The organism is Parafilimonas sp., from assembly GCF_051953455.1.
In the GTDB taxonomy this organism is placed as follows: Bacteria; Bacteroidota; Bacteroidia; order Chitinophagales; family Chitinophagaceae; genus Parafilimonas.
Genome location: NZ_JBQCIT010000063.1, coordinates 57,672 through 173,014 on the forward strand (window position 1 = coordinate 57,672; position 115,343 = coordinate 173,014).

General features: G+C 40.3%; 107 protein-coding genes and 1 tRNA gene (2 of these 108 cut by a window edge). 49 read left to right on the forward strand and 59 right to left on the reverse strand.

From position 1 onward, the window contains the following. From ACTHN6_RS21735 to lpxB, 5 genes are all read left to right on the forward strand, one after another. A protein-coding gene (locus ACTHN6_RS21735; protein ID WP_440437889.1) for a dicarboxylate/amino acid:cation symporter crosses the window boundary here: on the forward strand, nt 1–148 show its 3' portion. 1,085 nt of this gene lie to the left of the window's left edge; 148 of the gene's 1,233 nt are visible here — the last part of the coding sequence; its start codon lies beyond the left edge, outside the window; the stop codon is at nt 146–148. Nucleotides 149–168: 20 nt separating this feature from the next. Beyond that, entirely contained in the window at nt 169–855 is a 687-nt protein-coding gene (locus ACTHN6_RS21740; RefSeq protein ID WP_440437890.1) for a DedA family protein, read from the forward strand. A gap of 82 nt (nt 856–937) precedes the next feature. Beyond that, entirely contained in the window at nt 938–2,173 is a 1,236-nt protein-coding gene (locus ACTHN6_RS21745; protein WP_440437891.1) for an MFS transporter, read from the forward strand. Between the two features lie 108 nt (nt 2,174–2,281). After that, complete coding sequence (locus tag ACTHN6_RS21750; protein ID WP_440437892.1) at nt 2,282–2,833, forward strand: DUF2231 domain-containing protein; 552 nt, start codon at nt 2,282–2,284, stop codon at nt 2,831–2,833. Nucleotides 2,834–2,931: 98 nt separating this feature from the next. Then, nucleotides 2,932–4,068, forward strand: coding sequence for a lipid-A-disaccharide synthase (gene lpxB, locus ACTHN6_RS21755; RefSeq protein ID WP_440437893.1), 1,137 nt, complete (start codon nt 2,932–2,934; stop codon nt 4,066–4,068). On the opposite strand, the gene ACTHN6_RS21760 is transcribed toward lpxB, so the two are convergent. From ACTHN6_RS21760 to ACTHN6_RS21785, 6 genes are all read right to left on the reverse strand, one after another. Then, nucleotides 4,065–4,775, reverse strand: a complete 711-nt coding sequence (locus tag ACTHN6_RS21760) for an RluA family pseudouridine synthase (RefSeq protein ID WP_440437894.1) — start codon at nt 4,773–4,775, stop codon at nt 4,065–4,067. The genes lpxB and ACTHN6_RS21760 overlap by 4 nt on opposite strands. Before the next feature lie 14 nt (nt 4,776–4,789). Next, nucleotides 4,790–5,776: a pseudouridine synthase gene (locus tag ACTHN6_RS21765; RefSeq protein ID WP_440437895.1), complete on the reverse strand. Its 987-nt coding sequence runs from the start codon at nt 5,774–5,776 to the stop codon at nt 4,790–4,792. A 95-nt stretch (nt 5,777–5,871) separates the two neighbouring features. Continuing rightward, on the reverse strand, nt 5,872–6,759 hold the full coding sequence (locus ACTHN6_RS21770) for a hypothetical protein (RefSeq protein WP_440437896.1): 888 nt from the start codon (nt 6,757–6,759) through the stop codon (nt 5,872–5,874). 207 nt (nt 6,760–6,966) lie between these two features. Beyond that, nucleotides 6,967–7,040: transfer RNA gene (locus tag ACTHN6_RS21775), tRNA-Asn, on the reverse strand. 65 nt (nt 7,041–7,105) lie between these two features. Next, nucleotides 7,106–8,296, reverse strand: coding sequence for a GTPase HflX (gene hflX, locus ACTHN6_RS21780; RefSeq protein ID WP_440437897.1), 1,191 nt, complete (start codon nt 8,294–8,296; stop codon nt 7,106–7,108). Nucleotides 8,297–8,346: 50 nt separating this feature from the next. Beyond that, nucleotides 8,347–9,120 (reverse strand): outer membrane beta-barrel protein, encoded by a 774-nt coding sequence (locus ACTHN6_RS21785; RefSeq protein WP_440437898.1) that lies wholly within the window; start codon nt 9,118–9,120, stop codon nt 8,347–8,349. Nucleotides 9,121–9,692: 572 nt separating this feature from the next. Between ACTHN6_RS21785 and ACTHN6_RS21790 the strand changes: the two genes are divergently transcribed. Together ACTHN6_RS21790 and ACTHN6_RS21795 are read left to right on the forward strand one after the other, a co-directional pair. Beyond that, on the forward strand, nt 9,693–10,169 hold the full coding sequence (locus ACTHN6_RS21790) for an META domain-containing protein (RefSeq protein ID WP_440437899.1): 477 nt from the start codon (nt 9,693–9,695) through the stop codon (nt 10,167–10,169). 45 nt (nt 10,170–10,214) lie between these two features. Then, nucleotides 10,215–11,186 carry an aldo/keto reductase gene (locus ACTHN6_RS21795; protein WP_440437900.1) on the forward strand — a complete coding sequence of 324 codons (972 nt, stop codon included), beginning with the start codon at nt 10,215–10,217 and terminating at the stop codon, nt 11,184–11,186. Between the two features lie 737 nt (nt 11,187–11,923). Here ACTHN6_RS21795 and ACTHN6_RS21800 read toward each other — a convergent pair. The 11 genes from ACTHN6_RS21800 to ACTHN6_RS21850 form a co-directional block, all read right to left on the reverse strand. Next, nucleotides 11,924–12,460, reverse strand: coding sequence for a YeeE/YedE family protein (locus ACTHN6_RS21800; protein ID WP_440437901.1), 537 nt, complete (start codon nt 12,458–12,460; stop codon nt 11,924–11,926). Between the two features lie 8 nt (nt 12,461–12,468). Further along, nucleotides 12,469–13,032, reverse strand: coding sequence for a YeeE/YedE family protein (locus ACTHN6_RS21805; RefSeq protein ID WP_440437902.1), 564 nt, complete (start codon nt 13,030–13,032; stop codon nt 12,469–12,471). Nucleotides 13,033–13,111: 79 nt separating this feature from the next. Next, nucleotides 13,112–13,312 carry a YgaP family membrane protein gene (locus ACTHN6_RS21810; RefSeq protein ID WP_440437903.1) on the reverse strand — a complete coding sequence of 67 codons (201 nt, stop codon included), beginning with the start codon at nt 13,310–13,312 and terminating at the stop codon, nt 13,112–13,114. Between the two features lie 12 nt (nt 13,313–13,324). Beyond that, entirely contained in the window at nt 13,325–13,639 is a 315-nt protein-coding gene (locus tag ACTHN6_RS21815) for a hypothetical protein (RefSeq protein ID WP_440437904.1), read from the reverse strand. 151 nt (nt 13,640–13,790) lie between these two features. Further along, complete coding sequence (locus tag ACTHN6_RS21820; protein ID WP_440437905.1) at nt 13,791–17,015, reverse strand: efflux RND transporter permease subunit; 3,225 nt, start codon at nt 17,013–17,015, stop codon at nt 13,791–13,793. Nucleotides 17,016–17,177: 162 nt separating this feature from the next. Further along, nucleotides 17,178–18,278, reverse strand: coding sequence for an efflux RND transporter periplasmic adaptor subunit (locus ACTHN6_RS21825; protein ID WP_440437906.1), 1,101 nt, complete (start codon nt 18,276–18,278; stop codon nt 17,178–17,180). Between the two features lie 25 nt (nt 18,279–18,303). Then, nucleotides 18,304–19,638 (reverse strand): TolC family protein, encoded by a 1,335-nt coding sequence (locus ACTHN6_RS21830; protein WP_440437907.1) that lies wholly within the window; start codon nt 19,636–19,638, stop codon nt 18,304–18,306. A gap of 216 nt (nt 19,639–19,854) precedes the next feature. Further along, nucleotides 19,855–20,457, reverse strand: a complete 603-nt coding sequence (locus ACTHN6_RS21835) for a TlpA family protein disulfide reductase (protein WP_440437908.1) — start codon at nt 20,455–20,457, stop codon at nt 19,855–19,857. 51 nt (nt 20,458–20,508) lie between these two features. Further along, the gene (locus ACTHN6_RS21840) at nt 20,509–21,717 is read right to left on the reverse strand and encodes an FAD/NAD(P)-binding oxidoreductase (protein WP_440437909.1); all 1,209 of its coding nucleotides are present in this window, start codon (nt 21,715–21,717) and stop codon (nt 20,509–20,511) included. A 308-nt stretch (nt 21,718–22,025) separates the two neighbouring features. After that, nucleotides 22,026–22,814 carry a sulfite exporter TauE/SafE family protein gene (locus ACTHN6_RS21845; RefSeq protein ID WP_440437910.1) on the reverse strand — a complete coding sequence of 263 codons (789 nt, stop codon included), beginning with the start codon at nt 22,812–22,814 and terminating at the stop codon, nt 22,026–22,028. Nucleotides 22,815–22,858: 44 nt separating this feature from the next. Next, nucleotides 22,859–23,503: a Crp/Fnr family transcriptional regulator gene (locus ACTHN6_RS21850; protein WP_440437911.1), complete on the reverse strand. Its 645-nt coding sequence runs from the start codon at nt 23,501–23,503 to the stop codon at nt 22,859–22,861. 135 nt (nt 23,504–23,638) lie between these two features. On the opposite strand from ACTHN6_RS21850, the gene ACTHN6_RS21855 reads away from it, so the two are divergent. The 8 genes from ACTHN6_RS21855 to ACTHN6_RS21890 all read left to right on the forward strand — a co-directional run bounded on the left by ACTHN6_RS21855 (nt 23,639) and on the right by ACTHN6_RS21890 (nt 32,610). Beyond that, entirely contained in the window at nt 23,639–26,035 is a 2,397-nt protein-coding gene (locus tag ACTHN6_RS21855; RefSeq protein ID WP_440437912.1) for a heavy metal translocating P-type ATPase, read from the forward strand. A gap of 236 nt (nt 26,036–26,271) precedes the next feature. Continuing rightward, complete coding sequence (gene ccoS, locus ACTHN6_RS21860; RefSeq protein WP_440437913.1) at nt 26,272–26,430, forward strand: cbb3-type cytochrome oxidase assembly protein CcoS; 159 nt, start codon at nt 26,272–26,274, stop codon at nt 26,428–26,430. Nucleotides 26,431–26,439: 9 nt separating this feature from the next. Next, nucleotides 26,440–28,632 (forward strand): cytochrome-c oxidase, cbb3-type subunit I, encoded by a 2,193-nt coding sequence (gene ccoN / locus ACTHN6_RS21865; RefSeq protein ID WP_440437914.1) that lies wholly within the window; start codon nt 26,440–26,442, stop codon nt 28,630–28,632. 37 nt (nt 28,633–28,669) lie between these two features. Beyond that, nucleotides 28,670–28,846: a CcoQ/FixQ family Cbb3-type cytochrome c oxidase assembly chaperone gene (locus ACTHN6_RS21870; protein WP_440437915.1), complete on the forward strand. Its 177-nt coding sequence runs from the start codon at nt 28,670–28,672 to the stop codon at nt 28,844–28,846. Between the two features lie 5 nt (nt 28,847–28,851). Further along, nucleotides 28,852–30,036 carry a cbb3-type cytochrome c oxidase N-terminal domain-containing protein gene (locus ACTHN6_RS21875; RefSeq protein ID WP_440437916.1) on the forward strand — a complete coding sequence of 395 codons (1,185 nt, stop codon included), beginning with the start codon at nt 28,852–28,854 and terminating at the stop codon, nt 30,034–30,036. Further along, complete coding sequence (gene ccoG, locus ACTHN6_RS21880; RefSeq protein WP_440437917.1) at nt 30,036–31,454, forward strand: cytochrome c oxidase accessory protein CcoG; 1,419 nt, start codon at nt 30,036–30,038, stop codon at nt 31,452–31,454. The genes ACTHN6_RS21875 and ccoG overlap by 1 nt, the downstream gene beginning before the upstream one ends. An 11-nt stretch (nt 31,455–31,465) precedes the next feature. Then, nucleotides 31,466–31,903 (forward strand): FixH family protein, encoded by a 438-nt coding sequence (locus ACTHN6_RS21885; protein WP_440437918.1) that lies wholly within the window; start codon nt 31,466–31,468, stop codon nt 31,901–31,903. Further along, nucleotides 31,900–32,610, forward strand: coding sequence for a sulfite exporter TauE/SafE family protein (locus ACTHN6_RS21890; protein ID WP_440437919.1), 711 nt, complete (start codon nt 31,900–31,902; stop codon nt 32,608–32,610). Before ACTHN6_RS21885 ends, ACTHN6_RS21890 begins: the two co-directional genes overlap by 4 nt. Nucleotides 32,611–32,708: 98 nt before the next feature. On the opposite strand, the gene ACTHN6_RS21895 is transcribed toward ACTHN6_RS21890, so the two are convergent. The 6 genes from ACTHN6_RS21895 to ACTHN6_RS21920 all read right to left on the reverse strand — a co-directional run bounded on the left by ACTHN6_RS21895 (nt 32,709) and on the right by ACTHN6_RS21920 (nt 38,868). Further along, complete coding sequence (locus tag ACTHN6_RS21895; protein WP_440437920.1) at nt 32,709–34,124, reverse strand: MBL fold metallo-hydrolase; 1,416 nt, start codon at nt 34,122–34,124, stop codon at nt 32,709–32,711. A 164-nt stretch (nt 34,125–34,288) separates the two neighbouring features. Further along, nucleotides 34,289–35,245 (reverse strand): phosphate acyltransferase PlsX, encoded by a 957-nt coding sequence (plsX, locus tag ACTHN6_RS21900; protein WP_440437921.1) that lies wholly within the window; start codon nt 35,243–35,245, stop codon nt 34,289–34,291. Between the two features lie 15 nt (nt 35,246–35,260). After that, a complete protein-coding gene (gene rpmF, locus ACTHN6_RS21905; protein WP_090654905.1) occupies nt 35,261–35,455 on the reverse strand; it encodes a 50S ribosomal protein L32 in 195 nt (64 codons plus the stop codon). 16 nt (nt 35,456–35,471) lie between these two features. Next, nucleotides 35,472–36,011 carry a YceD family protein gene (locus tag ACTHN6_RS21910; protein ID WP_440437922.1) on the reverse strand — a complete coding sequence of 180 codons (540 nt, stop codon included), beginning with the start codon at nt 36,009–36,011 and terminating at the stop codon, nt 35,472–35,474. A gap of 316 nt (nt 36,012–36,327) precedes the next feature. After that, on the reverse strand, nt 36,328–36,981 hold the full coding sequence (locus tag ACTHN6_RS21915; protein WP_440437923.1) for a gluconate 2-dehydrogenase subunit 3 family protein: 654 nt from the start codon (nt 36,979–36,981) through the stop codon (nt 36,328–36,330). Between the two features lie 150 nt (nt 36,982–37,131). Then, nucleotides 37,132–38,868: a GMC family oxidoreductase gene (locus tag ACTHN6_RS21920; RefSeq protein WP_440437924.1), complete on the reverse strand. Its 1,737-nt coding sequence runs from the start codon at nt 38,866–38,868 to the stop codon at nt 37,132–37,134. A gap of 158 nt (nt 38,869–39,026) precedes the next feature. Between ACTHN6_RS21920 and ACTHN6_RS21925 the strand changes: the two genes are divergently transcribed. The 5 genes from ACTHN6_RS21925 (at nt 39,027) to ACTHN6_RS21945 (ending at nt 44,712) form a co-directional block, all read left to right on the forward strand. Beyond that, nucleotides 39,027–40,523 (forward strand): gluconokinase, encoded by a 1,497-nt coding sequence (locus ACTHN6_RS21925; protein WP_440437925.1) that lies wholly within the window; start codon nt 39,027–39,029, stop codon nt 40,521–40,523. A gap of 4 nt (nt 40,524–40,527) precedes the next feature. After that, a complete protein-coding gene (locus ACTHN6_RS21930; protein ID WP_440437926.1) occupies nt 40,528–40,965 on the forward strand; it encodes an N-acetyltransferase family protein in 438 nt (145 codons plus the stop codon). Between the two features lie 68 nt (nt 40,966–41,033). Continuing rightward, nucleotides 41,034–42,311: a tyrosine--tRNA ligase gene (gene tyrS, locus ACTHN6_RS21935; protein ID WP_440437928.1), complete on the forward strand. Its 1,278-nt coding sequence runs from the start codon at nt 41,034–41,036 to the stop codon at nt 42,309–42,311. After that, nucleotides 42,311–42,991, forward strand: coding sequence for an alpha/beta hydrolase (locus ACTHN6_RS21940; protein WP_440437929.1), 681 nt, complete (start codon nt 42,311–42,313; stop codon nt 42,989–42,991). Before tyrS ends, ACTHN6_RS21940 begins: the two co-directional genes overlap by 1 nt. A gap of 155 nt (nt 42,992–43,146) precedes the next feature. Beyond that, nucleotides 43,147–44,712 (forward strand): SUMF1/EgtB/PvdO family nonheme iron enzyme, encoded by a 1,566-nt coding sequence (locus ACTHN6_RS21945; RefSeq protein ID WP_440437930.1) that lies wholly within the window; start codon nt 43,147–43,149, stop codon nt 44,710–44,712. Between the two features lie 73 nt (nt 44,713–44,785). Here ACTHN6_RS21945 and ACTHN6_RS21950 read toward each other — a convergent pair whose 3' ends face one another. The 7 genes from ACTHN6_RS21950 to ACTHN6_RS21980 all read right to left on the reverse strand — a co-directional run bounded on the left by ACTHN6_RS21950 (nt 44,786) and on the right by ACTHN6_RS21980 (nt 57,516). Next, nucleotides 44,786–46,939 (reverse strand): TonB-dependent receptor, encoded by a 2,154-nt coding sequence (locus ACTHN6_RS21950; protein WP_440437931.1) that lies wholly within the window; start codon nt 46,937–46,939, stop codon nt 44,786–44,788. Between the two features lie 74 nt (nt 46,940–47,013). Next, nucleotides 47,014–48,000 carry a pyruvate dehydrogenase complex E1 component subunit beta gene (locus tag ACTHN6_RS21955; RefSeq protein ID WP_440437932.1) on the reverse strand — a complete coding sequence of 329 codons (987 nt, stop codon included), beginning with the start codon at nt 47,998–48,000 and terminating at the stop codon, nt 47,014–47,016. Between the two features lie 161 nt (nt 48,001–48,161). Then, nucleotides 48,162–49,316 carry a hypothetical protein gene (locus tag ACTHN6_RS21960; RefSeq protein ID WP_440437933.1) on the reverse strand — a complete coding sequence of 385 codons (1,155 nt, stop codon included), beginning with the start codon at nt 49,314–49,316 and terminating at the stop codon, nt 48,162–48,164. A 96-nt stretch (nt 49,317–49,412) separates the two neighbouring features. Next, nucleotides 49,413–51,059: a tail fiber domain-containing protein gene (locus tag ACTHN6_RS21965; protein ID WP_440437934.1), complete on the reverse strand. Its 1,647-nt coding sequence runs from the start codon at nt 51,057–51,059 to the stop codon at nt 49,413–49,415. Between the two features lie 256 nt (nt 51,060–51,315). Beyond that, on the reverse strand, nt 51,316–51,939 hold the full coding sequence (locus tag ACTHN6_RS21970) for a response regulator (protein ID WP_440437935.1): 624 nt from the start codon (nt 51,937–51,939) through the stop codon (nt 51,316–51,318). A 2-nt stretch (nt 51,940–51,941) separates the two neighbouring features. Continuing rightward, complete coding sequence (locus ACTHN6_RS21975) at nt 51,942–53,873, reverse strand: sensor histidine kinase (protein WP_440437936.1); 1,932 nt, start codon at nt 53,871–53,873, stop codon at nt 51,942–51,944. A 277-nt stretch (nt 53,874–54,150) separates the two neighbouring features. Continuing rightward, nucleotides 54,151–57,516: a vitamin B12-dependent ribonucleotide reductase gene (locus ACTHN6_RS21980; protein ID WP_440437937.1), complete on the reverse strand. Its 3,366-nt coding sequence runs from the start codon at nt 57,514–57,516 to the stop codon at nt 54,151–54,153. A gap of 353 nt (nt 57,517–57,869) precedes the next feature. Between ACTHN6_RS21980 and ACTHN6_RS21985 the strand changes: the two genes are divergently transcribed. Further along, nucleotides 57,870–58,628, forward strand: coding sequence for a geranylgeranylglyceryl/heptaprenylglyceryl phosphate synthase (locus ACTHN6_RS21985; protein ID WP_440437938.1), 759 nt, complete (start codon nt 57,870–57,872; stop codon nt 58,626–58,628). Between the two features lie 84 nt (nt 58,629–58,712). Here the strand turns inward: ACTHN6_RS21985 and ACTHN6_RS21990 are convergent, their stop codons facing one another. Further along, nucleotides 58,713–59,447 (reverse strand): LytR/AlgR family response regulator transcription factor, encoded by a 735-nt coding sequence (locus ACTHN6_RS21990; protein WP_440437939.1) that lies wholly within the window; start codon nt 59,445–59,447, stop codon nt 58,713–58,715. A gap of 5 nt (nt 59,448–59,452) precedes the next feature. Continuing rightward, nucleotides 59,453–60,511, reverse strand: a complete 1,059-nt coding sequence (locus ACTHN6_RS21995) for a sensor histidine kinase (RefSeq protein WP_440437940.1) — start codon at nt 60,509–60,511, stop codon at nt 59,453–59,455. Nucleotides 60,512–60,719: 208 nt separating this feature from the next. Here ACTHN6_RS21995 and dxs point away from each other — a divergent pair, with 208 nt between their 5' ends. Both dxs and ACTHN6_RS22005 read left to right on the forward strand, forming a co-directional pair. Then, nucleotides 60,720–62,651 carry a 1-deoxy-D-xylulose-5-phosphate synthase gene (gene dxs, locus ACTHN6_RS22000; RefSeq protein ID WP_440437941.1) on the forward strand — a complete coding sequence of 644 codons (1,932 nt, stop codon included), beginning with the start codon at nt 60,720–60,722 and terminating at the stop codon, nt 62,649–62,651. Between the two features lie 125 nt (nt 62,652–62,776). Beyond that, nucleotides 62,777–63,274 (forward strand): SixA phosphatase family protein, encoded by a 498-nt coding sequence (locus ACTHN6_RS22005; RefSeq protein WP_440437942.1) that lies wholly within the window; start codon nt 62,777–62,779, stop codon nt 63,272–63,274. Nucleotides 63,275–63,360: 86 nt separating this feature from the next. Here ACTHN6_RS22005 and ACTHN6_RS22010 read toward each other — a convergent pair whose 3' ends face one another. Beyond that, the gene (locus ACTHN6_RS22010; RefSeq protein WP_440437943.1) at nt 63,361–63,753 is read right to left on the reverse strand and encodes a cupredoxin domain-containing protein; all 393 of its coding nucleotides are present in this window, start codon (nt 63,751–63,753) and stop codon (nt 63,361–63,363) included. Between the two features lie 125 nt (nt 63,754–63,878). Between ACTHN6_RS22010 and ACTHN6_RS22015 the strand changes: the two genes are divergently transcribed. The 3 genes from ACTHN6_RS22015 (at nt 63,879) to ACTHN6_RS22025 (ending at nt 65,678) form a co-directional block, all read left to right on the forward strand. Beyond that, nucleotides 63,879–64,322: a VOC family protein gene (locus ACTHN6_RS22015; RefSeq protein ID WP_440437944.1), complete on the forward strand. Its 444-nt coding sequence runs from the start codon at nt 63,879–63,881 to the stop codon at nt 64,320–64,322. Nucleotides 64,323–64,388: 66 nt separating this feature from the next. Beyond that, nucleotides 64,389–65,042: a tetratricopeptide repeat protein gene (locus tag ACTHN6_RS22020; protein WP_440437945.1), complete on the forward strand. Its 654-nt coding sequence runs from the start codon at nt 64,389–64,391 to the stop codon at nt 65,040–65,042. A gap of 147 nt (nt 65,043–65,189) precedes the next feature. Further along, nucleotides 65,190–65,678 carry a VOC family protein gene (locus ACTHN6_RS22025; protein ID WP_440437946.1) on the forward strand — a complete coding sequence of 163 codons (489 nt, stop codon included), beginning with the start codon at nt 65,190–65,192 and terminating at the stop codon, nt 65,676–65,678. Between the two features lie 38 nt (nt 65,679–65,716). Here the strand turns inward: ACTHN6_RS22025 and ACTHN6_RS22030 are convergent, their stop codons facing one another. Next, on the reverse strand, nt 65,717–66,364 hold the full coding sequence (locus tag ACTHN6_RS22030) for a LysE family translocator (protein ID WP_440437947.1): 648 nt from the start codon (nt 66,362–66,364) through the stop codon (nt 65,717–65,719). A gap of 9 nt (nt 66,365–66,373) precedes the next feature. Further along, nucleotides 66,374–67,414, reverse strand: a complete 1,041-nt coding sequence (locus tag ACTHN6_RS22035) for a hypothetical protein (protein ID WP_440437948.1) — start codon at nt 67,412–67,414, stop codon at nt 66,374–66,376. Nucleotides 67,415–67,522: 108 nt separating this feature from the next. Between ACTHN6_RS22035 and ACTHN6_RS22040 the strand changes: the two genes are divergently transcribed. The 6 genes from ACTHN6_RS22040 (at nt 67,523) to ACTHN6_RS22065 (ending at nt 73,347) form a co-directional block, all read left to right on the forward strand. After that, nucleotides 67,523–68,302 (forward strand): (Fe-S)-binding protein, encoded by a 780-nt coding sequence (locus ACTHN6_RS22040; RefSeq protein ID WP_440437949.1) that lies wholly within the window; start codon nt 67,523–67,525, stop codon nt 68,300–68,302. Between the two features lie 36 nt (nt 68,303–68,338). Further along, a complete protein-coding gene (locus ACTHN6_RS22045; protein ID WP_440437950.1) occupies nt 68,339–69,586 on the forward strand; it encodes a thioredoxin fold domain-containing protein in 1,248 nt (415 codons plus the stop codon). Between the two features lie 127 nt (nt 69,587–69,713). Continuing rightward, nucleotides 69,714–70,532 (forward strand): sterol desaturase family protein, encoded by an 819-nt coding sequence (locus tag ACTHN6_RS22050; protein ID WP_440437951.1) that lies wholly within the window; start codon nt 69,714–69,716, stop codon nt 70,530–70,532. Nucleotides 70,533–70,695: 163 nt separating this feature from the next. Further along, entirely contained in the window at nt 70,696–71,295 is a 600-nt protein-coding gene (locus ACTHN6_RS22055; RefSeq protein WP_440437952.1) for a superoxide dismutase family protein, read from the forward strand. A gap of 230 nt (nt 71,296–71,525) precedes the next feature. Continuing rightward, on the forward strand, nt 71,526–72,353 hold the full coding sequence (locus ACTHN6_RS22060) for a rhomboid family intramembrane serine protease (protein ID WP_440437953.1): 828 nt from the start codon (nt 71,526–71,528) through the stop codon (nt 72,351–72,353). Nucleotides 72,354–72,459: 106 nt separating this feature from the next. Next, entirely contained in the window at nt 72,460–73,347 is an 888-nt protein-coding gene (locus ACTHN6_RS22065; RefSeq protein WP_440437954.1) for a dienelactone hydrolase family protein, read from the forward strand. Nucleotides 73,348–73,349: 2 nt separating this feature from the next. Here ACTHN6_RS22065 and argH read toward each other — a convergent pair whose 3' ends face one another. The 10 genes from argH to ACTHN6_RS22115 all read right to left on the reverse strand — a co-directional run bounded on the left by argH (nt 73,350) and on the right by ACTHN6_RS22115 (nt 82,996). Next, on the reverse strand, nt 73,350–74,681 hold the full coding sequence (argH, locus tag ACTHN6_RS22070; RefSeq protein ID WP_440437955.1) for an argininosuccinate lyase: 1,332 nt from the start codon (nt 74,679–74,681) through the stop codon (nt 73,350–73,352). 80 nt (nt 74,682–74,761) lie between these two features. Further along, a complete protein-coding gene (locus tag ACTHN6_RS22075) occupies nt 74,762–75,871 on the reverse strand; it encodes a M20 family metallo-hydrolase (RefSeq protein ID WP_440437956.1) in 1,110 nt (369 codons plus the stop codon). Further along, nucleotides 75,871–76,716 (reverse strand): acetylglutamate kinase, encoded by an 846-nt coding sequence (gene argB / locus ACTHN6_RS22080; RefSeq protein WP_440437957.1) that lies wholly within the window; start codon nt 76,714–76,716, stop codon nt 75,871–75,873. The genes ACTHN6_RS22075 and argB overlap by 1 nt, the downstream gene beginning before the upstream one ends. 16 nt (nt 76,717–76,732) lie before the next feature. Continuing rightward, nucleotides 76,733–77,704: an N-acetylornithine carbamoyltransferase gene (locus ACTHN6_RS22085; RefSeq protein WP_440437958.1), complete on the reverse strand. Its 972-nt coding sequence runs from the start codon at nt 77,702–77,704 to the stop codon at nt 76,733–76,735. A 108-nt stretch (nt 77,705–77,812) separates the two neighbouring features. Further along, nucleotides 77,813–78,973 (reverse strand): aspartate aminotransferase family protein, encoded by a 1,161-nt coding sequence (locus tag ACTHN6_RS22090; RefSeq protein ID WP_440437959.1) that lies wholly within the window; start codon nt 78,971–78,973, stop codon nt 77,813–77,815. A 44-nt stretch (nt 78,974–79,017) separates the two neighbouring features. Further along, nucleotides 79,018–79,335: a four helix bundle protein gene (locus ACTHN6_RS22095; RefSeq protein ID WP_440437960.1), complete on the reverse strand. Its 318-nt coding sequence runs from the start codon at nt 79,333–79,335 to the stop codon at nt 79,018–79,020. 185 nt (nt 79,336–79,520) lie between these two features. Then, nucleotides 79,521–80,501 (reverse strand): N-acetyl-gamma-glutamyl-phosphate reductase, encoded by a 981-nt coding sequence (gene argC / locus ACTHN6_RS22100; RefSeq protein ID WP_440437961.1) that lies wholly within the window; start codon nt 80,499–80,501, stop codon nt 79,521–79,523. Next, nucleotides 80,488–80,850, reverse strand: coding sequence for a cupin domain-containing protein (locus ACTHN6_RS22105; protein WP_440437962.1), 363 nt, complete (start codon nt 80,848–80,850; stop codon nt 80,488–80,490). Before ACTHN6_RS22105 ends, argC begins: the two co-directional genes overlap by 14 nt. Before the next feature lie 63 nt (nt 80,851–80,913). Further along, nucleotides 80,914–82,152: an argininosuccinate synthase gene (gene argG / locus ACTHN6_RS22110; protein ID WP_440437963.1), complete on the reverse strand. Its 1,239-nt coding sequence runs from the start codon at nt 82,150–82,152 to the stop codon at nt 80,914–80,916. 115 nt (nt 82,153–82,267) lie between these two features. Next, nucleotides 82,268–82,996: a GNAT family N-acetyltransferase gene (locus tag ACTHN6_RS22115; protein WP_440437964.1), complete on the reverse strand. Its 729-nt coding sequence runs from the start codon at nt 82,994–82,996 to the stop codon at nt 82,268–82,270. 414 nt (nt 82,997–83,410) lie between these two features. Here ACTHN6_RS22115 and ACTHN6_RS22120 point away from each other — a divergent pair, with 414 nt between their 5' ends. Further along, nucleotides 83,411–83,743 carry a hypothetical protein gene (locus ACTHN6_RS22120; RefSeq protein WP_440437965.1) on the forward strand — a complete coding sequence of 111 codons (333 nt, stop codon included), beginning with the start codon at nt 83,411–83,413 and terminating at the stop codon, nt 83,741–83,743. Nucleotides 83,744–83,947: 204 nt separating this feature from the next. Continuing rightward, a complete protein-coding gene (locus ACTHN6_RS22125) occupies nt 83,948–85,558 on the forward strand; it encodes a Na+/H+ antiporter (protein ID WP_440437966.1) in 1,611 nt (536 codons plus the stop codon). 8 nt (nt 85,559–85,566) lie between these two features. On the opposite strand, the gene ACTHN6_RS22130 is transcribed toward ACTHN6_RS22125, so the two are convergent. After that, nucleotides 85,567–86,556, reverse strand: coding sequence for a lysostaphin resistance A-like protein (locus ACTHN6_RS22130; RefSeq protein ID WP_440437967.1), 990 nt, complete (start codon nt 86,554–86,556; stop codon nt 85,567–85,569). 30 nt (nt 86,557–86,586) lie between these two features. Between ACTHN6_RS22130 and dusB the strand changes: the two genes are divergently transcribed. Continuing rightward, nucleotides 86,587–87,621 (forward strand): tRNA dihydrouridine synthase DusB, encoded by a 1,035-nt coding sequence (gene dusB, locus ACTHN6_RS22135; RefSeq protein WP_440437968.1) that lies wholly within the window; start codon nt 86,587–86,589, stop codon nt 87,619–87,621. A 41-nt stretch (nt 87,622–87,662) separates the two neighbouring features. On the opposite strand, the gene ACTHN6_RS22140 is transcribed toward dusB, so the two are convergent. Then, complete coding sequence (locus tag ACTHN6_RS22140; protein ID WP_440437969.1) at nt 87,663–88,382, reverse strand: head GIN domain-containing protein; 720 nt, start codon at nt 88,380–88,382, stop codon at nt 87,663–87,665. Between the two features lie 130 nt (nt 88,383–88,512). On the opposite strand from ACTHN6_RS22140, the gene guaA reads away from it, so the two are divergent. Together guaA and ACTHN6_RS22150 are read left to right on the forward strand one after the other, a co-directional pair. Then, nucleotides 88,513–90,048 carry a glutamine-hydrolyzing GMP synthase gene (gene guaA / locus ACTHN6_RS22145; RefSeq protein WP_440437970.1) on the forward strand — a complete coding sequence of 512 codons (1,536 nt, stop codon included), beginning with the start codon at nt 88,513–88,515 and terminating at the stop codon, nt 90,046–90,048. Between the two features lie 30 nt (nt 90,049–90,078). Then, complete coding sequence (locus ACTHN6_RS22150) at nt 90,079–91,254, forward strand: ABC transporter substrate-binding protein (RefSeq protein WP_440437971.1); 1,176 nt, start codon at nt 90,079–90,081, stop codon at nt 91,252–91,254. Nucleotides 91,255–91,287: 33 nt separating this feature from the next. On the opposite strand, the gene ACTHN6_RS22155 is transcribed toward ACTHN6_RS22150, so the two are convergent. The 4 genes from ACTHN6_RS22155 to ACTHN6_RS22170 form a co-directional block, all read right to left on the reverse strand. Next, entirely contained in the window at nt 91,288–91,479 is a 192-nt protein-coding gene (locus tag ACTHN6_RS22155; RefSeq protein WP_440437972.1) for a hypothetical protein, read from the reverse strand. A 220-nt stretch (nt 91,480–91,699) separates the two neighbouring features. Beyond that, entirely contained in the window at nt 91,700–92,266 is a 567-nt protein-coding gene (locus ACTHN6_RS22160) for a hypothetical protein (RefSeq protein ID WP_440437973.1), read from the reverse strand. A gap of 27 nt (nt 92,267–92,293) precedes the next feature. Then, nucleotides 92,294–92,971 (reverse strand): (d)CMP kinase, encoded by a 678-nt coding sequence (cmk, locus tag ACTHN6_RS22165; RefSeq protein WP_440437974.1) that lies wholly within the window; start codon nt 92,969–92,971, stop codon nt 92,294–92,296. A 38-nt stretch (nt 92,972–93,009) separates the two neighbouring features. Then, nucleotides 93,010–93,633 carry a LolA family protein gene (locus ACTHN6_RS22170; RefSeq protein WP_440437975.1) on the reverse strand — a complete coding sequence of 208 codons (624 nt, stop codon included), beginning with the start codon at nt 93,631–93,633 and terminating at the stop codon, nt 93,010–93,012. Between the two features lie 154 nt (nt 93,634–93,787). On the opposite strand from ACTHN6_RS22170, the gene ACTHN6_RS22175 reads away from it, so the two are divergent. From ACTHN6_RS22175 to ACTHN6_RS22210, 8 genes are all read left to right on the forward strand, one after another. Further along, nucleotides 93,788–94,621: an outer membrane protein assembly factor BamD gene (locus ACTHN6_RS22175; RefSeq protein WP_440437976.1), complete on the forward strand. Its 834-nt coding sequence runs from the start codon at nt 93,788–93,790 to the stop codon at nt 94,619–94,621. Then, nucleotides 94,590–94,931 carry a DNA-directed RNA polymerase subunit omega gene (locus ACTHN6_RS22180; protein WP_090654752.1) on the forward strand — a complete coding sequence of 114 codons (342 nt, stop codon included), beginning with the start codon at nt 94,590–94,592 and terminating at the stop codon, nt 94,929–94,931. Before ACTHN6_RS22175 ends, ACTHN6_RS22180 begins: the two co-directional genes overlap by 32 nt. A 59-nt stretch (nt 94,932–94,990) precedes the next feature. After that, nucleotides 94,991–96,184 (forward strand): bifunctional phosphopantothenoylcysteine decarboxylase/phosphopantothenate--cysteine ligase CoaBC, encoded by a 1,194-nt coding sequence (coaBC, locus tag ACTHN6_RS22185; protein ID WP_440437977.1) that lies wholly within the window; start codon nt 94,991–94,993, stop codon nt 96,182–96,184. After that, entirely contained in the window at nt 96,177–97,094 is a 918-nt protein-coding gene (locus ACTHN6_RS22190) for a DUF4835 family protein (protein ID WP_440437978.1), read from the forward strand. Before coaBC ends, ACTHN6_RS22190 begins: the two co-directional genes overlap by 8 nt. Continuing rightward, nucleotides 97,091–97,456, forward strand: coding sequence for a DUF4296 domain-containing protein (locus ACTHN6_RS22195; RefSeq protein ID WP_440437979.1), 366 nt, complete (start codon nt 97,091–97,093; stop codon nt 97,454–97,456). Before ACTHN6_RS22190 ends, ACTHN6_RS22195 begins: the two co-directional genes overlap by 4 nt. 95 nt (nt 97,457–97,551) lie before the next feature. Beyond that, nucleotides 97,552–98,130 carry a porin family protein gene (locus ACTHN6_RS22200; protein ID WP_440437980.1) on the forward strand — a complete coding sequence of 193 codons (579 nt, stop codon included), beginning with the start codon at nt 97,552–97,554 and terminating at the stop codon, nt 98,128–98,130. A 95-nt stretch (nt 98,131–98,225) separates the two neighbouring features. Beyond that, nucleotides 98,226–99,080, forward strand: a complete 855-nt coding sequence (locus ACTHN6_RS22205) for a hydroxymethylglutaryl-CoA lyase (RefSeq protein WP_440437981.1) — start codon at nt 98,226–98,228, stop codon at nt 99,078–99,080. A gap of 3 nt (nt 99,081–99,083) precedes the next feature. Next, complete coding sequence (locus ACTHN6_RS22210; protein WP_440437982.1) at nt 99,084–100,079, forward strand: GSCFA domain-containing protein; 996 nt, start codon at nt 99,084–99,086, stop codon at nt 100,077–100,079. On the opposite strand, the gene ACTHN6_RS22215 is transcribed toward ACTHN6_RS22210, so the two are convergent. Continuing rightward, on the reverse strand, nt 100,080–101,336 hold the full coding sequence (locus tag ACTHN6_RS22215) for a sterol desaturase family protein (RefSeq protein WP_440437983.1): 1,257 nt from the start codon (nt 101,334–101,336) through the stop codon (nt 100,080–100,082). Between the two features lie 138 nt (nt 101,337–101,474). Continuing rightward, nucleotides 101,475–101,753, reverse strand: coding sequence for a hypothetical protein (locus tag ACTHN6_RS22220; RefSeq protein ID WP_440437984.1), 279 nt, complete (start codon nt 101,751–101,753; stop codon nt 101,475–101,477). A gap of 186 nt (nt 101,754–101,939) precedes the next feature. On the opposite strand from ACTHN6_RS22220, the gene ACTHN6_RS22225 reads away from it, so the two are divergent. The 3 genes from ACTHN6_RS22225 (at nt 101,940) to ACTHN6_RS22235 (ending at nt 104,660) form a co-directional block, all read left to right on the forward strand. Then, nucleotides 101,940–102,425 carry an RNA polymerase sigma factor gene (locus ACTHN6_RS22225; protein WP_440437985.1) on the forward strand — a complete coding sequence of 162 codons (486 nt, stop codon included), beginning with the start codon at nt 101,940–101,942 and terminating at the stop codon, nt 102,423–102,425. Nucleotides 102,426–102,442: 17 nt separating this feature from the next. Further along, on the forward strand, nt 102,443–103,600 hold the full coding sequence (locus ACTHN6_RS22230; protein WP_440437986.1) for an anti-sigma factor family protein: 1,158 nt from the start codon (nt 102,443–102,445) through the stop codon (nt 103,598–103,600). A gap of 196 nt (nt 103,601–103,796) precedes the next feature. After that, the gene (locus tag ACTHN6_RS22235; RefSeq protein ID WP_440437987.1) at nt 103,797–104,660 is read left to right on the forward strand and encodes a hypothetical protein; all 864 of its coding nucleotides are present in this window, start codon (nt 103,797–103,799) and stop codon (nt 104,658–104,660) included. A gap of 166 nt (nt 104,661–104,826) precedes the next feature. Here the strand turns inward: ACTHN6_RS22235 and ACTHN6_RS22240 are convergent, their stop codons facing one another. Next, nucleotides 104,827–106,650 carry a CocE/NonD family hydrolase gene (locus ACTHN6_RS22240; RefSeq protein ID WP_440437988.1) on the reverse strand — a complete coding sequence of 608 codons (1,824 nt, stop codon included), beginning with the start codon at nt 106,648–106,650 and terminating at the stop codon, nt 104,827–104,829. Nucleotides 106,651–107,029: 379 nt separating this feature from the next. On the opposite strand from ACTHN6_RS22240, the gene ACTHN6_RS22245 reads away from it, so the two are divergent. After that, nucleotides 107,030–109,816: a PKD domain-containing protein gene (locus ACTHN6_RS22245; protein ID WP_440437989.1), complete on the forward strand. Its 2,787-nt coding sequence runs from the start codon at nt 107,030–107,032 to the stop codon at nt 109,814–109,816. Between the two features lie 114 nt (nt 109,817–109,930). Here the strand turns inward: ACTHN6_RS22245 and ACTHN6_RS22250 are convergent, their stop codons facing one another. The 5 genes from ACTHN6_RS22250 to ACTHN6_RS22270 all read right to left on the reverse strand — a co-directional run. Then, nucleotides 109,931–111,010 (reverse strand): phosphotransferase enzyme family protein, encoded by a 1,080-nt coding sequence (locus ACTHN6_RS22250; RefSeq protein ID WP_440437990.1) that lies wholly within the window; start codon nt 111,008–111,010, stop codon nt 109,931–109,933. A 107-nt stretch (nt 111,011–111,117) separates the two neighbouring features. Next, on the reverse strand, nt 111,118–112,143 hold the full coding sequence (locus ACTHN6_RS22255; protein WP_440437991.1) for a LacI family DNA-binding transcriptional regulator: 1,026 nt from the start codon (nt 112,141–112,143) through the stop codon (nt 111,118–111,120). A gap of 180 nt (nt 112,144–112,323) precedes the next feature. Continuing rightward, nucleotides 112,324–113,508 (reverse strand): FtsX-like permease family protein, encoded by a 1,185-nt coding sequence (locus ACTHN6_RS22260; protein WP_440437992.1) that lies wholly within the window; start codon nt 113,506–113,508, stop codon nt 112,324–112,326. A gap of 43 nt (nt 113,509–113,551) precedes the next feature. Beyond that, a complete protein-coding gene (locus tag ACTHN6_RS22265; protein WP_440437993.1) occupies nt 113,552–114,199 on the reverse strand; it encodes an ATP-binding cassette domain-containing protein in 648 nt (215 codons plus the stop codon). A gap of 147 nt (nt 114,200–114,346) precedes the next feature. Further along, nucleotides 114,347–115,343, reverse strand: the 3' portion of a protein-coding gene (locus ACTHN6_RS22270) for a Y-family DNA polymerase (RefSeq protein WP_440437994.1). 353 nt of this gene lie beyond the right edge of the window; 997 of the gene's 1,350 nt are visible here — the last part of the coding sequence; its start codon lies off the right edge, out of view — the gene reads right to left on this strand; it ends in the stop codon at nt 114,347–114,349.

Below are 115,343 nucleotides of genomic sequence, written 5' to 3' on the forward strand. Positions count from 1 at the left end.
ATGCGCTATGTTTAAAATTCCACCGGAAGGCGTTGCTTTAATATTGCCTATTGATCATTTTTGCGACATGTTTCGCACGGCAACCAATGTGCTGGGCAACGGATTGGCAACAAGCGCGGTAAGCAAATGGGAAAAGGCATTGGATTGATTACTTATTAAACAAACAAAATGATTCACTTATTGGAGTTTCAATGGCACGATCTTATTAATCCTGAGTTTTACATACAAATTGGCGGGTTATGGTTATTGTTGTTCATCATATTTGCTGAAACTGGTTTATTTGCAGGTTTCTTTTTGCCTGGCGACAGCCTGTTATTTGTAGCCGGCATTTACAGCCGCGACCTTGCCTCTTCTGTTATTCCTTCCACAAACGAAGTGGTTGATCTTTTCTTTTTGTGGATAATAATTTCATTGGCCGGTATTATCGGGAATTTTGTTGGCTACTGGTTTGGGCGAAAAAGTGGGCCTTTCTTATATCAAAGAAAAGATACGCTGTTGTTCAAGAAAAAATACCTGGTGCGTGCCACGGAGTTTTATAATCAATATGGCGGATGGGCTATTGTGGCTGCACGTTTTGTGCCTATCATAAGAACGTTTGCGCCGATTGTTGCCGGTGTGGTGCAAATGGACAAAAAGAAATTTACATACTTTAATATTGTAGGTTGCGTGGCATGGGTGGGCGCTATGCTTTTTGCCGGCCATTTTCTTTACAAATGGGTTATGAGTAAATTCGGGATTGACCTTAAAGAGCATCTTGAAATGATCGTAATTATTATTGTGGCAGTATCCACGCTTCCGATCATTTATAAATTCTTTTTTGCCAAAGACAAAAAAGACTCAAAAAAGGTTGTGTGAAACGCCCATGTAAAATTTTGATATACAGGTGAATGTTTATCTGCGCGTTCTATAAGACAATTGAAAAAATAAATATGCACGCATGAAAAATAAGCAGCAACAATCTGTATTCAGCTTTGCTGTATTGGTTGCAGCGCTGGGCTATTTTGTTGATATCTACGATTTGCTTTTATTCAGCATCATCCGTGTACCCTCATTAAGATCCTTAGGCCTGAATGATGACCAGATTGCAAAAGATGGTTTGTTCATCATTAATATTCAAATGCTGGGCCTGCTCATTGGCGGCATTTTATGGGGTATTTTAGGCGATAAAAAGGGCAGGCTGAAAGTTCTGTTCACTTCCATCATCCTGTATTCGCTTGGCAATATTGCCAATGGTTTTGTGCAAACGGTAAATCAATATGCCCTGGTGCGGTTTATTTCAGGCATTGGCCTGGCTGGCGAGCTTGGTGCAGGCATTACGCTGGTAACAGAATTATTACCCAAAGAAAAACGCGGCATCGCCACTTCATTTGTGGCAGGCATTGGTTTAACGGGTGCGGTAGTTGCCTTTTTTATAAAAGAAATGTTTCCCTGGCGAACCTGTTATTTTATTGGCGGCGGCTTAGGTTTCCTGCTTTTGCTGCTGCGGGTAAGCGTGCTTGAATCGGGCATGTTCAAGAGCATTGAAAGCAAAAATATTTCCAAAGGAAATTTCCTGATGCTCTTCACCAATAAAACACGCTTAAGGAAATATATAACCGCTATTTTTATTGGGTTGCCTACCTGGTATGTCATTGGCATTCTTGTTACTTTTTCAAAAGAATTTGGCGCACACATGAATATAAAAGGTGCTATCGATCCGGGTAAAAGCGTAATGTTTGCTTATGCGGCTATATCAGTGGGCGATATTCTTGTGGGCTTTGTAAGCAAATGGCTGATGAGCAGGAAGAAAGCTTTATATGTTTTTTATGCTATAACCGCCATTGGCATTGTATGGTTCTTTAACCTGCATAATGCCACGCCTTTTCATTTATACCTGGTGTGTGCGCTGCTTGGTTTTGGAACGGGTTTCTGGGCCATATTTGTTACGATGGCTGCAGAACAGTTCGGCACAAATATCCGCGCTACTGTTGCTACTACCGTTCCGAATATGATCCGCGGCTCATTAAACCTCGTTTCTATTTTATTTGTATGGCTGCAGGGCTCAACCGGTAATTATTTAACGGCCGGCTGGATTACCGGCATAGTGGTATTTATTATCGGCATATTATCCGTGGTTTTTACCGATGAAACTTATCATAAAGATCTTGATTATATTGAAGGAGATGTTGCCTGATAATGCCTTAAGCCCCTTGTGGTTAATTGTATTCTTCTGTATTGAATTGACTTGCATGAAGAGAATAATTTCAGCAGGAATTTGTCTTCCATACTGAACATAATTTTCGTGGCACATTTTTTACGCGGATATGGTATGCAAAGCAGAGTAAAAATATTGGGCCACCCGCTGCATCCTATGCTGGTTTCATTTCCCATTACCTTTAATACGGTAACGATGATTTGTTGCATTGTGTATGCATATAATCAAAATCCATTCTGGTACCAGGTGGGGTTTTTTGCTAATTGCGCTGCTATAATCATGGGTGCGATTGCAATGCTGCCGGGCTTAATTGATTGGTTATCTGTACCTGAATTTACTGATGCCAAATCAACAGGATTGAAGCACATGATTGCCAATATTGTTTGGCTGGGCTTTTTCATTATTAACGGTGTAGTAATGTATTCCAATCTCAATGCGGCAAACCCACCTGTACAATCGAATTGTTTGTTAACTATCGTTGGCTTTCTAATAATGTTATATGCCGGGTTTAAAGGATGGGCCATGGTACAGCGTCATCATATTGGGGTTGATATTACCGCTCATGAGGAAATACCTGAACAGGAGGAAATTCAAAAAAATGCCAGCGAAATTTTTTCTGATACAAAGGATCCCATTTAATAAAGAGATACAATAAAGAATTTTGCAAGCCGCTTCATTTACTTTTCTTTACTTTATCTTTTTTAATAATAAATGTTTCCGCCCGGCGGAATATAGTTATGAAGTATTACATCATTGCGGGTGAGGCAAGCGGTGATTTGCATGGCAGTAATCTTATAAAAGAAATAAAGAAACTTGATGAAGCACCAAATATCCGCTGCTGGGGCGGCGACCTGATGCAGGCTGCCGGTGCAACGTTGGTAAAGCATTACCGCGATCTTGCATTTATGGGATTTGCCGAAGTGGTAATGAACCTGAAAACCATTTTGAATAACCTTAAATTCTGCAAAGAAGATATACTCGAATTCAAACCTGATGTATTAGTGCTGATTGACTATCCCGGCTTTAATTTACGCATTGCCGAATGGGCGCATCAGCTTAAAGCTCAAGGCTCAAGGCTCAAAGCTAAAATCGTATTCTATATTTCTCCCCAGGTTTGGGCCTGGAAAGAAAGCCGTGTGCCCAAAATGAAAGAAACGATAGATGAAATGATCGTTATCCTTCCATTTGAAAAAGAATATTATAAAAGCAAATGGAACTGGGATGTAGATTATGTAGGCCATCCATTGGTGCAGGTGGTTGATGAGTTTAAACAATCGGTAACCGGCCGGCAGCCTTCCGCTAATAATATCATTGCCATGCTGCCCGGCAGCAGGAAACAGGAAATTGCAAAGAAGCTTCCCATTATGTTGGAAGTAAGCAGGCATTTTCCGCAATACCAGTTTATTCTCGCCAAAGCGCCCGGTTTGGAAGATGCGTTTTATGAAAGCTTTGTACGCAATTACACAAATGTTTCTTCCGTTCGCAATAAAACATATCAACTGCTTACAGAAGCAAAAGCTGCATTGGTTACAAGCGGCACGGCAACATTGGAAACCGCTTTGTTTGGCGTGCCCGAAGTGGTTTGCTATAAGGGGAGTAACATAAGTTACCAGATTGCAAAGCGGCTTATTAAAATCAAATACATAGCGCTCGTTAATTTAATTATGGATAAACCTGTGGTGAAGGAATTAATTCAAAATGAGCTTACCGTTAAAAGCCTGAAACAGGAATTATCAAAACTGCTTTTTGATGAAGCCAAAAAAGAGCAGCTAAAGGATGATTATGAAAACCTAAAAAACATTTTATCTGCAGACGGTAATGCCTCGGCCAATGCAGCAAAAATTGTTGTAGATGCAGCAAAAAGTAAGAACTAATTATTCAGTTTCCTTAACTGTTGCAATAAAGCTTTCAGGTCTTTTGGCAGCGGCGCTTCAAATGAATATTCTTCTTCATTCAACACAAACTTTAGTGAAGCACTGTGTAATGCAAGCCTTGATAAAATGGGCCTTTCCTCAATTTCATGCTTACTTAAATTATATTTCTTTTTGAGGGAAGACAGTAAAACAGGGCTGCCATCTCCGTATAAATCATCGCAAACAATGCTATGCCCGATAAATTGGGAATGAATGCGTATCTGATGCATTCTGCCGGTAAGGATTTTGAATTTTACCCAGCTAAAACGCCTGAAATCTTCCAGCATTTCATATTCGGTAAATGATGGTTTTCCTTTACTGCTTAAAATCATTTTTCCGTTGCCTGACGGATGCTGCATGATAGGTTCTTCAATTTTTCCGCTTTGGGGAGATATACTTCCGTGCACCAGGCCATAATATATTTTTTCTGTGGCGCGGCTTTCAAAGAGCTGCGAAATTTCTGCATGGGCGGCTTTATCTTTTGCAAAGACTATTACACCGCTTGTGTTTTTATCCAAGCGGTGCACGGTAAAAATTTCACCGTATTTGTCCGCCAGTATTTGTTTAAGAGAAACTTCTTTTCCCTCCCTGTCCGGAATGCTAAGCAGGCCTGCCGGCTTATTGATGGCAATTAATTTATCGTCTTCAAAAATTGTTTCAAACTTCATTATCTAATCCAGTATTAATTTTTCTTTGGCGACGGTTTCTTTTTTACAAAGCTTTGGTTCATATATTTCAACAGGCGAACTTCTTTTTCATGCAGGAAACGCCATTTGCCACGTTCCAGGTTTTTTTTCGTGAGATTGGCAAACAATACCCTGTCGAGCGCTTTAACTTCATAACCCAGGTGCTCAAACAAGCGGCGCACAATGCGGTTTCTGCCACTGTGAATTTCGAGGCCCACCAGTGATTTATCTTTCGGATCGGCATAGCCGGCGGCATCAGCAGCTATAAAACCATCTTCCAGCTCAACGCCTTTAAGAAGGGCTTCCATATCCTTTTTCAGCAAAGGTTTATCAAGCTTTGCTTCGTATATTTTTTTTATTTCGAAAGATGGGTGTGTTAATTTCTGTGTGAGGTCGCCATCATTGGTAAGCAACAGAACGCCGGTTGTATTGCGGTCTAACCTGCCTACCGGGTAGATTCTTTCGCCTGTGGCCTGTTGCACCAGTTCAAAAACCGTTTTGCGGCCATGTGTATCTTTTGCCGTAGTAATATAATCTTTCGGCTTATTCAGTAAAATGTAAACCAGGTTTTTTTGTACATGCAACTGTTTGTTATTGAATACAATTTTATCAGTTGATGTTACTTTAAAGCCCGGTTCGTAAATTATGGTGTTGTTTACTTTTACTTTACCTTCTTTTACCAGCGTTGCCGCTTCTCTCCTGCCGCATATACCTGCATGGGCAATAAATTTATTAAGCGGTATTTCTCCCGGATTCGGTCCATTGGCCTTATCTGTTTTTGTGTTTGGATTTAACGGTTTATGTCCTGGCTTTACTTGCCTGGAGGTTTCGGATTTGGAAGGCTGCAATTCATAATTAGCTTTCTTTTCTTCATATCGTTTTTTCTTTTCTTCCTTCCACCTGCGCTTATCCTGTTTTATCCCCTCTTTTTTGCGTGAGTTCTTTTCTTTATTAATAAATTTTTCAAATGAATGCTGCTTCATGTATCTGCTTTGAAGGGCAAATGTCATTCAATTAAATAAAAAATGCTTTAAAACTTAAGTTCAAAGCATTTTAGATTGTTTAGCTGATGTTTTTTCTACCTGCGGTATTGCAGAGCCCATTCAAAGAAGTTTTTCTTATTTACGCGCCAGCTTGTATCATAAGCCTGGTTCCAGGCACTATGGCCAACGCCTTTCAAACTAGTCAATATTGCCGGTATAGCAGGATTTGCATTGTTTATAGTATTGGTATAGCTAACAGCATTTCCATAAAAAGAATCAGCAGTACCGCAAATATTCCAGCAGGCAATATTGTATTTGGCAACGTTGGTTATTTTATCCGGATGATCTGCTGCTGCGGAACTTACCGGCCCGATAGCTGCAAACTGCTCGCAAAGGCTCACATCATCCGTCATACAGCTCCATAAACCCCAGCCACCTGCGCTGAAACCAGTTAAATAAACACGGGAAGCATCTATCCTGTAAGTCTTTTTTAACGAAGCAAGCATGGTTTTTATTTGCGGTGCACTCCAGCCCCAGCTTACCGGGCACTGCGGTGTAAATACAATAAATGAATAGTCTTTTCCATCCGCAGGATTTTTAGAAACGGCATCCCATCCTTTTGAAATGCGGTATGCAATGGTACCGCTATGTAGCAGAGCCGTAATATCTGTGCCTTGCTCACCCACCCCATCAAGTGCAATAATTAAAGGATATTTCTTCTTGATACTTTTTATGCCATCGTAACCTGCAGGCAACCATAATAATGCCTGTGAAGTGGGATATGTATAGTCGCCGGTTGCTATTGTTATTTGCTGCTGGCGGCCAACAATGGGGCCTGTTGGCGTTTTCTTTCTAATCTTTTTAATAGAAAGATCAGATTCACTGGAAGACGAGACTGTGTCGAACTGCGCATTTTCCTTTTTACAGGAAAGAGAAGCTATTAATAACATTACAAACAATACAATAGAGCTTAATTTTCTCATTGAAAAAATTTACAAAAATTAGGAATAAAAGATATTGGAAAGTAAGTAGTTAAAGCGCCCAAGCGGGCAAAATTTATGCCATAGAAGGTTTAATAAGAATAAATGTGAGATTAACTTTTAATGGCTCAGATGTTAGGCTGCAAGAAATTCTTAAGAGAAAAAATAAAAAAAGCGCCACGGTTTCCGTAACGCTTTCTTTTTTTAAAGCTCCTCAGACTGGACTTGAACCAGTGACCCTCTGATTAACAGTCAGATGCTCTAACCAGCTGAGCTACTGAGGAATGTTTTAGGGGCTGCAAAAATAATCGTTTTTATATTCCTACCAACTCCTTTTTTAAAATTAGCGTTAAAAGAAATATTCTGTCTTATATGGATAGCGTTGGCGATATAATGCCCGCACATTTTCCAGTACAATATTCCGCAGTTTATCAATATTTCTTTTTTCAACGGCTGAAATAAAAACCGTTTTATCTTCTGTAGCTTTTTGCCATCTTTCTTCAAGCTGGTGTAAGATTTCCTGTTTTGTGCCAGCGTCCAGCCATTCGTCGAAGTTCAGTTGCTCGTAAGCATCAATTTTGTTGAAAATAGTTATAACGGGTTTATCAGCCGCGCCCAGTTCCTGCAGGGTTTTATTTACTGTAGCCATCTGCTCTTCATGTTTCGGATGTGAAATATCCACCACGTGCAGCAACAAATCGGCTTCCCGCACTTCATCCAGCGTACTTTTAAAGCTCTCAATTAAATGATGCGGCAGCTTTCTTATAAAACCAACTGTATCGCTTAAAAGAAAAGGTGTGTTTTCAAACACAACTTTACGGGTAGTGGTATCAAGCGTGGCAAACAATTTATTTTCAGCAAATACATCGCTTTTGCTCAGCAAATTCATAATGGTGCTTTTGCCAACGTTGGTATAACCCACAAGGGAAACCCGTATAAATTCACCACGATCTTTTCGTTGCGTAAAAGCCTGCTTGTCTATTTCCTGCAATCTTTTGCGCAGCAACGAAATTTTATCTCTTACTATACGGCGGTCTGTTTCAATTTCCGTTTCACCAGGGCCCCTTGTGCCGATACCACCGCCAAGTCTTTCAAGGTGCTTCCACATACCGCGCAAACGCGGCAAAATATATTGGTATTGCGCAAGTTCCACCTGCGCCTTGGCACGTGAGGTTTTAGCACGTCTTGCAAAAATGTCGAGAATAAGATCGCTGCGGTCTATGGCCTTAACGCCGGTTGCTTTTTCTATATTGGTAATCTGCGAGCCGCTTAATTCATCATCAAAAATGATGATATCTGCCGGGTGCGTTTTAATATAAGCTGCCACTTCTTCCAGCTTCCCCTTTCCTATAAATGTCCGGCTATCGGGCTGCGGTAATTTCTGCGTAAAGGTTTTAATGGCAATGGCACCGGCTGTTTCGGCAAGAAAAGCAAGCTCATCAAGATTTTCCTGCACCTCGCGTTCTTCCTGGTTTTTTTGCACTATACCCACGAGCACTGCCCGCTCTTCGGCTTTTACCTGTTGCTTAATATCAATCAAATGCTGTAGCTAATTTTTTAAAAGTTAAACCAATTCATCCAACCCGCAAATTACAGGCCGCTTAAAGTAAGCCCGATTGAAACGGGATGAATAACCGGGCCGGCGCCGGTTTTTAAAAAACTGGTAACCTGGTAAGAACCATCAAGGGAAATATGGCCAAAACCAATACGGCCGGTTAGCGCAAAGCGCGTACTGTTTATAAAATGCTTGTCAGATTCTTTCTGGATATAATTTTTTGCATAGATGGAATTACCGTTGGCATCCACATAATTCTTTCCTTTTGTGTGGGCAGTAACTAATAAACCGCCTTTTATGCCCAGCGCCATTTTAAAACCTTTATCGGGCTGAACCGGGTTGCCGGCAAACCGCAATTCAAGCGGCACTTCAATAAAACCAGTTGATAATTTGAATTTATCAAAATGATTGGTGCTGGTAACATTGGTAAAAGGCAAAGTGGCCGTTGCAGATTTAAGGTTTACATAAGTATTGGAGAAAAAGATATTGCTTGTTCCTATTCCCAAACCAATGCCTACGCTAAAATGCGGGCTGTTGCGAAAAGGTTTATCCAGCATTACATAAATATTAAAATGCCTTGAAAAACCAGATGTATTAATGCTGTCCGGCACATTTGGCCACATATCGTAACCATACTGAACCATAAAATGATCATTTGCCCTTGTGCTCAAATCCAGCTTGGACCACTCCCTGTTTTTCGGCGCCGGTTCCGGCATAACGCGGGATAAAGCCGAAGTATCAGTATTAACCTGCGCCTGCGCGCTAACAAAAGCAGCTATCGAAAACAATAGCAGGAAAAACTTTTTCATCTGGTTCATAATAATTTGAGTTTGCTGGTTGCAGAAATCCTGGTTATAATCAGTTATTTCCCGCTTTATGCTTTGTTAATTTTTAAAGTGCGGACAAAAATAAATGAATTCAATCCACACACCCGGTTAAAATAACGCAAAATAAATCTACTTCATCAAGCAATGCAGATGTTTACACTTAAAATAAAGGAGTTCGGGATAGGTGAGCCGTCAACTCGACGACAGGAGAGGTCTCATAATTTTTTTAATGGCTGCTATCCGGGAGATTTCTCCTGTCGTCGAAATGACGTGTAACCCGTGGCTTATTCCGAACCCATTTTATTTAAGCTTATATATTTTAAATATAAAGTTGTTCAATGTTATCCTGAAGGTGAGCCGTCAACTCGACGACAGGAGAGGCCTCATAATTTTTTAATGGCTGCTATCCGGGAGATTCCTCCTATCGTCGAAATGACGTGCACCTCGTTCCTTCTCCCCACCTCACGTTAAAAAATAATTTTTAAACGCAAATTCTTCACTCAATCTAAACCTTAACACACCGGCATGGCTTAAAAATTGATTTACTCAACCACATGAAACATTTATTATTTGCAAACCTTGCCCTGCTGCTGATAACCGGCCAGGCGAATGCGCACATGTATACACCGCAAAAAATGAACAGTGGAATAATTGCCGCCGCCGTTCATGAAAACGATACGGCCACCCTCAGCGGCAAATGGGAATTATCGCCTGTATTAAGCTCCGACACCGCCGCCGGCAAAATTCCATTCATTGTTTTCAATGTTAAAACCGGCAGGTTCACCGGCAATACCGGCTGCAACAATATAAGCGGCGCTTTTTTGCTTTCGCAGGATGCCCTTCAGTTTAATGAAAAACTTATCTCTACCAAAAAAGCCTGCCCCGGCTATAATGAAGAAGCATTTATGGAAAACCTGCTTAAAACAAACCGCTATCAAATTCAGGACGGCGTGCTTCAGCTCATGTATAACACAACGGTCTTGTCCAAATGGGTGCGGCACGTAGATAAAAACCCCACCAAACAAATTTAGTTTGCATGGGCGCAGGTTTTTATCTTTAAACCTTAAAACACTACAATGCAATACAGAAAATTCGGGCGCACCGGCTGGCAGGTAAGCGAAATTGGATACGGCATGTGGGGCATGGCTGGCTGGACGGGCTCTGAGAGCGAAGAAGTAAACCGTGCCCTTGACAAATCGGTTGAAATGGGCTGTAATTTTTTCGATACCGCCTGGGCCTACGGCGATGGTTTAAGCGAACAAATACTCAACGCTGTTTTAAAAAGGCATGCAGATAAAAGATTGTACGTTGCCACCAAGATTCCGCCCAAAAACCGCAAGTGGCCTTCCAAGCGGGAATTCCTTTTAAAAGATGTTTTTCCTTCGGATTATATTATTGAATACACCGAAAAGAGTCTTAAGAACCTCGGCGTGGAAACAATAGACCTGCAGCAGTTTCATGTGTGGGAAGATGGCTGGGCCGATGAAGATGAATGGCAGGACACGATTATTAAATTAACCCAACAGGGTAAAGTACGGGCCTGGGGCATAAGCATTAACCGCTGGGAACCCGATAACAGCCTGAAAACCCTGCACACCGGTTTGATAGATGCGGTGCAGGTGATCTATAACATTTTCGACCAGGCGCCCGAAGACAATCTCTTTCCGCTTTGCCGCAAAATGGGCATTGGCGTTATTGCCCGAGTGCCCTTTGATGAGGGAACCCTCACCGGCACGCTCACCAAAGACACCGTTTTCCCTGAAAACGATTGGCGTTCCACCTATTTTGTACCTGAAAACCTTAATTCAAGCGTTGACCATGCGGAAGCGTTGCAGCCTTTAATTCCCGAAGGCATGACCATGCCCGAAATGGCGCTGCGGTTTATTTTAAGTAACCCCGATGTTTCCACTACCATCCCCGGCATGCGTAAATTAAAGAATGTTATGGCCAATATGCAGGCCAGCGATGGCAAGGGTTTAACCAAAAACCTGTTGGATGAATTGAAAAATCACCGCTGGGACAGGCAGCCTACCCAATGGTCGCAATAAATACTGCAAAAACGTTTTTAACGTGCGTTCGGGATAAGGAATGAAGTGCACGTCATTTCGACGACAGGAGAAATCTCCCGGATAGCAACCATTAAAAAAATCATGAGACCTCTCCTGTTGCCAGGGTGACGGGCTCACCTTCATAATAAAATTGTACAACGTTATATTCAATAATAAATCAAACCTCTTATTCCGAAAGGAAAAGCAATGGCGGCTGTCGTTGCTTTTTTTATGCCCTGTTATACAAGTTTCTTTCAATAGCAGGGGTGGGTTTATATGGAAGCAGCGAGAAAAGGGCGTAAAAAGCGGGGAAATAACCGGTCTTTTAGCGAAAGTTTGAAAAATACGGCGAAAAGAATGTGTTTTACAGCGATTTTTCCCGGGAAAACAGCGAAAAGGATGGATAAAACAGCGAAAAAGCTCAAAAAACAGCGAAAAAAATGAATTTTCCAGCGGGAATTTTCGCAAAAACAGCGAAAAGAACCGGTTTTTTGGGGAAAGGAATCGATTTTCTGGGGAATTTTTCCTGTTTTCCAGGGAAAAAATTGAGTTTTCTGGGGAGTTTTTTCAAAATTCCGGGGAAAAGAAAGAGTTTTCTGGGGAGGATGAACGGACTTCTGGGGAAGATTTCCTGGTTTCTGGGGGTGAAAATCCCTGCAACCGGGGAGTTAAGCCGGCTTGCAGTGCAGGCATTTTCTTCAATCCCAAATTTGAATGGTTCTCTTCTCTACATCCTATTAATGCGGCAACTTATCCCTCAGCTTTCCATACACCCAGGTGCCGGCCACCGCACTGGCAATTACCACGGCAATCACCGTAAAACCTGCGCCCAGTTGTGCAAACAACGGCCCCGGGCAGGCGCCCGTCATTGCCCAGCCTAAGCCAAAAATTAAACCGCCGAAAATTTGTCCTTTATTAAATTTTTTGGGCCGGAAATGTATGGTTTCGCCATAAATAGTCTTTATGTTGAGCTTTTTTATTAGCCACACGGCAATTATTCCCGTTATCACGGCCGTGCCTATTACGCCATACATGTGAAAACTTTGCAGCCTGAACATTTCCTGTATCCTGAACCAGGAAACCACTTCAGATTTCACCAGCACAATGCCAAATAAAATGCCCGCAATAAGGTATTTGAAATTAAACCACCAGGGATGCTGCAGCTCGCTCTCATTTATGCAGGTAGTATCTTCAGAACGCACCTCATAATCGGTAATGAGATCAGCCGGTGTGGTTTTTATAACCGTGTTTTTATTTTTTTCAACCGTGTTCATAATCATTTTTATAAAGAAAGAATATAAGGCAGGATGAGGTTAGCCATTATAAAACCACCCGCCATAAAACTGATAGTGGCAACCAGCGATGGCCACTGCAAATTGCTTAAACCCATGATGGAATGGCCGCTGGTGCAGCCACCTGCATACCGCGTGCCGAAGCCCACAAAGAAACCACCCACAATAAGCAGCATAAAACCCCTTACAGAAAAGAGCGCCGGCCAGCTAAAAAGTTCGGCGGGCAACAGGCTGGATGTATCGTGTATATTATAATTATTCAGTTCGGCCATTAGCGCCGGGCTTACCTGCACAGAGTTGGTATCGGTGAGAAAATGTGCCGCAATAAAGCCGCCGCCTACGATGCCCGCCGCAAAAAACAGGTTCCATATTTCTTTCTTCCATTTGTATTGAAAGAATGGAATTTTTGCAGGAAAGCATGCTGCGCATATATGCCGCAGGTTAGCCGATATGCCAAAAGATTTGTTGCCTGCAATTAATAAAACGGGCACCATCAATCCAATTATCACGCCCGATACATACCAGGGCCAGGGCTGTTTTAATGCCTCTATCATTGCTTGCTTTTTGCAGCAAAATTATCTGAAGTATTTAAATTTTTACATTCGGTTAAAATTGATGCCTTTTATTAACTGATCAGGAAGCTAATGCTTTCGGGGCGGGTTTACAGGCCTTAAGCATTTTTTCGAGCGGGCAAAACTTTGTAAATGATGACTGCAGCAGGTTAAGCCCTACAAAAGCAGTTAGCAACAGCCATTTGATGCTTACCAGAGCAGCCAGTGTAATGCTTGTTAACACAATAATGCCTGCAACAGCGCGTACTATACGTTCACACATAAAATTTATTTTTTAAAGTTGATAACTTGATTGTTCAACCGGCAACACAAAAGCACGTACCGGGAAGTGTTTAGCCTGTTTTTGATTGTATTCTTTTAACATGTTCACAGTTATTGTTGCTTTTTCTTCAGTGGTAAAACTGAAAAGCACAACAGATTCAAAACTGCCTTCACCGGTACCAAACCAGTCGTTCATGAATGGTTCGCCGTCATTATTTTTAAAACCGGTGGTTTCGCTTACACTAAATACACTTATCTCTGCTTTTCGCAGAATGTCAGCAACGCTTTGCTGGTATTCTTTAATGCTTGTTATAATTAATAGTTTCATATTTTTTTGTTTATCGGCTTTTGTAATGCTATCAGGCTTTTGTTGTGTCACTCCCTTGTACTGCAACAATGCTATTCATCTTTTTATTCCTACGGAAAACACGTAAACACAGATAATAATTCAGTGAACCCCGTGTGTTCTATGGCAACACTTATTCTTCTGTCTCTTCTACATTTTTATGCTCAGGATATTGCTTTCTCATCATCCTGTAGTACAACAATGGCACAACGAGCAGCGTTAAGAACGTTGAGGTAATCGTTCCACCAATTAATGATATAGCTAATCCCTGGAATATTGGATCGGATAAAATGATCACAGCACCCAATGCAACAGCGCCAGCCGTTAATAATATTGGCGTTGTTCTTACAGCACCCGCTTCAATGATAGATTGTTTTAAAGAAATGCCTTCCCGCAATCTTATATTGATGAAGTCGATCAATAGCACGGAGTTTCGAACCATTACACCGGCGAGTGCAATAAAACCAATCATAGATGTAGCGGTGAAATAAGCGCCAGCCATCCAGTGACCAATCACAATACCAACCAATGATAATGGTATAGCTGCCAGCATTACAATCGGTACGTTAAAGTTTTGAAACCAGCCAACGATTAACATGTAAATAATGATGATAACAGCAGCGAATGCAATACCCAAATCCCTGAACACTTCATATGTGATTTGCCATTCGCCATCCCATTTCAAACTGAAGTTATCTTCACTTTCAGGTGCATGCGTGTACTCTTCATTCAATGTATAACCCACCGGCAGCTTGATGTTCTTTAAGCTGTCTGAAATCTTTGCAATGGCATACGAAGGGCTTTCCAACCGGCCTGCCATATCGCCCAATACATACACTACTTCTTTTTGATTTTTGCGATAAATGCTTTTAGGTTTTGTTTCCTGTGTTACCTGCACCAAATCGCCAACAGGAACGGCATTGCCTTGCAGGCCAACAACCTTCACACCTAACACATCGTTAATGCCTGATTTATCTGCATCGCTTAACTGCAACTTAATATTCACCTGGTCGTAAGATGAAGGCAGATGCAACACGCCTGCATTCATACCCGATAAAGCCGCAGTTACAGTAGCTGTAACCTGTGCCGGCGCTATGCCATAACGCATGGCTTTTGCTTTATCAATAGTGAAATGATATTCAGGTTGATCAGCTTCCACCATCCAATCTATATCAACTACATCCTGCGTTGAATCAAATAATTGCTTTACCTGTTTTGCAATAGCTATTTGTTGGTTATAATCCGGTCCATATATTTCTGCCACCAGGGTTGATAACACCGGAGGGCCCGGCGGCACTTCAACCAACTTTACATTGGCATTATATTTTTTGGCGATCGCGTCAATGGCTGGTCGTAATGATTTCACAATGTCATGACTTTGTTCATCACGTTTACTTTTATCAACTAAGTTCACTTGAATGTCTGCAACATTATCGCCCCGGCGCAAATCATAATGTCTTACCAAACCATTAAAACTTATTGGTCCTGCAGTGCCAACATAACCCTGGTAATTTTGCACCAATGATTGTCTTGATAAATACTGCGAGATATCCTGCGTTACAGCCTGTGTTTTTTCTAATGTTGTTCCTTCAGGCATATCAATCACCACCTGGAATTCATTCTTATTATCAAAAGGCAACATTTTTACCGCAACAGATTTTGTATAAAACATCATTAATGAACCCAACAAGATCACCACAATACTTAAGATGAATGTCCAGCGTTTCCATCTCGTGTTCAACAATGGATTAATGAATGAACGATAGATTTTATAAATGCCTGTTGCTTCTAATTTCAATGGCGCCTTCTCTCTACCATGCTTTTCTTTTTCACGTAAAAAGATATAACCGAGATATGGCGTTAAGGTTAACGCAACAATTAACGATAACATCATCGCGATGGATGCACCAATCGGCATCGGGCTCATATAAGGTCCCATCAAACCAGATACAAACGCCATTGGTAATACTGCCGCAATAACGGTGAAGGTTGCAAGAATCGTTGGGTTACCAACTTCGTTGATGGCGAAGATTGCAGCTTGCAAAAATGGCAATCGTTTCATCTTGAAATGCCGGTGCATATTCTCTGCAATAATGATGCTGTCATCCACTACAATACCGGTGATGAATACAAGTGCGAACAGTGTAATCCTGTTCAACGTATAGTCCATGAAGTAGTAAGCGAATAAGGTAAGCGCAAATGTTACCGGCACTGATAAGAACACCACTAAGCCACCGCGCCAACCCATTGCGAGCATTACAAAAACGGTTACAACAACAATCGCAATAAACAAGTGAAAAAGCAATTCAGATACTTTATCAGAAGCGGTTTCGCCATAGTTGCGTGTTACCGTTACCTGCACATCGTTTGGAATAACCGTCTTTTTTAAATCATCAACTTTTAATAAAATTTTTTCTGATAAATTCATTGCATCAGCGCCTGATTTTTTTGCAATCGCCAATGTTATTGCAGGGTAGTTGGAGTTGTTAACTTTCAATGCAGCGGTATCAGAACTTCCATAACCGAAGAACACATATTGGTTTGGTGTTTCAGGTCCGTCTTCAACAGTCGCAATTTGTTTTAAGTACACAGGCTGATTGGCATTTACACCAACAACAAGATTTCTTACATCGTCATCACTGCTTAAAAAATTGCCGGTCTTTATTGCAAACACACTATCATCTTTTAATAAATCTCCCGACTGCATTTCTGCATTTGATGCCTGTATCTGTTTACTGATGCTTAAGAAGTCAACATGACTTTGCGCCATCTTGTCTTTATCTAAAATCACCTTTACTTCACGGCTTCTGCCACCTAAAATATTTATCGTTGATACATCCGGTATCTTCTTTATTTCATTCTTCACCACTTCACCAATCTGCTTCAATTGATAATCACTGTAATTTTTGCTCCACAATGTTAATCCTAACACCGGTACATCATCAATCGCTCTCGATTTCACCAACGGCATCGTAACACCCTGCGGCATTTTATCCATGTTCTTCATCAGCTCATCATACAATTTCACCAATGAGCGTTCAACATCTTCGCCTACATAAAACTGTACAATCAACATCGCTTGTCCGTTCATTGAAGTGGAATACACATACTCAACACCTTTAATGTTCGAGATAATTTTCTCCATCGGTTCCACCACTTTTGTTTCCACTTCTTTTGGGCCAGCGCCGGGATAACCAAGAAACACATCCGCCATCGGCACTTTGATTTGCGGTTCTTCTTCGCGTGGTATCAACATGGTTGCGTAAGCGCCGATGAGCAGAAACGCAATCATTAATAGGATGGTTAATTTCGATTGTATAAATGCTTTTGCGATATTTCCTGCAAAACCTTTTTCCATTGTTTTTAATTTAGCTTTTAGCTATCAGCCATTAGCCTTTAGCTTTTCGTCTTTTATTTTTATGTTACCAGCAGTTGCATTTCATGGCATCGCCTGTTGTGTCACTCACTTCAACATTCGGAATATTGATGAGCATGACTTATATCAGCCAATAGCTTTTCTTCACTGCACTTTCACCGGCACACCGTTATACAATTTGCCATCAGCATGTGTGATGAATTGTTCGTTGTTCGATAAACCCGATAACACTTCCACCTTATCACCATAATCATTTCCCAAACGCACCCAACGCAGTAACGCCGTGTTGTTTGCACCGATGGTATACAAACCTGTTAATTGATCTTTTATAATCAATGCATTCTTTGGAACCAGCACTGTGCCTGCATTTGCGGTGGTATCAGCATGCGCAACGGGTATTACAATATTTACATACATGCCTGCATATAAACCATCTTTTTCATTATCAGGAATATTGATTTTTATCAGATATTGCCCACCTGTAAATTGTGAACTCTGACTTATCTCACTCACTTTTCCATTTAATGTTTTACCGGTTGATTTGATTTGCATGGTTGCATCGCTGCCTTGTTTTAGCATACCAATTTCACTTTCAGGAACAGATGCTGTTACCTGGAAACTTGCATTCTGTTCAATGGTTAAAATCGGCATGCCCGGACTTGCCATACTGCCTGCATCCATCAGCTTTTGTGTAACAATTCCACTAAATGGTGCAGTGATGTTGGCATAAGAAAATTGTGCGTTCGCTTCATTACGCATTTGTTTTGCAGCTTCCAGGCTTGCCTGGGCTGCTTTGTATTGCAGCGTTGCATTGTCCAGCTCTTTCGCTGTAGCACTTTGCTTGTTATATAAAGCAGTAAAACGATCATAATCTTTTTGTGCATTGGCTAACGCAGCTTGTGCCTGTGCAATCATTGCATTGGCTTGTGCCGCCTTCGCACTAATGTCGTTGCTGTTAACAGACACGAGCATTTGTCCAGCTTTTACATGATCGCCCACATTCACATAAATCTTGTTGATATAACCCATTACTCTGGTGCTGATATTTGCTGTTTGCTTTGCTTCAACCTGTCCGCTTATATTAATGCTGTTGCCTGTTGTATTGCCCGATGGTGTTGCAACAGAAACCATAACAACACTATCATGCATGTTAATTTCTTTGTTGCCACCATCACCGGAACATGCAGCGAACGAAGTGATGATTGCACCTGAAAACATATATGCTATAAATCTTGTTGAAATCATAATCCTGGTTTTATTCTTTTTTGATTTAATTATTTGTTGCTGTTAAAAATTGTATGTAGGCAATCGCCATATTGCTGCTGAAAACAGCTTGTGCATACGCCAGTTTTTGTTGCGATAATTGTGTTTGCGCCGTCAACACATCTGTAGTGTTTACTAAGCCTTGCTGATATCTATCCTGCAATATTCTCAAAGCTTCTAAAGCTTGTTCTACTGCTGCTTTTTGTTGATTGATTTTAAACTGTGCATCACTTAACTGCCGATATGCTTTATTCAGTTCAACTTTATTTTCTTCTTTCTGATTATCGAGTTGTTCCTGCAGTTTGTTGCGTTCTAATATTTGTGTATTGATTTTATTTTTTGTTGATGTGCCTTTGAAAATATCCCACGATAACTGCGCCCCAACTAAGTAGGCATTCGAACCAAAACCAAAAGCGCTGTTATCATTTAATTGATATGTTGCAAACGCATTCAGCTTTGGCAGGTAGCTCATCTTATTTGATTTGATCATTAAATCATAAGAATTGATGGCTGTTTCCGTTGCTTTAAAATCTGCTCGTGAAGCGGGTAAACTATCTGCAGCTGATATCGCATTGAATGCAGATGACGCAGGCACATTATAAATAATGCCTTTATCTTTTCCCATCAACTGACTTAAAAAATCAGAAACATTTTCAATATTGCTTTTGGTATCAGCAATATTGCTTTCTATTGTTGTAACCTGCACCTGCGCATTTAATAAATCTGATTTTTGAATCAAGCCTTGGTCATAATGATCGCTGGTGAATTTGTACATGGCTTGCGCTGTTTGCAAAGCTTCTTCCAATACTTTTTTTGCATCATAAGCTAACTGCAATTGCAAATAAGCCTGCTGCACCTGGAACGTAATGTATTCTTTGGTGCGTTGTGTTTTATATTGATAAACTTCAATTTGCTTCTCTGCACTTTTACGCTGATATAGCATATCCATATTAATGATGGGTTGTTTTAGATCAACCTTCGTCATAAAGTCTGGTGTGCCTGACGGATTGTTTAATAAATCAGGAGTAAAGTCTGATTGTTTAATAGATTGTTGCTGAAGTTTAAATCCAAATGCATTTAAAGGATTATTGGTTGTAATTGCTGTATAACTTACACCTAACTGCGGAAGAAATACGGCATTTGTTTCTTTGTATTGAGAAGCGGCAATGGCTTCATCAGTTTTGGCCATCTGTACATTTGCATTGTTGGTGACAGCGGTTTTAATTGCATCATCCAAATTCAATGATGCGCTATCCTGGCTAAAAACATTTAGCTGATGAAATAATAAAAGAAGAAATAAAACAATGCTTTTGTATAAATAGTCTTTCAATCGTCTGTCCATTTTTCTAATTTGATTGCAAAGCTATTTTAGCAGAATATTGTTTACTGTGACTTATATCACGTCGAAGTATGACAAGAAGCGGAAGTTTAAGGTTTGTGAAGAAACAGGAATCAATTTAATAAGCAAAGCAGCATCATTCATACGATTGCAAAAAAATAAAACTGCATCTATACATTATTAATAAAGTTGAAGAATACGGTTGAAGAGGACGATTGATTATTCAGCGGCGAGCTTCGTAATAAAATCTGTGAATGATGCTGTTGAATAATCAGCAGCACCGGTTTCTTTAAAAACAATTTGTCCTTTTTTGTTGATGACGATTGTTGTTGGCAAAGTGCCTGAAAATAAGTCCTGGCTTATGTTTGATGAAGAGATAAATAACGGCAGCTTGTAATTATGATCTTTCATAAAAGCATTTGAATTGTCAATGTTGCCATCAGCATCCACCAATAAAAACACAATATTTTTATTGGTGCCAAACCGTTGATACATTTTGTTGATTGATGGCAGTTCAGCCCTGCATGGCGGACACCATGTAGCCCAGAAATTTATAAAAATTACTTTGCCATTTAGTGATGCGATGCTTGTTGCTTTTCCTGAACTATCTGTAAATACAGCGTTTGATGACATCGGATAACTACCCTCATGTTTTTCAACACCAGGTTTGAAAAATCCAATCTGCATTAAACCCTTAATCAAAAAAGCTTTTGCATCAGGGCTAAAAATGAGCACAACCGTTGCAACTACCAGTAAGCCATTTATAAAATTTGTCTTTATAAACTGCCGCCATTTTTTTGTATGATTTTCTTGCTCGTCCAAAAATAAAAGATGAGTTATAAAATAGTTTGAATCTGGTAAACTTAAATCGTTCTACATTTTGCCCGGCAATATTTTATGCCAGTACAACCATGGCAATATTCTGCGTTTTAATTGATACATACTCCATCTTTCTTTGCTTTGGTCGAATGGAAATGTTTCATCTGGTTTGTTGTTATAATCAAATTCACATAAAACCAGTTTACCATAACCTGTAACCACCGGGCAACTTGTATAACCATTGTAAGATCCGCTTAACTTTTCATGATGCATCAGTGACAACAAATTTTGTACAAGTACGGGTGCTTGTTTACGAACAGCCGCACCTGTTTTTGATGTTGGTAATGATGAAGCATCACCTAATGAAAATATGTTTTTATATTTTATATGCTGCAACGTGTTCTTATCTACATCTACCCAGCCGGCAGCATTTGCCAAAGGACTTTGCTTAATAAAATCGGGTGCACTTTGTGGCGGTGTAACATGAATCATATCAAAGCGTACTTCATATTCCTTGTCTTTATTATTAGGTCCAAAACCAACAAATTTTGCAAACTTATTTCTGCCATCAATCTCAACAAGCTTTGTATAAAAATGCATATCAACATTATCACGCCGGGCAACTTTGTACAGCGTTTTTTCATACTTGTCAACGCCAAACAATCTTGTACCACCGCTCCAGTATTGAATATTCGCCTTGTTAAAAACATGATGCTTTTTGAAATAATCAGCAGCCAGCCACATTATCTTGTGTGGGGCACCGCCACATTTTACAGGTGTGTGCGGATTAGTAAATAAAACATTGCCTTCTTTGAAATTTTTAAGGCATTCAAATGTATAAGGAGCAGTTTTTATGCTATAGTTTGAGCATACACCGTTCTTGCCAAGCGTTTCCTGCAAGCCTTTTATTTCGCCCCAGTTAAGCTGAATGCCGGGTGCAACAACCATGTAATCATAATTGATTACTTCATTGTTATCGAGCGTTACATTGTTTTGTTCAGGCTGAAATGATGATGCTTTTTGTTTGATCCATTTCACTTCTTTTGGCATTACATCTGCCTCTTTGTGAACTGTATCGTTTACATCAAATACGCCGGCGCCAACCAACGTCCATGCAGGTTGATAATAATGCGTTTCGGATGGTTCGATAACAGCAATGTCTAAATTTTTTTGATGGCGAAGCAATTGAGCTGCAACAGAGATGCCGGCATTACCGCCGCCGATGATGAGAATTTGATGATGTCGCATAAAAAAATATTTCATGCAACCTAATTTTATTAATTAAGGATTATTGTGACGAAAGTCACACCGGGCAAAGATTTCAACATCATTTTCTATTTTTAAGCCCACGAAATTTATTTGCGATTCATTGCTTAATTTATCTTACTTCCATTATCTATATCCTCTGTTCCTGTCTTGATAATTGATCACCAGCATAAGTGATTACAAGAAAGCGATGATGAGATGATTTAGATGAATTAAAAAATCATAACATCATTTAAACTATTTACAAAAAACGATGAAATATAAAGCAACAGCGGCTGCTCTTTTATTGCAGTTAAAAGAGAAAATTATTGAAACCAAACTTCTTTAATAATAATATAAATGCCCATCAATAATACAAACCATCCAAACCCTTTTTTCAGTTTTGCGCTATTGATTGACTTGCCCAATAAGCCGCCAATAAAAACGCCCAGAATTGCAATGGCAGAAATGGTTATAAGAAAAATCCAGTCCGTTTTAAAATGACCTGTATCGCCAATAAAACCTGCAAGAGAATTTAAAGCGATAATAAAAAGTGATGTACCGATTGCTTTTTTCATTGGCAGGTGTAACAGTAATACTAATGCAGGTATTAAAAGAAAGCCGCCGCCGGCGCCAAGAAACCCTGTAACCAACCCAATGCTTACACCATAAATAATAAGCTTGATAAAGTTGGTATGTGTATTGTTTTCATCGGTTTGAACCTGCCTGCTCGTCATCATTGATATGGAAGCAACCAACATCAGCACAGCAAACAAAACCATTGTAACTATTGAAAATTGAAAGATGGTGTTGCCGATATGGATCTCTTCCGGTATACGCGGAATAATTATTTTTCTTGTGATGAAAACTGTAATGATTGATGTAACGCCAAACAATAAGGCTGTTTTAAAATCAACCAAACCTTTGCGCCAGCTGTTGAATGAACCTATTAAACTGGTTGAGCCAACAACGAATAAAGAATAGGATGTGGCGAGAATGGGTGAAATGCCAAACAGATAAACCAAAACCGGAACTGTAAGTATAGAACCGCCGCCGCCAATCAATCCTAATGATATTCCAATAAATAATGAAGCGATATAACCGGTAATGTGCATGCAGCAAAATTGAGGCTATGTTTTTACCACGCAAGTGATTTTTATCACACAGGGATAGTAGGTTTCCTTATCCATTCAATCGAATTCCTGTTAAGATGGATAAGCTCTTTCGCTTCCATTTTTTTAAGTAAACGGCTTATTACTTCGCGGGAAGAATTAAGATCGTTGGCAATATCCTGGTGCGTTAGTTTTAAGATGGGGCCGAATTGCGCTACCTGTTTTTTCAAATAAAATTCAAGGCGTTCGTCCATATTGGAGAAGGCAACCGCATCAATGGTTTTCAGCAGTTCTTCAAAACGGTTGCGGTAAGAAGTTATTACAAATTCATACCAGCCTTTATAACGGCTCAGCCATTTTTCCATAAATGCCAGCGGGATGGTTAACAGTGTTGCATCTGTAATGGCCTTTGCCATTACTTCACTTGTTTCCTGTTTATAAGCGCAAACCATAGATAAAGAACAGGCCTGCCCTGCATTAAGATGATAGATAAAGAATTCATTGCCGTCATCATCTTCACGGTATAGTTTAACAATGCCTTCAATAATCAATATTACAGAGCGTATATGCTGGCCCACACGCAGTAAAGTTTCTCCTTCTTTTATATAGCGGATTACACCATGTTGCAGCATTTCTTGATACAATTCATCTTCAAGACCGGGGAATAATTTTTTCAGCAAAGCTTCATCCATGGTGCAAAATTATTTTATTAAAGCTAAGACTATTGAGCTTATAGAGTATTGTTTAAAACCTGATTTTAGTCATGCCTTTGCTTGCCTGTAGTCAGCTCTTTAAAATTTGCCTGGCCATAGTTTCGCGGCTTTTATATGAATGCACACACTATAGGTAAAGCTGTGGCTTGTTATCATTGTGGCGAAGACTGTATTTCTACAGCCATTGTTCACGATGGCAAAAACTTTTGCTGCGAAGGCTGCAGAATGGTGTATGGCATTCTTAATAAAAACGGCCTTTGCGATTATTACGCCATTAGCCAAAACCCGGGCAGCAGCCAGCGCCTAAAAGTGCGCGAAGACAAATTTGCTTTTCTGGATGATGAAAAAATAAGTGCATCGCTGCTGAATTATAAAGATGCGCATCAAACCTTTATCACTTTTTATATTCCGCAAATACACTGCAGCAGTTGCCTGTGGCTGCTGGAAAATCTGCATAAACTGAATAAAGCGGTTATAAGCAGCAAGGTAAATTTTGAAAAGAAGGAAGTTGATATCATTTTCCATCATGAAGAAACAAGCCTGCGCCAGGTGACGGAGTTGCTGGTAAGAATTGGCTACGAGCCATACATCAGCTTTAACGATATGCGTAAGGCTAAGCCCCGGCTTGATAAATCCAGGATTTTTAAAATAGGTGTCGCAGGGTTTTGTTTTGGTAACATCATGCTGCTGAGCTTTCCCGAATATTTGGGGGTGGATGCGCAGGAGGATGCGCTTGTTTTGCTATTCAGGATATTGAATGTATTGCTCAGCCTGCCTGTATTTTTTTACAGCGCATCGGAGTTCTATATCAGCGCGTGGAAAGGCATAAAACATCGTTTTTTAAATATTGATGCGCCTATTGTTTTGGCGGTTGCTGTTACGTTTATAAGAAGTTTGTATGAAGTGTTTACCAATAGCGGCGGCGGTTACTTTGACAGCATGAGCGGTATTGTATTTTTTATGCTCATAGGAAGGATTTTGCAGGATAAAACTTATCAGCAACTTAGCTTTGAAAGAGATTATACTTCCTACTTTCCTATAGCAGTAACAAGAATTAAAAATAACATACAGCAAGCTGCTGCATTGCCTGATATTTGTCTGAATGATACATTGCTTATTCACAACGAAGAATTAATTCCTGCAGATGGTATTCTTACAAAGGGCAGGGCCTTAATAGATTACAGTTTTGTAACGGGCGAAAGCATTCCGGTTGTGCGGGAAATGGGCGAAATAATCTATGCCGGCGGCAAACAGGTGGGCGGTAATATTGAGTTGCTGGTTATAAAAGAAGTAGCGCAAAGCTATCTTACCAAACTATGGAACCGCGATGAAATGAATGCCGGCATAAAGGATAACAAAAGGTCGTTTGTGCATTTGCTCAGCCGCTATTTTACGTGGATTGTTTTGGCCATTGCTGCGGGCACCGCACTGTACTGGAGTGTTTATGATACTTCCAAAATATGGCCTGCCGTTACTGCTGTTTTAATTATTGCCTGCCCCTGCGCTTTATTGCTGAGTAATACTTTTACCAATGGCAACATTCTGCGGATTTTAGGCCGCAACCATTTTTATCTGCGCAATGCACAGGCTATTGAAGAGATTGGGGAAATTGACACCATTGTGTTTGATAAAACGGGTACTTTAACCACGGGCGGCAACCATTCAATTGAGTTGGCTGGTGATGTAATTACGGCTGAAATGAAGCAGCAAATTGCATCGCTTGCAGCCCAGTCTAACCATCCCGTGAGCAGGGCTATCGTTAACTATTTAGATAAGGGAAGCAGGTTGCCGGTTAGGGTATTTAATTCCGTTACGGGCAAAGGCATCAGCGGAAATATTGCAGGCAATTTTATCAAAATCGGCTCTAAGGAATTTGTATGTAATGATGAGGATGCCGAAACTGCATCTTCAACTTATGTTTCAATTAATGGTAAAGTAGTTGGTTGTTTTTATTTTAAGAATGAATACCGTGACGATTTGCCAAAACTGATTACACAGCTAAAAGAAAAATACCGGCTGGTTATATTAAGCGGCGATAATGCCGGTGAAAAAAATTACCTGCAAACATTGTTTGGATTAAAGGCCGCTATATTATTCAATCAAAAACCTGAAGACAAGCTGCGGTTTATAAAGCAACTGCAGCAAGAAGGCCATAAAGTAATGATGATAGGCGATGGCCTTAACGATGCAGGCGCCTTAAAACAGGCCGATGCAGGCATTGCCGTTACCGATAACACGAACAATTTTACGCCGGCCAGCGATGGAATTATTGAAGCGGAAAAACTTCCCTTATTATACAGGTTTATACAATTATGCAGGCTGAATAAAAACATTGTTATTGCAAGTTTTGTGGTATCCGTTCTTTATAATGTTATTGGAATATGGTTTGCCGTGCAGGGATCACTTTCGCCTATGATAGCCGCCATATTAATGCCTTCAAGCAGCCTTAGCATATTGCTCTTAACCTTTGGCTGCAGCGGCATTGCCGCTAAATTTTTAAGATTGAAATAAACGTGCAAACCCATCAGCGCAGCGCAGCCGGCCTGATGATATTTGCAGGATTTGTGCCCGTTCTTTTCGTCCTTCGGTGAAACCGTTATTGCGGCTAAATATCCTACTTACAAAAACATACTTCCTGTTATCCAGATAAAGAAATATACAAAGCTGATTTTAATCAGCCCTTTGCTTGAATTGTGTCATAATTCTGTCAGAAGCCGCCGGATACTTTTGTGCTTTCAAAAAATTATATGAGCGTAATTTTTTTATTGTTGACGGCGAGCATCCTGATTGCAACATTATTCCTGCTGGCTTTTTTATGGAGCGTAAAAAAGGGCCAGTATGATGATCAGCAAAGCCCACCGGTAAGGATGCTGTTCGACGATAAACCTTCAAACAACAATCAATAAAATATTTCTATGCTTGAACAAAAAGACAAAATGGGCGGTATTTCTGTTCCTCACGAAGTGCAGGAGAAACTGGCTGTTGAGCGGTTTTATTATGATAATAAGATCGTTAAAATGTTTGCTTATGCCACTATTTTCTGGGGTGCAATTGGTATGCTGGCAGGTTTGCTTGCTGCTATACAATTGTATTTGCCCGGCGCCAATTTTGATACGGCCGAAACAACATTTGGGCGTGTAAGGCCGGTGCATACGAATGCTGTGATATTTGCTTTTGTTGGAAACGGAATTTTCATGGGTGTATACTATTCGCTGCAGCGTTTGTGCAAGGCACGCATGTTCAGCGATAAGCTCAGCAAAGTGCATTTTTGGGGCTGGCAGTTAATCATAGTGGCAGGCGCTGTTACTTTGCTGGCTGGTTACACCACCGGCAAAGAATATGCAGAACTCGAATGGCCCATTGATATTCTGATTACAATTGTTTGGGTGCTTTTCGGTATCAATATGTTTGGCACTATTCTTAAAAGAAGAGAAAGCCATCTGTATGTTGCCATCTGGTTTTATATAGCCACCTGGGTTACCGTTGCCATGCTGCATATTGTAAACTCTTTCGAAATACCTTTCTCTGCTTTTAAGAGCTATAGCTGGTATGCAGGCGTGCAGGATGCACTCGTGCAATGGTGGTATGGCCATAATGCAGTAGCATTCTTTCTTACAACGCCTTATCTCGGCCTCATGTATTATTTTTTACCGAAGGCAGCCAACAGGCCGGTATATAGCTATCGCTTATCCATCATACATTTCTGGGCGCTGATATTTATTTATATCTGGGCCGGGCCACACCATCTTTTATATACAGCATTACCCGATTGGGCGCAGAGCCTGGGCGTTGTATTCAGCGTAATGCTGATTGCACCAAGCTGGGGTGGTATGCTGAATGGCCTGTTTACTTTAAGAGGCGCCTGGGATAAGGTAAGGGAAGATCCTGTTCTAAAATTCATGGTGGTGGCGGTAACCTGTTATGGTATGGCCACATTTGAAGGGCCTATGCTGAGCCTGAAAAGCGTAAATGCCATCTCACATTTTACTGACTGGACAATTGCGCATGTGCACGTAGGTGCATTGGGCTGGAACGGCTTTTTAACTTTTGGTGTGCTGTATTGGATCATACCAAAAATATTCAATACAACCCTGTATTCAAGAAAACTTGCCAATACGCATTTCTGGATCGGTACAATAGGGATTGTTTTATATGTAGTGCCCATGTACTGGGCCGGCTTTACACAGGCAACCATGTGGAAAAGCTTTACCGAAGAAGGCACACTTACTTACCAGTTTCTTGAAACCGTTACCCATATAGAATCTATGTATGTGCTGAGAAGCATTGGCGGTACCGTTTTTATCTCCGGCGTATTTTTAATGGTTTACAACTTATTCAAGACCGTTAAATCAGGCAATCTTGTTGCCAACGAAGCTGCAGAAGCCGCACCGCTTGCAAGGCACCAGATAATAGCACATAGTGATAAGCACTGGCACCGCTGGATTGAAAGAAGGCCTGTTCAAATGCTGGTGTTCAGTTTGATTGCAGTAGCAATAGGTGGCGTTCTCGAAATAGTACCAACCTTTCTTATAAAAAGCAATGTGCCAACCATTGCATCTGTAAAACCTTATACGCCGCTTGAGTTACAGGGCAGGGATATTTATGTGGCCAATGGCTGTTATACCTGTCACTCACAAATGATCAGACCGTTCAGGGATGAAGTGGCGCGCTATGGTGAATACAGCAAAGCCGGTGAATTTATTTATGATCACCCGTTTCAATGGGGCAGTAAACGTACCGGGCCCGACCTGGCAAGGGTAGGCGGAAAATATCCCGATAGCTGGCATTATAATCACATGATGGATCCGCGCATCATGAGCCCCGGTTCCATTATGCCGCCTTATGCCTGGATGCTGGATAAGCAACTGGATACTTCATCCACCGGTGCCAGAATAAGGGCAATGCAAAAGCTCGGGGTTCCTTATCCCGAAGGATATGATAAAATAGCCAACCAGGATTTAATGAAACAGGCAAATGAAATAAAAGCTAATCTTAAAAAAGATAAAATTGAAACAAGCAGCACCACGGAGATCGTTGCATTAATCGCTTACCTGCAAAGGCTTGGCGTTGATATAAAGAAAACAGATGATGCTGCAGTGTTGCCGTAACAATACAAATAATTAATCTAATCAGCAATTCAATAATATGAGCTTCATACATTATCTCGAAAGCATTACAGGAGTATCTATATATGCGCTTATTTCTTTCGGCATATTCTTCAGCTTCTTCATAGTAATGTCGTTGTGGGCATGGAAAGCAGATAAACAACTTATAAAAACTTTAAGCAATATTCCCTTGGATGACAGCCAGGATATAAACTGAAAAGCATGAAAAACAGGAATAAAAAATTAATAATAGCTTTTGCAGCATTGTTGCCTTTAAGCGCATTTGCGCAGGATGGCCCAAAACTAAATGAAGCCAGGAGCCCACAGGCGATTGCCTTATGCATTATCGCCGCTTTGCTTGCACTGGCTATTTATGTGGCCGCTAAAATGCTGGTGCAACAGGCAAAAATTAACCTTAAAAAGATTAAAAAAGATACGGCTGCAAAGCTGCTGTCTGTATTATTTTTTATGTTTTTAAGCAGCGGATTATTCGCGCAGGATGCTGCGGCAACAGATGATGCCACTGCAAAAACGGAAACGGTTAAAACAGCCATCCCGTTATCTTCCACGAGCTTTTATGTACTCGTTTCTGTTATTGGTGTAGAGATACTTATTCTTATCAGCATCATGGGCCAGGTAAAAGCCTTAATGAAAGCCAATGAAGAAATGCAGGTCACAGAAAGCGAAGCATCTGTTGAGGTTGTAAAAGAAAGATCATTCAGCCTTAAAAACATATGGAGTAAATTAAACAATTTTAAACCGGTGCAGGAAGAAGCGGATATTGACACCGGCCATAATTATGACGGTATTCGCGAGTTGGATAACCGCCTTCCGCCATGGTGGCTGTATGGCTTTTATATCTGTATCATTTTCGCGGGCATTTATCTCTGGCGGTTCCATGTATCGCATACCGGCCCTTCTTCCATACAGGAATTGCAAATAGCCATGCACCAGGCCGAAGCACAGCGTGAAAGTTTTCTTGCCAAAGCAAAAAATAATGTTGACGAAAACACGGTTACCCGGTTAACTGATGCATCAGATATTGATGCCGGTAAAAAAATTTTTACCACCATGTGTGCAGCCTGTCATGCCGCTGATGGCGGTGGCGGTGTTGGGCCTAACCTTACTGATGATTACTGGCTGCATGGCGGTAGCATAAAAGATGTGTTTAAAACCGTCACTTACGGCTGGCCTGACAAGGGCATGAAGAGCTGGAAAGATGATTATTCGCCGCTACAGATTCAGCAAATATCAAGTTATGTAATGACGCTGCATGGAACAAAGCCAGCAACGCCCAAGGAGCCGCAGGGAAGCTTATACAAAGAATCCGCGGCGCCTGCTGCTGACAGCAGCGCCGTAAAAGATAGTACAGTTAAAACAGCAACTGCTTTTGTGAAACAGTCATAATGAATACAGGTATAACAAATAGGGAGAGTACGGACGAAAGTTTTCGCGACAGCCTTGCAACGGTTGATAAAGAAGGCAAGCGAAAATGGATTTATGCATGGAAACCCAAAGGGAAGCTTTATACCATGCGCAAATGGTTAAGCTACCTGTATTTTATTATTTTCTTCGGGTTGCCTTTTGTAAAGATCAATGGAAGGCCCTTATTCATGTTCAATATTCCGCAAGGCAAATTCATTGTGTTCGGTAAAATTTTCTGGCCGCAGGATTTTTTCATCTTCGGTTTAGCCATGATTACTTTCATCTTCTTCATCATTCTTTTTACGGCAGCATTCGGAAGGTTGTTTTGCGGCTGGGCCTGCCCGCAAACCAATTTTATGGAAATGATGTTCAGGAGAGTTGAGTTCATGGTGCTGGGTAATGCCAATGAGCAAAAAGCTTTAAAAAACGCGCCCTGGACAAGCAATAAAATCTTTAAGCTAAGCTTGAAGCATGTATTGTTTTTTGTATTGTCATTTATTATCGCCAACTTTTTTCTTGCATATATTATTGGCATAGACGATTTGAAAAAGATTATTACAGAGCCGGTGGGTGAGCATATAGCAGGCCTCTCGTCCTTACTTATTTTCAGCGGTGTTTTTTATGGCGTATATGCATTTTTCAGGGAACAGGCCTGTACGGTGGTTTGCCCTTATGGAAGATTGCAAAGTGTGTTGCTTGATAAAAATTCAATGATCGTTGCTTATGATTATAAAAGAGGAGAACCGCGTGGGATGAAGAGAAAGAATCAGCCTGCTGAATTACAGTTGGGTGATTGTATTGATTGCTTTCAGTGTGTGCGTGTTTGTCCCACCGGCATAGATATCCGCAATGGTGTGCAGATGGAATGCGTTGGTTGTACAGCTTGCATTGATGCCTGCAACGATGTAATGGATAAAATTCATAAGCCACGTGGTTTAATTCGTTACGCATCTGAAAATTCCATTGCCACGGGCGAGCCCTTGCATTACACAACCCGCATGAAAATTTATACAGGTTTATGCCTGTTGGTGCTTACGCTTTTAAGTGTATTGCTGTTTACAAGAAAAGATATTGATGTAACGGTTATGCGCACACCCGGCCAGTTGTTCCAGGAAAGAGGTGCAGACAGCGTATCGAATTTATACAACATAAAAGTGATGAATAAAACGGATAAGGATATTCCTTTAACCATAAAGGTTATGAGCATGAATGGAAGCGTGCAGGTTGTAGGTAAGCCATACATACATGTGCCAAAAGAAGGTCAGGGTTCCGGATCGTTTTTTTTAATTCTTCCTAAAAAAGATATTTATAACAGGAAAACAGAATTAAAGCTGGCGCTGTATGAAGGTGATAAAAAAATTCTTACAGAAACAACAAGCTTTTTAGGGCCTGTTCAATAAAAATTTAAGCTATGAACTGGGGACATAAATTAACCATTGTATTTGTTGGCTTTGCTGTATTAATAGGAACACTGGTATATAAATGCACACAGCAAAAGTTTGATCTTGTATCGGAAGATTATTATACGCAGGAACTGAAATACCAGGATAAAATCGACGGCAGTAAAGCAGCATCGGAAATAAGCGCTGTAGCCATATCGCAAACGACAGATAATATAATTATTCAAATGCCTGAAGAACTTAGCGGGCTTTCATTAAAAGGTGATGTATGGCTATACTGTGCCTCCAAGGCTGCTGATGATATTAAGCTGCCGCTGCTTGCCAACGGCAATGGCATTATGGAAATTGATAAGAAAAAAATACCGGGAGAAAATTACACAGTCAAATTGTCCTGGAGCAGCGGCAATACGCAATATTATAAAGAGCTTCCGCTTATTATATCAAGATGATGTGGCAGTTAATTATATCAGCATTTGCGCTTGGTTTATTCAGCAGTTTTCATTGCGTAGGCATGTGCGGTGCCATTGCATTTTCCCTGCCTGTAAAACATTTGGGGCAAGCTAAAAAAATTGCCGGCGTTGTTTTATATAACCTTGGCCGCATAACCACTTATAGTACCATAGGTTTATTATTTGGTTTGATGGGCAGGCAATTATACATAGCCGGTTTACAACAATGGTTTTCCATTATTGCAGGCATAATTATAATCCTTGCGGTGTTGCAATATATTTTTAAAAAGCCTTTAATGCATCTGCCCGGTTTTAATAAAATTCAGTTGTTAATACAAAACCTTATTGGAAGATTTTTACGTGCAAGAAATATAAGCGAATTGTTTTTGTTAGGCATGGCAAACGGGTTATTGCCTTGCGGGTTGGTTTATTTCGCCGTAATGGGCGCCGTAGCCACCGGTTCAACCCTGAACGCTGTTTTGTTTATGGCTTTGTTTGGTTTGGGCACTTTGCCTGCTATGTTCCTGTTTGGGTATTTTGGTATGAGTATAAATGTTGGTGTGCGAAACCGGATGAAGCAGGCGGTGCCTTATTTTCTTACCGTTATGGGTATGCTTTTAATATTAAGAGGCTTAGGTCTTGGTATTCCATATATAAGCCCCGTTTTACCGAATGCAATGCAGGCTGATGCAATAAGCTGTCATTAAAAAGCTCCATTCTTTGTTGTTATTATCCGAATAAAAGGCCGCTCTCATTTCTGGGAGCGGCCTCTTTGTCTAATAAGAAACCATTTTAGGTTTTATAGTTATAGCTGTGTTGTCGGGCAAACAAATTCGCTCAGTTTAAATTTGCCGCTTTCCTTTATAGCTTTAAACCCGCCTTTTATGTCAACAAGGTTATCAAACCCGCGTGCCCGCAAAACTGAATTGAATATCATAGAACGGTACCCACCTGCACAATGCACGTAATAAGTTTTGTTCTTGTCAAGTTGCGCCATGCTGTCGTTTATAAAATCGAGCGGGGCATTTTCTGCTTCAAGAATATGTTCGCTGTCGTATTCACTTTTTTTGCGCACATCAACAATTTCGATATTTTCTTTTTGTATAATATCGGCCAGTTCATCAGCAGAAATGGAGCGGATACTGTCCGTTTCCTTGCCTGCATTTTTCCAGGCTTCAAAGCCGCCTTTTAAATAACCGATGGTATTATCATAACCCACGCGTGCAAGCCTGGTTATAACTTCTTCTTCCCGGCCTTCATCTGTTATTAACAGAATTTGCTGTTTTATATCAGGAATTAATGTGCCCACCCATGGCGCAAAGCTACCGTCGATACCAATGTTAATGGAATTGGGAACAAATCCCTTTGCAAAAGTTTGTGGGTCTCTTGTATCAAGTACCAAAGCCCCTGTTTCGTTGGCTGCGGTTTCAAATGCATTGGGGTCAAAAGCATGCTGTCCTTTTTCAAGCACTTTGTCAATGCTTTCATAGCCATGAATATTCATCATTACATTCAACGGAAAATAAGCCGGAGGCGCTACAAGATCTTTTGTAACAGCTTTTATGAATTCGTTTTTACTCATTGGCTGCAAAGCATAATTTACTTTTTTCTGATGGCCCAGCGTATCGGTTGTTTCCTTGCTCATGTTTTTGCCGCAGGCACTGCCGGCGCCGTGGGCAGGATAAACAATAATGTCATCATTTAGCGGTAAAATTTTATTGTGCAGGGAATCGTATAAATAGCCAGCCAGTTTATCCTGCGTAAGCTCGTTATTTACTTTTTGTGCAAGGTCGGGGCGGCCCACATCACCTATGAATAATGTGTCGCCCGAAAACAAACCAATATCTTTTCCGCTTTCATCTTTCAGTAAATAACAGGTGCTTTCCATAGTATGCCCGGGCGTATGCAATATCTTAAATACAACTTTCCCCACCTTAAACTCCTGGCCGTCTGTGGCAATGATGGCTTCAAAATCTGGTTTTGCAGTTGGCCCGTAAACAATAGGAGCGCCCGTTTTTTTGCTGAGGTCTAAGTGGCCGCTCACGAAATCTGCATGGAAATGCGTTTCAAAAACATACTTTATTACCGCATTATTTTCTTTGGCTTTTTTTATATAGGGCTCCACTTCACGCAAAGGATCGATAATCACAGCTTCACCTTCACTTTCTATATAATATGTGCCCTGTGCGAGGCAACCCGTATAGATTTGTTCAACTGTCATAATTTAAGATTTATGATGTAAAATTAGGAAGACACATGGCCTTTTTCAGTGACCGAAATCACATAGACAGAATGATGGCCTTTAGCAATTTAATGGAAATAATTTGGTAAATAAACCAATGCGGCAATAATAGATGAAAAACAAGAAGTTGTTTGGATGAAAAATCAGGAGGCAGAAATTTCAGTGCCCTGGAATGCGGTTCTGATTGTTCCGCATACATCGGTCTCAATCATTTTCTGGGCCAGTAGCAGCATATTGCAGAAAGCAACGTCATTGCTTATACCATGCCCGATTATTACCGGTTTAGATACGCCAAGAATGGGCGTGCCACCGTAATTTTCATAAGCAAAGCGGCGTATAAATTCGTCATTGTGCATATCCCGGCTTTTGGCAATATCATACATTGATTCACCCAGTTTTAATACAACATTGCCGGTATAGCCATCGCAAACCGTTACATCGGCGCCGGCGTTAAAAATGTCGCGGCCTTCAACATTACCAATAAAATTAATGCGGGAATTATCTTTTAAGAGCGGGTAAGTTTCTTTGCACAGCGTGTTGCCTTTGCCTTCTTCTTCGCCAACATTTAATAATCCTACCCGGGGATTGGAAATGCCTAAAACACTTTTGGCATAAATGCTTCCCAGCACTGCAAAATGGTCAAGATGCTGCGCCTTACAATCAACGTTTAAACCCACATCCAGCAAAAGCGCTGTATCGCCGCCTATTTTGGGAATTACAGAAGCGATGGTAGGGCGGGAAACGCCTTCAATAGGTTTTAAAAAAAACATGGCACCCACAAGCATGGCGCCCGTGTTGCCGGCACTTAAAAAAGCATCAACCTTGCCCGAAGCTAATAGCTGAAATCCTTTGGAAATGGAAGAATCAGGCTTTTCTTTTAAAGCCCGTGTAGGGTTTTCATTATATCCGATTACTTCCGTAGCAGGAATAACAATGGTTTTTTCTTCCGGTAAATTGTATTCGCTTAGGAGCGCCCGGATCTGGTGCTCATCGCCAATGCAATAAACAGTAGCATTATTATGCTGCAGGTACAGTTGTAAGCCTTTAACAGCTTCCAGCGGTGCGAAATCACCGCCCATCATGTCAAGAGCGAGATTCATTAAAGCAATAATGGTTTATGCTTTTAGCGGAGCTTTTTCAGAAACAACTTTTCCTTTATAATACAGCTTTCCTTCGCTCACATGTGCACGGTGACGTACATGCAATTCGCCGGTAGCGCTGTCTTTGCTCAAAGTTACTTCTTCAGCTTTGTAATGTGTTCTCCTCTTCGCGCCGCGTTGCTGAGAATGCCTGCGTTTTGGATTTGGCATAGTTTATTGTTTATAATTATTTAAGATCTTTAAGTTTATTTAATGCCTCCCACATAGGGTTGGCTGCTTTATCTGTTTCTTTTGCCTGAGCTAATTTCGCAAGCACTTCCTGGTTACATTGCGTATTGCCTTCTTCGTCGGGCAGGCAGGTTTTCTGCAAAGGAATGCTCAGGTTTATAAATTCGTATATCCAATCTGCCAGGTGTAAATGGCTTTCGCCGTGGCTGATGTAATATACATCCGGATCTTCCTCCTGTTCATTCATTTCGTCGGGATTATCAACCAGCTTTACCATCACTTTAAACTCATCCCATAACTGGAGCGTAAGCGGGTTACCGCAACGGTCGCAGTTCACGTCAACCGTTCCGTCAACATCAAACTTTAAAAACATGAACCCGTTTTTTTTGTCAAGCTCAAGTTTTACTGTTGCGTTGCAGTTTGAAAAATCCTGCTCGCCATAATTTGCAAAGAACTTATCATCAACCCGGTATTCAAAATAATGAAGTCCGGGTTTCAGGCCAACGAACGCTATTTCAAACTCTCTCCTGAAATTCATGCCTGAAAATTTGGGGTGGCAAAGGTAACTGAATTTTGCTTAAGAAGCAAAGCTACACGTTGCAGAACGATATAACACCATGGCTTACCGGAAAGTTTAACAAATTAATCTTGCCACATTGGGCAAAAAGCCCAATTTTGTCATTGAAAGCTTTAATTTATTGTTTAAGCATTTTTGAAAATCCGTAAAACCGTATCTGGATTGAACATGAGAAACCTTAAAAACATAATCGTTTCTGTTTCAACAGCATTCGCTTCGCTTATTTACACAAAGAAAAGACTTCAAAAAGCAAACAGGCTTAATAGTGGCAACCGCTTTAAGAAAAGCTGATGCATTCTTTTAATTCTTTCTCTGTGTAGGCAACGCCGTATTGCTTTTGTACATCTTCGGGAACGCCATCCCACTGATTCGGCTTGTTGCCAATGTAGCCAATATCATCCCAGCCAATTTGGGTTGAATAAAACCCTGTAGCCGTAAGGTTACGCATCAGGTTAAAAAACGAAACGCCGTAATTCACTTCCGGTTTTGCCTTTTCAGGATACGCAATTTGATCAACTACTTCTATCTGCTGTTGTGCTGAACAATCCCTAAACGCTTTTTGATAGGCATTTAAACAATGCACATCAAGCCATCTTAAACCACCACGCAACGGTGTTTGAAGATTTGGCTCATCTTTTACAATGAATTCTATAAAGTCGGCAACCTTAGCATCGCTGGCGCTGCCGCTCACGTCATCTTTTGGAATAATGATATCTGCAAGCACGGTAATAGTGGCAAATTCATCCGGGGTAAAAAACTTATCCCCGTTCTTGATGGCATCATCATGCGCTTTTTCTTCCGGCATGCGGTCTATTGCCGGTTCTGCCAGTTTTGCAAGCGGTTCTTTTTTGTCTGTTTTGCAGGCATCAACCAAAACGCTTGTTGTAACAGCGCCCACGCCAAGTATTTTTAAATGTTTCCTTCTGTCCATGACCTGGATTTTATGCGATTTAAAAGATTATCCTGATTGATTAGATTAAGCAGGACAACTATAAATAAATTCAAGAACTATTTTGTTATGATTTACCTGGTTGATATTGTTCTTCCAGGTAAATTAAAAAAGTCAGTTTGCCAATCGTGGTTATAAATTCTGTTTTTTCATCTGGTCAACGATGTAATCGCTGGCTCTCCACGATAAAGCAAGAATGGTGTGTGTAATGTTTTTATCAGCCTGTGAAACGAACGCTCCGCCATCCACGCAAAAAACATTTTTAGCATCATGTGCCTGGCACCATTCATTCAGTGCAGAATTTTTAGGACTGCTTCCCATTCTTACCGTTCCGGCTTCATGGATAATAACGCCCGGATCGTGCAGGCCATAATTATTCTCCGGGCCATCATCGCCGTAAGTAATCACAGCACCCATTTCTGTCAATATCTCCTTAAAGGTTTCCTTCATGTGCTTGGCCTGCTTTATTTCATATTCACTGTTCTTTACGTTGAAGCGAAGCACAGGGATACCATATTTGTCAACTGTATTAGGATCAATTTCACAATAATTGCTTTCCAATGCCAGGGCTTCACCACGGCCTGCCATGCCAACTGACGCACCATAAAAAAAGCGATAATCTTCTTTCAGTGATTTGCCATAACCGCCAGCTTCTTTTTTCGTTCTGGTAGCCACCTGTTTGCCATTAATGTTTTGAATATTCCAGCCAAAGCCATAAGCCGGCTGGTCCATACCGCCGCCGTATTCAATATGGTAACCACGGGGAAAATCGAGCTTTTTATTGTCCAGCCACCAGGGCGTGTAAACGTGCATGCCGCCTACGCCATCTTCATTATAGCGTTTACGGCCAAACAGGTTTGGCAAATAGCCACCCATATCGGCGCCCGTGGAATCATGTAAATATTTTCCTACCACTCCGCTTGAATTGGCTAAACCGGCCGAATGTCTCGGTGATTTAGAATTCAGGAGCAGCCTTGCACTTTCACAGGCGCTGGCAGCAAGAATTACTGTTCTGCCTTCCACCACATATTCCTGCATATCTTCTTTATTCACATACGATACGCCGGTAGCCAGCCCGTCTTTATTGGTAATCACTTCCCGTGCCATGCAATTGGTAAGCAAATCCACATTGCCGGTTTTTAAGGCCGGAATAATTAATACGGATGAAGATGAAAAATCAGCATATACTTTACAGCTCCTGCCGCACTGGGCACAATAGAAACACTGGCCGCGTTCATCATTTATTTTTTTGGTAAGAATAGATAAACGGGATGGAATTACCGGTATGCCAAGCGAAGTGCCTGCTTTTTTAATAAGCATTTCGTGCAAACGCGGTTTCGGCGGCGGCAAAAACACACCATCCGGATCGTTTGGCAAACCTTCGTTTGTGCCAAACACACCGATGAGCGATTCCACTTTATCATAATAAGGCTTTATGTCATCGTAACTGATCGGCCAGTTATCGCCAAGTCCGTCAATATCGCGTCTTTTAAAATCCCTCGGGCCAAACCGCAGCGTAATACGTCCCCAGTGGTTGGTTCTGCCGCCAAGCATTCTTGCCCGCCACCAGTTCCATTTTGTGTCGTCCACATGCGTGTACGGTTCGCCATCAATTTCCCAGGCCCAGTAGCAACCATCAAAATCGCCAAACGGCCGGAATTTAGTACCGCGGCCCCTTCTCGGCGAAGCCCATGGTGGCTGTAACTGGTTACTGTTTTTGGCCGGGTCATACATTGGCCCTGCTTCTATCAAACAAACTTTTAATCCGGCTTTTGCCAGTACATACGTTGCCATACCGCCACCCGCACCGGAGCCAACAATAACGGCATCGTATTTTTTTGGATTCTTCTTAATCTGGAGCGTCCCCATCTTGTTATTTTGGATTTTTTCGTTGGAAAGGCTAAAATAAGTATTACTCTTTAACCGCATGCTTTTTTATTTTCGTTTTAATAAACCGTTGTAGAATTTAAATAGAACCTGTTAAGGGGAAAGATTGTTGCTTTGCTTATCTCCGTTTAAAAATATATATGAATATAATAGCGATTGATATTGGTACTTCCAACTGCAAAGCCGTTATAACCGGCATGGATTTAAAAGTTTTTAAAACTTTTGAATACGCCACAAGTCCCATAAAACCTAAACAGGGATGGAATGAACAAAATGCAACCACTATCTTTAAGGAAGTAATAAAGCTGCTTCAGCAATCAATCAATTTTTGCGGGGAAGAAAACGTAGCCTGCGTATCGTTTAGTGCCGCAATGCATAGTTTACTGGCCGTGGATAAAAGTGGCGAACCTTTAATGAATATGCTAACCTGGGCTGATTTACGCAGTGCAAAATATGCGCAGGCGCTTGAAAAGAGCAATCTTGGGAAGAAATTATACAAAGCCACGGGTGTGCCCATTCATGCCATGTCGCCGCTATGCAAACTAATGTGGCTGAAAGCTAAGCAGAAAGCTGTTTTTCGCCGGGCGTATAAATTCATTTCTATTAAGGAATATATTTTTCTGAAACTGTTTAATAAATATATAATTGACCATTCTATTGCTGCCGCCACGGGTTTTTTGGATGCAAAAAATATTTGCTGGTATGGCGAAGTCTTGAAACTGGCCGGTATTACGGAAGAGCAGCTTTCTGAATTAAAGCCGGTTGAGTATTATGAAACGGCCTTACTTCCTTCCATAAAAAGAAAACTAAAAATCACGAAAAAGATTCCGTTTGTGCTTGGCGCCAGCGATGGCGCTTTAGCAAACCTGGGCAGCGGCATTGTAAACGCAAAAAATGCTGCCGTAACTGTAGGTACGAGCGGTGCTGTACGCATAACCTCAAACAAATATTTAATTGATAAAAAGCAAAGACTTTTTTGTTACTACATTGGAGATGGGTTTTATATAACCGGCGGCGCTTTAAATAATGGCGGTATTGTGCTGCAATGGCTGGTTGAAAAAATATTAAAAGAATCTTTTAGAACGGAAACCCGCCTGGATGCTTTGTTTACGGCCGCCGCCAGCGTTAAGCCGGGCAGCAACGGGTTAATCTTTTTGCCCTATATACTCGGTGAAAGAGCGCCGGTTTGGGATGAAAATGCTAAAGGGTGCTTTATTGGTTTAACAGATACCCACACCGAAGCGCATATCACACGTGCTGCTTTGGAAGGTGTTTGTTATGCTGTGGTTGATGTATTGCGGGCGCTTGAGGAGAACAGTGGCAACATTAATAATATTTACCTGAGCGGCGGTATTATAAAATCTGACGTGTGGGTGCAGTTGCTGGCAGATATCTCTGGTAAAAAAATAATGCTGAATGAAGCAGCGGACGCCTCCGCGCTGGGCGCAGCTTTTATTGGCATGAAAGCCTTAGGTAAAGTGAAAAATATAACTGCCGCCAAAATGTTCCTGCAAAATGTAAAAACGGTCAAGCCTTCAGTGGCTAATCATCGCATATATAAAAAATATTTTGCTGTTTACAGCAGTTTATACGGAAGATTAAAAGACGTTTTTGCTGAATTAACCGCAATGAATTAAACAAATGGAAGTAACCATAAGAAAAGCCGAACCTAAAGATTTTGAAGAAATTTATATGCTCATTAAAACGTTTTCAGCATTCATACAAACGCCTGAAAAAGTTACCATAAAGCCTGCACAAATGTTGCAGGACAAAGATTGTTTCAATTGTTTTATTGCCGTTGAGCATGAAAAAATTGTTGCTTTTGCCACCTGGTTTTTTGCTTATTATTCCTGGACGGGGAAAGCTGTTTATTTGGATGACCTGTATGTTATGGAAAAATATCGTGGCTTGGGCATTGGAAGTAAATTATTAGATAAAGTAATTGAAACCGCAAAAAATGCAAATTGTAAAAAGCTGAGATGGCAGGTATCGAACTGGAATAAAAAGGCGATTGAGTTTTACAAAAAACGCGGTGCTGTAATTAATACCGTAGAAATAAACTGTGATTTGGAATTATGAAAACGGCAGGCTATTTATCACATTCATACAGAATAGCCCGCTCCCTTATTTTTGCACAAATTTTTTGAATGAACCTGATTGAAGAATTGCGTTGGCGCGGAATGATACAGGATATAATGCCTGGCACCGAAGAGCAGTTATTAAAAGAACAAACATCTGCCTATATTGGTTTTGACCCCACGGCCGAAAGTCTGCACATTGGCAGCCTTGTACCTATTTTATTATTGGTGCATTTGCAAAAAGCAGGTCATAAACCTTATGCATTGGTGGGTGGTGCCACTGGAATGATAGGCGACCCCACGGGCAAAAGCGAAGAGCGAAATTTATTAAGTGAAGATGTGTTGCAGCGCAACCAGGAAGGCATAAAAAGCCAACTGGAAAAATTCCTGCAGTTTGATGAAAGCATGCCCAACGCAGCTGTTATGGTAAACAATTATAATTGGTTTAAAGAAATGCGATTTCTTGATTTCATTCGTGATACCGGCAAGCACATTACCGTAAACTATATGATGGCCAAAGACAGCGTGAAGAAAAGAATTGAAAGCGAGAATGGCATAAGTTTTACAGAATTTACTTATCAGCTCATACAGGGCTACGATTTTTACTGGCTGTATAAACACCATAATTGCAAACTGCAAATGGGTGGCAGCGATCAGTGGGGAAATATAACAACCGGCACAGAATTAATCCGCCGTAAAACCGGTGGCGAAGCCTTTGCCTTTACCTGCCCGCTGCTTAAAAAATCAGATGGCGGAAAATTTGGCAAAAGCGAAAAAGGGAATGTGTGGCTGGATGCAGAAAAAACGTCGCCTTACCAGTTTTACCAGTTTTGGGTGAATGCTGCGGATGACGATGCTAAAAAATGGATTAAAATCTTTACTTTTTTACCAACAGAAGAAATAGAAACACTTATACAGCAACACGATGAAAATGCCGCTCTGCGCCTGCTGCAGAAGGCGCTGGCAAAAGAAGTTACGCTGTTTGTGCATGGCGAAGAAGGTTTAAAACAAGCGATAGAAACCACTGAAAAATTATTTGCCAATCAATCAGCGCCGGCTGAAAGCTTAAGCGAAGATGATCTCGAAGGAATGGAAGGCGTTGTTAAGATTGACTATGATGTAACTAAATTAAACAGCGGAATTGATGTAATCTCTTTTCTCACGGAAACCAATATTTTCCCCAGCCGCGGTGAAGCCAGGAAAATGATCCAGAACGGAGGCGTAAGCCTGAACCGTGAAAAAGTTAGCGACTTACAGATGAACGTTGACAGCTCGGTTTTACTGCATAAAAAATATTTGCTGGTGCAGAAAGGCAAGAAAAACTATTACCTGGTTAAAGTTGGCTGATGCAAAAACTTTATTGCATTTCGGGGCTGGGCGCAGATGAAAGGGTATTTCAATACCTTGATTTATCTTTTGCCCGTCCTGTTTTTATCACGTGGATAAACCCGCTGCCGGGCGAGACCCTGGAAGCGTATGCCAGCCGCCTTAAAGAGAAATTTATCGGTGAAGAAAACCCGCTTATTATTGGCCTCTCACTTGGCGGCATGCTGGCCACAGAAATTGCAAAACAGCTCCCCAAAGCAAACGTCATTATCATTTCAAGCGCTAAAACCAGGAAGGAGCTGCCATTTTACTGGCGAATTTTCCGCCGCATCCCGCTTTATAAGGTCCTGTCATACAGCCTGGTGAAACAAACGCTGGCCATACAGGAATATTTCCTGGGCGCCGGTTCTGAATTAAGCAGGCAATACGAAAAAACAGTAATAGACAGGGCTAATATGCATTTTTATAAATGGGCTATTGGTGCTATCGTCTCCTGGGAAAATAAAATGGTGCCTGCTAACGTTTTTCATATACATGGCAGCAACGACAGGCTGCTTCCGATGCGGTTTGTAAAGCCCAGCTTTGTAATAAATAATGGCGGGCATTTAATGATAATAGAAAATGCTGCAGAAGTTTCGGCAGTTTTAAAACAAATATTTGCCGTAAAATATAAATCCGGTGAATTAAATTTGACGTTTTAAATCAGCAACAATTATACAAGTGATTGATTTATAAGTTCAACCTTTTCTATGAAAGGCCAAAGCAGGTATGAATACTTTGCAAATTTGTTTATAATTGTGTGCAATATTTCAAATTTTATATCGTTGTTTTAGATTCTAAAGATTAATTTTCAAAAATGATAAGGCTGCTTAAATTTTCGATGTACACTTTTTTGCTCGCAGGCCTGCTGGTTTCGTGCAAAAAGGGTGGAAGCAAGAGTTCCTGGAAAAAGAAGGACGGTACCAGTGATGTAACCGGCTGGCATTATAATGATAAGGACCAGGGCGGTTATTACGTGGCCAAACCCAAAGATATTAAAACCGGGCCCGGCCTTGTGTTTGTACAGGGCGGTACTTTTACCATGGGCTCAACTGAAGAGGATGTAATGGGCGATAACAATAACTTTCCCCGCCGCGTTACCGTTAATTCCTTTTTTATAGATAAGACAGAAGTGGCCAACGTGCATTACCGGGAATATATTCACTGGATTGAAAATGTATTTTCCGATCCTCAATACGAAGCCGTAGTTCAGGGTGCAAAACCCGATACGCTTGTCTGGCGCAGCGAGCTGGCCTATAACGAGCCTTATGTTGAATATTATTTCCGCCACCCTTCCTATAATTATTATCCTGTAGTTGGCGTAACCTGGAGGCAGGCTCATGATTTTTGTATCTGGCGTACCGACAGGGTGAATGAGCTTGCTTTAATAAAATCCGGTTACCAAAACAAAAACCTGATTAAGCAGGAAATGAATGGCGGCGGCCAGGACAACTTCAATACGAAATCTTATTTGATGGGTGAATATGAAGGCGTTCCCGGCAAACCGAAAAAGAATCCATTGAAAGATGCACAGGGAAGACCAAGAACAACCGTTGCTTTTGAAGATGGTATTTTATTTCCTGATTACCGCCTTCCAACTGAAGCAGAGTGGGAATATGCAGCTTTGGGCCTTGTTAGCGAAAACCCTGCCCCGCGCAAAAATGAAAAGAAAAGAGGGGAAGAACTGATTGCCAACAAACAGGTATATGCCTGGAAAAACGATGGTTATGATAACCTGCGCGCTACAAAAAAAGGTGCTATGCAGGGTGCCATGCTGGCCAACTTTAAACGTGGCAATGGCGACTATATGGGTGTTTCAGGCGGCTTGAACGACCGTTCTGCCATACCGGCCTCTGTTACCTCTTTCTATCCAAATGGTTTTGGCCTTTATAACATGAGTGGCAATGTGAGCGAATGGGTAGCTGACGTTTACAGGCCTAATTCATTATTGGATGTAGATGATATTAATCCTTACCGCGGTAACGTTTTTATGCAGGTTGACAAAAGTGGCGGCGAAGGAAATATGAGAGACAGCCTCGGCAGGATTAAAATGATTCCTGAAAACGATTCTGCTTTAGCTGACCGTCGCAATTACCAGCGTTCTTATGCTATTGATTACCTGGATGGTGATTCTGCCAGCCGTGTATTTTATGGATATGGGGTTACAACTTTAATCAGCGATCAAAGCAGGGTTATAAAAGGAGGAAGCTGGCTTGATATGCCTTACTGGCTCAGCCCCGGGGCCCGCCGTTTTTATGAAGAATATGAAAGCAGCGCTACTATTGGCTTCCGTTGTGCTATGACGCATTATGGAGCGCCGGAGTCTGGATCCACCAAGACCAAAACAGGTAACTTCTTCCCGAAAAGAAGGCAAAAGAGATAAGAATAATCAAAATAAGATAAAGGCCATCTGCGCAGCGGATGGCCTTTATTATTGAAATTAATTGATGGGTATTTTACAATTCCAGTTTCACGCCGCCAAAATAATTTCTCAGCGGCGAAGGATTAAAATACCTGCTGCCAATAGCATTCAGATCATTCCCTAAACTGTAATTTTCATTTAATAGGTTATCTACGCCAAAATAAAAATCAAGCAGGGCTTTACCGAATAGTTTTTTAAACCCGAGCTTTAGCTGCAGCAATTTATAACTTTCGGCATACACATCATTGGCGTCTGTAAGCGGTATGGCTGAAGTAAAATTGAAATTTGCATTAAGATAAATGCCCGCTTTCGTATAAACATCCACAGTAGTAACATTTACATTTTTTGGAACACCGGTAAGATGATTACCCGAAAAATCTTTTATGCCGGAAATGTAATTATTGAATTTGTAAGGCTGATAGGTAAAACTGTTTGAAATTGAAACTGTTTTTATAAACCGGTGGCTATTTTTAACCGGGAAAGCATTCAGCCATACTTCAAAGCCGGGCTGGTGTGTACCACCTGAATTTACAAAATAATCTGCACCCGTGCTGTCGGTTTGTACAACGATGGCATTTTTTAAATTAAAACTATAAACAGAGGCACTAAACTCAATATGCTTTTGTAATGCAGAACCTTTTATACCCGCTTCAAGATTCCATCCATATTCAGGCTGAAGATTATAAAATTGATTGGTTGAAGGCCGCACCTCCGCCAATGTGGGCGGTGAAAAACCTTTTGAGGCTATTGCAAACAATGAAAGATTATTATTAACCGGATAAAGCAGGCTAAGCCTTGGTGCCCACAGCATATTTGTGTTTTGATGCTGCCAGTAATTATACATACTGTCTGAAATTCGGTTGTATTTCAATAGCTGCTGGTTGGCGCTTAATCCTGCCTGCAGGAGCAGTTTTCTAAACTTTACATTCACTTGTGTAAACAACAGGTATTGGGCCACGTGCACCTTGTCGTTATACAATAACTCACCGCGTTTTCCGCTATTATTTTCGTAGTTGTTGATATTTGAAATATTCTGCTGCCATTCTGCACCGGCAAGCCATTTTACTTTTAAAGTATTCATTTCAAATACTGTTCTTGCCCCATAGTTCAATTCGCTGCGTTTTTCATAGTTTGTAATAAACGGGTTTTTAAAATCAGTATGGTTTACGGTTACCGAAGTAGAATTGCTCCAGAGGTTATTGAAAGCGGAACGGAGGCTGAAGCCCGCAAAACCTGTTTTATTATAAATGCCTGCTTTTTGTTGAACGGCGCCGGGTAGGGTGGCAGTTGGTTGCCTGGCGAGCGTTGGCATAGAATCCATTTGTGCTTTGGTGATACCGCCGGGTGTTTCATAATGAAGATCAGTGTAAAATAACAGGGCGGATAATTGTTCTTTATTACTGATATTCCAGTCCAGGCTCGATTGTACAGCATCTTTGCGCATAGCGCTTTGCTGCCTGTAACCATTATTTTGATAATGGCTTTGCTGCACACTGAAATTAAGTTTTTTAGACTGATGATTGAAAACAAGCTGTTCGTTCATTAAATTATATGAGCCGGTTTCTACATTAGCACTGAAAGTTTTCTGCATGGGCGAGGGGTTTGTTTTCAGCAAAACTGCGCCACCGGTATTAGCGCCGTACAAACTGCTGGCAGGGCCTTTAATTATTTCAACTGAAGAAAGCTGGCTGATATCAATAAGGTTTAAATAAGTATTGCCGCCGGCATCAGTAAGCGGGATATTATTCCAGTAAACTTTTATATTTCTTACGCCAAATGGTGAGCGCAGCAGGCTGCCGCGGATGGATAGCCGGTAGCTGCCCGGGCTTCTTTCTTCCATTCTTACTCCGGCTACTGCGTTGAAAACGGGAACCAGTGTTTTATTATCAAAACGTTCCAACTGCTGTTTGCTAATAATGGATATGGTGGCAGGAGCATCTTTCCAGTTGGCGGCACCGCCAAATGCGGTAACGGTTACAGGTTCCAGGATGGCCGTATCGGAAGATATTTTAGAGGAATCAGTTTGAGCGCTGACAGAGGCAGACAGCAGGCAGGAAAAAATAAGAAATAAGGAAAATCTCAAGGTATATTTTGCTGACGCGGAATTGAAACAACTGTTGCCATAAAAATATGCAGCAGAAGGGAGTGACACAACCGTGCTGAATTGAAATACGAATGCTGGCTTCATAACAATAAAAATCCCGATGTTGTATGCAAACATCGGGATAAATTTCTTACGTCTTTGCTGTTTAAAAATGAACTTTATTTCTTTAGATACATTACTTCCTTTACAAGATTCACTGTGCCGTTAATGCTTGGCAGGTAGGCTGTTACCAGGTTTGGCGCATAGTGCATCGGCGCATCGGCGCTGGTAAGGCGGCGAACCGGTGCATCAAGGTAATCAAAACCTTCTTTTTGTATGCGATAGCTAAGCTCGCTGGCAACGCCGCACATAGGCCATTCTTCTGCAACAATTACAAGACGATTGGTTTTTTTTACACTTTCCAAAACCGTCATCCAGTCGAGTGGGCGAATAGTGCGCAGGTCAATTACTTCTGCGCTTATATTTTCTTTTTCAAGTTCGGCGGCGGCACCAAGTGCTACTTTCATCATTTTGTTGAAAGAAACAATAGTAACATCGTTGCCTTCTTTTTTTACATCGGCTTTGCCTAATTCAATATAATATTCTTCTTCCGGCACCTCGCTTTTATCGCCATACATTATTTCACTTTCCATAAACATCACAGGGTCCCGTTCGTAACGGATGGCTTGTTTTAGCAAGCCTTTTGCATCGTAACCATTTGAAACTGAAACTACTTTTAAGCCCGGAATATTGGCATAAATATTTTCAAAAGCCGTGGAGTGCTGGGCGCCAAGCTGGCCGGCGCTTCCGTTTGGTCCACGGAAAACAATGGGGCAACCAATTTGCCCGCCACTCATGGCAAGCATTTTTGAAGCGGTATTTAAAATCTGGTCAAGCGCTAAAACAGCAAAATTCCAGGTCATAAATTCAATAATAGGGAGCAGGCCGTTTTGGGCAGCACCAACGCCAATTCCGGCAAAACCAAGCTCAGAAATAGGTGTGTCAATCACGCGTTTAGGGCCAAATTCGGCCAGCATACCCTGGCTTACTTTATAGGCGCCATTATATTCGGCCACTTCTTCACCCATTAAAAATACACGCTCGTCTCTTCTCATCTCTTCATTCATCGCTTCGCGTAAAGCTTCACGAAAGGCAATTTGTCGCATAGTAAAAATTTAAAGCGCGGCAAAAATACAGGAATATGGGTTTAGAAGTTCATGTATTAGCGGTTTAATAAGATTTGAAACAGATGCGATGCGGGCGTTTGTAAAACGGGAAGCTGCTTTTTGAACAGCTCCCTGTTACCCGCGTTTAAGAAAACATCCGCTCAATTAAAGTCAAACCATTTTTCCGCGATAGTGCTGTGATAAATTTTATACAGATGCTGCCCGAAACCTTCCAGGTCCTGTTGTATTAATACAAGCGAACGGCAATCCAGGTAATGAATAACGCCACCGCCGTTTCCATAACCGCCTCCGGCCGGGTCAGAAAACTGTGTTTGCATTTTCAGCACAACAGAATCGCCCAACGCTTTAATATCAGGCATAATAAATCCCGGCCCGGTTGTATAAGCGCCGTGATATAATGTTTCATTCTGGTAAGAATCAGTAATGCCTTCAAGAGGCAGGCAAAAATCACTCTGGTCAGGTAGTGGAACAGCACCGCGTTCTACTGTGCGGCGATCGAATGTGTTGCCATTGTAAAAAGTGATTTGCTCGCCTGAAATCTGGTAAAATGTATTAAAATGAAGATGCGTATTGGGTGAGTCGGAACCTGGGCATGTCCCATATATGGAAATGCCTGCGCAGCAGCTTCCCTTTATAAACTGACCATCTGCACCCCACACTTTTTCCGGCGTGGAGATAAAAAAATAGGCAGGTGAATCTATATATGACATCACCCAATCCCAGGTGTCGTTATTAGCCAGCTCCAGTCCGTATGCACTTTCTAAATCATTTTTATGCGGCATTATTTTTACAGGTTGTATGGCCTGGTCAATGGGCTTTTTGTCAATGTCATAAGGCGTAATCACAATATTAAAGCTCAGCGGCGGTTCCCAACCGGTTGGGTCAACGCCTATCATAATTACCGAAACCGTATCACTGCTGTCTAAATCTTTTATTTCAGGTACATCATAATAATAGCCGGCACTGCCGCCATCGAGCGCTAGTACCTGCAGGAATACGCCGGATACATTTTCTGTGGTATCTGTATGCAGGAATTTAATGGGGAGTTTCACCTGGTCAACCAAAAACAAAGTGTCTTCAAAAGAAATTTTTAAAGAACTGCCTGATGGCCCGCCGGGAATTTGTCCTTCAATTTTGCTGGCGTCGTTAAACTGCAGAATATTCGATAAAGAATCTGCCGTAGCGGAAGTTTCCGGAGGATTATGCGGTATGATGCCGCCAATTTTGTGACAGGAAAATAAAGCTGCAGAAAGAATAACGATGCAGCTAAGATGTAAGAAATGCAAGTGTTTCATGGTTTTATTTTTGAGAAGTTTTGAAAAATGTTTTAATGAGAGATGAGTTGATAAAGTTGACAGATGAGAGATGGCAGTTGACAGATTCACAACTCTCTACCTGGCAACAAGCATTTTTTTGGTAATTGTTGTAACGCCGTCAATAATCAATGAGTAGGTATAAATGCCGGCGCTTAATGAAGATGCATCTATATTAATTATTCCGCTGCCTGGTTCGATAAGTATTTGTTTAATAAGCTTTCCACTCATATCATGTATTGCAATGGAAGCATTTTTTGCATTTGCAGGCTTGTTGTAATGAATGCTTGTATTGTTGCTAAGCGGGTTGGGAATATTTTGTTCCAGCGAAGCGTTGCTGAGCGTTATAGCTGTAATATTTTTTTCTCCGGGATTTTTATTTAATGAAGAAGCGCCGGATAATGTTGAAGTGTTTAGGCCTGCTGCTTTTTTCAATGCGTCAATTTCCTGCTGCTGTTCCTGTATGGCTTTTATAAGTACCGGAATAATATCGGCGTACATTACGCCTAAATGCCGTGCAGGTATTTTTTCTGTTTTGCCTGCGGTGTCTATTCTGTATTCATGATCTTTTACAACTTCGGGCAATACTTTTTGCAAATCCTGTGCAACCAGTCCAATCTTGTCATTATCTTCTATGCTGTTTTTCCAGTTGAAGCGTACAGGCTTCAGTTGCATAATTTCTTTTAAGCCATAATTAAGGGAGCGGATATTCTTTTTATCTCTTTCATCAGAAGTATTGATGCTGCCATCTATAGACCATACATCAAACCATCTGTTTGAGGAAGTGCCAAGTTCAAATACACGGTCAATAGCAGAAACAAAACTTCCTTCTGAACCTAAAATGTTTTTGCTTAGTAAATTTAACCTGGCCCCGTAACTGGAAGTACTGGCCGGGTCTCCGAAAAATAAATCTTTATTTGTTACAATCCCAGGGCCTAAAGGATTAAGATAGAGGTAAGCGAGAATATTGCTATTCCTTGCTTGTATTCCTTTTGTGTCAATTACTAAATGCTCATGGCTGCGATCACCGGTAACAATATAACCGCCACCACCTGAAGTTATATCTGTGCCACCTATAACTTGCAGCTTTGTTTCCGGGGTTTGCGTTCCAATGCCTACAAAGCTGTTCTTGCCTTCAATGTGTATTCCATTCGAAAGCATATTTATATCTCCGCCATACCGGTTTAAAAACAACGTGGTTTTGCTGCCGTTATCTCTTGCCTGTATGGTATTGTGGTCTATTGCAAGATTTTCATCTGTTATTTGCCCCACTACAATAGAGCCGCCTTTATTTAGCCGAACGCTGCTGCCGCCTGTAACCTGGAGTTTCACATCAGGGGTATTAATACCAATGCCAAGTTTTCCTTTAAGATATAAACCATTAGCAGGTGGCATAAGCGTGTCGCCGATAGTAACGCCGCCATTGCTGTTTACAATCATCTTAGCCGTATCAAGCACATCAATTTGCAAAGGATTTCTGCCAGCCTGTTTTGAATTAATATGCACCTGCGCTTTCGGACTTGTATTTCCAAAGCCCCATAAGCCACCGGTGGTGAGCTTGCCGTAGGTTTTGTTGTTTGATATGAACAGTATGGATTCGCTGTTAATGGAACCCAGTTTGCCGGTAGTATCCAAAGTGTTGCCGGCAACTGTCCAATTTTGTGCATGGAGGTTTAAGCATGCATAAGTACAACATGCGGTAAGTAAAAGCATTCGTTTTTTCATAAGTTAAATTTTAAGGCACGCCTTCGTTTTGCGTTTGATTAAATAAGTAGAAGAGAGATGGATGATATGGTTATTTGTTCTCCGCTTAAGTGAGTAGTTAATTGTGAATAAATCGCTGATGAACTGTGGCAGTCATCCGTCAACTATCATCTGCTATCTGTTAACTGCTTCTTCATCTCAATCCAAAAACAAAATTCCATTGAGGGCGGGAGCTTTCATTTACCCTTTCGGGTGATTTTTAAAACGGATGTAAAATTTATTGCAGTATCAGTTGCCTTATACGTGCAATAGCAGAAGAATGAGAAGTAGCATCTAATTTTAAATAGAGGTTATTGATGTGCTTTTTCACGGTGTTGATGGATATGAATAACTCAGCGGCAATCTGCTTATTGGTGCAGCCATTATAAATTAACTGCAGCAGTTGAAACTCCCGCTCACTTACAGGCGAGGGTAAAAATTTATTAATTGTTGACAGCTTTAATTCCGGAAAATTGCGTCTGCTCTTTTGTGCAAAATTGTGCAGGGCAATTTCAATTGAACTGTATAACCCTGCTTCTGTAAACGGTTTTACAATGTAGCCTGCAGGCTCTGTTACCTTTGCATTGGCAAGAGTTTTTTTATCGGAATAAGACGTAAGAAAAAGAAATGGGATCTGATAATTGCCCGCAATGGTTTCAGCTATTTCGATGCCTTCCATTTTACCATTGAGATTTATATCGAGTATGGCAACATCGGGCAGATTGTTCTTTAATTCAGCAAGCGCGTCTTCCCTGTTATAAACAATTGCTGAAACGATATAATCATTCCTTCGCAGCGCCCCGGCAATATCTTCAGCCACTATTGGCTCGTCTTCCATAATTAATATACTTATCTCGTTCATGTTTATACAAGCTTGTAATTTTTTATTTCAATATCCACCTTGGTGCCGTCTTCAGCATAAATATTCATTTTCCCTTTCAGCTTTTGCAGAAAAGCATTTATCATTTTATATCCAAACCCATATTCATCTTTTGGTTTTTGCTGAATGCCTGTACCGTTGTCATAAACGCCAAGCTTCAGCAGGTTGTCTTCTTCTTTTAATATAATTTTTATAGCGCCATCTCTTCCGTCATTAAAGGCATATTTCAGGCTGTTGGTAATTAGTTCATTTAATATTAATCCCAGTGGTACCACAACATCCACATCAAGATTCATCGGCTGCAATTCTTTAATCAGCTTTACTTTATTATGTTGAATGTTGTAGGAATGAAAGAGATTGTCGCAAAGCTTGCCGATGTAATCCTGAATATCTATGCCGGTTAAATTATTTTCCTGGTAAAGGTTCTGGTGTATGAGCGACATGCTCAGCACACGGTTGCGGCTTTCTTTCACAGCCTGCAGCGCATGTTCATCCGCTATATAATCCGACTGCAGGCTTAACAGGCTCGATACTATCTGCAAATTATTTTTTACCCGGTGATGTATTTCCCTCAATAAAATCTCCTTCTCCTGCAATGATTTTTCAACCAGTTCGTTTTGTGCGGCCAACTGTTCTTTTTTCTTTTTGTTTGATGCAAAAGCAATCCATGCAAGTACTGCCAGCGCCAGCATTAAAACGGAAGCCAGTATAAAATAATTTCTTTCTTTTTTGTTGTGCACAGCTTCTGCGGCGGCCAGCGCATTCTGCGTATTCAGCTTGTCAATCTGTTTTTCTTTTTCTGCCGTTTCATACACAGCAGCCATTTCGTTCAGTTGCCTCAGGTTTTCTTCATTCAGTAAATCATTGCGAAGCGCTGCTGCAGAATCTGCATAGCTGAATGCCAGGGCATAGTTTGTTAGCATACGGTTGCATTTGGAAAGCTTGCGGTAAAAAACTTCCATTCTTTCTTTACGCTGGTTCTTTTTTGATGTTTCCAATCCTTTTAAAAAATATTTTTCTGCTGCTGCATAATTTTCACGTGAAGAAAAGATATCGCCTAACCCTTCATAAGCTGTTATCAGCACATCTCTGTCATCGTGCGTGAAAGCTTTTTTCTCTACATCATAAAACACAACTTCTGCTTCATCCAGCCGATGCTGGCCCACCCATGCAGCGCCCATATTTACCTGCGAACCGTAGATATCTTTTTCTGCGTGAATTTCTTTTGCAAGCTGCATAGCGCGGTAAGCATAATAATATGTGCTGTCAAATTTGTCCTCACTGTTATAAGCACTGCTGATGTTTATCAATGTGTTTAGTATACCCTGTTCGTCATGCAGTTCCTCTTTTATAACAAGTGATTGCCTGTAATAGTGAATAGCATTGGTATAATCTTTTTTGGAGCGATATAATATACCGATATTATTCAGCGATCTTGCAACATAGCTTTTATTCCCCGTTTCCTGCCGCAGCTTTAATGCAGCAAGGTGATTGCGCATCGAAAGCTCATAGTTGCCTCTTACATAATAAGCAAGCGCTATATCGCTGATAACATTGGAGAGATGTTCTTTATCGTTGAGCGATGTATATAGAAATGCAGCACTGTTCAAAAAATTCAGGCAACTGTCTATGTTTCCAATGTAATCATAACAAACGCCAATTGTGTGCGAAGACCTGGCAATAAGCTTTGCGCTTTTTATTCTTTGAGCGATAGATAAGGTTGTTATTGCATACAACAGAGCTGCACGGGGCTTATCTTCAATATATAAATTACTAAGAGCAATATTTGCATTTATGCGTACGGTATCCTGCTTGGAAGATTGCAACAACAGGTTCAGTGAATCTGCTGTTGCATCCTGTGCATACAAATCAGCTACGGTAATACAGGCAATCAATATGTATATAAGCGTCTTCACAATAGCTGGTTAGATGTTTATTATAAAAGCCGGCAGCAATACAAAGATTAGGATGTAACGGTGATCGGAAGTTATCCTTACGGGCAATTTATCTGAGTTCTTTATTGTTTCTTTCGGTGTTTGTTCTGTATGCGCTTAAATGGCTGCGGCCTATGGTTGAAAAGGTAGAATAATTTACTGACAGACAGCGGGATAAATTTTTAACAGCATTTAAATAATACAAAAAGAGGCTGCTTTACAGCAACCTCTTTTTTATTAATCAATATAAAAATACATATTAACTGCAACCTAAGCTATTACCACAGTTTAAGCATTTATAGCAGGTGCCGCTTCTTACCGTAATATGCCCGCAAACATTGCAGGAAGGCGCATCACTCTGCATATTTTTAGCGGCAGCATTGGCGGCATCCATTGAAGTTGCTGCATGTATACCCGCCGTGGTTTTCTGTGCCTTATGCATATGTACAGAGGGTGCTGCGTTCACAGACTTTACGTGCAGGTTGCTTAAAGAAGGTTTGCCAATAATTTCTGCATCCTCCTCATCACCAAGATTGGTTAGTTCAGGCCTGTCCAATACGTGTACGAGATCCGTTCTGTCAAGATATTCATACGCCAGGCACCTGAACACGAAGTCAACCAGCGAAGTGGTGGTTTTAATATTCGGATGGTCTACCATGCCCGCAGGTTCAAATTTGGTAAATACAAATTTTTCAACAAACTCATCTAATGGAACGCCATACTGCAAACCAACAGAAACGGCAATGGCGAAGCAGTTCATGAGGCTGCGTAATGTGGAGCCTTCTTTGGCAAGGTCAATAAATATTTCACCTAATGTACCATCATTATATTCGCCGGTGCGCAGGAATAATACCTGGCCATTTATTTTGGCTTTTTGTGTAAAGCCGCGGCGTTTTGCCGGTAAGGTCTTTCTTTCTACAATTTTTGATAATTGCCTTTTTAAAGAAGTATCCTCACTTGCCTGCATACGCTTGTGCACTTCTTCCAACAGTTCTTCAGCGCTTAAGGCAGAAAGGTCAACCAGTTTGGCGCCTGAATTTACTTCTTCAATAACAGGCGCACTTTCACCAGGCTTTCCGTCTTCCTGGCTTTCAGATTTCTTCTTTTTATCAGATTTATTGCTGAGCGGTTGAGAAAGTTTAGAGCCATCACGGTACAAAGCGCAGGCTTTCAGGCCGAGCTTCCAGCTTAACATGTATGAATCTGCGATTTCTTCAACCGTTGCTTCGTGCGGTAAATTGATAGTTTTAGAAATAGCGCCGCTTAAGAAAGGCTGACAGGCGGCCATCATTCTTATATGACCATGAGCATGAATATAACGTTCGCCTTTTTTGCCACACCTATTAGCACAATCAAAAACAGGAAGATGTTCGGATTTTAAGAAAGGAGCGCCTTCCACGGTCATCGTCCCGCATACATAATTGTTGGCAGTTTCAACCTGTTCTTCTGTAAAACCAAGTGCATCCAGCAGGTCAAAATTCCAGTCGTTGTATTGTTCAGCTGTAAAACCAAGCCTTTCGAGGCAGGTTTCGCCTAAAATAAATTTATTGAAGAGAAAGCCTATTTCAAATGCTGAAGTAGCAGCATTGTTTAGTTTTTGTATTTCTTCTGCGAGGAAACCTTTTTCACTTAAAGTTTGGGGATTGATAAAAGGAGCGCCTTCAAAGCTGGCCGCACCTACGGCATATTTTACAATGGCGTCAATTTCCTTTGATGTATAACCGAGGTTTTTTAAAGCCTGCGGTACGCTCTGGTTAATGATTTTGAAATAACCGCCCCCGGCAAGCTTTTTAAATTTCACCAGGGCAAAATCAGGTTCAACGCCGGTTGTATCGCAATCCATTACCAGCCCAATCGTGCCTGTTGGTGCAATAACGGTTGTTTGCGCATTGCGGTAGCCATGTTTTTCGCCAAGCTCAACAGCATCATCCCAGGCTTTGCAGGCAGCGGATAATAAATAATCGGGGCAATATTTTGCATTAATGCCTACTGGCTGAAGGCTCAATCCTTCATAAGCATCTGAGGCGTCATATGCAGCGGCGCGATGATTGCGCATAACCCGCAGCATATCGGCTTTGTTTTCTTCATACCTGGGGAAAGCACCTAAAACAGCCGCCATTTCTGCGGAGGTTTTGTAGGCAATCCCGGTCATTATTGCTGTAATGGCACCGGCAATATTGCGTGCTTTTTCACTGTCGTAAGGAATGCCGCTTACCATAAGCATGGTTCCGAGATTGGCGAAACCAAGACCAAGTGTGCGGTAATCATAAGATAATTGTGCTACCTCTTTTGATGGAAACTGCGCCATTAATACAGAAATTTCCAATACGGTAGTCCACAGGCGGCAGGTATAGGAAAAGCCTTCCACATCAAAGATATTTTTCTCCGTATCGAAGAATTTCATCAGGTTGGCGCTTGCCAGGTTACATGCTGTATTGTCTAAAAACATGTATTCCGAACAAGGGTTGGAAGCATTGATCCTTCCACCCTGCGGGCAGGTATGCCATTCATTTATAGTAGTGTCATACTGCGTTCCGGGATCGGCACAACGCCAGGCTGCATAATTAATTTGATTCCATACTTCACGTGCGGGAATTTTTTTCATTGTTTTGCCATTAGTCCTGGCTTTTAATTCCCAATCGCCGTCTTCTTCCAGAATTTTGAAAAATTCATTCGGAATGCGAACAGAGTTATTAGAGTTTTGGCCTGATACGGTTGCATAAGCTTCACCTTCATAACTGCTGTCGTAGCCAGCGGCAACCATGGCAGCTACTTTCTTTTCTTCATCTTTTTTCCAGTTGATGAACTGCATTATTTCCGGATGGTCCAGGTCGAGGCAAACCATTTTAGCGGCGCGCCTGGTGGTACCGCCGCTTTTTATGGCGCCGGCTGAACGGTCGCCTATTTTTAAAAAACTCATTAAGCCGCTGGAAGTACCGCCGCCGCTTAATTTTTCTCCTTCACCACGAATTCTTGAAAAATTAGTACCAACACCAGAACCGTATTTAAAAATGCGGGCTTCACGAATCCACAAGTCCATGATGCCGCCATCGTTAACCAGGTCATCATCAACGCTTAAAATAAAACAGGCATGTGGCTGTGGCCTTTCGTAGGCGCTGGTTGATTTTTTCAGCTTACCGTCTTTTCCGTCCACGTAATAATGGCCCTGTGGCTTGCCGGTAATGCCATAGCTTTCGTGCAGCCCTGTATTAAACCATTGAGGGCTATTGGGCACGCAGGCCTGGTTTAAAATGCTGTACACCAGTTCTTCGTAAAAAATTTGGGCGTCTTTTTCAGAATCGAAATAATTATTTCTTTCACCCCAAACCCGCCAGCAGTTTGCCAGGCGGTGTGCCACCTGCTTTGCAGAGGTTTCGCGGCCTGAAGTTCCGTCAGGCTGGGGCACGCCTGCCTTTCTGAAATATTTCTGAGCCAGGATATCGGTGGCAATCTGGCTCCATTGTTTGGGCACTTCCACATTGTTCATTTCAAACAAAACTTCACCCGTTGGGTTTTTAATAATGCTGGTGCGGTAATCGTACTCAAACATATCAAACGGGCTAACACCTTCTTTGGTAAAGCGGCGTTGAAACAGCAATGCTTTGTGGGTTTTTCCTGTTGCCATTGGTAATATTTTAAGCGTGATAAATTTATTTAAACTTGTCTAAGCAAAGGTTAGAGACAGACGACGAAAATATCCTTAACCTCCGAAAAAAGAAACTATGAATATGCACATGTTGTGGAAAATGGATGTGGATTTTTTTAAAGCTCAACCGGGCATTATGTTTCACGCAAAATACATTATACAGATAAATTTTTGGATAAAAAATTGCTGTTGCTTTTAACACTCATGGCTGTTTTTCGTATGAATATATAAATGAGGTGGGCGGTAAGCCATTGAAAACAATAGCAATGAAATTGCTAAGAATGCAAACTTTTTTGCATTTTTGCAAATAAGGTCTCACTTAAAAAGCCTGCATGAAGCACAAGTTGTACCAACAGATACAAGAACGAAAAGCAACCGGTAAAAAATCCTTTGCGGTACTTGTTGATCCCGACAAGGTCAATGAGGCAACTACCGAGCAGCTTGTATCATTAGCCCTGGATGCCAAAATTGATTATTTTTTTGTAGGCGGCAGCCTTGTTATTTCCAATAACCTTGATGAATGCATCAGGCAGATAAAAGTCTCCTGTTCTATACCGGTGGTTATTTTTCCCGGTTCGCATTCGCAGATCAGCCGCTATGCCGATGCACTTTTATATCTTTCCCTGATATCCGGGCGCAATCCTGAATTACTGATAGGGCAGCATGTAATAAGCGCCCCGGCCGTAAAGCAGAGCGGGCTTGAGGTAATGCCTACAGGTTATATGGTTGTTGATGGCGGCGCACCTACCACAGTTTCTTATATTTCTAATGCAACGCCTTTACCTTCAGACAAAGCCGAAATTGCAATGTGCACTGCCATGGCGGGAGAAATGCTGGGTATGAAACTTATTTTTATGGATGCCGGCAGCGGTGCCAAAAACCCCGTGCCCACCACCATGATAGAAAAAGTATCGTCGCATATTGAAGCGCCCTTAATTATAGGCGGTGGTATTGATAATCCGGAAAGAGCTTACATGAATTGCAAGAGCGGCGCCGATATTATTGTAGTGGGGAATGCAATTGAAAAAGATGCTTCGCTGATAAAAGAATTAAGTGACGCCATACATTCTTCAGCGCCGGTAAAAGCGTAATTGCTGCCTGAAATAATTTGCCAGTGATAAATAAATCGGCCCGGTTTTAAAAACCGGGCCGATGTTTTAATATAGCCCATACTTTTAAAAGCTCATCATTTCTTTAAACTTAACCGTTTGCCTGCGGCTGACTTCAATTTTTTCACCGCCTTTTAATTCTACCAATAAGCCGCCATTGAAGTAAGGTTCTATCTTTTCAATCCAGCGAAGGTTAATAATATGTTTGCGGTTGGCGCGGAAGAAAACACGGTCATCCAAACGTTCTTCGAGTGAATTAAGCGATTTTAAAATAAGAGGTTTATTGTTGCCAAAAAAGACCTTGGCATAGTTGCCCACACTTTCAAACAGCCGTATTTCGTTGAGTTTTACAAACCAGCAACGCTCGCCATCTTTTACAAAAACCTGGTCAATTTCGGTAAGCGGGCCGCGGTTATTGTTGCCGCTAATGCCAATGCGCTCCTTGCTTATTTCATCGTTCAGTTTGTGCACTGCATCTGCAAGGCGTTTGGGTTCTATGGGTTTTAAAAGATAATCCAACGCGTTCACCTCGAATGCTTTTAAAGCATATTCATCATATGCAGTGGTAAATATTACATGCGGTGCTTTTTCCAGGTCTGAAAGCATATCAAAACCTGTTTTGCCCGGCATTTGAATATCAAGGAAAATGATATCAGGATTTTGCGATTCTATTTTTTCAACGCCTTCATCCGCATTAGCAGCTTCATCAACAACATCAATATCAGGATATGCCTGCAGCAATTTTTTTAATTCTGCTCTTGCAAGACGCTCATCATCTACAATAATAGCTTTTAGTGGCATTTATATTATTTTAAAAATGAAATGGCGGTAACCGGCAGCGTCACCCTTGCTTTTACCGTATTACCGTTTATATTTTTTATTTCAAAACCTGCATCATTGCCATACAATAATTTCAGGCGGTTTATGGTACTGGCTATACCAAAACCTTCCAGGCTTTTTGTACCGTTTAAATGGCCGGTATTTTCAACAATCAGTTCATGATGGCTATCTGTGAAATCGGAAATAACCCTTACCAGCCCGCCGTTTATCTGTTTGCTTATACCGTGTTTAATAGCATTTTCAACAAGCGTCTGCAGCATCATAGGCGGAACCTGCTGATCTAAGGTATCTTCATCAATTTCATATTCTACTTTCAGCCGGTCCTCAAAACGGATTTGTTCCAGCTCAAGATAATCTTTTACTATGCTTAATTCTTTTTCAAGCGTGGTTGTTTCCGTTTTTTCAGCCTGCATACTGCTGCGCAAAATATTACTTAATTCAGTAATAGCGGTTCTTGCACGTTCGGGATTTTCATCAACCAATGCACGAATGCTGTTTAAAGCATTGAAAATAAAATGCGGATTAATGTGTGCTTTAATAGTTTTAAGCTGCAGCTCTTTTACAAGGCTTTCCATTTTCACGCTGTCAATTTTCGTGTTGCGTGAGTTTTCAATATAATGCCACAGGTAATAAATAGAAAGCCAAACAAAAATAATGGGAGAATCATTGGCCAGGTTCAGGAAAAAGCGTTCCGGAATACTGGCTTTTATTTCGGGATCATATAAATGCAGCCACTCGACAATTGTGCTGCTGATATAGCTGTAAGCAATGCAAACAATTAATGTTATACTGAAAAGCTGCAGCCATTGCCTGCCAAAAATAGGAGGGGTAAGCTTAAAACGCAAAATAACAAGCCGGAGCAAATGTGTGAAAATTAAACCGAAAGACATACCCAGTAAAATGCGGGCTGCAAAAATAGAAGTAAGCTGTAAATGAAACACCCAGATAAAAAACATTAATGATGCTCCGTAAAATGTCCATCCGGCAAACTGACACCACCAATATGCTAATTGTTTTTTCTGCATTGCTTTACAAATTTATAAACTTATACAGGCGCCGGAATGCAATTTTTATCAATGGTTATTTTAAGGAGTAAGTGGCACATACTAAAGCTTTGAAGGCGATGAAACTGAATATTATAAAATTGTAAGAAATTTTTAAGGCATTAAACCGGTATGCGGCAAAAAACGTTTATATTTCAAAACTATTATTTTTGCCACTTAATCTTTGTGAATGGAAATTTCCGCCGGTCCTTTGTTAAGCCAGATAAATTCCCCTGCCGACCTGAAAAAGCTCTCCCGGGATCAGCTCTTCGAGGTTTGTGATGAACTGCGGCACTACATTATTGATGTGGTAAGCGTTTATGGCGGTCATTTCGCTGCCAGCCTTGGCGTAGTGGAATTGTCTGTAGCGCTGCATTATATTTACAATACCCCTTATGATCAATTGGTTTGGGATGTTGGCCACCAGGCTTATGGCCACAAAATTTTAACCGGCAGAAAGGATAGTTTTATTACCAACCGCAAATACAAAGGGCTCAGCGGCTTCCCCAAAAGAAGCGAAAGCGAATATGATACTTTTGGTGTGGGCCATTCTTCCACTTCCATCTCTGCGGCTTTGGGTATGGCCATGGCAGCCAAATACAAGAAAGAAACCGATCGTAAAACCGTTGCCATCATCGGTGATGGCGCTATGACGGCCGGCCTTGCTTTTGAAGGCCTGAACCATGCCGGCGTTGCCGATGCAGATTTACTGGTTATCCTCAATGATAACTGCATGAGCATAGACCCTAATGTGGGTGCATTGAAAGAATATTTAACTGATATTACTACTTCTCCTGCTTACAATAAGGTGCGGGACGATGTTTGGAAACTCCTCGGAAAACTGCCGGTGGGAAAAAGGTTTACCCGCGATATGGCTGCCAAGCTCGAAACCGGCATTAAAGGCATGGTAAGCAAAACAAGCAATCTTTTTGAATCGCTGAATTTCCGGTATTTCGGGCCAATAGACGGCCACAATATTACCAAGCTGGTTGATACTTTGGCCGATCTTAAAAAAATACCTGGCCCCAAACTCTTGCACATTATTACCGTAAAGGGAAAGGGCTATACACTGGCAGAACAGGATCAAACCAAATGGCATGCGCCCGGCTTGTTTGATAAAGTAACCGGAGAAATTTATAAGAAGAAATTCGATCTTCCCCAGCCTCCAAAATACCAGGATGTTTTCGGCTATTCCATTATTGAGCTGGCAGAAGCAAACGATAAAATAATGGGTATAACGCCTGCCATGCCCAGCGGTTCCTCTTTAAAATTTATGATGGAAGCCATGCCCGACAGGGCATTTGATGTGGGTATTACAGAACAGCATGCCGTAACATTAAGCGCCGGCCTGGCCACACAGGGCCTTCGTGTTTTCTGTAATATTTATTCTTCATTCATGCAAAGGGCTTACGACCAGGTGATACACGATGTTGCCATTCAAAAGCTGCCTGTGATATTTTGTCTTGACAGGGCAGGGCTTGTGGGCGAAGACGGCCCCACGCATCACGGCGCTTACGATATTCCTTACATGCGTTGCATACCTAACATGGTTGTAAGTGCGCCGATGAATGAAAGCGAACTGCGCAACCTGATGTACACGGCGCAGCTTGATAAAAATGAATATCCTTTTGTTATACGTTACCCTCGCGGTGAAGGCGTAATGCCTGAATGGAGAACACCTTTCAAAGAAATAGAAATTGGCAAGGGCAGAAAACTGAAAGATGGCGAAGGCATTGCCATTTTAAGCTTTGGCCACCCGGGTAATTTTGCAACGGCTGCCATACGCGAATTAAAGGCAGAAGGCATTAATCCTGCACATTACGACCTGCGGTTTGTAAAGCCGATTGATGAAGCTTTGCTGCACGAAGTTTTCAGCAAATTTGATAAAATAGTTACAGTGGAAGATGGAACGGTTGTTGGCGGATTTGGCAGTGCTGTACTTGAATTTATGAATGCCCATAACTATAAAGCTGATGTAAAAATTCTTGGTATTCCCGACAGAATTGTAGAGCACGGAACTTTGAAGGAACTGCGTAATGAATGCCATTACGATGCTGCTGCAATTGCCGATGCCGTAAGGGAAATGGTAAACCAATCTGTTACAGAGAAATTAATCAGTTAAGCTTATTCTTTACCCGCAATAATCATTTATTCACAACTATCTTAATTTGTTTTACACGTATAGTGATTTCAATGTATCATCCGTATATATAAGTAGTATAAACTGTTATTTCTAAAATTCCACCTATGAAATCACTTCTTATCGTTCGCCATGCAAAAAGCAGTTGGGATGATTTTTCGCAAAAAGATTTTGACCGGCCACTAAATAACCGCGGTAAAAAAGATGCACCTGAAATGGCGAGGCGTGTGCGCAATGAAATGAATGTTAAGCTTGACGCCATTCTCTCCAGCCCGGCAAAACGGGCGCTTTCCACAGCCAGGTTCTTTGCCGATGAATTTGATGTGAAAAAGGAGAATATTATTGAATGGCCTGAATTATACGACGCATCTATCAGCAAATTTTATAAAGCGGTTGAAGCATTAAGTGATGACTTTAATTCAGTTGCTTTATTCTCACATAACCCGGGCATAACAGCATTTGTTAATAGTTTAATGAACGCGTATATTGATGATATGCCCACCTGTGCCGTATTTGCACTGCATATAAAAACGGATAGGTGGAAAGATTTTGAAGATGCAGAAAAAGAGTTTTGGTTTTTTGATTATCCAAAAAGCATCTCATGATTATATGCTTATATGTTTCAAATTAATATTTCAAAAATAGTAACAGAACCAATTTAATTTGGGGCATTTACGTTGCCTGCGATTTATCAATTTACAACAACAGAAGCCTTCATGCCGGGATGGATGGTGCAGTGATAATTAAAAGTGCCTGCAGTTGAAAATGTATGTTTGAAAATGCCACCCGCAGCAATATTGCCACTGTCAAAGCTCCCGTCATCTGCTGTTACAGTATGGGTTACATTGTCATTATTCGTCCAGGTTACAGTTGTACCTGCAGCTACTTTCAGGCTGCCGGCGGAAAAAGTCATGCCATCAATTGAAACAGCATTTTTAGGTTCGCCTCCGTTTCCGCCATTATTGTTATTAGCTCCTCCATAATTGCTGCCGCTATCTTTGTTACAGGCATAAAAGCCAATAAATATGAACGCTGAAATAAACAAGGATATAAAAAGCGCAGGTTTAATAGTCTTCTTTTGCATAAAAAATTTTAATTAAAAAAACTGTCGCTTTATATAAAAGGTTGCCCGAAAATTCATGTTCATTATTTGTATATCAAACGGGTGCCGGAAAAAACAATGGTTTATCTTGCAATAAATATTTTATAATGAAACAGGCTTTTTTATTAACGGTTTTGCTGAGCGGAATTACTGCGTTGAAAGCAGATGCGCAAATACATTTTAACCATCTTGCCATATACGTTGTTGACCTTGAAAAAAGCAGCACATTTTACCGCGATGTAATGCAGTTGCAGCAGATACCGGAACCGTTTCATGATAACCGGCACACCTGGTTTAAAATTGGCGAACATGATCAATTACATGTTATTTCCGGAGCTAAAGAAAAAATGCCGCACAATGTAAGTGTCCACATGGCATTCAGTGTGCCTTCGGTTGAGAATTTTGCCGGGCACCTTGATTCTCTTCATGTTAAATATGGTAATTCAGCCCAAACAGGCACTGCGCCTCAAGTAAGGACTGATGGCATCAAGCAAATTTATTTACAGGACCCTGATGGTTACTGGATAGAAGTGAATGATGATAAATTTTAGCAGTGAATGGCGGGTGGTGAATAGTGAATTGTAAACTATTATCTTCGCCGCTCGAAAAATGCGTGTATGAAGTTTTATAATTTGATAATTAAATACCGTTTCTGGCTTAGCATTCTCGCTGTTGTAATCGGGGTTGTATTAAATTTAACGGTTTCCGGCTTTTGGCCTGTATTTCCTTTATACTTTATCGGATTAATCGGGTTTCTTAGCCATTTCTTTATCGGCCCCATGCGTTTATTGCAGGAACCAATGGAAAGCGGCAATATTGAAGAAGTGGAAAAAATTCTCGATAGTATATGGTTTCCCAATTTGTTGTATAAACCCATCCGTTCCACTTATTATACGGTGAAAGGCAATATGGCTATGATGAAGCAGGATTTTGATACGGCGGAAAAGCATTTAAAGAAAAGCGCCACGCTGGGCTCGCCAATGCCCGAAGCAGAAGGCGCCAACAAACTTCAGTTGGGTATGATGGCTATGCAAAAAGGTGATATGAAAACGGCCGAAGGTTATATGCGGGCCGCCATTCGCGCCGGCATACCGGATAAGGAAAGTGAAGCCATTGCTTTTTTAAGCATGTGCCAGATATTTATGAATAAACGTGAGTTTCGCGCCGCAAAGGATTTTTTTAGAAAAGCCAAAGCCTGCAAGCCTACAACCAAACAGGTGGTTGACCAGATAAAAGAAATTGAAAAATATATTTCAAGGGTTCCCGGTTAACAGGCTAAAAATAATGAAGCAGGAAAGCACAGCGGAGAGTTGTGCTTTTTTGTTTAAAACAATTCGTATTTGCCCCTTTTAATGTCGTTTTCAGCAATTAAACGTTCCATAAAGCATGGGTAAGTTTGTGTTATAAAAAATAACGTCATGGCAAACATCAGTCAAAAAATTACACCATTCCTTTGGTTTGATAAAGAAGCCGAAGAAGCAGCAAAATTTTATACATCTGTTTTTAAAGATTCATCTATTAACGGCACAACATATTATGGCGATGGTGCGCCTGTACCAAAAGGCACAGTATTAACAATTGGCTTTACTTTGAACGGGCAACATTTTACAGCACTAAATGGCGGCCCGCATTTTAAATTTAATGAGGCGGTTTCATTTGTGGTGCATTGTGCCAGCCAGGAAGAAGTAGATTATTACTGGAACAGCCTGTTAAAAGATGGTGGCAAGGAATCTCAATGTGGCTGGCTAAAGGATAAGTTTGGACTGTCATGGCAGGTGGTGCCGGAACGCATGCTGGAATTACTGAGCGATCCGGATAAAGACAAAGCCAACCGCGCTATGCAGGCTATGATGAAAATGGTAAAACTCGACTTGCCAACATTAGAAAAAGCAGCAGCAGGCGAATAGCTTTCCAGGTATAAAAGCAATGGACTTAAGGAAGAAACTTATTCTTTAAACAAGCTGCCAAAGAAAATTTTGTACAACTGAATGGCTGCTGAAATTATAAATACAGCGCCCATAATTACATTAAGGATTTTATGGCTCGCCTTTAATTTTTTAATAAGCCATTTGCCGCCGTGAATGTAAATAGCCTGGCCTGTGATAGTGCCTGCGCAGGCACCAATTGTAAACAGGTTAAAGTTTAACATGCCCGGCTTTACTGTGCCGTTACTTATGAAATAAGTACCCCAGAAAAACCAAAACGGTATTTGCATGGGATTAATGGCGCTTAACATCATGCCAAGTAAAAAGCGGTGCACTTTATTATCGATAAGCAGTCCTTTTTTTTCAGGCTCGTTTTGTTTTAGCGCTTTGCGGATGCTTAAAAGACCCAGCACAAAAAACAAAATAACTGTTGCCCAGCTTAAATAAACAAACATGGTTTTATTACGCAATATCCAGCCGCTGCTGTTTAATGCTATGCGTAAATAAATTACTTCAACCAGTGCTACGCCTATACTGAATATCCATGCTTTTTTTATACTTTCCTCAACACCTATTTGCGTGGCGGCAACATTTAAATTTCCAAGGGGTAACTGTCCCAAAAAACTTACGCCAAATCCTGCAAACAGTATGGGTAACAATTCGTTCATAAAGCAGTTTTAAAGTTTACATTGCAGGTTTAACCGCTCCATGAACTTAGTATTTTTTTTAGAGGCCCTGAACATTTTTATCCCCTTAAAAAAGGGAATATAAGCCGCTCCCTGCTTATAGTTTATTTTACCTATTTCATACATACAACGCCAATGCTTTGCAATAATTTTTATAGCATCTATATAGCTTAGCCCATTATCATAAATATGATTGGGTTCTGAGCCAACGCCGTTAAATTCAAGTATGGAAATATTCCTGCAATGCTTAAGGTCTTCAAGCGAAGTTGTTTTAATATCGTAACGGCCGTAATAAAATTGTTTGCTGAATAAATTAATTTTATCCATTACGGCAGAAAGCTGTTCATCAATTTTATTACTCAGGTTAATAAACCTTGCGCCGCGGTTATGGTTGCCTAATTCATTCAGCCTGTAAACTTCATTCCTGGCAATAATATTATCCAGGTTTTCTTTATGCAATTCCCTTTGCTCATCTGCAATCATGAAAGCTTTGGGATGCTGTTCTATTAACCGCTTTAATGTTGATGCACCATCGCCTTTTACATGCAAATATTCTTTTTCAATCAGCCCAGTTATTGTTCCTTTATCTGAACCGGGATAACGCACGTAAAAAATGCTCAGCTCAAGCGGCCAGGTTATCATTTCCTGGATAAGATAAGTAAATGGCAATAACGCATGGTAAGCCGCAAGCTGTTGTGCATTTTCAATTTTCCTGAAGAGCAAGCCTTTTGTGCCAACATCTGGTTTTACGGCCACCGGGAACTGCAAACCCGAAGCCTGCATTCGTTTTATGGTGTATGCAATATTTTCAGATGGATCAACATAAATAGTAATTGGGTATAATGTGTTGGGTAACTGTTCAAACATTTCCCGTTTTGTTTCACCTTCAAACCCGCCGAAATATAAGGTTGGGTTCACGTTTGAAAAGAACCAGAAATGCCTGCCCTTTATCCAATAGTATAGCCAAAGAAAAAAGAAAGGCGCATAAATAACGCTGAAAGGCAATTGCTCCCAGTTAAAGATTCTTTTCAACCTTACATTTTTAGTGGCGCAAAATTAGGGGTGATGGACTATGTTACAACGGTTTGTTTGTTAAATACAAAACGCTTTGCCTTACATTTGAATTCGAAATTGAATTATATGCACATTCCGCAAATGGCAGAAATGCTGGCAAACGGCGATACCCCCGATATTTTGTTTTGGGTAGGTTGTGCAGGCAGTTTCGATCAGCGTGCCCAAAAAATTACCCGCGCCTTTGCAGCTATCTTAAACAAGCTTGAAATTAAATATGCCATTCTCGGAAAAGAAGAAGCCTGCAACGGCGATCCTGCCCGAAGGGCCGGCAACGAATTTTTATTTCAGATGATGGCTTATAACAACATTCAAATATTGAATGGATACGGCATAAAGAAAATTGTAACGGCGTGCCCGCATTGTTTCAATATTTTAAAAAATGAATATCCTGTACTGGGTGGCAGTTACGAAGTAATTCATCACACAACATTTCTTCAGCAATTAATTGATGAAGGGAAACTGAAATTAAAAGAAGCCGGCAATTTTAAAGGGAAACGCATCACCTACCATGATAGCTGTTATCTCGGCCGCGCCAATAATATTTATGAAGCGCCGCGAAAAGTACTGGAATTATTAGACGCCGAATTGGTTGAAATGAAACGTTGCCGCAGCAAAGGCTTATGTTGCGGAGCAGGCGGTGCACAAATGTTTAAAGAAGAAGAAAAAGGCACAACACGCGTTAATTTTGAGCGCAGTGAAGAAGCTATGAATACCGGTGCTGAAATTATAGCATCAGCCTGCCCGTTTTGCAACACTATGCTTACAGATGGCGTAAAAAATAAAGAAAAAGAAGACAGCGTAAAAGTGCTGGATATAGCAGAATTGATTGCTATGAATATGGAATAAGAAATACAATATTTAATTACATTTTAAACCCACATCATGAAAAAATTATTACTGATTGTATTGCTGGCGCCGCTTTTTTGCAGCGCACAGGAAGGTGTAAACTTTGAACATAATCAAAGCTGGCAACAGGTGCAGGCAAAAGCCAAAGCTGCCCATAAATATATTTTTATGGATTGCTATACCACCTGGTGCGGCCCGTGCAAATACATGACCAGTACTATTTTCCCGCAAAAAGTAGTTGCAGATGTTATGAATGAAAAATTCATCAACGTAAAAGTGCAACTGGATACTACAGATAATGATAATGCTGAAGTAAAAAGCTGGTACCAAACAGGACACGATCTTGCTAAGCAGTATAACGTAAGAGCTTATCCAACTTATTTGATTTTTGACGAGAATGGAAAGATCGTGCACCGTTTTGTGGGCGCTTCCCCAACAAGTGAGCATTTTGTAACCAAATTAAATGCGGCGCTTGATCCCGATAAACAATATTATACTTTGCTTGATAAGTATAATGCAGGTGAAAAAGACCCGGAATTTGTTCGCAAGTTTGCCCTAATAGCTCAGGATGCCTACGAAAAGAAGCAGGCTTCTGAACTGGCTAATGCTTACCTGGCAACACAGCAGAATTTATATACAAAAGATAATCTTGATTTTGTCATCAGCTTTACAGAAACAAGCAAAGACAAGGGGTTTGATATGCTGTTGCATAATGGGGATAAAGTTGATGCGGCAATGGGTAAAAAGGTTAGTAACGGCATTGTGCAAAATATTATTTCACGCGAAAATGTTTATCCTGTAATCTTTCCGCGAAATATTTCCGATCCAAAAGATTTAGCCGAACCTGATTGGACAAAACTGAAAAATGATGTTGCAAAAAATTATCCTGCACAGGCAAAAGAAGTAATAAGCCATGCGCAGGTAGTGTTTTATGAGAATAAAAAAGATTGGGATAAGTTTGGTCCTGCTGTGGTTAGTTATATGAAGGAATATGGCAGCAATGCTTCGCCTGAGCAGTTAAATGATTTTGCCTGGAACGTATTTTTAAATTGCAGCGATATGGCTTGTGTGGAGCAGGCGCTTGCCTGGAGCAAACGTTCCATTGATAATAATGAGGAACCCATGTTTATGGATACGTATGCAAACATCTTATATAAAATGGGCAAAAAAGATGAAGCGATTGAATGGGAAACAAAAGCAATGAACTTAGAAACAAGCGCCGATAAATCAACTTACGAACAAACGCTAAGTAAAATGAAGAACGGCGAGAAGACCTGGAATTAATTTTATCTATTTTAAATAACAGGAAACAGGTTGTTGCACAAACAACCTGTTTTTTATTTTAATAAAGCTTTAAAAGCCGGGCCGGTAAAAAGTGTTACATTAGTTATGGCAAAAAAGCGGTTGTTATATGAATGCCATTGTTGAATATTTCCAGCATATACCTTCCCTGCACCGTGCTTTGATTATTGCGGGTGGCATTACCATTTTCTGGCTGGTGGAAAGCGCCGTTCCGCTGTTTACTTTTCAATACAATAAATGGAAACATGCGGGCATTAACTTCTTCTTCACCTTCACAACTATTGCCATAAATTTTGTATTTGCATTACTGATTGTATTTACAAGCGACTGGTGTTTGCAGCATCATTTTGGTGTGTTACAATGGATAGCAATGCCCGTGTGGCTTCAAATGATTGTGGGTTTAATGCTGATGGATTTAATTGGCGCATGGCTTATTCATTATATTGAACATAAAGTGAAATGGATGTGGAAGTTTCATACCATCCATCATTCCGATACACATGTTGACACAACCACTGCCAACCGGCATCATCCGGGTGAAAGTGTTTTTCGTGCTGTGTTTACAACCATGGCTGTTTTTATTTGCGGGGCACCTTTATGGTTAGTGTTTTTATATCAAAGTTTAAGCGTGGTGCTTTCGCAATTCAATCATGCCAATATAAAAATGAATAAAAAGTTAGATAGAGCATTAAGTTATATTATTGTTACGCCAAACATGCACCGCATCCATCATCATTATATCCGCCCTGAAACCGATACGAACTATGGCAACATATTTCCCTTTTGGGATAAACTGTTTGGCACATATTGCACAACACCGGTAAAAGATGTTCATTATGGTCTCGATGTTTTAGAAGGCAGAAATGATGAAGACTTAAAAGACCTTTTAAAAATACCTTTCGGCAATTCTATCAAAACGGATTATTAATACCCGGCAATAAATGAATGATGAGTGATCAGTAATGAGTAATGACAATAAATAGCTGGCAGCTCACAGCCTGAAGCTTGCAGCAACCCAGTTATATTTTGATTATAACCATCATGGTAAGATATTTGTATTATAAATTAAGCTTATTCAAAAAATCTTAATCATGAAACAACTACAAATTAAACATGTACTGCAGTGTATGCTTGTAACAGCATCCCTCGCTTTAGTATCCTGCGGTACTTCCACGTCTTCAGACACAGCAAGTGACAGTTCTTCTATGTCATCAATGGATTCAGCTGCACCTGCTGAACCGGTAACACATGCAGAAGCCGTAATCTCAGGCACAAAAGCAGATACAACTGTTGATGGAACGGCAAGCTTTGATGCAGACAGTGGCAAGGTTAAATTAACACTCAATCTTACCATACCTAAAATGGCCAATAAAACTGTTGCTGTTCATATACACGAGCATCCGGATTGCGGTGATAACGGTATGGCTACACACGGCCACTGGAATCCAACCGGAGCACAACACGGCAAATGGGGCGGTGCCAGTTTTCATCTGGGAGATATAGGGAATGTGAAATTAGATGGAGAAGGTAAGGGCACACTTGAAATGTCAACAGATTTATGGACGCTTGGTTCAGACACAGCCAGCAGCGTTTTAAACCATGCCATTATTGTGCACAACGGTGTTGATGATTATACAACACAACCAACCGGTAATGCCGGCGGCAGAATTGGTTGCGGTATTATCAAATAGTACTTCGAAAAATTTTTATAAAGCCTTTGGTTAAAAGCCAAAGGCTTTTTTATTTATTTAGTTGAATAAGCTGAAGAACAGATGGCATCACGGTTGCCTGTCTGCCAACAGGCAGGTGTCACTCCCTTCAGCTTCAGCAAATATCCGGACATTAACGCCGCAGGAACAGCATGTTATTTCCGGCAACACATTTTGCATCAAATAAACAGCTTTGTACATTGCAGTAACAAATGGGCATTCTATCTTTTATATTAATTATCGCCAACGTAATTGTTTCTTACCGCGGTTTTAAAGACAGCATCTTCTACAATAAATACAAGTTTAATGTAGATGGCGTTTTGTTATATAAAGATTATAAACGGCTGGTAACATCCGGTTTTCTTCATGTAAACTGGATGCACCTTATCTTCAATATGCTGGCCTTATATTTTTTCAGCGGTTCAATTGAGATGTCGTTAGGCCCTGTAAGGTTTTTACTTATTTATTTTTTAAGCCTGATTGGCGGCGACCTGCTTTCACTCTTCATCCATCGCCACGATGGCAGTTATGATTCAGTGGGGGCCTCTGCCGGTGTAAGCGGGTTGATATATGCAGCCATTGCTTTATTCCCGGGCATGAAGATTGGTTTATTGTTTATTCCCATTGGCATTCCCGGCTGGCTGTTCGGGCTTATTTATGTGTTGTATTCCATTTATGGCATCCGCTCAGGAAAAAATAATATTGGTCACGATGCGCATTTGGGCGGCGCATTAATTGGCCTTATCGTTGCCATCATTATGCATCCGTCTGTTGTAATTACCAACACATGGCCCATTGTAATTATTATGCTGCCTTCCGTAGTGTTCATGTACATTATTATTACCCGGCCGCATAGCCTGCTGATAGATAATTATTATTTCAATAAGCATTCAAATGCAGCTACCATCGATCATAAATACAATATAGAAAAGCGGAGCAAAGAGCAGGAGATAGACAGAATACTTGAAAAGATTCATAAGAAAGGCATGAGAAGCCTTACGGATAAAGAACGGCAAATGCTGCAGGAGTATTCAAGGTGAGTGGTGAGTTGTCAGTTGTGCGTGCACATGTTTGAAGGTTACTTACTCACCATTCACCACTGACAAATCACGATTAACTTAACTTAGTAATCTAAAACAATAACTCATGAACACCATCAAAAAAGAAAATATTAAACAGGAAGTGTTTGACCTGTATGATGATTATGCGCACAGCCGCATAGACAGGCGCGACTTTATGCAAAAGCTTTCTGTTTATGCAGTGGGCGGGCTTACAGTAAGCTCGCTGATGAGTTTTCTTATGCCTGATTATCAAAACACCCTGCAGGTTAAACCGGATGATCCGCGTATTAAATCAGAATATATCAATTACGAATCGCCAAAGGGTGGCGGCACTATTAAAGCTTTATTAAGTATGCCGGCAAATGCAAAAGACAAACTGGGCGGCGTGGTGGTGGTGCATGAGAACCGTGGTTTAAACCCATATATAGAAGATGTGGGCAGAAGGCTGGCGCTGGCTGGTTTTATATCCATTGCGCCCGATGCTTTAACACCATTGGGCGGTTATCCCGGCAATGACGATAAAGGCCGTGAAATGCAAAGCAAACGCGACCGCAATGAAATGCTGGAAAATTTTATAGATGCCTATAATTATCTTGTTCGTCATAAAGATTGCAATGGCAAAGTGGGCGTAGTTGGTTTTTGTTTTGGCGGAGGCATAGCCAATATGATGGCGGTGCGCATCCCCACTTTATCAGCAGCAGTTCCATTTTATGGCGCACAGCCTGCTACGGAAGATGTGCCTAAAATACAGGCGCCATTGTTGTTGCAATACGCCGGGCTTGATACCCGTGTGAATGAAGGCTGGCCGGCTTATGAGGCCGCATTAAAGGCAAACAATAAAGTTTATACGGCCTATATTTACCCTAACGTGAATCATGGTTTTCATAACGATACAACGCCGCGTTATGATAAAGCCGCCGCAGATCTTGCATGGCAGAGAACGATTGATTTCTTTAAACAGTATTTACATTAGAATCAGGCAATCAATTTTTCAATAGCCGTATGATATTTTTCAAAATGAAAACTATCAATAGCTTTTTGCATGCTTGCCGCAATTTTATCATTCATTAAATTGCCAATGCTGCCTTCATGCATATGCTGAACAGTTGTTGAATATTCAAACTTTCCTTCTTCAATGCCTAATCCAATTTTTTTATAAGCATCGCGGAAAGGCATGCCGTTATTCACAAGCTTATTTACTTCTTCCACACTAAACAGGTATTTATATTTTTCATCGGCAAGAATATCTTTCTTTACTTCAATATTGCTTAGCATTAAAGCAGCCATATGTATACAATCATTCAATGTTGTAAATGCTGGGAACAAATGTTCTTTCAGCAACTGCAGGTCGCGATGATAACCTGAAGGAAGGTTTGTGGTCATCATTATGATTTCATTGGGCAGCGCCTTTATTTGATTGCAATGCGAACGGATAAGTTCAAATACATCAGGATTCTTTTTATGCGGCATAATGCTGCTGCCCGTTGTAAGCTCGGCAGGAAATGAAACAAAACCAAAATTCTGATTAAGATATAAACACATATCCATGCTAAGCCTTGCCAGTGTATCTGCAAGATTTGCCAACGCTGATGCCACAATGCGTTCTGTTTTGCCGCGGCTCATTTGCGCATATACCACGTTATAATGCAAATCATCAAAGCCTAATAGTTGCGTAGTAAGGGTTCTGTTAATTGGAAAAGAAGATCCATAGCCTGCAGCAGAACCTAACGGGTTTTTATTAACAACATTATATGCGGCTTTTAAAGTGTTTACATCATCCACCAGGCTTTCTGCGTAAGCGCCAAACCATAAACCAAACGATGAAGGCATAGCTAATTGTAAATGCGTATAACCGGGCAATAAATCATTTTTATATTTTTCGCTTTGCTGAATGAGCAGTTCGAAAAAAGATTGCATGTTTAAAACAAGCTGTTCCAGTTCGTGGCGCAGGAACAATTTTAAATCCACCAAAACCTGGTCGTTGCGGCTGCGGGCCGAATGAATTTTTTTACCTATATCGCCAAGCTTTTCCGTTAATAAAAATTCTATCTGCGAATGAACATCTTCAATGCTATCGTGAATCGTGAATCGTGAATCATGAATGGAAGTATAAATATTCTTGAGCTCATTTACCAGTTTATCAGCCTCATCGTTTGTAAGCAGGCCAACAGTAGCCAGCATTTTTGCATGCGCTATGTTGCCTAATACATCAAAAGGCGCCAGCAGCAAATCAAATTCCCTGTCATTACCAACAGTAAATTTTTCTACCTCTTTTAAGGATGTTGTATTTTTTTGCCAGAGTTTCATTGTGAAGGTTTAAGGTTTAAGGTTACGGGTTAAGGTTAGAGCCTGAACTCTATGCCTTATGCCTTACGCCTTATACCTGTTTAAAAAACTATTTTATTCAATAACTCAATGTACAACTCAATCCCATTCTTTATTTCATCAACAAAAATAAACTCGTCTGCGCTATGGCTTCTGGCGCTGTCACCAGGCCCCATTTTCAATGCCGGAAAAGGCATTAATGCTTTATCACTTGTTGTGGGCGAACCATAATAAGTTCTGCCTAATTCAATTCCAGCCTTTACCAAAGGATGATCTAATGCAATGTTTGTTGAACGCAGCCGTAAACTTCTCGGCGTAATTTCAGATTGAATATTTTGCTGAATAATATCGATAACTTCTTCAAAAGTATATAACTCGTTCACACGCACATCCACCGTGAATTTACATTCCGGAGGAATTACATTATGTTGTGTGCCCGCATTAATAATAGTTACACTCATCTTATTCGGGCCGATTAGTTCAGACACTTTATCAAACCGGTAATTTTTAAACCACTCAATATCTTTTATGGCTTTATAAATTGCATTGTCGCCTCCTTCCCTTGCAGCATGGCCAGCCCTGCCGTAAGCTGTGCAATCCAATACCAGCAAGCCTTTCTCCGCAACCGCCATATTCATTAAGGTAGGCTCGCCAACAATGGCAGCCCATGGAGTTTCAGCCCTGAAGGGAGTTTGCAACGTAGTTGTTGTATTTAAAAAAGCTTCATCGTTTAACAGCAATTCAATACCGTTTTTACCGCTGATCTCCTCTTCTGCAGTTGCAGCAAGAATAAGGTTGTATTGTAAGTTCTGCAGATTATAAAAATGTATAAATGTTGCAATCAACGAAACTAAACAACCCCCGGCATCGTTGCTGCCAAGGCCGTATAATTTTCCATCTTCTACAGTTGCCTTAAAAGGGTCTCTTGTATATTGTTTGTTGGGTTTTACCGTATCGTGATGCGAGTTGAGCAGGATGGTTGGCTTGCTTTTATCAAAATATTTATTGGTTGCCCAAACATTATTCAGCAGCCTGTTTGTGACTATATTTTTCGATTGAAGGAAATGCTCAATTGCATCAGCCGTTTTATTTTCTTCTTTTGAAAAAGAAGGGATTGAAATCAACTGCTGAAGGAGAGATAAGGCAGCATTGTATAGGTTTCCAATATTCATTATTGTGTTATCAAAGTGCCGGTTATATTATTGGTTGTATTTTGAATAAGGTCATTTGCATCGCCGATCAATACTTCATGAACGCCTGCATCTATTGCTGCAAAAGCATTATCTATTTTAGGAAGAATGCCGGCAAATAATTTTTGCTCATCCAGCAGTTGCCTGTATTTCTCTTTATTAATAAGATGAATAACCGCATTTTCATCTTCCACATTTTCCAGCACGCCTTTCTTTTCAAAACAATATATCAAACGAACATTATAATAAGCAGAAAGAGCCACGGCCAATGATGATGCAATTGTATCGGCATTGGTATTCAAAATATGGCCTTCCTTATCATGTGTAAGCGGCGCAACTATCGGAGTAAACCCATTGTTCAATAAAAGCTGAAGTTTGTCGGCTGCAAGCTGTGAGGTGTCAACATTGCCCACCCAGCCAAAGTCAACCAATTCTTCGGTGCCGTCTTCTTTCGTCATTTTTTTCAATGGCCTTTTTACAGCAGGAATAATGTTTGCATCAGCGCCGGTTAAGCCAATCGCATTGCAGTTTAACGATTGCAGTTGTGCAACAATTTTTTTGTTGATCAGCCCGCCGTAAACCATTGTTACAAGATCAATCGTATCATCATCTGTAATTCTTCTGCCGTTAATATATTTTGATTCTATGCCAAGCTTATTGCCAATTACAGTTGCAATTTTTCCACCGCCGTGCACCAAAAGCCCCCGGCCCCTGGCGGGATGTGAGGAAGCCCCAAAGATTTCTGAAAACTCATTTAAAAAAGAGGCCAGTTTTTTCTCATCATCAATAATATTGCCTCCAACTTTTATAACGAAAAGTTTGTCCATACTTACAATATAAAACTTACTGCTTACTACTATTGAGAATTTCGCTGATTACCGCCTGTGCTGCCCACACACGGTTTGCCGCCTGTTGGGTAACAATGCTGTTAGAACTATCCAGCACCTCATCGCTTAATTCAACATTTCTTCTAACAGGCAAACAATGCATCACCTTTGCATTATTGGTAAGGTTCAGTTTATCTTCTGTCAGCATCCATTCCGGATCATTCTCATATATCTTACCATAATCGTTATAAGTGCTCCAGTTTTTTACATATACAAAATCAGCGCCCTTCAAAGCTTCATCCTGGTTATGGGTGATGGTTGCGCCTTTTGTAAACATTTCTTTCAGTTCATAATCCTGCGGATGTGTAATAACAAAATCTGCTTCGCCCCATGCATTGATCCACTGCGCAAAACTATTGGCAACACATTGCGGCAAAGGTTTTACATGCGGCGCCCATGTGAGAACAATTTTCGGTTTGCTGGTAACCGATGGCTGATGGCTGATGGCTTCTTTAATTGTAATTACATCAGTCAAACTTTGCAAGGGGTGCAGGGTTGCACTTTCCAGGCTGATTACCGGAACGCCACAATATTTTATAAATTGGGTAATGTATAATTCGCTGTAATCGTCATCGCGGTTTTTTAAAGAAGGAAATGTTCTTATGCAGAGAATATCAAAATAATTTCCCAGTACCGGTGCCGCATCTTTTATATGTTCAACCGTACTGCCGCTCATGATGGCACCTTCTTCAAATTCGAGCGCCCATCCTTCTTTATCTACATTAAAAACAATAGCATCCATTCCAAGATTACCGGCTGCAACCTGCGTGCTCAACCTGGTGCGCAAACTTGGATTTAAAAACAATAAGCCAATACGTTTACCGGCGCCCAGTGTTTTATCTTTTAGCGGATTTGCTTTATACATCAATGCCTTTTCAACCAAAGCATTGATGTTGCCTGCGTCATGAACGGATGTAAATTGTTTCAACTATTCTTTGTTTATAAGTGAAACCACGGAGACGCTGAGAACACAAAGCTTCACTAAGTACTTTGTGGCCCGTGGTTCAAATTTTTAATGTTTAATATTTGGACAGGCCTATTCAGCATGCGCTTCAACAGCTTTCATTTCAGCAATAGCTTCATTTAAAGTATCCAAAAATTCATCTACCTGTTTGCGTGTAATATTCAATGCAGGCAATAAACGAATAACGTTTGGCTTTGCCTCGCCGGTAAAAATGAAATAATCGTTTAATAATTTTTTGCGCAGGTCTTTAATATCTTCCGGCACATCAAAACCAATCATTAAACCTTTGCCGCGAACATTATCAATTCCATCAATACTTTTTAATTTGTTGATGAGATACATGCCGCGTTGCTTGGTCATTTCAATCAAATTATCCCTTTCAATTACTTCGAGTACAGCCAGCGCTGCAGCACAAGCCAGTTGGTTACCGCCAAACGTGGTGCCCAGCAAGCCGTGCTTTGGTTTAATATAAGGTGCAATTAAAATGCCGCCAACCGGAAAGCCATTGCCCATGCCTTTTGCCATGGTATAGATATCTGCATTTACACCAGCGTGATCCAATGCAAAGAATTTTCCGCTTCTGCCGTAACCACACTGCACTTCATCAGCAATAAATAAAGCATCATTGGCATCACATAATCTTCTTATGAGCTGCAAAAAACTTTCGCTGGCAACGTTTATGCCGCCAACGCCTTGTATGGCCTCCACAATAACCGCAGCAACTTTGCCACCGTTGGTTTGAAAATATTCTTTCAATGCAGCTTCATCATTGAATGGAAGAAAATCAATATTGCCCGTTTCATTTACCGGTGCTACAATGTTCTTATTGTCTGTGGCAGCAACGGCTAATGATGTTCTGCCATGAAAAGCTTTATTAAAAGCAACAATCTTTTTTTTGCCTGTGTGAAATGATGCAAGCTTTAATGCATTTTCATTGGCTTCTGCGCCGCTGTTTACAAGAAATAGTTGGTACTCTTCCTTGCCGCTTACCTTGCCCAATTTATCGGCCAGCTCCTGTTGAATGGGAATATGCACAGAGTTAGAATAGAAGGCAATTTTTTCCAGTTGGTCTTCAATTCGCTGAACCCAATGCGGGTGTGTGTGGCCAATGCTGATTACTGCGTGGCCGCCATACAAATCAAGATACTGAACGCCATTTTCATCCCACACATAAGAACCTTGTGCTTTGGTAATAGTAATGTCGTTTAAAGGATAAACATCAAACATTTTCATAACTGAGGTAGAAGGTGTAAGGCAGAAGGTGTAAGGCGCCTCCGCTACACTAATTTTTCATTTCTTAAAAATTTTATGAATGATATAAGCATGGCCCTTACTTCATTTACCTGCTTATTTACAATATGGTATTCTTCTTCTGATATATAATTTAATTCAAATGCTGCATAACAGCAATAATCTGTTTCGTTCGTTGATCCCAAGGAATTATCAAGGAAATGTGTGAAATCTTTATCTGTATATCTCCCGCATCCTTCAACAATATTTAAAGCAATTGAAAGTGTCGCTCTCCCTAACTGCGACGTTAATTCATATCGCTCTTCCTTAGGAAGCTTAGGCGTTATATTTTTTTTCACATACATATAAAGACTGTGAGCTTTTTTCCAGATATCTAATTTTTGTAGTCTCTCATGTTTATGAGGTTCAAGGTGTGAGGAAAAAGTGTAAGGTAAGCAAATCCTTATACCTCCTAAATCCTAAACCTTAATCCTTTTTTAAAAGTTGAGGTTTAAAGCGTAAGGCAAGAAAACCTTCCACCTTAATCCTTCTAAAAGTAATTCGCTTTTAGTTTCAGCCCCGTTGTTTCATTCAACCCAAACATCAAATTCATATTTTGAACGGCCTGTCCACTGGCACCTTTTAATAAATTATCAAGCGCACTATGCACCACTAATTTGCTGCCAACTTTTTCTAATTGTATCAAACATTTATTGGTATTTACAATTTGTTTTAAAAAGATAGGCTCATCGCTAACAATAGTGAATGGGTTGCCTTTGTAAAAATCTTTATATAAAATTTTCAGTTCTTCCTGCGATGCTTCGCAATGCACCGTTGAACTAATAAAAATACCCCTTGTAAAATCGCCGCGCCAGGGCACAAATGATAGTTGCAGATCCCGGCTCGACTGTAAATGCGTGAGCGACTGCATGATCTCACCCAAATGCTGATGCGTTAATGTTTTATATGCCTGTATATTATTTGCACGCCAGCTAAAATGTGATGTGGCGCTTAAGCTTTGTCCCGCACCTGTTGAACCCGTAATGCCTGTGGTATAAATATCATCTAACAAACCTGCTTTTGCCAACGGCAGTAAGCCCAACTGAATGGCCGATGCAAAACAACCGGGATTGGCTATATTATGCGCTGTCTTAATTTGCTCTTTGTTTAATTCAGGTAAACCATAAACAAAACTGCGTGCCTTAAGCTTTGAGCTTTGGGCAAGACGAAAATCGTTGGCGAGGTCAATTATTTTAATGCTATCAGCAATTTCATTTTCTGATAAAAACTTTTTTGAATCGCCATGACCAAGACATAAGAAAAGTGCATCGATATCATCGCTTAAAGTATCGGTAAACTTCAATTCTGTTTCGCCAATTAAATCCTGGTGCACTTTAAAAACAGGATTGCCTGCATTGCTTTTACTATGAATAAAACGGATATCAGTATTTGGATGATTGATTAATAACCGGATCAATTCGCCGCCTGTATAACCAGCGCCACCTATAATACCAATATTAATTTTCTTCATGTTCAAAACAATTAAATCTATCGTTATTAGTTGAAGGCTGAGTGCTTAATATAAATTCAAGATCAGTATTTGCATTATTTACAATGCGATGCTTTTTGCCAGCCGGAATATGAAAGCCTTCATTTTCTTTTACTGAAAAAATTTGCCCTTCCACCTCAAATGTTGCATTTCCTTTCAATATAAAAAAGAACTGCTGTGCATTTTTATGATAATGTAAACTTTCTGCAGTATTCGCCGGCATTAATTCCTGTTTTACAGATAATGCATCTGTGTCAACAAAAATCCATCCGTCACAATCATTTCCCCATTTATAATGATGCAAAGCAGTATGTTTATTAAGAACCTGCATGATAATTTTAGGCAGAAGGTATAAGGTAAAGGGCGTAAAGCCTTAACCCTTATACTCTAACCCTTACGCCTTATTTAAAAAATGGTACATCGCTGTTTGGTTACCAAAAATTTTACTGAAGCCACGAACATCTTCACCGGTAAAGCCTGTATTCATTTCACCATATTTGCCAAACTTGCTGTTCATTAAATCGTGCTCACTTTCTATACCAATGATTTGAAAACGGTAAGGCATTAATTGCACAAATACATCGCCCGTTACATTTTGTTGCGAGCTTTGCAGGAAGGCTTCTATGTCACGCATCACAGGGTCAAGAATTTGTCCTTCATGCAGCCAGTTGCCGTAGAAATTAGCGATGTTGTCTTTCCAGCTCAACTGCCATTTGGTAAGTACATGTTTTTCCAATGCGTGATGCGCTTTTAAAATTACCATTGGCGCAGCAGCTTCAAAACCCACACGGCCTTTTATACCAATGATTGTATCACCCACATGTATATCGCGGCCAATGCCATAAGCGCCTGCAATAGTTTGCAAATATTGAATAGCTTCTGAAGGATGGTTAAACGTTTTATCATTCACGGCGGTGAGCTCACCTTTTTCAAAATGCAATTTTACTTCTTCACTATCGTGTTTTGATACCTGCGTTGGCCAGGCTTCTTCGGGTAAAATGCCTTTACTTTTTAAGGTTTCTTTTCCGCCAACGCTGGTGCCCCATAAGCCTTTGTTGATTGAATAGGCCGCTTTTTCAAAATTCATGTCAACGCCTTTGTTTTTCAGGTATTCAATCTCTTCTTCACGGCTGAGTTTTAAATCACGTATTGGGGTTATAATTTCAACTCCTGGTATCATTATATGAAACACCATATCAAAACGCACCTGGTCGTTGCCGGCGCCGGTGCTGCCATGCGCAACTGCTTTTGCACCCATAGCTTTCACATGGTCTGCAATGTGTAATGCCTGTACTAACCTTTCTGCGCTTACGCTTAAAGGGTAGGTATTATTTTTTAATACATTTCCAAAAACGAGGTATTTGATAATGCGGTCATAATAACCTTTTACGGCATCAATTGTTGTGTGTGTTTTTACGCCAAGTTTATAAGCGTGTTCTTCTATTTTCTTTAATTCATCTTCGCTGAAGCCGCCCGTGTTTACGATAATGCTGTGCACATCGTACCCTTTATCTTCTCCTAAATATTTTACACAAAAAGAAGTATCGAGGCCGCCGGAAAAACCGAGAACAATGGCGCTGCTATCCACTAAAGCGGAGTTGTTAGGTTGTTGATTATTGGTAGTTAATGACATCAGGCTGTTGGAATATGTTTTGCTTTATAAATTATGCTGAATAATGATATACTGTACAAGGGAGTGACACAACCGTGCTTAATGCTTATGCTGAAGCCGGTGGCCAAAAAAGTTCTCATGAAAAAATTATGGAGAACATGGAAACAAGCGAACGTCGCTTTTTTTGTTCTTTTACTTCAGGCTTTTGCTTATCTTTTTTTTGAAAGGCTTTCAGAAAACGGTTTTTCTTCCTGCGCAAAAGCCTTGCATACACTTCGCTTTTTTCCTTAAAATGTTCTTTGGTTTCCTGCGGCTCGTAATGATCGGCAGGATCGTATAACATAGCAGTGCACATGCAATTCTTGCGTTCTTTCATCATAAGGATATCGTAGTTAACGCAGCTTTTACAGCCGGCCCAGAATGTTTCGTCCTGTGTGAGTTCACTGTAAGTAACAGGTTCGTAACCGAGGTCGCTGTTTATCTTCATTACAGCAAGGCCGGTGGTTAACCCAAATATTTTTGCTTTCGGGTATTTCTGTCTTGAGAGCTTGAATATTTTTTTCTTTATCTGTTTTGCAACGCCGGTTTTTCTGAAAGCCGGTGATACGATAAGCCCGCTGTTGGCAACAAACTCGCCATGACTCCATTCTTCAATATAACAAAAGCCAACCCAGGTGCCATCTTTTGTAAATGCAATAACCGCCTTGCCTTCTATCATTTTTAAAATAATGTATTGCGGGCTGCGCTTAGCAATGCCGGTACCTCTTGCCTGGGCGCTTGCTTCCATTTCGTTGGTAATGGTTTCTGCGTAGTCTGCATCTCCACTATTGGCTATACGTACTATAATATTTTGATTTTGTTCCACTTTGATTTGCTTATTATAAAAATGATGTTGTTTACGTGTAACTGTTTTACACGACTGCAAGGCTGCATGTGGCGGGGGGATATCAAATTCTCGGTCGTCGCACAAGGCGGAAGCAAAACGGGTTCGGCAATAAACCAACACTCATCATGATATGATGAGAAACATGTATGTTGTTATGTGTTGTGTTCTTTTTCAACGTTAGTTCAATATAAAATTGTGAACCAATATTTTTTGAGGGCGTAAAATTAGTAATGTTTAAAATATAAACGCGTTAAATTTTTTGTAGAATAAATGAGCTTACGCTAATGGTTGTTAGCTTGTTGCCCGAGGTTTACTACTTACACTAAAGTCTTTTGTGTCATTTGACACAGGGATTTAATAATGTGAAAAATAGTTTTGCTTGAAACCGAAACCATGCTAATAGCCGAACGAAAAGATCTTATACCTGTGAAAAAATTAATTGATACACCGCTTATTTACATTGAGCTTTTTGAAAACAAAAATGGCAATCTGTTTCTCGCTTCCAATACAATTAAACCCGGCGGAACAGTATATTATGCCACCATGCCTTCCCCTTTTTTTGCTTTTCTCGATAACATAATTACGCTGCAGATATTATTCAGTAAAAGCCCGTCTTTGTTTATGGAAGTGTCAAAAGAAGAAGAAAAAACACTTTACTGCTGCAGGGATGCCGAAATTATATTGGCACTTGGCGATAAAACTTTAAGCGAACTTAAAAGCCTGTAAAGTAATTTCCGGAAATTGCTCAGTCGTGTCGTTAATTCGGATTAAACCAAATGATTTTGAATGCGCCTTCGAAAGGCGGTCACAAATTAATCCTATCCTGAACCTGGTTAAACTATTGGGTTTATAAATGCTCCTTTAAACTTTCATTAGTTCAAATCTATTGGCCATCTCTAAATAATTCAGCAAGATTGTTATTTTTAAAACATGGAAAATGTTGATGTCATAATTATTTTACTATTTGGTGTTACGTTTTTAGGTGTGCTTAGCAAGAAATTTAATTTTCCTTTACCCATAGCGCTCGTATTATCCGGTATTTTGATAAGCCTTATTCCGGGTTTACCGGTTATATCTTTAAAGCCCAATGTTGTATTCTTTGTTTTCCTGCCGCCATTATTGTATAGTGCAGCCTGGAATACAAGCTGGCGCGATTTTAAAGCGGCTATACGGCCGATAAGCCTTGCCGCTATCGGCCTGGTTTTTTTTACAACGTCGGCAGTTGCCTGGGCTGCCCATGAACTCATTGAAAATCTTTCATGGCCTGAGGCCTTCCTGCTGGGCGCTATTGTATCCCCACCAGATGCTGTAGCAGCAACCTCTGTTACAAAAGGCCTTGGCCTGCAGCCGCGTATAACCGCCATACTTGAAGGCGAAAGCCTGGTGAATGATGCCAGTGGCCTGATAGCTTATAAATATGCGCTGGCGGCTGTAACTACGGAATTTGTATTATGGAAAGCAGGATTAAATTTTCTATGGGTATCCGGATGCGGCATAGCTATAGGCCTTTTTATCGCTTATATTATTTACCTCATTCATAAAAAGTTTTTTTGTGATCCTGTATTAGAAGTTACCCTTTCTTTTCTTACGCCTTTCGCATCTTATTTAATAGCAGAACATTTTGAAGTTTCGGGTGTATTGGCAGTTGTAACTACGGGGCTTTACCTTTCTTTCCGTTCCGCTGAAATATTCAGCAATGAAAGCCGGATAATGGCTTACTCTGTATGGCAGGCGGTTATTTTTATTTTAAATGCATTGGTATTTATTCTCATTGGTTTGCAGTTGCGTGATGTGATAAAAGGTATAAACGATTATCCCTGGCAAACGCTTGCCCTTTCTGCGATTATTATAAGCGCCGTTGTAATACTGGTAAGGTTCATTTGGGTTATTCCCGCCGCTTTAATGCCCGGAATATTAAGCAAACGCATACGCGAAAACGAGCCGTTTGATCCCCGCAATATGGTAATATTCGGATGGGCCGGCATGCGTGGTGTGGTATCAATGGCTGCGGCATTGGGCTTGCCGGTAATACTGGCAAGCGGTGAAAATTTTAAAAACAGGGAGCTTATTATTTACCTGTCGTTCTGCGTAATTCTTATTACACTTTTATTGCTGGGCGGCAGTTTAAAATGGATTGTGCGGAAGCTGAAGATTGAACCCTATTCGTTAGTCGCCGAAGAATACGATGTGCGCAATACTGTTGTAAAAACTGCCATCAGTTATATAGAAGATAATTTATCGCTGGTGCAGGAAGATTTGCTCGATAATATTAAAAGCAAGTATGAAGTGAAATATAACCGTTTGCAGAAAACAGATTTGCCTGCCAATTATTTTGGTAAGGGTAAAATGCTGGCCGGAAATGTTTTTAATGAATATTCACAACTGCAGATTGACCTGCTTAAAGTGGAACGCCAAACCATTCAGCAGATGCACAAAAAAGGAGGTGCCAGCGAAGAAATTTTACGCAAAATTGAACGCGAATTAGACCTTGAGGAAACAAGGCTTAAACTTGAAATTTATGACTCAGATTATTATGGCTGAGCCATCTTTTAAAATTTCTTTTTATGAAAGTTATACATTGAAATAACCACTTCACTTTCTTTCTTAAAATAGCGAAATATGATGATTACAGATACGGCCGCAAGCAGGCCATATATTAAAGGTGTATTATTGGCGTTCATAGCTTCCGGCGTTAATTGCCCCCGCATGCTTAAAACGTACATCTGCGACACGCCAAAAGCATTATACAAAAAATGGGTTATAGATGACAGCCATAAATTTTTACTGAGATAGAACACATAACCAATCATTAACCCTAAAGCAAGCCTTGGCAAAAAACCATAATAGGATATATGAATAGCGCTAAACAAAAAGCTGGTGAGAAAAATACCAATAAAAACATTTTTTGAAAGATTGATCATAACCGGCTGAAGCGCCCCCCGGAATAACATCTCTTCAAAAATGGCAGGCAGCAAGGCAATCATTACAAGCGATACGAGATAATCCTGCACAGATTTCATGCTGGCTATTGCCATCATTTCCTGGTTATATTCATTTTCCAGCGCTTTAAAATAATCTTCAGCCGTTTTGGAAATGGGGATCACCTCGTTTACTGTGCCCAGCATTTCACTCACATACAACCCCATGAACATAATACCCACAATAAAAAAAACCTGCTTACCGCTGATAGCGCCATTAAATCCAATATATTTAAAAGGCTGTTTGTTTATTATCCTTGCAAAAATGAAGGCAGGCAGCGCCATAAAGAAAAATGTGCTTACAAATTGCATAAGCCTTGAAAGGTTTGCATTTTTTGCATTCTTTAAAGCATCGGGCAGTTGCTGCAGAGGCACATGTAAAACAGCATCGGCAATGAGAAAACTTACTACGCTTCCGGCAATGAGCCCAAAACCGCAAAGCAATAATAAGATTGAAAGCTGAGACCACGGGTTATATCGTGGGCGTTGGGCATCATAATCAAACATAAAATTTCTATAGCTTAATTTTGTTGCTTCAAATTTATAGGAGCAGCACGACACGGCTCCAATTATTTACAAGAACCGGTATTAATGATTTCAATCGGCAATATAACATTACCTGATTTTCCTTTGCTGCTGGCGCCAATGGAAGATGTGAGCGACCCGCCTTTTCGCGCTGTGTGCAAAGACAATGGCGCTGATTTAATGTACACTGAATTTATTTCCAGCGAAGGCTTAATTCGCGATGCCATAAAAAGCAGGCAAAAGCTTGATGTGTTTGATTACGAAAAACCCATCGGCATACAAATTTTTGGCGGCGATGAAGAAGCAATGGCCATGAGCGCCAAAATTGTTGATGCAGTAAATCCTGACCTGCTGGATATAAATTTTGGCTGTCCTGTAAAAAAAGTGGTGAGCAAGGGTGCCGGCGCTGCCGTTTTAAAAGATATTGATCTGATGGAGCGGCTAACAAAAGCCTGTGTTAATTCAACAGCACTGCCCGTTACCGTTAAAACACGATTGGGTTGGGATGAAGAAAGTAAGAATATTGTTGAAGTGGCGGAACGCCTGCAGGATGTTGGTATAAAAGCTTTATCCATTCATGGAAGAACGCGCAGCCAGTTATATAAAGGCGAAGCCGACTGGCGATTGATTGCTGAAGTAAAAAACAACCCGCGCATACATATTCCCATTTTTGGGAACGGCGATATTGATTCGCCTGAAAAAGCGCTGGAATATAAAAACCGTTATGGCGTGGATGGCATTATGATCGGCCGCGCAGCCATTGGCTATCCCTGGATTTTTAATGAAATAAAATATTACCTGCAAACAGGCAAACATTTACCGGCGCCAACCATTGAACAACGTGTTGGTGTTATAAAAAAACATTTGCAGAAAAGCATTGAATGGAAAGGGCAAACGCTCGGCATACTTGAAATGCGCAGGCATTATGGCAATTATTTGAAAGGTCTTCCCAATATTAAAGAATACAGAACAAAACTGGTAACACTAAAAGAGCCTGAAGCTATCTTTTCTTTATTGGATGAGATTAATAAAGCTTACGCCGGTATCGAATTACAGCCGCGAAAAATAAATATGAATGAGCTGGCGTATAGCTGTGGTTAATATCATTCAAAATATTTCTTGTGATATACTTTGAAAAAGCATTAATCCTGCTTCTCGATTTTCCCGGTACCGGCGATCTTCTGATTTACCATTGCATTACCCCTGTAATAAACGTTGCCAATGCCTGCAATATTTATATCGAGCTGGTTATCTACAAATAACCAGGCGTCGCCGCTTCCCGCAATTTTTATAGAAGCATTCTCTGATTTTAAATCATCTGCATGATAGTTGCCGCTTCCCGCAATATCAATCCTGGAATCTTTTGTTTCGCCGCTTAAATAAATATCCCCGCTGCCGGAAATGGACGAGCTTATAGTTGGCGTGTTTACATCAAAATGTATATTGCCGCTGCCTGCAATATCAAGATCAAGATGATCGCTGCCTGTAAATTTATTAGTGGTTTTAACATCCCCGCTGCCGCTTAACTTGAATCCTTCAAGCTTATTGGTTGTTATATATACTTTTATCTTATCGGATGAGCGTATATTCACATCATCCTCTGTGCGAATCACCAGTTCATCACCGTTTACTTTTGTTTCAATATAAGGCAGCAGGTTCTCGTCGGTTTCAATTTTTACGGCTGACGCATTGCCCTGCGTGAGCTCAACATTGTAGCTGCCCGAACATTTTATTTCATCGAAGGTTTGAACGGTTCTTTCCTCGGTTTTAATATTGCCATTGCCCTTTACGGTTTTATTAAACGGGTTATAACAGGATGCAAATACAGTAATAGCTGCAAATAGTATAAGGTATATTTTCATAGATAAAATTTTTTCATGCCGCTAAAATAAGCACATAATAAAAAATAGTGCTATACATTTTATAAAAGGTACAATGGATTACAAACCTGCCGCCGGCATCTTTTAAAATCGGCTATCTTCGCGCATTCTTATGACTGAAAAGATTTTAATTCTCGACTTTGGCAGCCAATACACACAATTAATTGCCCGTGCGGTAAGAGAAGCCAATGTTTACTGCGAAATACTTCCTTTTAATAAACTTTTTACAATTGAAGAAACCATTAAGGGCATTATTTTAAGCGGTTCGCCTTTTAGCGTGAACGATGCAAATGCACCGGTAGTTAATATTCCTTCTTTTGTAACGAAAGTACCGGTACTTGGTGTTTGTTATGGGGCACAGCTTACTGCAAAGGAATATGGCGGTAAAGTGGAAAAATCTAACAAGCGCGAATATGGAAGGGCAAAGCTGCATAAGCAGATTGAAGATGATGTGCTGCTTGCCAATGTGCAGGATGATTCACAGGTTTGGATGAGCCACAGTGATACCATTACACAACTGCCTGAAGGGTTTGAACTGCTGGCGACAACAGCGAGCATTCCCGTTGCGGCTTTCAGAAATGCGAATGAAAATCATCCTTTATATGGCATACAGTTTCACGCCGAAGTTTATCATTCTACCGAGGGTAAAAAAATTATAAAAAATTTTCTCGTAAATATCTGCGGCTGCAAACAGGACTGGACGCCGGCATCATTCATACAGGAAACAGTGGATGCTTTAAAAAAGCAAATTGGCGATGCACATGTAATTATGGCTTTGAGCGGCGGTGTTGATAGCACGGTGGCTGCAACCCTTATCAGCAAAGCAATTGGTGAAAGGCTGCATGGTATTTTTGTTGACAATGGCGTGTTACGGAAAGATGAGTTTGAAAACGTGCTTGAAACGTATAATAATATCGGGCTGAATGTAACGGGTATTGATGCGAAACAACAGTTTTATGACGCCTTAAAAGATAAAACCGATCCCGAAGCAAAAAGAAAGGCCATCGGCAAATTATTTATTGATGTGTTCCAGCAAGAGGCCGCAAAAATCCCGGAAGCAAAATTTTTAGGACAGGGGACTATATATCCTGATGTAATTGAAAGCATAAGTGTGCATGGGCCTTCTGTAACTATAAAATCGCATCATAATGTTGGCGGCCTGCCGGAGAAAATGCATCTCTCTTTGGTTGAGCCATTACGCTTTTTGTTTAAAGATGAAGTAAGAAAAGTAGGGCTTGAGTTGGGCATTCCGCCAGACATGATTAACCGCCATCCTTTTCCCGGCCCCGGCCTTGCCATAAGAATACTAAGCGATATAACTGAAGAGAAAGTTAAACTGCTGCAGCAGGCGGATGATATTTTTATCAAGTCGTTAAAAGAATATAACCTGTACAATAAAGTATGGCAGGCTGCCGCTATATTATTGCCGGTAAAGAGTGTTGGCGTTATGGGCGATGAGCGTACGTATGAATATACCGTGGCATTGCGGGCAGTGACTTCAGTTGATGGAATGACGGCAGACTGGGCGCATTTGCCTTATGATTTTCTCGCCCATGTATCAAACGAAATTATAAACGGCGTTCGCGGTATAAACCGTGTTGTATATGATATAAGCAGTAAACCGCCTGCCACCATTGAGTGGGAATAGGCATTAAATTTGATTTTGCGATTACGATCTATGCATTCAGCTATTAAAAAAATTCTTCCTGCCCTGCTTTTCGTTTTTATAACCGGTATTTCAAAAGCAGCAGATACAGTGCAGGCGCCTTTGCGTGTTGCAATATTATTGCCTTTAAATCTTGATTCTGCTTTTAACGGTTATGAATACAAATTGAGCAACGTAAGAATATCCCAGTATTTTTTATCGGGCCTTGATTTTTACAGCGGTGTAATGATGGCTATTGATTCCTTGCAAAAAGAGAATGCCAACATTGAAGTGTGGATTTATGATACGCATAAAGCCAGCCAGTCTATAGAACAGCTTATTGTGCAAATGCAGCCTATGAATTTTTCGCTTATAGTTGCTTCTATTTCCAATTCAACAGAACAGAGGGCGCTTACTTCGTTCTCCGCAAAGAACAGCATACCGGTGATCTCAGCAACATTCCCCAACGATATTTACCTTGAAAACAACCCGTTTTTTATAATGGTAAACCCAACCTGGAAAACACATATACAGGCGGTATATAATTATCTCGCCGGTAATTACCGCGGAAAAAAGATTGTTTTTTTTACACGCCGCGGTTCACTGGAAGACAGGATTGCTGAAGAATTTAAGACGCTGAATACAAGACGGACACTGAATTTTTCTACGGTTATTTTACGGGACAATTTTTCTGCCGCCGATGTATTAAGCCATTTAGATAGTACAACGCAAAATATTATTCTTTGCGGAAGTTTATACGAAGGTTTTGGGCAGGCGCTTATAAAAGTGCTGAACGATAATGGAGAAACTTATTCAAGTACTGTAGCCGGTATGCCCACCTGGAATGGTATGGATGGAACAACAGGCCTGGCATCTGATAAAATTCAAATTGTGATAACCACGCCTTATAACTATGTGCGGGGCGGCGCTTTTATAGATAGTATCTCGGCAAATTATATGCGTGCGTACTATTCAAAACCAAGCGATATGGTTTATAAGGGATATGAAACCATATATCATTTTGTAAAGCTCCTGCTTGCAAACCCGGCTTCTTTTATTAATAATGTTTCCCGGAATGAATACAGGGTTTCAAACGATTATAATTTTGAACCTGTTCGGTTAACTCAAACATCTTTTTTACCCGATTATCTTGAAAACAAAAAGCTATACTATATAAAGATAATTAATGGACGCATTACCATTAACTGATAAAAAAAGAGGCGGTTTAAACCGCCTCTTTTTTTAATTCCATAATGTTCTTCTTCTTTGTATTCTTGTTTTCATTCTTTGAATGTTCCAGAGATCAGCAGCACTGAATGTATTTTTAACTTCGTTGTTAATTCCGGTTGCTACTGTTTCTTGTACCTGTGATACAAGTGTGTTTAGTTCTTCATGGTCAAGATACACTTTCGAATTGTCTGTTTCGTGTTTCATAATTGTTCATTTTGTCAAAAAATCTTTCTATATAGCAGGCAATGCGAAAGAGCTAAAAAGCATTGATTTTATGCTTACCAACATATAAAATTTAATTTTTATGTTGGCGCTGCAAATATACGCACTTTATTGGTATAAATAGCCATTAATTCGTGAAGAAAATGATAATATATAAGTGGTTATATAAATTATGTAAGTACTTGTATAATGAGTTGCAGGTTTAGCCGGGCAGCCTGTTATGCAGTAAATTGTCAACCTTTTTAAACAGGTGGTAGGGCTTATAAACACGCCATTCAAGCAGTTCTATCAGTTCGATATAATGGTCAATTTTTTTCCTGTGAAAATCATACTGGGCAGGTTCACTCATGTTTAATGCAACTACCCATCCGCCGGAATCTTCATTTTCTTCCGCCCATTCCTGGTAATAATCCCTATCGCCGCTATGAAAATTCAAAACGTTTTCTGTAATGAGAATGAACTTATTTATGCCGTTGCCCATCATCACATCAATCACATCCCGTTTTAATGTCATTATATCATTTTCAATAGCATCATTCCATTCACCAATCATTTCAATAATGGCATAGCCCAATTCATAATCTGCATAAATTATTTTCAGGTATAAGGTGCGGCTGCCAAACTCATCCCATTGCGGATGTATGTAATAATTATAAACCGTTTGGGAATATTCAAATTCACTGTACATACGCCCGTAAAAGGGCGATTTCGGGTCTTCCTCCGAGGTATATATATGTCTCCAGTTATAAAATGGTTCTATCTCATGCATATTGTAAATCCTCATCCATCTTTTATACTAAATCAATTTTTCCCTGGCCCATTGCAAAGCTATTTTCAATTGCTGTGCCATTGTAAGTTCGCTGTTGTCTAAAACAACCGCATCCTCAGCTTTTCTTAACGGGCTTATTTCCCGGTTGCTGTCAATATAATCCCGCATTTCAAGGTTTTGTTTTACTTCTTCAATTGTAATGGCGGGGTTTACGGCAAATAATTCCTTAAACCTTCTTTCAACGCGAACAGCAATATCTGCAGTCATAAAAATTTTCAATTCAGCATGCGGAAAAACGGTTGTACCAATATCCCGCCCATCCATTACAATACCTTTATTATAACCCATTCGCTGCTGCTGCGCCACTGCAAATTCCCGCACTTCTTTTATTGCCGCCACCTCACTCACCTTTTCGCTGATTATCATATCACGAATGGGCAATTCAATATTCTCATCATTCATGAATAAAATGCTTTGGCCTGCATCTATATCAAAAACGAATTCCAGGTTTATGTTTTTTAAAGCCTCTTTTACTTTATTTAAATTGGTATGTTGAATTTCATTGCGTAAAAAGTATAGTGTAATAGCCCTGTACATAGCGCCGCTGTCGGCATAAATGTAATGCAGCTCTTTAGCCAGTTGTTTGGCCAGCGTGCTTTTGCCACAGGAAGAATAGCCATCAATAGCAATGATAATTTTATTCATCCGGCAAAGCTGCAAAAAAACTGCAACGAAAAATCAGCTTAATTATTAATAATATCTATGCCGGGGTGTTTTTTTGCATCAAATACAAACTGGCTGTCGTCAAACGAAGCATTTAATGCAATGCTGCTGAAATTAATTTCAATAGTCTCATTCATTTTGCTAACGACTGATGCTTTGGATATAAGGCTGGTGGATTTATTTATATAAAGTGTAATCTCTTTAAAGTTCTGCCGTTTGTCCAGTGGTGTTAATAGTACCTCGTAATTATTTCCTGCTGAAGAAACCAGCCTGATATTAAAATCTTTTTTATTGAAACCGGTTAAAATTTGCTGTGGCGAAAATTCATTATCATCTTTATCAACTTTGGCAACAGTAACTTCATCCCGGCCGTCGAAATTCCATATCTGCAAGCCATTACAATAAATTTCGCTACCATCCTGGTTAATATAATATTTATCACCCTTCATTTTCATACTGCCTTTAGAATTTGAAACCACCTGGTTTTGTTTATCTTTTTGTGTTAAAGAGAAGCTAACATTTATGCCTTTGGCAGACTTTATTTTAGCCGAAGATTTATCCAGGATGTTTTCTGCAGAATTATTATTTTGGGAAAATGCTGCGCAAAACGAAAACGTAAACAATACAAGAAAAAGTTTCTTCATAATACAAATTTCGACATGGAAGCGCTTCAATAGTTTAGCCGGGAAGATTTAATCGCCCTGATTTGCCTTATTTTTCTTTTTATTAACTGATATATTGGCTAAAACTGAATAACAGATGCCTAATTTGCCCGAAAAAACTATCTTTGCACGTTTTATGAAATTTTTACCTGGCATTTTATTAAGCTTATTGCTGCTTTCTTCCTGCGCCTCCAAGTTTGGTAAGGTTATAAAAAGCAAGGATAAAGAGTACAAGCTTAAAATGGCCGAACAATATTATGTGAAGCAGGATTACACTAAAGCGCAACAGCTTTACAGCGATCTTTTGCCTTTATATAAAGGCGATCCGCGGTTTGAAGATATTTACTATAAATATGCTTATACAGCCTACTATCAGAAAGATTACATGAATGCGGAGAATCTTTTTAAAACCTATGGCGAAAACTTTCCAAACAGCGCCAAGGTGGAAGAAACGGAATTTATGCGCTGTATGGCTTATTATAAACAATCGCCAAAATATGAGCTTGATCAGACAAATACGATAAAAACAATGGCGCTGCTGCAGGCTTTTATTAATACGCACCCGGATTCAAAAAAAGTTGCTGAAGCAAACGATATCATTGATAAATGCAGGGCAAAACTTGAATTAAAAGAATTTAGTAATGCCAAGCTTTATTACGACCTGGGATATTTTAAAGCAGCCGGCGTTGCCTTTTCTGTTTTAATGGATGATTATCCGGATTCCGAAAGCAGCGACAGTTATGCATTAAACTCCATCAGATCATATTATAAATATGCGGAGATGAGTGTGGTTGACAAGCAGGAAGAAAGGTACCGGAAGGTGGTGGCAGATGTAAACGATTTTGAACAGCGTTTTCCGCAGAGCAAATTGCTTGAAGACGCCGTTAACTATAAAACAGAGGCAGAAAATAATTTAAAAAAACTTCAAACACGAAATAATGAGCAAACTAAGGAGACAACTCGGCGCTAATACGCTGAATACAGTTGAAACAAAGAGCCTGTTTGATATTAAATCAAGAACAGGCAATCTTTATGAGTCTATTGCCATCATTGCTAAAAGGGCTAATCAGATAAATATTGCTATTAAAGAAGAATTACATAATAAGCTGGAAGAATTTGCAAGCCATACAGATAGCCTTGAAGAGATTCATGAAAACAAGGAGCAGATAGAAATTTCAAAGGCTTATGAAAAAATGCCTAATCCTGCTATTCTTGCAACACAGGAATTCCTCGATGAAAAAATTTATTACAGGAAGAATGACGACGACCTTTTCCGTTAACAGCCTGTAAGTCGTACTTTTAATCCCCCGGTACATCGGGGGATTTTTTATTAAGAAACATGCTTAAAGGAAAAAAAATTTTATTAGGGATAAGCGCAAGTATTGCAGCTTATAAATCCATTCTGCTGGCACGCCTGCTTGTAAAAGAAGGCGCAGAAGTTAAAGTGTTAATGACGCCGGCAGCAAAAGATTTTGTTTCGCCGCTTGTGCTTTCAACGCTTACCCATAATAAAGTACTGATTGATATTTTTAATGAAGATAGCTGGGCTAATCATGTAATGCTTGGCCGCTGGGCCGATGTAATGCTGATAGCACCATTAAGTTGTAATACGCTTGCAAAAATGGCGCATGGGCAATGTGATAATTTACTGCTTGCCGTATATCTTTCATCAACCTGTCCTGTGGCAGTGGCACCGGCAATGGATGAAGACATGTGGCATCATCCTTCTACCCAAAAAAATATGGCTGCATTAAAAGAATATGGGAATATTTTAATTGATGTGGAATCCGGGGAACTTGCCAGCGGATTAATTGGCGAAGGCCGCATGGCTGAACCGGAAAAGATTATATTGTTTTTGAAAGAAAAGTTTTTCAGGCAGGATATATTGAAAGGCAAAAAGGCGCTTGTAACGGCTGGCCCCACATACGAACCGCTCGATCCTGTGCGTTTTATAGGTAACCATTCATCTGGTAAAATGGGTTTTGCGTTGGCTGAAGATTTATATGAAAAGGGCGCCGGTGTTACCGTGGTAAGTGGCCCTGTTCATCAGCAAACAAAATATAAAGGCATTAATGTGGTGCATGTAAATACAGCCGAAGAAATGTATAATACCTGTTTGCAGTTGCATGATGAAATGGATATTGAAATAATGGCGGCGGCTGTTGCCGATTATAAACCGACAGCAGTTGCATCAGAAAAAATAAAGAAAGCAGATAGTAGCCTGCAGCTTGAACTGGCTAAAACGAACGATATCCTGGCAACATTAGGCGCCCGGAAAAAGAATCAGTTTTTGGTGGGTTTTGCATTGGAAACAAACAATGAAAAACAACATGCACTTGACAAGCTGAAAAAGAAAAATGCAGACATGATTGTTTTAAATTCTTTAAAAGATGCGAATGCAGGCTTTGGGTTTGATACTAATAAAGTATCCGTTTTTTTAGCCGGTGGCGAGAATGTTGAAATGGAGCTTGCATCAAAGAAAGAAATTGCCGGTAAAATTGTTGACCTCCTTATTAAAAAAATGCATGCGTAAATTTTTATTGATCTTATTAATGTGCATAACGGGCACTTTGCTTAAAGCCCAGGAACTTCAGGCTAAAGTGGTTGTGCTGGCGCAGCAGGTGGGCACATCGGTTGATAAATCCGTATTTACCACTTTGCAAAACCAGCTCACTAATTTTATGAACAGCCGCAAATGGACTTCGGATGTATATCAGCCACAGGAAAAAATAAAATGCAATTTTATTCTTACCATAAAAAGTGCTGATGCCGATAATGTTTATAATGCCAGCCTGGCTATTCAGGCAGCGAGGCCGGTATTTAATTCTTCTTATCAAACAGCGTTGGTTAATTACCAGGATGCAGATATACAGTTTAAATATGTTCAATACCAGCAACTCAATTTTAATGAAAACAGGGTGCAGGGTACGGATGCATTAAGCGCCAACCTCACAGCCATCTTTGCTTATTATGCATATATGATACTGGGTTTTGATTACGATTCCTTTTCACCAAAAGCCGGCGATCCCTTTTTTTTAAAAGCGCAGAATATTGTAAGCAATGCACCCGAAGCAAAGGGCATAAGCGGATGGAAACCTTTTGACGGGCAAAGAAACCGTTACTGGCTTTCAGAAAATATGGTGAATACCAAGTACAATAATATACACGATATTATTTACAGTTATTATCGCGACGGCCTTGATAAAATGTATGATGATGAAGAAAATGCACGGGCAAGCATACTGGAATCTTTATCATCACTGCAGGATTTTAACCAGCAAAATCCAAACACCATGATCGCACAATTTTTAGTGCAGGGAAAATCACAGGAATATATAGGCATATTTAAAAAAGCCGATCCGCAAAGCCGCACACAGGCATCACAAATTTTAGCGTCGGTTGATATTTCTAATGCAGGTGTGTATAAACAGGAAATAAAATGAAGTATTTGTTTTGTGTTATGTTAATGCTTGGTTTAATTGCCTGTGGTACGGAGGATAAAAAAATTCCTGAAAATGTAATGCCGGTTGACAAAATGAAACTGGTTATGTGGGACCTTCTCCAGGCCGGTAATTATGCAACCATACAAAAAGAAAAAGATACTTCGATTAAACAATTCAATACGGCTTATATGGCGCAGGTTTTACAGCTATATAAGATTAGTAAAGATGATTTTTTTAAAAGTTTCGATTATTATCAAACGCATCCTGAACTAAATAAAATATTATTTGATTCCATCAGTGCTTACTCACAACGTAGACGTGGAGACCTTTATAAAGGCGATCTTCATAAAAAGATAGAATAATAACCGCTTTAGGATTTTTTTAAGTAATTTATTGCAACCTATAACGTTTTAATACGGTCTCTTTAGCAGAGATTCCAAAATCAAAAATCAATTCTATGCAAAAAATCATTTTGTCTTTATGTTTTATAGTAGCCCTTTCTGCCGCAGCATCAGCCCAGTCATTTAGCCTCGGTGGTAAAGTAGGTGCTAACCTCGGTAAGGTTGACGGGCAGAGATTTAAAGATGGCTATAATTTCGGTTATGTGCTCGGCGCCTATGCCGAACTTGGCATAAGCAAAACAATCGCCATACAGCCTGAACTGCTTTTCAGCCAAACAAATACAACTTATAAAGATTCATCAGATATAATACTAAGCAAGCCTGGGGATAAAGTTCATCTCAATTACCTTAATATACCGGTCTTACTTAATATTAATGCAGGCAAGCTGCTTACTTTCCAGCTTGGTCCGCAGTTTAGCGTGTTAATGAATAAAGATCAGAAACTTGGTGACGAAATAACTGATGCTTTTAAAGGTGGTGATGTAGCCGCTGTTTTGGGCGCACAATTAAACGTTGGGGTGCTTAAAGTATATGGCCGCTATAATATTGGCTTAAATAACATTAGTGATGTAACCAATTCTGATAAATGGAAAAGCCAGGCCTTTCAATTTGGATTAGGCATTAAAATTTTATAAGATTTGTATTTTATATTGAAGAAAAGCATCATGCAGTTTGTGTGATGCTTTTTTGTTTACAGCCGCAATCAAGACAATGCTTTTACATTTGTAAAATGAATGCTGTAAAACTTATTGAATGCCCGCGGGATGCTATGCAGGGATGGCATACATTCATTCCAACACAGCAAAAGATAAATTACATCAACAGCTTGTTGCAGGTGGGCTTTGATACCATTGATTTTGGAAGTTTTGTTTCGCCTAAAGCCATACCGCAAATGGCCGACACAAAAGAAGTAATTGGACATTTGGAATTTGGCGAAAGCAAAACAAAAATGCTTGCTATAATTGCCAACGAAAGAGGCGCCAGAGAAGCTGTTGAATATGATGCGATCACTTATTTAGGTTTTCCCTTTTCCATATCGCCAACATTTCAGCAACGCAATACCAACAGCAGCATTGAAGAAAGTTTGCAGCGAATTGAAGCCATTCAATCCATTTGCCTTCAGCATAACAAAACATTGGTTGTTTATTTAAGCATGGCATTCGGTAATCCTTATGGCGATGCATATAACGAAGAAATTTTGTTGCATTGGGCCGATGCGTTAGTGCAAAGAGGCATAAAAGTTATTTCGCTGGCAGATACTGTTGGTGTTGCAACACCTGGACAAATAAAGACCGCTTGCTCCACTTTAATTCAAAAATATCCTTCCATAGAAACTGGCGTGCATTTGCATTCATCCACTCAAAACAGAAAAGAAAAATTAGATGCCGCGTTTAATACCGGCTGTTTAAGATTTGACGGCGCTTTAAAAGGCATTGGCGGTTGCCCAATGGCGCAGGATGAATTAGTTGGTAATATGGATACACTTTATATGATTGAATATTTTGAACAGAAGAATACGATAATTAAATTGAATAAAGAAGCTTTACAGAAAAGCATCACCATTGCAAACGAAATTTTTATATAATACATGCAGTTTTTTGCAAACATCAATATCAAACCACTTGAGCCTTCTATATCATACAGGGATAAGATTTTATTAACTGGTTCGTGCTTTACAGAGCATATCGGCAATTTTTTGATTGAATCAAAATTTAATGCATTGCAAAACCCTAACGGTATTTTGTTCGACCCGCAAAGTGTTTCCGCAAGCCTGTTATCCTATATCCAAAACAAACAGTATAAAGAAGCTGATTTGTTTTATTTGAATGAAGCATGGAATAGCTGGCAGCATCACAGCCGGTTTTCAAATATTGATAAGGATGCATGCTTAAATGCTATTAATAACAGCCAGCAAGAGGCGCATGCTTTTTTAAAAGAGGCTGATTGGCTCATTATAACATTAGGCTCAGCATTTACATATAAACTTGTACAGGGCTCATCATTTTATGTTGAATTAAATGCAGTGGCTAACTGCCATAAAGCGCCTGCACAAAATTTTATTAAACACCTGAATACCATTGAAGAAATCATAACAACCTTTGATACCGTAATTCACCGGCTTTTTTATTTCAACCCAAAGCTTAAAATAATTTTTACCATAAGCCCCGTACGGCATTTAAGAGATGGTGTGGTTGACAACAACCGCAGCAAAGCCAGGCTGATAGAAGCCGTGCATCATTTGGTAAATAAATTTGATAAGTTGTATTATTTCCCGGCTTATGAACTGGTGATTGATGTATTGCGGGATTATCGTTTTTACGATGTGGATTTAGCGCATCCAAATTATGCGGCAACACAATTTGTACTCGAGAAATTTTCTGAAACCTGTTTTAATCAATCAACAAAAGAATTAGTTGAAGAAATAAAGAAAATTGTTATTGCCAAAAAACATAAGCCTTTCAACCCGCAATCATCATTACATAAAAAGTTTTTGCAGCAGCAACTGGAAAAAGCTAAAGATATTTTGCAACGGCACCCTTATTTGAATTTGGAAGAAGATATAGAATATTTTTCAAAGGACTGATCACACATTCTGTGCAGTAATAGTTTTAACGGCGGTTGCGTCTTCCTTATTAAAATCAACCAAAACAAACCACGCGGTGGCAACGAATGCAATGATGAAATAAGCTGTTAATGCGATGTTTATCCAGGGTAAAACTTTATTGGCGCCAAACCAGTTACCGTAATAATAAATAATGCCAATACCTGCAATGCATTTTATAAGCTCCCATGCCAATGCATATTTATTACGGTTCATTAATTCGGTAAATGCATATACGTAAATAAAAATAAATGCGCCATAAATAAACATGGCCGGGCTGCCAATTGGTGCAAGGTTGCCAAACAGCCAGCTAATCAACAGCAGTAAAACGCTTAATTGTACCCAACTCCAGGCATATAATAATGTTGATGATGCAGGATTATATTTTTCAAAATTGTAAGCGTCTTCAATTTTATAAACCGGGTATTTTTCAGCAACATCGCCTGGCCGCCAGCCGGTTGGCATAAACCATATACGCAGCTTGTCTTTCCAGCTTTTTGTGCGCACGGCATCTTTTATCAATAGCCCTAAATGCTGAAAATTTATAGCGATGGGATTCCACGTGTTTACCGGCCTTGTAATTCCGTAAACAGGCGGTTTATCAGGCAATTCTTCCTGGAAGGTTCCAAACATTTTATCCCATATAATGAATATCTGGGAAAGGTTTTTATCAATGTATTCAGGATTGAGGGCATGGTGCACGCGATGATGTGATGGCGTAACAATTATCTTCTCTAAAAAGCCCATTTTTTTAATATGCCTTGTGTGGTACCAGAATTGCGCAAATAATTGTATCGGCGCAACAATGGCAATAACTTCTGTTGGCACGCCTAATAAAGCTGCGGGTATTAACAGAAAAGTAAATAACCGGATGAACACGGAAATGCTTTGCCTTAAGGCGCAGGCAAGATTGAATTCTTCGCTGCTGTGATGCACCAGGTGGCTATTCCAGAAAATATTTATTTTATGATCAATCCTGTGTACCCAATAACCGGCGAAGTCTATCACAATAAATGCAATAATGTAGGTCCATACCGTTGATTGAATATGATAAATGGCAATCTTGTTTACAAGCCAGTCGTAAGTGAGAATAGTAATGCTTAAACCAAGCACATCTTTTGTTACATTGGTAATGCCGCTGCTGAGGCTGCTGATCATATCCATGCCGCGAACTGTGTCATTGCCTTTGTACCAGCCGTACCATTTTTCGAATAGAACAAGCAACAGAAAAGCAGGCATTGCAATCAGCAAAATTTTACCATAAGCTTCCATACAGCAACTATAATATAGTCAAAGGTAAAAAGATTAGGGTTTGAAGTAATTGTAATAAGCGGGAATGCCCGTTTTAAAACAGCAAAATATTACGAGATAGAAGAATTAAAAAGCCAAAGAAGTTTGCTTATTCATCATCTCTGTATAAAGCTTCTGGCTTTCAAGCGTAAGTTTATCAAAATCTACCTGTACCTGTGGAATAATTTCAGAAAGGGTGTTTATTCTTCCTTCTACATCAAGGAATTTATTCAACACCACAATTCTTTTTTGCTCAAGCAGGCACCAGCCACTCTGAAATGTGCCTCGTTCGTAACGAATGGTGTAATTGCAGTCAGTAAGTATCTGCTGCAATTTATCGAGATATGCCTGTGAAGGTTTAACCATGTTGCAAAGTTAAAAGCATAATGGCGGGGCAGTTTTGTTAATTTTCCACAGGTTGTTATTTACAAAAACGTCATTTTGTGACCAAATGAAAAAAATATCAGCTATTGTAACATTTCAGCCGTTTATCCGTACAATAATAAATTCAGATTTTCGAATATTAATTTTACAGCTTTTTAAAGAGCATTTATGACCGAACGGGACTACAATGAGTGCGTTAACCAATATGCTGACAATGTTTTTCGCTTTATCGTGAAAAACCTGCGGCATGAGGAAGATGCAAAAGATATTGTTCAAACTGCTTTTGAAAAATTATGGCGTAACCTTGAAACCGTGAACGCAGAAAAGTCGAAAGCTTTTTTGTTTACGGTGGCATACAATCAAATGATTGACCACATAAGAAAAGTAAAAAGGATAAGTTTAAAAGATGAGTTTAGTGCAGAAACAAGAACATACAGCCAGCCGGTGTCGAACCTGAAAAAAAATTTACAGGATGCATTGAATACGCTGAATGAAACGCAAAGAAGCTTGGTATTGCTGAAAGATTATGAAGGCTATAGCTATGAGGAAATTGGACAAATTACAGGACTGAATGAAAGCCAGGTAAAAGTTTACCTGCACCGTGCAAGATTAAACCTGCGCAATTATTTGGTAAAACCTGAAAATGTGTTGTAAGCTTAAATTTTTTTAAAATGCAAACGATCAACAGAAATAATTACGAAGAATTCTTTTTACTGTATGTAGATGGCGAACTTGACGCCGCACAGCAGCATGCAGTTGAAAATTTCGTTCAGCAAAACCCGGATCTTACTGTTGAACTGGAAATGCTGGTGCATACAAAACTTATCCCTGAAAATATTTCGTTTAATAATAAAGAAGGCTTACTAAGAACGGAAGGGCATAACATTAATGAGACGAATTATGAGGAATTTTTTTTACTATACATTGATAATGAATTAAGCGCTGCCAAACGGGAAGAAGTTGAAAAGTATGTATTGCAGCACCCCAAATTGCAGGATGAATTTATTACTTTAAAACAGGCCGTGCTTGCCCCTGAAATAATAAGTTATGGTAATAAAGAAGATTTATACCGCACGGAAAAAAGGAGAATAGTTTATTTAAAAACTTTGTATTGGGCTGCGGCTGCGGTGTTTATTGGCTTGTGCGGCGTTGGTATATGGATGATGCAAAGTACTAATAGCAATAATATTCGGCAACCGGTTGCCGTAAACAAACCGGCGCAAACAAAACAACCAACGCAAAATACTTTAATTGAAAAACCTGTTACAACAGATAGCATTAAGGAAGAAGTAAAACAGGAACCTGTTATAGCAGAAAAGGCTTTGCCGGAAAAAACTGGAAAAGAAACTATTGCTAAAACAATTCATGTAAAAAAGAAAAAAGCTGATTCAGTTACGCACAGTTCTGAAGATGATATTATACAAAACAAACAGGATGAAGTTGCCTATCAGCCGCCGGTAATTAAACGCAGCACCAATAACAATGCTGCCCGGCAGCCAAAAGAGCCGCCTGTTGACAAAAATGATGTTGCAACCGGTTTGCAGCCAACCTTTAATCATCAACAAAATGATGTAACTGCTTTGCAGGCGCCGGCAGAAGATGATGGCAAACTTCAAAATGGTTATAAAGTATACCAGGTTGCCTATAAAGAAATTAATACAAATGATGAAGACCGCTCTCTTCGCATAGGCATGCTCGATCTTAATAAAGATAAAGTAAAAGGCTTCTTTAAAAAAGCAGGCCGCTTATTCAGCAAATCAAATAACAACGAAACTGAAGATGGCAAACTGCAGGTTGCCAATTTTGAGATAGATACAAAAAAACAATAACAACGAAAACGAACAATACAATGAAACCGAGCATGATGATTTTTTTCACAGTAGAGAAATGCGCATAGCGAGGTTCCATGAGACCATTAAAAAATAAAACTTGTACGAATGAAACCGAGCATGCTGATTTTTTTCACAGTAGAGAAATGCGCATAGCGAGGTTCCATGAGACTATTAAAAAATAAAACTTGTACGAATGAAACGGATATTACTCGCAGGAATAATCATGCTGTCATCGCTGGTAACCTTTGCTCAAACCGATACAACCACAAAGCCATCCACAGAAGATACGGTGTTTGTAGGCAATTTTATCATCATAAGAAATAATAAAGACAGGAATACATACAACGATAGTTTGCCGCCGAGGCGCGAAGATTATACGATCATCAATATACCAAAAGGAAGGACATATGTTAATGCACGTCCAAACAGGCTCATCAGCACTAATTATCTCATCTTCGACCTTGGCTTTGCAAACTATAATGATAAAACTGTTTACGGCAGCCCTGAAGCCGCAGACTTTGCAGCACCGGGCATTGATAAGAAAGACCTCAAACTCATAACAGGCAAGTCATCCAATGTAAATATCTGGCTGTTCATGCAAAAGCTTAACGTAACGAAACATGTGCTTAATTTAAAATACGGTCTTGGACTAAACATGTATAATTACCGTTACAACAGCAATATTTCTTTCCAGGAACAGGCGCCCTATGTTATAATGGATACGGTTGATTTTTCAAAAAACAAGCTGTATGCCGGATACGCAACTGTGCCGTTCATGCTCAATATAAACCCGTTCCCGCATCGCCGCCACGGACTTAATTTCAGCGCAGGCGTAAGTGCCGGGTACCGCATATTTACCCATTCAAAACAAATAAGCGATGAACGTGGCAAAATAAAAAATCATGATGCTTTTGATCTTAACGACTGGATGTTTGCTTACGTTGCTGAAGTTGGCCTTGGCCCGGTACGCATATATGGCAGTTATAGCATTAATACTTTGTTTGAAGATGCAAAACATTATCCATACACAGTTGGTTTAAGGTTCAGCAACTGGTAAACTAATTTCAATAAGAGAATGCGCAATGCTGTTAAGCGTTGCGCATTTTTATTTTAAATACTGCGCAGTTATTGTTTTTGTTACCGGCAAAAGAATAGATGGCATCACGGTTGTGTCACTCACTGCGGCTGAATTTCAGGTGTCAGCCAGGATTTTAAATTTACAATTATTTACCCAACGCTTCACCAACTTCAATAAACGAAGGATATTTATCATCATGTAAAATGGTAATCGTTTCTTTCTTAAAATCGCTGTCCCGGGCAGTTGGAATATTAATGAACTGCTGCGGGTTCCTGTCAACCAACGGAAACCACGAGCTTTGAATTTGTATCATAATCTTATGGCCTTTTAAAAAAGTATGCGCCACATCATTCAATTCCAGTTTAACCTTTGTTGGTTGGTTCGGAACAAATGGTTCAGGCTTTTCAAAGCTGTTGCGGAACTTGCCGCGTATAACTTCTGCACGCACCAATTGCTGCACATTACTATCCGGCAAAACATCAATTATCTTCACTATAAAATCTGCGTCGGTGCCGCTTAAACTTACAGACAAATTAGCTGCAACAGGTCCAAGCAATGTGATGTCATCTTTTAAAACATTGCTTGTATAATACACAACATCGCTGCGTTTGGAAGCAAAGGTTTGATCTGCGCCCATATATTCATTAATGCGGTCATCGCTGCGTTTATCAATATACGGAACGGGATTGGCAGGATCAGAAACATATTCATCTTTCCCTGAAGTGCTTGCTTTTTGTAATAAAAGTTTATGGTCTTTATCCAAACTCCATGTTGCCTGTTTGATATGCTTTGGCGGCCAGGTTTCAAATGTTTGCCATTCATTAGTTCCCGTTATAAAAATGGTGGCTTCACCTTCATTAAAATGACCTTTGCCTTTCAGATAATAATTAAAAAAATCAAATTCCAGGTGCTGGTATTTTGCATTAAGGTCACCGCCAAAATTATAACTTGCAAAACGGTTCCAGGCAGGTCTTTCCCATGCGCCATGCGTCCAGGGGCCCATTACCAAACGGTTGTCGTTGCCGGCATTTTGTTGTTCTATTGCTTTATAAGTATTTAAAGCACCAAACATATCTTCCGCATCAAACCAGCCGCCAACAACCAGTGTGGCCGGTTTTATATTTTTTAAATGTGCCCGAATATTTCTTGCCTGCCAGTATGCATCTTTTGTTGAATGTTCAAGATATTCATTCCAGATTTTTGACCGGTTATGAAAATAGAGATCGTTGAGGTTATGCAAAGCACCTGTCTTCAAATAAAAATCATACACATCTTTTATATCAAGTGTTGAATCAACAGGTGGGTTTCTTTGCCGTGGACCGGTTCTGGGTGCATCAAAAAAATTCAGGAAACCAAAATTATCCATTAAGAAAAATGCGCCGCGATGATTGGCATCATCACCATCAAATTCATCGGTAACAGGCGCTTGCGGCGAGGCTGCTTTTAATGCCGGATGTGCATTTGGCAACGAAGCCGTTGCATAAAAACCGGGATAAGAAATACCATAAATACCAACCTTTCCATTATTGTTATGAATATTTTTCAAAAGCCAGTCGATGGTATCGTAGGTATCGCTGCTTTCATCAACTTGTGTATTATCTTTTTTATTTTCAATGGCCGGCGTCATTTCGCGGAATTCACCTTCGCTTAAATGCCTGCCGCGTACATCCTGATAAACAAAAATGTATTGTTCTTTTATAAATAAAGCATTCGGGCCAAGGCTTCTCCTGTAATTATCTTCTCCATACGGTGCAACAGAATACGGTGTGCGCTGCAACAATATTGGATATGGCTGCGAAGCGTTTTTAGGAATATATACGGCTGTAAAAAGCTTCACACCATCCCGCATGGCTATGCGAAATTCTTTTTTGATATAGTTGTTCTTTATATAAGCAACATTATCGGTATTAGGCTGTGCGCAGGACTGCAGTACAATCAGCGTAAAGAAAGAATATAATATACATTTCATATTGCTAATGTAAGCAGGAAAAGGAAAATGTTTAGGCTAACCATTCAGGTAAACGGGTTGAAAGTGCTTGTTATGTTTTTTTAAAAATAAAAGCAATAATTCCGGCGGCAGTCAATTTCTTTATTCTCATATTTCTTTTCAAGCACCCGCATTGAGTATGGCATCTTCCCTGCTGTTAGTATGAAAAACTCACACCTCCTGCTTCAGCAATTAGAACAAACAGCAAAATTATTGCCGCATATTTTTTACTTTAGCATCAAACTACCTGTCTATTGAGCTTTTATAAAACTTTGTGAGCGGGCAGCTATCTGCCCGATATTTATAGAAGCAAATAATAACAACCGCTTAAAAGTTATCATCCGTAATAATTCTGTACGTTATGAAAATGTATGTTATTGCTGCATTATTGCTATTGCATTTTAATGATGCGGTAAATGCTCAAACAGTTATTGGCAGGCAAAACGTTGATCAGTATCCCATCACTTCAAAGGGGTCAACAACATACGGGCTTACCTGGCTGCCAACAGATTATGCTTCAACAAGCAAAAGCTATCCGCTTATTATATTTTTACATGCGGCAGGGGAGGTGGGCGATGGTGTTGCAGGGTTGAATAATCTTATTAAAGTAGGGTTGCCTAAAAAAATAGCCGAAGGCTGGAACCCGCAGGCCGTAAATCCTTCCGATAAAAAAAATTATCAGTTTATAGTAGTATCACCCCAGGCGTCAACAAGCAGTGGATGGTCATATACCTATGCGCAGGTAGTGTATATATTGGCCGATGTAGAAAAAAGATACAGGGTTGACGCAACAAAGGTGTATATAATGGGCGAATCTGCAGGCGGCGGAGGCACATGGTCATGCGTTACCAATGACAGCAATTTTACAAAGAAGATTGCCGCCATTGTTCCTATAAGCCCCACAGGCGTAAACAACCCGACCAAAGAATATGGAAACATTCAATATATCAGCGGGAAATATGGTGTAAAGGTTTGGACGATATGCGGTACCAGGGACGCTTTTTACAATGCTGTTTCACTGCCTTATGTAAATATTATCAATACCGCAACACCTGCGCCTTTGGTGCCTGCTGTGGCCACAGGCATTGCCGGGTATGGCCATGACACAGCACTCTGGAATAAGGTGACTGATGTTTCCTGGCGAAGTAATACTTTCAATCTTAATATATATGAATGGATGCTGCAATACCAGCGGGCCGCTTCAGATCGATCTGTTAATAAAGCTCCGGCAGCCAATGCCGGCGCAGATAAAACCATTACTTTACCGGTGAACAAAACAACCTTATCCGGCAGCGGCACAGATGCAGATGGAACTATTACAGCTTACCTGTGGACAAAAGTTGGAGGCCCAGGCCAGTTCACCATTACTTCTCCCACGTTGGCACAAACTACTGTAACCAATCTCATTGCCGGCACTTATCGGTTTGAATTAAAAGTTACCGATAATTCAGGGGCTACGGCTAAAGATACGGCCAGTGTAATAGTTTTGCCAAAACCCAATATACCTCCGGTGGTAAGCGCAGGCAGCGATCAAACATTAAAACTGCCGGTTAATTCCACCACTGTAACAGGTACGGCCACAGATGCTGATGGAACAATAACAGCGCATAGCTGGAAAAAAGTTGCCGGGCCGGGTTCCCCTGTCATAAAGCAGCCGGGCTCCCTGCAAACTGCCATTACCGGTTTAATACAAGGCTATTACAAATTTGAATTTTCAGCCACTGATAATAATGGCGCTACAACAAAAGATACTGTTGCTATTAAAGTGCAACCCCAGAATGTTGCACCCGTTGCCAATGCAGGTCGCGACACAACACTGACATTGCCCGCTAACTCCGTAACCTTAAATGGGTCGGGAACGGATGCTGACGGAACGATTTCGTCATATAAATGGGCAAAAATATCCGGGCCTGCTCAATATGTTATCAGTAATAGTAAAGCGGCTAAAACAACCGTAACAGGCCTTACTGCCGGAACATATATTTTTAGATTAACAGTCACTGATAATAGCGGGGACTCTGCCGCCGATGATGTAACAATTGTAGTGAAGACTGCGCTTACAGGTTATAAAACAATTCCCGGAAAAATTGAGGCTGAAGGTTATAGTGCAATGAGTGGTGTAAAAAAAGAAACGACGAAGGATACCGGTGGCGGGCAGGATGTAGGATGGATTGATAAGGGCGACTGGATGGATTATCGTGTATATGTTGATTCTGCCGGTATTTATACAGCCAGTTTCAGGGTGGCAACTCCCTTAAATAATGGCAAACTGCAACTGCGTAAATCCGACGGCACTGTGCTGGCAACAGTTGCTATACCCAATACAGCCAGTTACCAGGGCTGGTGCACACGAAGTATAACTGTAACCCTTCCGCAGGGCTATCAAACGCTGAGGGTTATATCCACGGAAGCTGTTAACTGGAATATTAACTGGATGTCATTTACCCGTGGTGCATCCGCAGGTATACCCATACCTTCTAAAGTACAGGCGGAAGACTACAGCCAGATGTTAGGCATACAAATGGAGCCTACAGGAGATACCGGCGGTGGCCTTGATGTGGGATGGATAAACAAGAACGACTGGATGGATTATTCTGTATATGCTGCCACAGCGGGAACATACAATGTAAATTTGAGATTAGCTACATCAAACTATTCAGCCAGGCTTGAAATAAGAAAGCCGGACGGCACTGTATTGGCGGGGGTAAATATTCCAAGAACCGGCGGCTATCAAAAATGGGTTACAGTAAGCACCTCCATAACTATTCCTTCGGGCAAGCAAACCTTGCGTATTGTTTCTGCCGCAACACAAGACTGGAACATTAACTGGATAGAATTTGTGCGGCCAAACGCAGCCATTGCACAAACACTGAATATGCCTCCACGGGATAGTACAACATTATTCCAGGTATTTCCCAACCCGGTAACTGATAAATTCAACATAGAGATAAACAATGACAGTACAGGCACAATACATGTGCAGGTATGCAGCATCGGCGGCTTCATAATGAAGGAATTTACGCTTGCAAAAAGCATAAAAGGAAAACAAAGCTTTGACTTACGGACTGATGGCCTTGCAAAAGGATTGTATATTTTGCGGTTGCAATATGGAAATAAGGCTGGCTCAAAAATCATCGTGAAGCAATAAAGCAACTGCATTAACAGGATTAAAACTTAAGGCATGGCTATATAAGTATCGGATATTTGAAAGTTATGGTTTACGTGAATTTTATATATACAAATCAGGTAGCAGGTGGCGCTGTTAAGGGTTTTGTTGGGTAGTTTTTTCAGAAAAAACAATACGGTCGGTAATTGCCTGAAACCTGTCTTCTTTTTCAATCAGCAGTTGCAGTAAATGCACCTGGTTGCCGGCACGAACAAAATTATGTTCTTCATATTTGCGGCCGTAATAAATATCATTATTTAAATAATCTGTAAGAAATCGCAATGCCTGCATATAAATCATAAACTTACCTGCAAAAACAAAATGATTTAACTCCGCTTCATTTAGCTCGTTGCGCATTTCATGCAGGTAGCCTTCAGCAATGGCGGTAAAATAATCTTCCCGCATTTCAAGTTTCAAAAAATCTTTTTCTTCTTCACCAAAAGGAGAAATATAAGTGCGCATCATATCGCCCACATCACTTATAAAATAGCCGGGCATTAAAGTATCAAGATCAATTACGCAAATGCCTTTGTTATAATGATCAAACAATACGTTATTAATCTTCGTATCATGATGGGTAACCCTTGGCTTTAAAGCGCCGGATGCTTTTAACTGCTCATATTCTGCAACAATATGCTGCCGGCTCTTTAAAAAATTTATAAGTGATGAAGATTGTTGAATACGTGCCTGGTTACCGTGCATAACAGCCTTCAGAAAATCGTTATAGCGAAGCGTGATGTTATGAAAATCAGGCAATGTTATTTTTAACCTGTCAACCGGAAAACCTGCGAGCAGTTTGGTGAGCTCACCAAACATCCTTGCCGCTTCAAAGGCCTGTCGTGCATTTTCCGCTACATTAATTGTATGGGAATTTTTAATGAATGGATACATTCTGAAACAGCCTTCATGCGTATAAACAAGATCGTTAAGTTCTTGCGTTGTTACAGGCGTACAAAAAAAATATGCGGGATGATGAACTGAAAGATAACCGGAAACAGCCTTAATATTCTCTGAAATATATTCAGGGTGCTTAAATACATCGGTGTTTATTTTTTGTAAAATAAAGCTGCCTTTTTCATCTTCAATTTTCCACGTATGGTTAATTAAACCGTCACCAAATGGTTTTATAAAATCAGGTGCATTTAAACCATAGGCCCTTAAAATTTCATTCATCATAATCTCAGTTTAGGCAGTACGCGATGCAAATCTTTTCCCAGGTCAAACATATAAAACAATTAATGCAAAATAATGCGCAAACGGTTGCTGTACTTTCATGCATGTGGTTATTCCCCGGTTGCATGTATTACAAGATCGCCATTAATAAGAACGTTATGAAAGTTTTCGGATGGAGAAGAATTATTCATCAGGTTAATTAAAATTTCTGCCGCTGTGCTGCCTTGTTTATAGGGATATTGTTCTGCGGAAGCGAAAGGCGGATCTTGCAAAAAAGATGTAATAGGAATATTGGCATAGCTCACAAATGTTATGTCTTTATTTAACCGGAGGTTTAATTTTTTGGCGTGGCGAATGCCATCCAGTGCTACATAGTCATTAATGGCAACAACGGCAGTTGGCCTGGGTTTTAAAGCCAGCATTTTTTCAACAGCAGCAGCAGTGGATTCCGGTGAAAGATCTGTTGACTCCACCAGGCTCATATCTATTTTTATCCTGTTTTTTATCATTACCTGTTTATAAGTTTCGGTGCGTTCTTTGGATGAAACCATTTCTTCAGGGCCGTTTAAAATACCAATACGGCGATGGCCTTTTTTAATTAAAAACTCCAGCATTTGTTTGGTGCCATTCACCATATCAAATGCCACTTTGTGCACATTGGATAACGATGGCACACGATCAAAAAACACCACGGGTATATTATATTTTTCCAGCGCCCTGAAATGATCATAGTTTTTTGTTTGCTTGCTTAAGCTTACAATTAAACCATCCACGTGCTGGTCTTTCATTGCGGTAATAATTTCTTTCTCTACCTCCACATTGTCGTGCGACTGGCCAATAAAAACATGGTATTTATTTTTTCTTGCCACATCTTCAATGCCGCTAATAGCTTTTGAAAAAAATTCTTCAATTAAACTCGGCAGTACCACACCAATCGCAAAGGTTTTTCTTTGTTTGAAGAAGATGGCGATTTTGTTAGGTTCATAACCTAATTCATCAGCCAACTGCTGCACCCGCATCTTGGTACGCAGGCCAATACTCGGATGATCGTGTAAAGCCCGTGACACGGTAGATACAGATATATTAAGCCTTTTGGCGATCTCTTTTATGGTGGGTAATTTATGCTCTTCAGCCATATGCTCAATAATACTTCAAATCTAACAAATTGCTTTACCGCGAAGTAAAATAAATATTGAATGCAAGAGCAGGAACTGTTGCTGCCATGAAAATATGCAGTTGACGGTAATGCGGCGCAACCGTGCTGCCATTATTTATGCTGCCGGCAACATACAATAAAATTTATACGCAGTATAAAATCAATTATTGTAATGAATGTATTTTTTTATAGCGCGGTCGTTTACAATACCAATAAGTAACAGTATAATGAATGCAGCTATAATTGTATAAGGAGATATATAAGCACTTATATAAATATTTTTGGTTGCCAATGTTTCCCGCAATATGAACTGCAAGCCGGCAACTATCGTAAGCGTAGCAATAACGGTAATGATATTGGCTGGCAGCAATTGCCTGCGCAGGAAACGTTGCAATTGCCGGGGTGATGCGCCGAGTGTTATCAGCAAATAAATTTCTTCCCTGGCTGATGCAATGGCAAGTTGTATAAATAATGTGAGGACTATTAAGGCAAATAAAAACATAAGCCCGCCCATAACCCACGAAATAGCAACAACGGTTGTAATAATGCCGCGATACTTTTCAAACCTTGTTTTTTCCGTGCTGGTTGAAAGGTTGTGTGTTTTAAGATAGCCTGCCAGTTGCGGGCTTGATGCATCTTTTGTTTGTATGATAACACGGGATGGATGCTGGTTTACAGCTTCGCCAAATTTTTTATTGGCCCAATCCATGAAAGGCTGCGGCACCAGCACCGATGAAATTCTATCGCTGAAACCAACCACTTTACCATAATAGTTTACGGCGCCTGTTGGCGTTTGTATGTTTATCTGCACGGGCAGGCTGGTAATTAAATCCTGTGAAAGCTGCGGTAAATGCTGGCTTTGCGAAAAACCGAAATTATACATATCCAAAAACATATTGGGGATGATCATGGGAATGTAATTGCTGCTTTCATTCCATTGCCAGGCCGGTGTGTTTACATCAAGAAATTCATCGGGTACGCTTTCAAAAAAGAAGTCGCTGTAAAAAGGAATTTGTTTACTAATGCTTTGCACGCCCACTTTAAACCGGCTGGGTGTAAGCGTGCCTATTCTTTCAACAAAAGGTTGTTGTTTTAAATCGTTTATTTCTGCATCACTTAAGGTTGCTGAACCAACGTTTTTATCGGTAACAGTTTTGTTGATAACAAGGAAATCGGCGATGCTGTCCTGGCTGGTTTTGCTGTACAAAAGTTGCTGATAATTTGCTTGTATCTGCACCGCAGATAATATGAGCAACAAAGCAATAGATAAACCCACAATAGCTATTGCTTTGCGGCTGCGCCCGCCGGCAGTTTGAATAAGTTTTTTTAAAAGTTGATTGAGCATAAGGCCTCACCCCAACCCCTCTCCTTTGGAGAGGGGCAAGAAGTTACAAGTTTAAAAGTTTAGCATAATTAAAATGTTCATCATCTTCCAGGTCGGTTAATAAAAAGCCCGCATTTCGTTTTTTGCATTCAGCATCAATTAATGCAGCAGCTTTGTTAATATTATTCTTATCTAAATGACTGAAAGGCTCATCCATTATGAGCCATTTAAATGGCTGCATCAATGCGCGGATTATAGCAACACGCTGTTGTTCGCCGTAACTGCACATTAATGCCTTTTGATGTAAGATATGTGTAATACCGAGCTGCCCGGCCATTTCATCAATCATATTACTTTCATAGAAAGGCTGCTGAAGCACACGGTTAAGCTCAATATTTTCACGCGCTGTAAGATGGGGAAACAAACGCAGGTCCTGGAAAATGATGCTGATATTTTGCTGGCGCAGCAAAGCAAGTTCATCCGCATTTAATGCCGCAAGGTTTTTATTATCCAGCAAAACATTGCCCTCATAATCTTTGCGCAGCTTATACAGAATATGTACCAGCGTGGTTTTACCTGTACCACTTGGCGCTTTAATTTTTATGTATTCAGGATTACTTAATTGCAATTGTTTATTCCACACATCCGAATGCCTTTGCAGCAATTTATCTTTTAAAGGCGTTGGAACAATGTTTTGTAACTGCAGTTGCATGCAACAAATGTGTGCATTAAAATTCAACCGGCATACTAAACTTTATTTAATTTTTTGGTGACCAGCCACTGAACTCCGGTTAAGCACGGTTGCGTCGCAACACTTGTACAACTGAATTTTATGGCAGCTATGGTTTCAAATTCATGGTTACCGCACTTCACACAATTCATCCCATCTTGAAGTATACCTGGGGCTGCGGAATTCCTGGCGCATTTTCCAGTTGCGTTTGGTGCCGCTGGCGGCAAACTTCAATATATCATCCCGCATACTAAAGTTGATGTTGTCCATCATGCTCATCAGCATGCGGTTGTTGTTTTTTTCTTTCGGAATAAAAAAATCTCCCTGCACCGAAGTATCCTGTATAATACCGCTTAGCATAACGCCGGCTTTTTTATACAGCTTTCCTTCTTCATAAATGCGGTCAATAATTTTCATGGCGGCTTTTATTAATTCGCTCGTAACGCAGGTGGGGTGCGGCAACATAATGCAATCACTAATCGTTGGCCCATGTGAAAAATGACCATCGGCTGAGCGTGGCATTTTAGGAACAACAAATGCACTTATCGCAGAAGCTGCGCCGAACTGGCGGCGCAGCTTTTCGGCGGCTCTTGATGTATAGGTAGCAACGGCTTCTTTAATACTTTGTTTATCTTTTACAGGTGCGCCAAACATGCGCGTGGTAGCAATCATTTTTTTCTGAACCAGTTCTTCATCCATCACAATAAAAGGCTCGCCTTTCAGTTCTTTTATTAAACGCAAACCCACTACACCGCCCAGGTTTTTCCTGGCCCATTCTTCAGGCATTTGGGTTAAATGATAGGCATCGTAAATGCCGAAGGCTTTCAGTTTATTGGCATATTGTTTTCCCACGCCCCACACATCGCCTACGGGTGTTTTATGCAGCGCCCTGTTTACGTCTTCCATTGTTTTTAAAACCGTAACACAGTTTGTTTGCTCTTTATCAAGTTTGGCAATATGATTGGCAACTTTGCTCAGTGTTTTTGTAGGCGCTACACCAACAGATACTTTTACGCCCGTCCATTGTTCAACGGTTTCTCTTATTTGCAAAGCTGCAAAATCAAGCTTTTCGAAGGGAACATCATCCATGTTAATAAAGGCTTCGTCTACAGAATATACTTCCACA

Coding starts and splice junctions, on each gene's coding strand:
- ACTHN6_RS21740 (WP_440437890.1), top strand. CDS start 169: ATGATTCACTTATTGGAGTTTCAATGGCACGATCTTATTAATCCTGAG.
- ACTHN6_RS21745 (WP_440437891.1), top strand. CDS start 938: ATGAAAAATAAGCAGCAACAATCTGTATTCAGCTTTGCTGTATTGGTT.
- lpxB (WP_440437893.1), top strand. CDS start 2,932: ATGAAGTATTACATCATTGCGGGTGAGGCAAGCGGTGATTTGCATGGC.
- ACTHN6_RS21760 (WP_440437894.1), bottom strand. CDS start 4,775: ATGAAGTTTGAAACAATTTTTGAAGACGATAAATTAATTGCCATCAAT.
- ACTHN6_RS21765 (WP_440437895.1), bottom strand. CDS start 5,776: ATGAAGCAGCATTCATTTGAAAAATTTATTAATAAAGAAAAGAACTCA.
- ACTHN6_RS21770 (WP_440437896.1), bottom strand. CDS start 6,759: ATGAGAAAATTAAGCTCTATTGTATTGTTTGTAATGTTATTAATAGCT.
- ACTHN6_RS21785 (WP_440437898.1), bottom strand. CDS start 9,120: ATGAAAAAGTTTTTCCTGCTATTGTTTTCGATAGCTGCTTTTGTTAGC.
- ACTHN6_RS21790 (WP_440437899.1), top strand. CDS start 9,693: ATGAAACATTTATTATTTGCAAACCTTGCCCTGCTGCTGATAACCGGC.
- ACTHN6_RS21795 (WP_440437900.1), top strand. CDS start 10,215: ATGCAATACAGAAAATTCGGGCGCACCGGCTGGCAGGTAAGCGAAATT.
- ACTHN6_RS21800 (WP_440437901.1), bottom strand. CDS start 12,460: ATGAACACGGTTGAAAAAAATAAAAACACGGTTATAAAAACCACACCG.
- ACTHN6_RS21805 (WP_440437902.1), bottom strand. CDS start 13,032: ATGATAGAGGCATTAAAACAGCCCTGGCCCTGGTATGTATCGGGCGTG.
- ACTHN6_RS21810 (WP_440437903.1), bottom strand. CDS start 13,312: ATGTGTGAACGTATAGTACGCGCTGTTGCAGGCATTATTGTGTTAACA.
- ACTHN6_RS21815 (WP_440437904.1), bottom strand. CDS start 13,639: ATGAAACTATTAATTATAACAAGCATTAAAGAATACCAGCAAAGCGTT.
- ACTHN6_RS21820 (WP_440437905.1), bottom strand. CDS start 17,015: ATGGAAAAAGGTTTTGCAGGAAATATCGCAAAAGCATTTATACAATCG.
- ACTHN6_RS21825 (WP_440437906.1), bottom strand. CDS start 18,278: ATGATTTCAACAAGATTTATAGCATATATGTTTTCAGGTGCAATCATC.
- ACTHN6_RS21830 (WP_440437907.1), bottom strand. CDS start 19,638: ATGGACAGACGATTGAAAGACTATTTATACAAAAGCATTGTTTTATTT.
- ACTHN6_RS21840 (WP_440437909.1), bottom strand. CDS start 21,717: ATGAAATATTTTTTTATGCGACATCATCAAATTCTCATCATCGGCGGC.
- ACTHN6_RS21845 (WP_440437910.1), bottom strand. CDS start 22,814: ATGCACATTACCGGTTATATCGCTTCATTATTTATTGGAATATCATTA.
- ACTHN6_RS21850 (WP_440437911.1), bottom strand. CDS start 23,503: ATGGATGAAGCTTTGCTGAAAAAATTATTCCCCGGTCTTGAAGATGAA.
- ACTHN6_RS21855 (WP_440437912.1), top strand. CDS start 23,639: ATGAATGCACACACTATAGGTAAAGCTGTGGCTTGTTATCATTGTGGC.
- ccoS (WP_440437913.1), top strand. CDS start 26,272: ATGAGCGTAATTTTTTTATTGTTGACGGCGAGCATCCTGATTGCAACA.
- ccoN (WP_440437914.1), top strand. CDS start 26,440: ATGCTTGAACAAAAAGACAAAATGGGCGGTATTTCTGTTCCTCACGAA.
- ACTHN6_RS21870 (WP_440437915.1), top strand. CDS start 28,670: ATGAGCTTCATACATTATCTCGAAAGCATTACAGGAGTATCTATATAT.
- ACTHN6_RS21875 (WP_440437916.1), top strand. CDS start 28,852: ATGAAAAACAGGAATAAAAAATTAATAATAGCTTTTGCAGCATTGTTG.
- ccoG (WP_440437917.1), top strand. CDS start 30,036: ATGAATACAGGTATAACAAATAGGGAGAGTACGGACGAAAGTTTTCGC.
- ACTHN6_RS21885 (WP_440437918.1), top strand. CDS start 31,466: ATGAACTGGGGACATAAATTAACCATTGTATTTGTTGGCTTTGCTGTA.
- ACTHN6_RS21890 (WP_440437919.1), top strand. CDS start 31,900: ATGATGTGGCAGTTAATTATATCAGCATTTGCGCTTGGTTTATTCAGC.
- ACTHN6_RS21895 (WP_440437920.1), bottom strand. CDS start 34,124: ATGACAGTTGAACAAATCTATACGGGTTGCCTCGCACAGGGCACATAT.
- plsX (WP_440437921.1), bottom strand. CDS start 35,245: ATGAATCTCGCTCTTGACATGATGGGCGGTGATTTCGCACCGCTGGAA.
- rpmF (WP_090654905.1), bottom strand. CDS start 35,455: ATGCCAAATCCAAAACGCAGGCATTCTCAGCAACGCGGCGCGAAGAGG.
- ACTHN6_RS21910 (WP_440437922.1), bottom strand. CDS start 36,011: ATGAATTTCAGGAGAGAGTTTGAAATAGCGTTCGTTGGCCTGAAACCC.
- ACTHN6_RS21915 (WP_440437923.1), bottom strand. CDS start 36,981: ATGGACAGAAGGAAACATTTAAAAATACTTGGCGTGGGCGCTGTTACA.
- ACTHN6_RS21920 (WP_440437924.1), bottom strand. CDS start 38,868: ATGGGGACGCTCCAGATTAAGAAGAATCCAAAAAAATACGATGCCGTT.
- ACTHN6_RS21925 (WP_440437925.1), top strand. CDS start 39,027: ATGAATATAATAGCGATTGATATTGGTACTTCCAACTGCAAAGCCGTT.
- ACTHN6_RS21930 (WP_440437926.1), top strand. CDS start 40,528: ATGGAAGTAACCATAAGAAAAGCCGAACCTAAAGATTTTGAAGAAATT.
- tyrS (WP_440437928.1), top strand. CDS start 41,034: ATGAACCTGATTGAAGAATTGCGTTGGCGCGGAATGATACAGGATATA.
- ACTHN6_RS21940 (WP_440437929.1), top strand. CDS start 42,311: ATGCAAAAACTTTATTGCATTTCGGGGCTGGGCGCAGATGAAAGGGTA.
- ACTHN6_RS21945 (WP_440437930.1), top strand. CDS start 43,147: ATGATAAGGCTGCTTAAATTTTCGATGTACACTTTTTTGCTCGCAGGC.
- ACTHN6_RS21950 (WP_440437931.1), bottom strand. CDS start 46,939: ATGAAGCCAGCATTCGTATTTCAATTCAGCACGGTTGTGTCACTCCCT.
- ACTHN6_RS21955 (WP_440437932.1), bottom strand. CDS start 48,000: ATGCGACAAATTGCCTTTCGTGAAGCTTTACGCGAAGCGATGAATGAA.
- ACTHN6_RS21960 (WP_440437933.1), bottom strand. CDS start 49,316: ATGAAACACTTGCATTTCTTACATCTTAGCTGCATCGTTATTCTTTCT.
- ACTHN6_RS21965 (WP_440437934.1), bottom strand. CDS start 51,059: ATGAAAAAACGAATGCTTTTACTTACCGCATGTTGTACTTATGCATGC.
- ACTHN6_RS21970 (WP_440437935.1), bottom strand. CDS start 51,939: ATGAACGAGATAAGTATATTAATTATGGAAGACGAGCCAATAGTGGCT.
- ACTHN6_RS21980 (WP_440437937.1), bottom strand. CDS start 57,516: ATGGCAACAGGAAAAACCCACAAAGCATTGCTGTTTCAACGCCGCTTT.
- ACTHN6_RS21985 (WP_440437938.1), top strand. CDS start 57,870: ATGAAGCACAAGTTGTACCAACAGATACAAGAACGAAAAGCAACCGGT.
- ACTHN6_RS21990 (WP_440437939.1), bottom strand. CDS start 59,447: ATGCCACTAAAAGCTATTATTGTAGATGATGAGCGTCTTGCAAGAGCA.
- ACTHN6_RS21995 (WP_440437940.1), bottom strand. CDS start 60,511: ATGCAGAAAAAACAATTAGCATATTGGTGGTGTCAGTTTGCCGGATGG.
- dxs (WP_440437941.1), top strand. CDS start 60,720: ATGGAAATTTCCGCCGGTCCTTTGTTAAGCCAGATAAATTCCCCTGCC.
- ACTHN6_RS22005 (WP_440437942.1), top strand. CDS start 62,777: ATGAAATCACTTCTTATCGTTCGCCATGCAAAAAGCAGTTGGGATGAT.
- ACTHN6_RS22010 (WP_440437943.1), bottom strand. CDS start 63,753: ATGCAAAAGAAGACTATTAAACCTGCGCTTTTTATATCCTTGTTTATT.
- ACTHN6_RS22015 (WP_440437944.1), top strand. CDS start 63,879: ATGAAACAGGCTTTTTTATTAACGGTTTTGCTGAGCGGAATTACTGCG.
- ACTHN6_RS22020 (WP_440437945.1), top strand. CDS start 64,389: ATGAAGTTTTATAATTTGATAATTAAATACCGTTTCTGGCTTAGCATT.
- ACTHN6_RS22025 (WP_440437946.1), top strand. CDS start 65,190: ATGGCAAACATCAGTCAAAAAATTACACCATTCCTTTGGTTTGATAAA.
- ACTHN6_RS22030 (WP_440437947.1), bottom strand. CDS start 66,364: ATGAACGAATTGTTACCCATACTGTTTGCAGGATTTGGCGTAAGTTTT.
- ACTHN6_RS22040 (WP_440437949.1), top strand. CDS start 67,523: ATGCACATTCCGCAAATGGCAGAAATGCTGGCAAACGGCGATACCCCC.
- ACTHN6_RS22045 (WP_440437950.1), top strand. CDS start 68,339: ATGAAAAAATTATTACTGATTGTATTGCTGGCGCCGCTTTTTTGCAGC.
- ACTHN6_RS22050 (WP_440437951.1), top strand. CDS start 69,714: ATGAATGCCATTGTTGAATATTTCCAGCATATACCTTCCCTGCACCGT.
- ACTHN6_RS22055 (WP_440437952.1), top strand. CDS start 70,696: ATGAAACAACTACAAATTAAACATGTACTGCAGTGTATGCTTGTAACA.
- ACTHN6_RS22060 (WP_440437953.1), top strand. CDS start 71,526: ATGGGCATTCTATCTTTTATATTAATTATCGCCAACGTAATTGTTTCT.
- ACTHN6_RS22065 (WP_440437954.1), top strand. CDS start 72,460: ATGAACACCATCAAAAAAGAAAATATTAAACAGGAAGTGTTTGACCTG.
- argH (WP_440437955.1), bottom strand. CDS start 74,681: ATGAAACTCTGGCAAAAAAATACAACATCCTTAAAAGAGGTAGAAAAA.
- ACTHN6_RS22075 (WP_440437956.1), bottom strand. CDS start 75,871: ATGAATATTGGAAACCTATACAATGCTGCCTTATCTCTCCTTCAGCAG.
- argB (WP_440437957.1), bottom strand. CDS start 76,716: ATGGACAAACTTTTCGTTATAAAAGTTGGAGGCAATATTATTGATGAT.
- ACTHN6_RS22090 (WP_440437959.1), bottom strand. CDS start 78,973: ATGAAAATGTTTGATGTTTATCCTTTAAACGACATTACTATTACCAAA.
- ACTHN6_RS22095 (WP_440437960.1), bottom strand. CDS start 79,335: ATGTATGTGAAAAAAAATATAACGCCTAAGCTTCCTAAGGAAGAGCGA.
- argC (WP_440437961.1), bottom strand. CDS start 80,501: ATGAAGAAAATTAATATTGGTATTATAGGTGGCGCTGGTTATACAGGC.
- ACTHN6_RS22105 (WP_440437962.1), bottom strand. CDS start 80,850: ATGCAGGTTCTTAATAAACATACTGCTTTGCATCATTATAAATGGGGA.
- argG (WP_440437963.1), bottom strand. CDS start 82,152: ATGTCATTAACTACCAATAATCAACAACCTAACAACTCCGCTTTAGTG.
- ACTHN6_RS22120 (WP_440437965.1), top strand. CDS start 83,411: ATGCTAATAGCCGAACGAAAAGATCTTATACCTGTGAAAAAATTAATT.
- ACTHN6_RS22125 (WP_440437966.1), top strand. CDS start 83,948: ATGGAAAATGTTGATGTCATAATTATTTTACTATTTGGTGTTACGTTT.
- dusB (WP_440437968.1), top strand. CDS start 86,587: ATGATTTCAATCGGCAATATAACATTACCTGATTTTCCTTTGCTGCTG.
- ACTHN6_RS22140 (WP_440437969.1), bottom strand. CDS start 88,382: ATGAAAATATACCTTATACTATTTGCAGCTATTACTGTATTTGCATCC.
- guaA (WP_440437970.1), top strand. CDS start 88,513: ATGACTGAAAAGATTTTAATTCTCGACTTTGGCAGCCAATACACACAA.
- ACTHN6_RS22150 (WP_440437971.1), top strand. CDS start 90,079: ATGCATTCAGCTATTAAAAAAATTCTTCCTGCCCTGCTTTTCGTTTTT.
- ACTHN6_RS22155 (WP_440437972.1), bottom strand. CDS start 91,479: ATGAAACACGAAACAGACAATTCGAAAGTGTATCTTGACCATGAAGAA.
- ACTHN6_RS22160 (WP_440437973.1), bottom strand. CDS start 92,266: ATGCATGAGATAGAACCATTTTATAACTGGAGACATATATATACCTCG.
- cmk (WP_440437974.1), bottom strand. CDS start 92,971: ATGAATAAAATTATCATTGCTATTGATGGCTATTCTTCCTGTGGCAAA.
- ACTHN6_RS22170 (WP_440437975.1), bottom strand. CDS start 93,633: ATGAAGAAACTTTTTCTTGTATTGTTTACGTTTTCGTTTTGCGCAGCA.
- ACTHN6_RS22175 (WP_440437976.1), top strand. CDS start 93,788: ATGAAATTTTTACCTGGCATTTTATTAAGCTTATTGCTGCTTTCTTCC.
- ACTHN6_RS22180 (WP_090654752.1), top strand. CDS start 94,590: ATGAGCAAACTAAGGAGACAACTCGGCGCTAATACGCTGAATACAGTT.
- coaBC (WP_440437977.1), top strand. CDS start 94,991: ATGCTTAAAGGAAAAAAAATTTTATTAGGGATAAGCGCAAGTATTGCA.
- ACTHN6_RS22190 (WP_440437978.1), top strand. CDS start 96,177: ATGCGTAAATTTTTATTGATCTTATTAATGTGCATAACGGGCACTTTG.
- ACTHN6_RS22195 (WP_440437979.1), top strand. CDS start 97,091: ATGAAGTATTTGTTTTGTGTTATGTTAATGCTTGGTTTAATTGCCTGT.
- ACTHN6_RS22200 (WP_440437980.1), top strand. CDS start 97,552: ATGCAAAAAATCATTTTGTCTTTATGTTTTATAGTAGCCCTTTCTGCC.
- ACTHN6_RS22205 (WP_440437981.1), top strand. CDS start 98,226: ATGAATGCTGTAAAACTTATTGAATGCCCGCGGGATGCTATGCAGGGA.
- ACTHN6_RS22210 (WP_440437982.1), top strand. CDS start 99,084: ATGCAGTTTTTTGCAAACATCAATATCAAACCACTTGAGCCTTCTATA.
- ACTHN6_RS22215 (WP_440437983.1), bottom strand. CDS start 101,336: ATGCCTGCTTTTCTGTTGCTTGTTCTATTCGAAAAATGGTACGGCTGG.
- ACTHN6_RS22220 (WP_440437984.1), bottom strand. CDS start 101,753: ATGGTTAAACCTTCACAGGCATATCTCGATAAATTGCAGCAGATACTT.
- ACTHN6_RS22225 (WP_440437985.1), top strand. CDS start 101,940: ATGACCGAACGGGACTACAATGAGTGCGTTAACCAATATGCTGACAAT.
- ACTHN6_RS22230 (WP_440437986.1), top strand. CDS start 102,443: ATGCAAACGATCAACAGAAATAATTACGAAGAATTCTTTTTACTGTAT.
- ACTHN6_RS22235 (WP_440437987.1), top strand. CDS start 103,797: ATGAAACGGATATTACTCGCAGGAATAATCATGCTGTCATCGCTGGTA.
- ACTHN6_RS22240 (WP_440437988.1), bottom strand. CDS start 106,650: ATGAAATGTATATTATATTCTTTCTTTACGCTGATTGTACTGCAGTCC.
- ACTHN6_RS22245 (WP_440437989.1), top strand. CDS start 107,030: ATGAAAATGTATGTTATTGCTGCATTATTGCTATTGCATTTTAATGAT.
- ACTHN6_RS22250 (WP_440437990.1), bottom strand. CDS start 111,010: ATGATGAATGAAATTTTAAGGGCCTATGGTTTAAATGCACCTGATTTT.
- ACTHN6_RS22255 (WP_440437991.1), bottom strand. CDS start 112,143: ATGGCTGAAGAGCATAAATTACCCACCATAAAAGAGATCGCCAAAAGG.
- ACTHN6_RS22260 (WP_440437992.1), bottom strand. CDS start 113,508: ATGCTCAATCAACTTTTAAAAAAACTTATTCAAACTGCCGGCGGGCGC.
- ACTHN6_RS22265 (WP_440437993.1), bottom strand. CDS start 114,199: ATGCAACTGCAGTTACAAAACATTGTTCCAACGCCTTTAAAAGATAAA.